Consider the following 111,071-nt stretch of genomic DNA (forward strand, 5'->3'; position numbering starts at 1 on the left):
CATTACTGACTTTCTTTGGGTGGGACGCTTTGCATTGCTTGGACAGGTCAACAACCCGCCAGCGCAAGGCGTCCACACAATTCACCTGTGCACACTGTCAAAGATCAATCTCGCCACGAACCCTTCCGGATTCGCCCCGTGACCTTTCGTCCCGGGTGAGCCGCCCATTCTACATCGTTCTTTCAGGCCGTCAACAGTCGCAAAAGAAATATTTCTGCGGGGATGTGACGCGAACCCTTCGGGACGAGGCGGCTCGTCGAAGGGGCGAGAATCATAGCGCCGAGCCACGCGACTGTGAAGGGGCAAGCGCAAAATTCTCGACGTGGTCGCCGCGCAGCGCGGCACTACACTGGCCAGGCCGTACGCCACGCGGGACATCTTGCCATGCTGAAGCCGTTGATCGTTGCGACGCTGCTGATGGTGTGCGGCAACGCCTGCACCGCCTCGACCAGCGAGCTCCCCGTCCGCGTAAGCTTGCACGGCCATCGCTTCTCGGCGGAACTGGCCACCAATGAAGCCGCGCGCGAGCGCGGCCTGATGATGCGCACCTCGCTGGCATCGGACCGCGGCATGCTGTTCGTGTTTCCCGACACCGCACCGCGCGGATTCTGGATGAAGAACACGCTGATTCCGCTCGACATCCTGTATTTCGACGCCGACCGCAAGCTGGTGTCGGCGCAGCTGGACGTACCGCCGTGCAAGGCCGATCCCTGCCCGATCTATCCCAGCACGGGGCCGGCGCGTTACGTGCTGGAGTTGTCGGCGGGCACGGCCACACGCATCGGCGTGCGCGACGGTGACACGCTGGCGATCGAGGGGAAGCTGGGAGCGGTCGACTGAATGGCGTCGTAGGCTGCTGGCGAAACGACAGCAAGACCGACGCGATAGGGGATCAATGCTTCCGGACGGATCGCGTCGAGCATGTCCCAGTCGTCTTCGAAGGGAATGAACTGCTGCATGGTGATGCTCCGGCATGACGCGCGTCGCTTGCGCGCGGATACATCACAGCGGATCGGCGGGCCCGTTCGCAGGCGGGATGATGGCGAAAACGGGCCGGCCGCAGGCGATGATCGGCGGTCAGTCGATCTCGATCATCTCGAAGTCGCCCTTGGTGGCGCCGCAATCCGGACACGTCCAGGTCTCGGGCACGTCCTCCCAGCGTGTGCCGGGGTCGATGCCCTCTTCCGGCACGCCCAGCGCCTCGTCATAGATGTAGCCGCAGACCACGCACATCCATTTGCGCAGTGCGGTAGTTTCGGTAGAGCTCTGGGTCATCGTCGGGCTTCATTGTTCAAGGGCGAATAGTGCATTCTCGCAACTCGCCCGCCGTTGCGAAAGCACGCGGCTCCATCCGCCTCCCCTCGCGCAGGAATCCAGCGCATGACACCACTACGCTTCGCCTCCCGCGGCCTTTACGTGATCACCGATGGTCCGCGCGCCAACCTGCTCGATCTGGCGGAACAGGCCTTGGCTGGCGGCGCGCGCATGCTGCAATACCGCGACAAGACGGGCGATGCACAGCGCCGGCTCGCCGAAGCGAAAGCACTGCAGCGCGCGTGCGCCGCGCACGGCGTGCCGCTGATCGTCAATGACGACATCGCCCTGGCAGCCGCATCCGGCGCCGCAGGCGTGCATCTGGGCGAGGATGACGGGGATGTCGCGGCTGCCCGGGCTGCTTTGGGGAACGATGCGATCGTCGGCGTATCGTGCTACGACTCCCTGCAACGCGCGCGAGAAGCCGCGCAGGCCGGTGCCGACTACATTGCGTTCGGCGCCTTTTTCCCGTCGCCTACCAAGCCGAACGCTCGCCGCGCCACGCCCGAACTGCTGCGGCAGAGCGCCACGCTGGGCGTACCACGGGTGGCGATCGGCGGCATCACGCCGGACAATGCCGCCACCCTGATCGAAGCGGGCGCGGATTTGCTGGCCGTGATTTCCGCAGTGTTCGGCGCAGCCGACGTACGCGCCGCCGCGCAACGCTTCGCCGACCTGTATCCCCCGCACCGAGCCATGCCATGACCAGCAACCACGAACTGTTCCAGCGCGCCCGCCAGCTGATGCCCGGCGGCGTCAACTCGCCGGTGCGCGCCTTCAAGTCCGTGGGCGGCGAACCGTTCTTCACCGCGCGCGCCGATGGCGCCTATCTGTGGGACGTGGAAGGCCGGCGCTACATCGACTACGTGGGCTCGTGGGGCCCGATGATCGTGGGCCACAACCACCCCGCGGTGCGCGAAGCGGTGGAGCATACGGTGCGGGACGGCCTTTCGTTCGGTACGCCTTGCCCCGCCGAGGTGACCATGGCCGAGACGATCACGCGGCTGGTGCCCTCGGTGGAAATGGTGCGCATGGTGAACTCCGGCACCGAAGCCACCATGTCGGCGATCCGCCTCGCGCGCGGCGCCACCGGCCGCGCGAAGATCGTGAAGTTCGAGGGCTGCTACCACGGCCACGGCGACAGCTTCCTGGTGAAGGCCGGTTCCGGCGCACTCACCTTCGGCGTGCCCACCTCGCCCGGCGTGCCCAAGGCGAACGCCGACCTCACGCTCACGCTGCCCTACAACGATCTGGATGCCGCCAGGGCGCTGTTCGCCGAACAGGGCGGCGAGATCGCCGGCCTGATCATCGAGCCGGTGGCCGGCAACATGAACTGCATCCCGCCGCTCGACGGCTACCTGCACGGCCTGCGCGAGCTGTGCACGCAACACGGCGCGCTCTTGATCTTCGACGAGGTGATGACCGGCTTCCGCGTGGCGCTGGGCGGCGCACAGGCGTACTACGGCGTGACGCCCGACCTCAGCACGTTCGGCAAGATCATCGGCGGCGGCATGCCGGTGGGCGCCTACGGCGGCCGCCGCGAGCTGATGGAGCAGATCGCCCCGGCCGGCCCGATCTACCAGGCCGGCACGCTCAGCGGCAATCCGGTGGCGATGGCGGCGGGCCTGGCGATGCTGGAACTGGTCCAGGCGCCGGGCTTCCACGAGCGGCTCGCCGCGCGCACGCGCCTGCTCTGCGACGGCCTGCAGTCGGTCATGGACGGCGCCGGTGTACCGTTCTCGACCAACCGCGTGGGTGGCATGTTCGGGCTGTTCTTCACGGCGGGAAAGGTAACCAGCCACGCGCAGGCCACCGCCGCCGACACCGCGCTGTTCAACCGCTTCTTCCACGGCGTACTGAAGCGCGGCGTGTACCTGGCGCCCAGCGCCTTCGAGGCGGGCTTCCTCTCCAGCGCACATTCGGACCAGGACATCGCCGACACCCTGCAGGCCGCGCGCGAGGCCATAGCCGCGGCCAAGGCGAGTTGACCCCGGGCAAATCAAGCAATGACAAGCTTTACACATGATCGTATTTACTATTCGTAGCCGTCGCTCAGGATGACGGGGTCGCCATCCGGCGGCCTGTCACTGGAGCAAACATCATGAAATCCCTTGTCATTGCCTGCGCCCTTGCCATGGGCCTGGGCCTCCCCCTCACCACGCTGGCGCAGTCGGGCATGCCGGCCATGACCGGCATGCAGGCCGCGCCGCAAGCCGCCGTGCCGGCCGCGCCACAGTTGCACGCCGCGCTGCGCAGCCTGTGGCACGGCCACGTCGTGCACACGCGCGACTACGCGCTCGCCGTCAAGGCCGGCGACAAGGCTGCCGCGGCCAAGGCCGCCGACGCGGTGGTCGCCAACGCCAAGGACATCGCCAATGCGGTGGCCGGCTTCTACGGCGCCGACGCCGGCAAGGGCCTGCTGAAGCTGCTCGCCGGCCACTGGGGCGGCGTGAAGGCGCTGACCGACGCAACCCATTCGGGTAACAAGAGCGCGGCCGACAAGGCCATGCGGACGCTGTCGGCCAACGCCGGCGACATCGCCGTATTCCTGCATGGCGCCAACCCCGCCAACTGGCCCGAAGCCACGCTACAGGGCCTGCTGCTGCAGCACGTGGCCGACCATCAGGCCCAGCTCGGCGAGATCATGCGGGGCGACAAGGCCGCGGAAGCCAAGACCTGGACGATGATGCAGGAACATATGAACACCATCGCCGATGCGCTGGCGAACGGCATTGCCGCGCAGTTCCCGCAGAAGGCGAAGTAACACCGTGAGCGCCTTGCGCCAGCTCGGCCAGACCCAGCAGAAGCTGCTGCGGGCCTTGCTGGCTTCGCCGCAGGGCGCCAGCGTGGAAATGCTGTGCCAGTCGCTCAACGTGACCCACAACGCGGTGCGGCAGCATCTTTCCGCACTGATCGCGGCGGGCTACGTCGAGCGCGGCACGGCGCGTCCCACCGGAGGGCGGCCACAGGCGCGCTACCTGCTGCTGCCGGCAGGCCGCGAACTGTTCCCGCGCAACTACGGCCTGATCGCCAGCAGCATCCTGGAACACCTGTACGCCAGCGCCGGCAAGGCCGGCGCGCAGGCGCTGCTGGCCAGCACGGGCCAGGCGCTCGGGCGGGAGGCCGCCAGCCGCATCGAAGGCGAGAGCGACGCGGAAATCGCCACGCGGCTGGCTGAGCAGCTCGATGCACTGGGCTACGAAGCCGCCACCGTGAAGCGCGACGGCGAAACCCAGGTCGAGGCCTACAACTGCGTGTTCCACGCGCTCGCCAGGGCTCACCCGGACGTCTGCCGCTTCGACCTCGCGTTCATGGAAGCGGCCACCGGACGACCGATCCAGCACATGGAATGCCTGCTGCGCGGCGGCCATGCCTGCCGCTTCCGCATCGGCAAGCCGCGTACCACCGGGAGCTGACTACCACTGGCCGGTGTTGGCCATCGAAGCCCACGGCTCGGCCGGCGGCAGGTGGCCGTCCTGCAGCAGTTCCACCGAGATCAGGTCGGGCGAACGCACGAAGGCCATGTGGCCGTCGCGTGGCGGCCGGTTGATGACGTAACCCATGTCCAGCAGGCGCTGGCAGGTGGCGTAGATGTCCTCCACGCGGAAGGCAAGGTGGCCGAAGTTGCGCGCGCTGCCGTAATCCTCGGTGGAATCCCAGTTGTACGTCAGCTCGATCTCGGCCCCGGGACTGTCCGGTGCGGCGAGGAACACCAGGGTGAACTTGCCCTGGGGGTTCTCGATGCGGCGCACCTCCCTGAGGCCCAGGCCCTCGCAGTAGAAACGCAGCGAGGCGTCGATGTCGCGCACGCGCACCATGGTATGCAGGTATTTCATGGGGTCCGCCCGGATGCCGTCGATGGGGAACGGCCGATGATACCAACCGCGACGCGGCTCAACCGCGCAGGCGCATGCGCAGCGCCTGCGCCATGGCTTCGAGTTCGCCGGCCTTCGCGGGCGTCGGCACGCCACCGGGATAGACGCGCAGCAGGCCATCGCCCGCGCATCTTGGCTGCACGTGCAGATGGAAGTGGAACACTTCCTGCCCCGCCGCACGGCCACTGGATTGCCAGAGATTCAGGCCCGGCGGATCGAATTCTGCGCGCAGCGCGCGTGCCACCTGCTGCGCCATGCGCATCGAGGCCGCGGCCTCGTCGCTCGTGAGCGCGTAGAGGTCGGCCGCGTGCCGGTGCGGCGCCACCAGCACATGCCCCGGCACAGCCTGGCGCAGATCCATGAAGGCCAGCACCAGGCCGTCGTCCGCCACGATGGCGGCCGGCGCCTCGCGTGCGGAGATCCCGCAGAACGGGCAGGCCGCCGCGCTCACGCCGCGACGAAGGCGGCCAGCGCGGCCCGCAGGCGCGTGAGGCCCTCGGCGGTCTCCTCGGCGGTGATCGTCAGCGGCGGCACGAAGCGCAGCACGTCCGGGCCGGCCTGCAACAGCAGCAGGCCATGCGCCGCGGCATGGTCGAGGATCTCGCCGGCGCGCCCCCGGTACCGTGGCGCCAATGCCGCGCCGATCATCAGGCCGCGGCCGCGCACCTCCTCGAACAGGTGCAGATCCCCATCGATTGCCGCCAGACCGTCGCGCAAGGCCCGCGCCTGCGCCGCCACGTTCGCCAGCAGCGCGGGCGAGGCCAGCCTGGCCAGCGCTGCACGCGCCACCGCGGCGGCCATCGGGTTGCCGCCGAAGGTGGTGCCGTGGGCGCCGTACTGCATCACCTCGGCCACTTTGGGGCCGGCCAGCATCGCGCCGATCGGGAAGCCGCAGCCCAGCGCCTTGGCCAGGGTCACGATGTCCGGCTTCACGCCATCCTGCGCATGGGCGAACAGCGTGCCGGTGCGACCCATGCCACACTGGATTTCGTCCAGCACCAGCAGCGCGCCGTGCGCGTCGCACAGCTCGCGCACGCGTTTCAGGAAGCCCGGTGCGGCCGGCAGCACGCCCCCCTCGCCCTGCACCGGCTCCAGCATCACCGCGGCGACGTCACCGACGGCGAACGTGGTCTCCAGCGCCGCGGCGTCGTTGAAGTCGAGGTAGCGGAAGCCCCCGGGCAGCGGCTCGTAGCCTGCCTGGTACTTGGGCTGTGCGGTGGCGGTGACGGTGGCCAGGGTGCGACCATGGAACGATCCCTTGAAGGTCACGATCACGCGCCGCTCCGGCGCGCGCCCCTGCGCGGCAGCCCACTTGCGCACCAACTTGATCGCCGCCTCGTTCGCCTCGCCGCCGGAGTTGCACAGGAACACGCGCTCGGCGAAACCGCTTGCCTGCACCAGTTCCTCCGCCAGGCGCAGCGGCGGCTCGGTGTAGAACACGTTGCTGGCATGCCACAGCTTGTGCGCTTGCGTAGTGAGCGCGGCAAGCAGATCGGGATCGCCATGGCCCAGTGCGTTCACCGCGATGCCGGCGCCGAAATCCACGTAGTCGCGCCCTTCCGTGTCCCACACGCGGGCACCCTTGCCGTGGTCGAGCACCAGCTCGCGCGGCTTGTACACCGGCAGCCAGTACCGCTTGCCGAGCTCGGTCAGGCGGGAGGACGGGGTTGGTTCGCGTTGCGGCATGGGGCACTCCGGCTAGCGCCTCCGGCCATGATTCCGTGCCCGGCCGCGGCATGGCCAGGCGCCCGGATCGCATGCGGCCAGGCGATGCGCGTGAAACCGCGATTATCCCACGGGCCGGCGCCGAAGCAGCAACCGGCGCGGCAGCGGGGCATCGCGAGGGCGCCCTAGTGCGTGCGCAGCTCCTGCAGCTCCAGCCGGTGCTTCTTGCACAGGCGGTAAACCGTGACCCGGGAAATCCGCAGGCGCCGCGCGCATTCGCTGATGTTGAAGCCGCATTCGCGCAGGCAGGCCGCGATGGCCTCGCGCTCGGCCGAAGCGCGGTGGAAGACCAGGCTGGCGCCGGCCGGGTCACCGCCCTCCTTCGCAACCGGCAGGGCGAGATCGGCGACGCCGATCAGCGCGCCTTCCGCCATCACTGCGGCGCGCTGCACCCGGTTGCGCAGTTCGCGCACGTTGCCCGGCCAGCCGTACTGGCGCATCGCCCGCAGCGCCGTGCGCTCGAAACCTCGGGCGGCGCAGGTCTGCCGCTCGCGGAAGCGCTCAAGAAAGCGCTGCGCCAGCAGCTCCACGTCGTCGCCGCGCTCCCGCAGCGGCGGTATCTGCAGCCGCAACACGTTGAGCCGGTAGTAAAGATCCTCGCGGAAACGTCCCGCCGCCACGGCGTGCTCCAGATCCAGGTGGGTGGCGGCCGTCACGCGCACGTCGACCTTGATCGGCCGGCTGCTGCCCACGCGCTGCAGCACGCCCTCCTGCAGGAAGCGCAGCAGATTGGTCTGCGCGTCCAGCGGCAAGTCGCCGACCTCGTCCAGCAGGATCGTGCCGCCGGCCGCGCTCTCGATGTGCCCGATCCGCCGCGCAGTGGCGTCGGTGAACGCGCCACGCTCGTGGCCGAACAGCTCGGACTGCACGAGGTTGGGCGGCAAGGCACCGCAGTTGATCGCCACGAACGGCTGCATCGCCCGGGTCGAAAGGCGGTGCAGCACGCGCGCGGCCACTTCCTTGCCGACGCCGGTCTCGCCGGTGATCAGCACCGGCAGGTCGATCGGCGCGTACTTGCGCAGGCTGGCCGCCACCGCCGCCAGCGCCGCGCTGCGCCCCACCATCTCGGGCAGGTCGGCCGCCGCTTCGGCTTCACGCGGCTCGACACTATCGGCCCGCTCCAGTGCCGCGAGCAGGCGCGGCAGGTCCAGCGGTGCGTTGAAGAAATCACGGCAACCCCGCAGGATGCGCTTGACCTGTGGGCGCCGCGCCGGCGTGTCGAGCGAGACCAGCGCGATCCACGGCAGTGCGGGGCAATCCGCCATCAACCGCCGCATCGCCCGCAGCGCGCAGCCATCGCCGCGGCGCAGGTCCGCCAATGCCACCACGCCGCCGCCCTCGCGTACCCTGACGTCGGTTTCCGTCCCGGCCACGCGGACGTGCCACCCGGCTTCGGCCAGGCCGCTGCGTTCGCGTGCCTCCGGTTGCCCGAACCAGATCACGCACCCCTTCGGCTTCGCGTCCTTGGCGTCCATAGCCCCTCCCCGGATTCCGTTCGCCACATGCCGCTCCCCCTTGGCGACACGCGTGTGGCGAATCCGCGCCGGATATCATTCCGCCGGATTGTAGACCCGTCCGCGGCGCCCCGGATGCACCGATGCCGCTTGAACCTGCCTCCCCGGAAACGGGCACGGGCCTTGCTTGCGCGTCGCGGCGGGAGCGCCTGCGCCGGCAGCCACCGGGGGAATCAGCCTTTCTGGAAGCGCGGCAGAATGTCGCGCAGTTCGGCCAGGCGTTGCAGCGGATCGGCCAGCTCCAGCAGGCGCTGGCGTTCGTCGCCGCCCAGCGGGAGCAGCTCGGCGAGGCGGAAACCCAGCCAGCGCGCATCGTCGTAGCATTCGCGCGGCGCCTGCCGCCACCGCGGCGCCATCGCCTCCACCAGGCGCTCGGCAATCGTCTGCAGCAGCGCCAGCTCGACCGGCACCGGGACGTGCGGCTCCTCCGGCCACCACTCCACTTCGCCGCGCAGCTGGCCATCCGCGCGCACCCGGGTGCGCCGCACCCGGAAGCGCTGGCCGCCCTCGGCCACGATGCCGAGCACGCCGCCTGCGCCATGGTGGAAATCCACGATGCGCGCCAGAGTGCCCACCGCCGCCGGCAAGGCCGGCTCGCCCGCCTCGCGGCCCGCCAGGATCAGGCAGACGCCGAAGCCGCGATCGCCGCGGGCGCACTCGCGCACCAGGTCCAGGTAGCGCGGCTCGAAGATGCGCAACTCCAGCCGGCCGCCCGGATACAGCACGGTGGACAGCGGAAACAGCGGCAGTTCGGTGCGGGAGGAACGTCCAGCCATGCGGAAAGTGTAGCGGGCAGCCACGCCTTGCCCGGCGGACGGCCGTTCGACCCGGCGTCGCCATGTCCCCAAGCTCGAGTCCGCCAAGAGGACTTGCCGGGACGGCTACCGGGGCACCCGACCACCCCACCCGCCACAGCCCCGCCCGACGGTTCGGCGAAGAACCGGCGCGCCTGCGGCGGTCGCTTCGAACCCGGACCGCGGCTGGGGTGAGGTGGCCGGCACGCCGCGGGCAGGCGCCGCCGCGCATCGCCTGGGCGCCACGCGGATGGCAGACGATCACGCCACGGCGTGGCCGACCGCGACTGCCGCCTGCACGGCATGCACAACCCGCATGTGGCCGGCAGCCCGATGGTTTCCCACCGGCGGCCGGGCCTTTCCCGCCTCCACCATCGTAGCGATGGGTCCGCGCCTGGCCGACCGGCTGCGGGGGCTGCGCCGGGCCTGGCGCCGGTTCAATCCAGGAACAGGTCGGGCAGCAGCGGCACGCCCGGCTGCACCGCGTAACGCTCGAAATCGCCCACGCCCGTCTCCCGCAGCACATCCTCGTCGATCGCGAAACGGCCCGTGCATTCCTGCGCGGGACGGCAGAGCATGGCGTGGGCGGCGTCGGCCACGATCGCCGGCATGCGGCACTGTTCCGGCCGCACGCCATCGATCATGCCGATCGCCGCGGTGGCGATCACCGTGCGCGGCCACAGCGCGTTCACCGCGATGCCCAGCGGCGCGAACTCCCCGCTCATGCCCAGCACGCACAGGCTCATGCCCATCTTGGCGATGGTGTAGGCGGTATGCGGTGCGAACCATTTCGGATCGAGGCTGGGCGGCGGCGCCAGCATCAGCACGTGCGGGTTCGCGGCCCGCTTCAGGTACGGCAGACAGCTCTGCGTGACCAGGAAGGTGCCGCGCGTGTTGACCTGCTGCATCAGGTCGTAGCGCTTCATCGGCGTGCCTTCCAACCCGGCCAGCCAGATCGCACTGGCGTTGTTCACCACGATGTCGATGCCGCCGAAGCGCTCGGCCGCCTGTGCCGCCGCGGCATGCACTTCCGCCTCGTCGCGGATGTCGCACTGGATCGCCAGCGCCTTGCCGCCGGCTTCCTCCACCGCCGCCGCCGCGGTGTGGATGGTGCCCGGCAGCTTCGGGTTCGGCACGCCGCTCTTGGCGACGATAGCGATGTTGGCGCCGTCGCGCGCGGCCCGCAGGGCGATCGCGAGGCCGATGCCGCGCGAGGCGCCGGTGATGAACAGGGTCTTGCCGGACAGGGAGCCCATGGGAGTTTCCAGGCGAAAGGGTTGGCGCAGTTTTCCACAGCGCCCCGCGAGACTGGAAGCTCACCCGGCCCGCGGGCATGGCACAGTAGTCGCCTCGTCCAGTGGAGCATGCGCAGGGATGTCGACCGCCGCCGCACCGACCGCAGTTCTTGCCGACGCACTTCCCGCAGCCGTGCTGCGCGTGCGCGGCCTGCGCAAGTCCTTCAAGCAGCGCGAAGTGCTGCGCGGCATCGACTGGGACGTGCCGTCCGGCCGCGTGGTCGGCCTGCTCGGCCGCAACGGCGCCGGCAAGACCACCCTGCTGCGCTGCCTGCTCGGTCTCTCGCCGATCGACGCCGGCACGGTGGAACTGTTCGGCGAACCGATGACCGAACCCGGCGGCGAGCGCATGCACCGCATCGGCTTCGTGCCGCAGACCTTCGACCTGTTTCCCTGGATGAGGGTGCGCGCCTACCTCGATTTCACCGCCGCGTTCTATGCAGGCTGGAACCATGCGCTGGCCGCTCGCCTGCTCGGCGACTGGGAACTCGATCCGAAGCAGAAGATCGGCGAGCTGTCGCAGGGCCAGCGGCAGAAGCTGGCCATCGTGCGCGCGATCGCGCCCGAGCCCGACCTGCTGGTGCTCGACGAGCCGGTGGCCAGCCTCGACCCGCAGGCGCGCCGCGCCTTCATGGCGGAACTGCTGGAGCTGATGCGCCAGCCGGGCAAGACGGTGATCTTCTCCACCCACATCACCGCCGACCTCGAGCGCGCCGACGCCGACATCACCCTGCTGCGCGACGGCGCGATCCAGTTCACCCGCCCGCTGGCAGAGCTGCGCGAGCGCATGCATCGCGCAGTGCTGGCACGCGCCGGCGGCTGGCCGCAGGTGCCGACGGTGGCGGGCCTGCTGAAGGCCACGCTCAAGGGCGACGAAGCGCAGCTGCTGGTAGAGGACATGAACCCGGAGAGCCTGCAGGCGCTGGCTGCGCGCGAAGGCGCCACGCTGCGCATCGAGACGCCCACGCTGGAAGACCTGTTCGTGGAGCTGGCATGAAGGCGGTGTGGCAGCTGTGGCTGCAGCCGTGCCGGCAATTCATCGTGGTCGCGGTACTGATGCAGCTGGCGTGGCTGGGCGGCGCGGTGGCGCTGGGCTGCGTCGGCGCATTCGGCGTCGCTGCCGCCGGCGCGGCGGCCATGCTGTTCGGCTTCGGCGCGTGGTTCTGGTTCACGATGCTTGGCCTCAGCCTGCGCGGCCTGTGCCGGCCGGAGGGTTTCCTGCTGCCCGACTTCCGGCACCGGCTCTTCCTGGCGGGCATGCTGCACGTCGCGCAGTGGGCGCTGCTGCCCACGCTGGCCGCGCTGCTGCTGGGCGTGCCGCACGCCATGCCGGGCGGCGCAGCGGTGCTGCTGCTGGCGGCGGTCGGGCTGGCCGCCACGTCCGCGCGCTACATCAACCTGCTGGTGTGGGGCCTGTTCGTGCTGGCCGGCTGGCAGCCGGGGCTGGCCGGCCAGATCACCAGGGCGGTGGTCGCCTCACCGTGGGCGGTGCCGCTGGCGCTGCTGCTGGCGGTCCTGATCGCCAGCCTCAGCCTGCGCGCGATGCTGCGCATCGAGGACCGCGAAACGGACAGCTCGCCGCTGGAAAACGCCCAGCTCGGCCGTTCGCGCGCCCGCAGCCTGGACGGCACGCCGGTGCGGCGCGGCAAGCTGGCCAGGCACATCGGCGCGATCTTCGACGGCACCTCGCGGCGCGCAATGGAACAGGCTTTGGCGCACTACCGCCGCAAGCCCACGTGGCGCCTGCGCATGGTGCTGGTACGCCGGCTGCTGTTGCCGCACGACAACCCGCAGGCAATCGCGCTGCGCCTGCTGCTGGTGGCGGCGATCGTGACGTTCTACGTGCTGGCGGTGATGCACCGGCAGCGCTTCAATGCCGTGGTGGTGGGCGCCTACGCGATCCTGCTGGGGCTGTCGCGCTTTCCGCAGCTCGGCCGCGGCATGCGGCAAATGCGACCGAACCTCGCCGACCTCTACCTCACCCTGGCGCCGCCGACGCGCGCCGACTACCAGCAGACCCTGCTTGACGCCCTGGTGGTGCTGGTGCCGATCACCGTGCTCAGCACCGTGGCCTATACCGGCCTGGGCATCGTGCTCACCCATGCCGCCGAGCCGCTGCGCATGCTGCTCGATGCGGCGATCGTGAGCGTGGGTGCCAGCCTCACCGCGCTGGCGGTGCACCTGATCGGCCCGGAGGGCAGCTTCGGACGAGGTCTGGTCGACCTCGGCGTCACGCTGGGCGCGATGGCGGTGTACTGGAGCGGCTACTGGCTGCTCGGCGCACTCGGCCACGCCATCGGCAGCGGTGTGCTGTTGCTGCTCACGCTGGGCTTCGGGCTGGGCGTGTGGACGTCGGCGCGGCGCGAGTACCTGCGCCGGCCGCCGTGCTTCGACGCACCGCTGGCCTGAGAGCCTGTTCAATGCCTCCACACAGCTCGTGGAGACATTGAACAGGCTTTGAGTCAGCCGCGGAGCAGCTCGGCGAACCGGCGCGGCGCGCCCTCGAAGCCGCCGTTGGACATGAACACCACGTAGTCGCCGGGCCGGGCCTGCGCGCGCAGCGCCGCCAGCAGTGCATCGACGCTGGCGGCGGTGCCGCCGCGCCCGTGCAGGGCGTCGGTGACGCGCTGCGCGTCCCACGGCAGCTCGGGTCGATGCAGGAACACCACCGCGTCGGCATCGGCCAGCGACGGCGCCAGCGCCTCGGCATGCGCGCCGAGCCGCATCGAATTGGAACGCGGCTCCAGCGCCACCAGGATGCGCGCCCTGCCCACCTTCGCGCGCAGGCCGGCCAGCGTGGTGGCGATGGCGGTGGGGTGGTGCGCGAAGTCGTCGTACACGCGCACGCCGCCCACGTCGCCCACCAGCTCCATGCGGCGCTTCACGCTCTCGAAGCGGGCGAAGGCGGGCAGCAGCGCGCGCGGATCGGCGCCGGCCGCCGTGGCGGCGGCGAGCGCGGCCAGTGCGTTCATCACGCTGTGGTGGCCCAGCAGCGACCAGCGCACCTCGCCCACCGGCTCGCCCTTGCGCGTGACCTTGAACACGCTGCCGTCGGCTTCGAGAAGCTCGGCCCGCCAATCGCCGCGACCGATGCCGAACGTCTCCACCGGCGTCCAGCAGCCCATCGCCAGCACTTCGGCGAGGTGCTCGTCGTGCGCGTTGACGACCAGCCGCCCGTTGCCCGGCACGGTGCGCACCAGGTGGTGGAATTGGCGCTGGATCGCCGCCACGTCGGGGAAGATGTCCGCGTGGTCGTATTCGAGGTTGTTGAGGATCGCGATGCGCGGGCGGTAGTGCACGAACTTCGAGCGCTTGTCGAAGAACGCGGTGTCGTACTCGTCCGCCTCGATCACGAACGGCTTGCCCGCACCCAGCCGCGCGGACACGCCGAAGTTGCCGGGCACGCCGCCGATCAGGAAGCCCGGGGCCATGCCGGCGCTTTCCAGCAGATGCGCCAGCAGGCTGGTGGTGGTGGTCTTGCCGTGCGTGCCGGCCACCGCCAGCACCTCGCGCCCCGGCAACAACGTCTCGCCCAGCCACTGCGGACCGGAGATGTAGCGCAGCTGCGCGTCGAGCATGTACTCGACCGCGGGATTGCCGCGGCTCATGGCGTTGCCCACCACCACGAGATCGGGCGCGGGCTCGAGATACTCGGCCTTGTAGCCGTCCATCAGGCGGATGCCCAGCGCTTCGAGCTGGGTGCTCATCGGCGGGTAGACGTTGGCGTCGGAACCTTCGACGTCATGCCCGAGTTCGCGCGCCAGCGCGGCGACGCCACCCATGAACGTGCCGCAGATTCCGAGGATGTGCAGACGCATGGGAAGAATGCGGGTCAGACGACCGTCTCGACCTTCAGCGCGCGCTTCACCCGCGCGGTGACTTCGTCCAGCGCGCCCACGCCGTCGACCACCTGCAGCTTGCCGCGCTTCGCGTAGAAGTCGGCCACCGGCGCGGTCTGCTCGGCATAGATCTTGAGGCGGTCGCGCACCACCGCCGGGTCATCGTCCTTGCGGTGCTCGGCGGCGTAGCGGATCTCGCAGCGGCCGATGATCGCCTCGCTCGGCACCTCCAGCTTCACCACCGCATCCAGCGGCTGGCCGACGCGGGCCAGCAGTTGGTCGAGCGCGTCGGCCTGCGCGAGGTTGCGCGGGTAACCGTCGAGGATGAAGCCGTTTTTCGCGTCGGCCTGGGCCAGGCGCTCCTCCAGCATGGCGAGCAGGATGTCGTCGGAGACCAGCTTGCCGGCGTCCATCACCGCCTTGGCCTTGAGCCCGGTGGGCGTGCCCGCGGCCACGGCCGCGCGCAGCATGTCGCCGGTGGAGATGTGCGGCACGCCCAGGTCGTTCTTCAGCCGGGTGGCCTGGGTGCCCTTGCCCGAACCGGGCGCACCGAGTAGCACGAGTCGCATATCGCTCCGCAATGGCGACGGAAGGCCGCCGATTCCCTGGGAAATGGGCTTCACGGTAGCGTTTGAAGCCGGCTGCCGTCAAACGAAAACCGCCGCCGCAGTACCGACATTCGTCGCATCGGAGCGATACTGGGCACTCGTCGAAGGAGATGCCCATGCCGCCCCGCCGCACCAGTTCCGGCCGCCTGCTCTACGCCCAGTCCGGCGGCGTCACCGCCGTGATCAACGCCACCGCCGCCGGCGTGATCGAAGCGGCGCGCGCGAAGGGCGTGCCGGTGTATGCCGCACGCAACGGCATCCTCGGCGCGCTGCGCGAGGAACTGATCGACACCGGCAAGGAAACCAAGGCCGCCATTGCGGCACTTCGCCACACCCCGGGCGGCGCGTTCGGCTCGTGCCGCTACAAGCTCAAGTCACTGGAGGCGAATCGCGCCGAGTACGAGCGCCTGATCGAGGTGTTCCGTGCGCACGACATCCGCTGGTTCCTCTACAACGGCGGCAACGACTCCGCCGACACCGCGCTGAAGATCTCGCAGCTGGGCAAAGCGATGGATTACGACATCCGTTGCATCGGCGTGCCGAAGACGGTGGACAACGACCTCGCCGTCACCGACTGCTGCCCCGGCTTCGGCTCGGTGGCGAAGTACACGGCGGTCTCCACGCTGGAGGCGAGCCTCGACGTCGCCTCGATGGCCGACACCTCCACCAAGGTGTTCATCCTCGAAGTGATGGGCCGCCACGCGGGCTGGATCGCCGCCGCTGCGGGCCTGGCCGGCGAGAGCGCGGACGAACCGCCGCACCTCATCCTGTTCCCCGAACGCAGCTTCGACGAGGCCGCCTTCCTCGCCAGGGTAAAGGCCACGGTGGAACGCGTGGGCTGGTGCACCGTGGTCGCCTCCGAAGGCATCCGCGACGCCGACGGCCGGTTCCTCGCCGAGGCAGGTACGCGCGACGCGTTCGGCCACACGCAGCTCGGCGGCGTGGCGCCGGTGCTGGCCGCACTGGTGAAGGAGAAGCTGGGCTACAAGTACCACTGGGCGCTGCCCGATTACCTGCAGCGCTCAGCGCGCCACCTCGCGTCCAGGACCGACGCCGAACAGGCCTACGCGGTGGGCCGGGCCGCAGTGGACTACGCGCTGGCCGGCATGAACGCGGTGATGCCGGTGATCGTGCGCAGCAGCGACGCGCCCTACCGGTGGAAAGTCGAACCGGCACCGCTGCACAAGATCGCCAACCGCGAGAAGAAGATGCCGAGCGGCTTCCTCACCCGCGACGGCTTCGGCATCACGGTGGCGGCGCGCCGCTACCTGGCGCCGCTGATCCAGGGCGAGGCGCATCCGCCGCATGGCTCCGACGGGCTGCCCCGGTACGGGCGGCTGAAGAACACCAGCGTGGCGAAGAAGCTGCCAAGCTTCGAACACTGACCGATCCACAGCTAGCGGAGACCGCCATGGCAAGGATCGTCACGCTGACGATGAACCCGGCGCTGGACATCGCCACGTCGATCGAGCGGATCGCTCCCGAGCGGAAGCTGCGCTGCGACGCCCCGCGCTACGACCCGGGCGGGGGCGGCATCAACGTGGCCCGGGTGGCCCATGCACTCGGCGTCGATGCGCTGGCGGTCTTTCCGGCGGGCGGCGCCGCGGGCGAGTTGATCGGCCACCTGCTGCGGCAGGAGGGCGTCGGCTACTCGGCCATCCCGATCGACGGGTTCACGCGCGAGAGCCTCAACGTCGCCGAGCGCGAGAGTGGTCAGCAGTACCGCTTCATCCTGCCGGGTCCGGAGCTCGGCGGCCATGACCAGCAGCACTGCCTCGATGCGCTGGCGACCGCCGCGGCCGGCGCCGACTACATCGTCGCCAGCGGCAGCCTGCCTCGTGGCGTTCCCGAGGATTTCTACGCGCGGGTCGGAGACATCGCCCGGCGGCTGGGCCGGCGCCTGGTGCTGGACACCTCCGGCCCGGCGCTGAAACACGCCGGAACCGGCATCCATCTGCTGAAGCCCAGCCTGGGCGAGCTGGAAGGCTTGCTCGGCCATTCGATCCAGGGCGAACGCGAAGAGGAACAGGCGGCGCGTGGCCTGATCGAGCAGGGGCGCTGCGAGATCGCGGTGGTGTCCCTCGGCGCGCGCGGGGCGCTGCTGGCGAGCAAGGACGGGGTCAAGCGCCTGCCTGCCCTGCAGGTGGCATCCAAGACCGCCGTCGGGGCGGGCGACTCGATGCTGGCCGGCATCCTGGTGGGTTTGATCCGTGGCCTGGGGCTGGGCGAAGCCGCCCGCTTCGGCATCGCGGCGGGCGCCGCCGCGTTGCTCGCCACCGGCACGCAGCTGTGCCGCCCGGAAGACGTGGAACGGCTGTACCGGACGGCAGTCGGCGCCGCGTGACACCGGGCCGCGCGAATGCTCCCGCGCGGGCAGCACCGGTTTCCGCTGCGACCTCCATACAGCCGTCCGGGTACCCGGGCGGCGTACGGATCAGAACAGGCCATTGAGCTCCGCGTGAGTGGCGTTGTCGGCAAAGCCGTCGAAGCGCCCCTCGGCCAGGCCACGCGCGGCGCGCAGGAAACCGCCCCAGGCGGCGCCCGCCAGTGCGCCGCCCACGCTGATCCGGCGCACTCCGAGTTTCGCGAGATCGGCCAGCGTGAACGGTGCGGCGTAGCCGACCAGCACGTTGACCGGCTTCGGCGCGACGGCGCGCACCACCGCTTCGATCTGTTCGCTGCTGCGCAGGCCCGGCGCGTACAGGCAGTCTGCGCCGGCCTCGGCATAGGCCTTGAGCCGCTTCAGCGATTCGTTCAGGGGATCGGGATGGCCGACCAGGAAGCACTCGGCGCGGCCGGTCAGCAGCACGTCCTGGCCAGAGGCGTCGATCGCCGCCCGTGCGGCGCGCAGGCGCGCCACCGCCTCGTCGATCGCGTACAGCGGCCGTGCGGCCTCGCCGGTGGAATCCTCGATCGACAGGCCCGCCACGCCGGTGTCGACGCAGCGGCGCACGTTGTCCGCCAGCTCCTTGAGATCGCGTGCGTGGCCATCCTCGAAATCGGCGTTCACCGGCAGGTCGGTGGCCGCCACGATCGCGCGGCAGTGCGCCAGCACCGCGTCCACGTCCATGGTGTTGTCGCGATGCGCGCACGACCACGCAAAGCCCGAGCTGGAGGTCGCCAGCGCCTTGAAGCCCAGCTGCTGCAAGGCCCGGGCGGAGCCGGGGTCCCACGGATTGGGAAGCATGAAGCAGCCGTCTTCATGCAGCTTGCGGAACGCGGCGCGGCGCGCGGCGAAATCGATGGGGTTCATGCCCGCAGCCTACTACGTCGGCCCACCCTTCCGCGCTGCCGTCAATGACGACCGATGCCGATGTGCGGCCTCGACGGGCCACTGACTGACGCCTGAAGACGGCGGTCCGTCGCAGGTCTTTCGTTCAGACGCGTTTTCATACGCTCGATCCCGAAGCCGCCCGGCGGCGCGACCGGAGACACCGCGATGAAGACTTTGTACAGCCTGATGCTCGCCCTGCCTCTGCTCGCCGGCAGCGGCGCCGCGCTGGCGGACCACGATCACGGGCACGACCACGGGCCGGACCACCATGGCTGGCAGGAATACCGCGGCCACGGACACCATGACGATCGTCGCTACGACGGCGACCGTCGCTACGACAGCGATCGTCGCTACGAGCGCTATCGCCACTGGGAACGCGGCCATCGCTACGGTGGCCCGATCTACGTGGTGCACGACTACCGCTACTACCGCCTGCGCCCGCCGCCGCGTGGCTATGGCTGGGTACGCGCGGACAACGACGACTACCTGCTGGTCGCGCTCGCCACCGGCGTCATCCTCGACATCGCCACGCGCTGATTCCCTGCCCGCCACGCCAAAGGCCGCGCAGCGATGCGCGGCCTTCGCGTTTCTGCAGCGCCAGGCCTGCAGCGACCCGGTCCCGCCCGGGAAGACGGCCGGGCGTGCACAGCCCGCCATTGCCGCACAGCACGACGTCAGCATTGTTCTAGGCCTTCATGAGATCGGCGGACAGCTGGTTCTGCCGAATCACCCGGGCATGGTGCATCGTCAGCCAGACGCCTCCGCCGAGCAGCTGCGCCGGGGTGATCAAGGCAGCAGCGGTCGCCTTCCACTTCAGCCACCGATGCAGATTCTGCAACTGGCCGAGCTGTCCGGCCAAAGGCTTGTGCGACCTTCCCCACTCGGCGCCCGCGTTGTCCAGGCTCAGCCTGCACGCAGCCATCGATTCGCCGAGCCTCTCGGTGACATCCAGCGGACAAGGCGGGCCGGCTTCGGCAGCGTGCGCGTACATCATCGGTACCGACGCCAAAGAACGCACTTCTGCGCGTCCAGACATATCCTCCGATGGCGGCTCTCCGGGAAGGACGGCAGGGATGCACGACGACGCCAGGTGCGCGCCATGTCGTCGCATGCGCTCCATGCGCACGGGGACAGCCTGGAATCCGGCTCGCCACAGCCATGTGCGTTGCGCCGCACAACGGGATGTGCGCCGGGCTCTGCCTATACTCCCTTGGACCGCCCGCTCCGGACGGCCATTACAACTCATGGGGAGGCTCCGATGCTGCAGCAGCTTGGCTGGTGGATCGTGCTCGCGTGTGCGGTGGTGGCAGTGTTGTATGGCGCATTGTCGGCACGCTGGATTCTGGCGCAGTCGCCGGGCAATGCACGGATGCAGGAGATCGCCGCGGCGGTGCAGGAGGGTGCCCGCGCGTATCTCAACCGCCAGTACGGCACGATCGCCCTGGTCGGCGCGGTGCTGTTCCTGCTGATCGGCTTCTTCCTCTCCTGGCCCACCGCGCTGGGCTTCCTGATCGGCGCGGTGCTCTCGGGCGCAGCCGGCTACATCGGCATGAACGTGTCGGTACGCGCGAACGTGCGCACTGCCGAGGCGGCGCGGCAGGGGCTGTCCGCGGCGATGAACGTGGCGTTCCGCGGCGGCGCGATCACCGGCATGCTGGTGGTGGGCCTGGCGCTGCTGGGCGTGGCCGGCTACTGGCTGATCCTCAACCGCATCGGCATCACCAGCGAACAGGCGCTGCACGCGCTGGTGGGCCTGGCGTTCGGCAGCTCGCTGATCTCGATCTTCGCGCGCCTCGGCGGCGGCATCTTCACCAAGGGCGCCGACGTGGGCGCCGACCTGGTGGGCAAGGTGGAGGCCGGCATCCCCGAGGACGATCCGCGCAACCCGGCGGTGATCGCCGACAACGTGGGCGACAACGTGGGCGATTGCGCCGGCATGGCGGCCGACCTGTTCGAGACCTACGCGGTGACGGTGATCGCGACCATGCTGCTGGGCGGCCTCACCTTGAGTGACGCAGGCGCCAATGCGGTGCTCTACCCGCTGCTGCTGGGCGCGGTGTCGATCATCGCGTCCATCGTCGGCACGCTGTTCGTGCGGGTGAAGGCTGGCGGCTCGATCATGGGCGCGCTGTACAAGGGCGTGGCCGTGTCCGGCGTGCTGGCCGCCGCGGCGTTCTATCCGATCACCATGCAGCTGATGGGCGGCTTCGGCTACGGCGCGCTGAACCTGTGGTTCTGCGCCATCATCGGCCTGCTGCTCACCGGCGCCATCGTGTGGATCACCGAGTACTACACCGGCACGCAGTACCAGCCGGTCAAGCACATCGCGCAGGCCTCCACCACCGGCCACGGCACCAACATCATCGCGGGCCTGGGCGTGTCGATGAAGGCCACCGGCCTGCCGGTGGTGGCGATCTGCCTGGCGATCTGGGGCGCGTATGCGCACGGCGGCCTGTACGGCATCGCGATCGCCGCGACCGCGATGCTGTCGATGGCCGGCATGATCGTGGCGCTGGACGCCTACGGCCCGATCACCGACAACGCCGGCGGCATCGCCGAGATGGCCGACCTGCCGCCGGAGGTGCGCGGCGTCACCGATCCGCTGGACGCGGTGGGCAACACCACCAAGGCGGTGACCAAGGGCTACGCGATCGGCTCGGCCGCGCTGGCGGCGCTGGTACTGTTCGCCGACTACACGCACAACCTCGCGGTGAACCACCCCGGCCAGTCCTTCACCTTCGACCTCTCCGACCATATGGTGATCATCGGCCTGCTGATCGGCGGCCTGATCCCCTATCTGTTCGGCGCGATGGCAATGGAGGCGGTGGGCCGCGCCGCGGGCGCGGTGGTGGAGGAAGTGCGCCGCCAGTTCCGCGACATCATCGGCATCATGGAAGGCACCGGCAAGCCGCAGTACGACAAGGCGGTGGACATGCTCACCCGCTCGGCGATCAAGGAAATGATCCTGCCTTCGCTGCTGCCCGTGGTGGTGCCGATCCTCGTGGGCCTGCTGCTGGGGCCGAAGGCGCTGGGCGGCGTGCTGATCGGCACCATCGTCACCGGTCTGTTCGTGGCGATCTCGATGACTACCGGCGGCGGCGCCTGGGACAACGCCAAGAAGTACATCGAGGATGGCCACCACGGCGGCAAGGGCTCGGAGGCGCACAAGGCCGCCGTCACCGGCGACACCGTGGGCGACCCCTACAAGGACACCGCCGGCCCCGCGGTGAACCCGCTGATCAAGATCATCAACATCGTGGCGCTGCTGATCATTCCGCTGCTGCACTGAGCGCCATGCACCCCGACGACAGGCCCCGCATGCGGGGCCTGTCGCGTTTCGGACGTACCTGACTTTGGCCACGGGCGCGGTCCGCCAGCTGCGGCCACACTCGCCCCTCCCGCCGACCTGCCGCAGGACAAGGATTCCACCCATGACTTCCAAGACTTCCCTCTGGCTGGCGCTCGCGCTGGGCGTCACACTGGGCGGCATGAACGACGCCAGCGCCGCTGCCCAGCCTGTAGACCACGACGATCCCTACCTCTGGCTGGAGGCCACCCATGGCGCGCGCGCGATGGACTGGGTGAAGCGGCAGAACGCGATCACCGAGAAGGCCTTCGCCAGCTCCGCGGAGTTCGAGCGCGCCCGCAGCGAGATCCTCCAGGTGCTCGACTCCGAGGCGCGCATTCCCTACGTGCGCCGCATGGGCGAGTACCTCTACAACTTCTGGCAGGACAAGGCCCACCCGCGCGGCCTGTGGCGCCGCACCACGCTGGACGAATACCGCAAGGCCGACCCGAAGTGGGAGACCGTGCTGGACGTGGACGCGCTGAACAAGGCCGAGGGCAAGCGCTGGGTATGGAAGGGCGCACAGTGCCTGAAACCGGCCTACACCCGCTGCCTGCTCTCACTCTCGCCCGACGGCGGCGACGCAGTGGTGGTGCGCGAATTCGACACCGCCACCAGGTCCTTCGTGAAGAATGGCTTCGAGCTGCCGGTCGCCAAGACCCAGGTGGGCTGGATCGACCAGGATCACATCTACGTGGGCACCGATTTCGGCCCCGGCTCGATGACGCAGTCCAGCTATCCGCGCATCGCCAAGGAATGGACGCGCGGCACGCCGCTGTCCGCCGCCGTCACGGTGTACGAGGGCAAGCCCACCGACCTCTCCGTGAGCGCCTACCACGACCGCACGCCCGGCTACGAGCGCGACTTCGTGCAGGTGGCCATCGACTTCTTCCACAGCGAGACCTTCCTGCGCAGGGACGGCAAGCTGGTGAAGCTCGACCTCCCCAGCGACGCCAGCGTCGACGCGCACCGCGAGTGGCTGCTGGTGACGCTGCGCTCGCCGTGGACGGTGGGCGGCGTCACTTATCCCAACGGCGCGCTGATCGCCACCCGGTTCGACGACTTCATGGCCGGCAAGCGCGCATTCACCGTGCTGTTCAGGCCCGATGCGCACACCGCGCTCTCCAGCTACGCGTGGACGCGGCATCACCTGATCCTCGACGAACTGCACGACGTGCAAAGCAGGCTGGAGGTGCTCACCCCGCAGGCCGGCGAATGGCGGCGCGCAGCCATGCCGGGCGCGCCGGCCATGAGCACGGTGGAGGTGGTCGACACCGACCCCGACCACAGCGACGAGTACTGGCTTACCGTCACCGGCTTTCTCACCCCGCCCTCGCTGGAGCGCGGCGTGCTGGGCCAGGGCGAGGCCGGGACGATCAAGCACCAACCCGCGTTCTTCGACGCCTCGAAGTTCACCGTGAGCCAGCACTTCGTCGCCTCGAAGGACGGCACCCGCGTGCCCTACTTCGAGATCGCACCCAAGGACATGAGGCTCGACGGCAGCCACCGCACCCTGCTGTACGGCTACGGCGGCTTCGAGGTCTCGCTGCAGCCGTTCTACAGCGGCAGCATCGGCCGCGCCTGGCTGGAACGCGGCGGCGTCTACGTGATCGCCAACATCCGCGGCGGCGGCGAATACGGCCCCGCCTGGCACCAGGCCGCGCTCAAGGCGAACCGGCCCAGGGCCTACCAGGACTTTGCCGCGGTGGCGGAGGACCTGGTGAAGCGCGGCGTCACCTCCACGAAGCACCTCGGTGCCGAGGGCGGCAGCAACGGCGGCCTGCTGATGGGCAACATGCTTACCGAGTACCCGCAGCTGTTCGGCGCGATCGCCTGCGAGGTGCCGCTGCTCGACATGAAGCGCTACATCCACCTCGACGCCGGCGCCTCGTGGATCGCCGAATACGGCAACCCCGAGGACCCGAAGCAATGGGCCTTCATCAAGGCCTTCTCGCCCTACCAGAACCTGCGCAAGGGCGCGCATTACCCGCCGGTGCTGTTCTACACCACCACCAGCGACGACCGCGTGGGCCCGGCGCAGGCGCGCAAGATGGCCGCGAAGATGGAAGGCATGGGCATCCCCGACGTGTGGTTCTACGAGAACCTCGAAGGCGGCCACGGCGCCGGCGCGGACAACAGGCAGTCGGCGCACATGCACGCCATGGTGTACGACTTCCTGTGGAATGAACTGAAGTAGGCCGCTCGCACGTTGAGGCGAGCGCGGGGCTCCTGCGGCAGCTCCGCACCGGCGCGCCAGGCCGCACCGGTCCCGGCTTGGCCTCGTCGCCGGCAACACGCCACGCCTCCTTGTCACGGCGACCAGCCGCGCACTCGCAACACCCTGCGAGTGGCCTGCACGATTTCAGGCGAATTGGCCGTGTATCGCGCCATGACGCGTGCCTATGCTGCCCGACAGACGCTTTCGTAACGAATCGTTGACGATCACGCCAACCATTCCCCGGCGCATGCGTCTGGTTCGCCTGGCGACGTCCCCAATCCCAGGCGAATCCTTGCCCCTCCCCCTTCCCTGATCGCGGAACAAGGTCGATGCCAGCGCTGACCGCAACCCACGATGTGGATTCTTCCCGCCACGCCGCCGCGAACGGCAATGCAGCGGACTTCATGGGCGACGAGGTCCGCACACGCATTTCGTTCCTCGAACGCCCTCCACGCAGGCCCGGCGCCGGATGCAGCGGATTCGCGAACGACGTGCGCACCGCTTCGTCGCAAGCGCCGGCAGATGCCCCGGCCAGCCTGGCCGCGCGCATCCAGTTGCTGATCCGGGCCACAGGCAGCGCCAGCGCCATCGCGCGGCGTTGCGGCGTCTCCGAAGGCACGGTGCGCAACTGGCGCGATGGCCACAGCGACATGTCGCGCGAGCGTTGCGTCACCCTGGCGCGGGCGCTGGACATCTCGCTGCTCTGGCTTGTCGCCGGCGAAGGCGCGATGAGAGCCGAGCCCCGCGCTGCCGGCACGGTGGCCGCACATGCCGGCGCGCTGGTTCAATCCAGCGGCAGCGAGGCCGCGCCGCCATCTCGTGCGCCGGCGGTCGATCCGCAGCTGCTCGCCTCCGCCTTGCGCCTGCTGCAGTCGTACATCGGCCTGGCCGGCGGCTCGCTGGACTCACCGCAACGCGCCGAGGTGCTCGTCGAGCTCTACGAGCTGCTTGCGCATGCCGGCGAGCCGGGACACGCCGAGCGCCTGGTCGCCTTCCACGCCACGCTGGGCAACCTCCTGCGCGGCAACTGCTGCGCTCCGACCGCATGACCAGGGCGCGCTTCCGGCCGTGCGGCGCGAGTGCGCATGGACGGCCATCCAGCGCCGCCAGCCGACCCCGTCGCGGAAACACCCTCGCCCGCACGACGCCGTGACCGGCCAGCGCGCTGGAGAACCGGCGCGTCCACCGGAACACGACAGCACATCGCCACAGGCATCCGCTTGCCGAGCGGTGCGGATTCGCCAGAGCGAATTCCGATCCCACACCTCACTGAAAGGGGAGTCTCATGAGCACCAGCACGCGTGTTGCAGGCCGGCGCGATAGGCGAGTCGGCCTGCAACAAAGGCGTGGGTCCGGATGGCGCAACCCGGCCCCTGATCTCATCTCCATCAACAACTCCTATGGGGAAGCCCAGGTCTGGCAACCTCCAGGCATGGTGCGCCTGTCGGTCACCTACGATTACTGAGCCGCTGCGACGCCCGCCCGGCCGATGACCGGGCGGGCAGGCCCCTGCAAGCCGGAAAGCAACCGTTCCGCGGCACCAGCGCCATGACGCAACGGCGCCGAACGTCTCCTGGCGTTGCGTCCCACGAATGAATTTAAATGGCCATCTCCCGGCAAAATCGGGGGATGGCCATTGCTGTTTGTGGGACTCTGCACGGGAACACGCGAGCATGCTGACCGAACACCACCACCACGGCCGACGCCACGCGCGACCGGCCTGTGCGCCCAGCCCCATCGACCTCGACGGCATCGCGGTCGCCGGCCGGCCACAGCCGGACACCGGCAAGATGGATATGGCCGGCCGCCATGCATTCCACCGGCACGGCCGCCGCATCCGCCCACTGGAACCCCGGCATGTTCCTTGACCTGGACGGCGACGGGCCGCAGTACGCGCAGCTCACACGGGCGCTGAAGGGCGCGATCCTCGACGGCCGCATGGTCGCCGGCACGCGTCTGCCGTCCACGCGCGAACTTGCCCAGCAACTCGAAGTGTCCCGCACCACCGTACTGGCCGCCTACGAGCAACTGCGCGCCGAAGGCTTCATCAACGGTCGCATCGGCTCCGGCAGCTATGTGTCCCGCCTGCAGCTCGCGCCGGCGTTGCAACCTGCGGGCAACGCGACCGTGCCTCCCGCCTCGCGCTATGCCGAGCGTGCCCGCAAGCTGCGGAATCGCGGAATCGGCGGCATGCATTACGGCCTTCGCTACGACCTGCTGTACGGCGACCCGGTGACCAACCCCGCCCTGAACGCCGCATGGGGGCGCGAGTTGGCGCGGGCGGCCGCCTACTCGTCGCTCAGGGTGACCAGCTCATGGGGACTGCCGGCCTTGCGCCAGCAGATCTGCGATTACCTGGCGCGCCGCCGCGGCGTGCAGACACGGCCGGAGAACGTGCAGATCGTCACCGGCACCCAGCAGGCCTACGCGTTGTGCGCGCGCGTGCTGCTCGACGAGGGCGACACCGTGGCGCTGGAGGATCCGAACTATTTCGGCGCGTATCACGTCCTGGCCGCGCATGGCGCCAGCCTGTACCCGGTGCGTACCGACGACGATGGCCTGGTCTGCGCCGAGCTGCCGGACACGCCGCCGAAGCTGATCAGCGTCACCCCCTCGCACCAGTTCCCCACGGGCAGCGTGATGTCGCTGCCGCGCCGGCTCGAGCTGTTGCGCTACGCCGCAAGCAAGCGCTGCTGGATCGTCGAGGACGACTATGACGGCGAGCTTCGCTACGACGGTCATCCGCTGGCCGCGCTGCGCTCGCTGGACGACAGCGATCGCGTGATCTACGTGGGCACCTTTTCCAAGACGCTGTTCGGCGCGCTGCGCATCGGCTACATGGTGCTGCCGACGGCATTGCGCGACGACTTCAATGCCGCGAAGTACCTCAGTGACATGTCCTCGCCCGGCATCGAACAGGCGGCATTGGCGCACTTCATGGAATGCGGCGGGTTCGAGCGGCATCTGCGCCACGCGCGCAGGGAGCTGAAAACCCGGCGTGAAGTGCTGATCGCCGGCCTGCACCAGTACGCCGGCGAGCGCGTGCAGGTCGTGCACTCGCCGGCCGGCATGCACGTGGTGGCGTGGCTGGAGGGTTACGACCACGCACGTGCCGAGGCACTGATCGCGCACGCGCACGATCGCGGACTCGGCCTGCATCCCATCGCGCCGCATTACTTCGCGCCGCCGTCCCGGCCCGGCCTGCTGCTCGGCTACTGCAACCTGTCGATCGCCGAGTTGCGCGAGGCGATGCGCCTGTTCGGCGAGTGCCTGGATGCCGTCCCGGCCAGGGCAGGCCGAATCCGGCGACCGGCCTGACCCCATCCCTCCCGATTGGCGGCGGAACGCCCCTTGGCTCTGTCCATGCCCTGTCGCCGACGCCGCGCCCCGCCGTGGCGACCCGGCTCGCGTGGCAACTTGCCCGGCTGCGTCGGCGCAAGGTCGGCGCCGCACCGGCTCGCGTCGTCCCGGGCCTCGTGAAGTAAGCTTGGGCGAGCCCACACCCTGCCCCGCGCCCTATGAACCCGCCCGCTGCGATCAGCTCCGAACTGCGCGAATGGATCCTGGCCACCGCCCGCGCCGGCCACAGCCCGCAGGACGTGCTGGAGCTGATGCACGTGCACGGCTACGACCCGCGGCAGAGCCGCGCGATCGTGGCCGAGGTGCTGCAGCTGCCGCCCGATGCGTTGCGGACGGGCGCCGCCACGCCAGCCGGGCGCCGCACGAAGCATCCCGAAGGGCCGCTGGCGAGGGCGGGCGACCGCGAGGTCCGGGTGACGCTCGGCATGGAGCGGCCCGCGCTGCGCGTGCTCGATGGCCTGCTGACGGGCGAGGAATGCGACGAACTGGTCGCACTCGCCACGCCGCGCCTGGCGCGCGCGCTCACCGTGGACGCTGCGGGCAAGCAGCAGGTCGACCATCGGCGCACCAGCGTGGGCATGTTCTTCAAGCTGGGCGAGCTGCCACTGGTGGCGCAGCTCGAACAGCGCATCGCCGCGCTGCTCGACATCCCGGTGAGCCACGGCGAGGGCCTGCAGATCCTGCATTATCTGCCCGGCCAGGAATACCAGCCGCACTACGACTGGTTCGATCCGGGCCAGCCCGGCTACGCCACGATCACCGCGCGTGGCGGCCAGCGCATCGCCAGCGTGGTGATGTATCTCAACACGCCCGAGGCCGGCGGCGGCACCGCCTTCCCGGAGGTCGGCCTCACCGTCACCGCGCTGCGCGGTTCGGCCGTCTATTTCGCCTACGAGGGCGGCGACACGAGTTCGCTGCACGCCGGCCTGCCGGTGCAGCGTGGCGAGAAGTGGATCGCCACCAAGTGGTTGCGCGAGCGGCCGTACTGAGGCGGCTCGTCTCCTCCCACGAGCCGGCAAAGGGAGAGCGGAAGGGGCGATCTTGCGCCGGCGTTCAGCCCCGGCTGCTGCATCGCAACAGCCAGTGGCGTATCCTTGCGGGTTTTCTCCCTCCGAAATCGCGCAAGGACATCCCATGGGTCTGCACCTGGTTCCCGCCGGCCGCAACGTGCCGGACGAAATCAACGTCATCATCGAAATCCCCAAGGATGCCGAGCCGGTCAAGTACGAGGTGGACAAGGACTCCGGCGCGATCTTCGTCGACCGCATCCTGTCCACGCCGATGCGCTATCCCTGCAACTACGGCTACGTGCCGGGCACGCTGGGCGGCGACGGCGATCCGCTGGACGCGGTGGTGATCCTGCCGCTGCCGCTGACCGTGGGCTCGGTGATCCGTTGCCGTCCGGTCGGCATGCTGAAGATGACCGACGAGGCCGGCAGCGACGAGAAGCTGGTGGTGATCCCCTCGCCCAAGGTGTTCCCCGGCTACGCGCACATCAACGACATGAAGGGCGTGTCGCCGCACTGGCTGCAGCGCATCGGCCACTTCTTCGAGCATTACAAGGACCTCGAACAGGGCAAGTGGGTGAAGGTGGACGGCTGGGAAGGCGCGGAGGCGGCGAAAGCCGAGATCACCGCCGGCATCGCGCGCTACGAAGCGTCCAAGGCCTGAGCCGGCCGGACCTGCGGCGCGGCGCCCCGCGGCGGCGCGCCGTTTCTTTTGCGCGTTTCAGCGGCGCGCGCGCGGCACCCGCCTTGCTGCGCCGCTTGTCCTTGCCGCGGGGCGCTCCCAGGGCGGTGGATCGCCCAGCTTTTCCATCAGGAAGTCGGTGAACGCACGCACCCGCGGCGGCACCAGCCGGCGCTGCGGCGTCACGGCCCAGATGCCGCTCTCGGGCAGGCGGTAGTCCGGCAGCACCGCCTCCAGCCGGCCCGCAGCCAGTTCCTCGTGCACGTGCCACAGCGAGTGCAGCGCGATGCCCTGCCCGGCCAGCACGGCGTCGCGCACCAGTTCGCCCAGGGTGGTCTCGAAGCGGCCCTGCACGCGCACCGCGTGCTCGCGGCCGCGGCGGTCGGTGAACCGCCACACGTCCTGCCGCCCGTTGCGGCCGGACAGCAGCACGCATTCGTGTCCGGCCAGGTCGGCCGGCGTGCGCGGCCGACCGCGCCGACGCAGGTAGTCGGGCGAGGCGCACAGCAGGCGCCGGTTCGAGGCCAGCCGCCGCGCCACCAGGCTGGAATCGTCCAGCACACCGATGCGGATGGCCAGGTCGTAGCCTGCGCCCACCACGTCCACCAGCTCGTCGCTGAGGTGGGCGAACAGGCGCAGCCTGGGGTGGCGCGCCATGAACTCGGGCAACAGCGGCGAGATGTATTCGCGGCCGAACGCGGCCGACATCGTCATGCGCAGCGTACCCGACACGCCTTCGGCGCTTTGCCTCAGGTCGGTGGCGAGGGCGTCCAGTCCCTCGACCAGCACGCGGCCCTGGTCGGCCAGCAGCCGCCCTTCCGGGGTGGCATGCAGCTGACGCGTGGTCCGCTGCAGCAGGCGCACGCCAAGGCTGCGCTCCAGCCGCTGCAGGCGCTGGCTGGCCACCGCCACCGAGATGTCCAGACTGCGCGCGGCGGCGCTGATGGAGCCCTGGTCCAGCACGCGCAGGAACAGGGCGAGGTCGTCCAGGCGATCCACGTCTTTCAAGATTCTGTTGAAAATGAATTGCCATGTTGATGGTTTTTGTTGAATGCGCAAGTGCCTAGGCTGCGCACTCCCCTCGGCAGAGCGTCCCCATGGCTTCCCCCGTTTCCCGTACCCCGCCGGCGCTGTACGCGCTGGCCATCGGCGCCTTCGGCATCGGCACCACCGAATTCGTGATCATGGGCCTGCTGCAGCAAGTGTCCAGCGACCTCGGCGTGGACATCGCCACCGCCGGCCTGCTGATCTCGGGCTACGCCATCGGCGTGTTCGCGGGCGCACCCGCGATCACCGTCGCCACCCGTCGCCTGCCGCGCAAAGCGGTGCTGCTGGGGCTGATGGCGACCTTCACCCTCGGCAACCTCGCCTGCGCCCTCGCCGAAAGCTACGCCGCGCTGATGGCTGCGCGCGTGCTCACCGCGCTGGCGCACGGCACGTTCTTCGGCGTCGGGGCCGTGGTGGCGACATCGCTGGTGCCGGAACAGCGCAAGGCCTCGGCCATCGCCACCATGTTCAACGGCCTGGCGCTGGCCACCCTCGTCGGCGTGCCGGCCAGTGCGTGGCTGGGCTTGCACCTCGGCTGGCATGCGGCGTTCTGGGCAGTGACCGCGATCGGCGTGCTGGCGATGCTGGCTCTGGCCGTGCTGGTGCCGCCCACGCAGGGCGAAGCCGCGCCGGCGGCGCTGGGCACGGAACTGCGCGCGATCGCGAGCACACCGGTGCTGCTCGGCCTGGCTACCACGGTGTTCGGCTTCGCCGGCGTGTTCGTGGTGTACACCTACATCGAGCCGCTGCTGACCCGCGTGGCCGGTTTCGGCGACGCGATGGTCTCGCCCGTCCTGCTGGTGTTCGGCGCGGGCATGGCGCTCGGCAACCCGCTCGGCGGGCGACTCGCCGACCACCGCCTGTCCGGCGCGCTGGTCGGCACGCTGGCGGCGCTGGCCGCGGTGCTGGTGGTATTCGGTTTCGCACAGCACGCGCGCTGGTCGATCGCGCTGTTCACCGGCCTGCTGGGCATGGCGACGTTCGCCACCGTGGCGCCGCTGCAGCTGTGGATCCTGCGCCAGGCCAGCGATGCCCCCAGCCTGGCGTCCAGCCTCAACATCGGCGCCTTCAACCTGGCCAATGCGCTGGGCGCGTGGCTGGGCAGCACCGCGATCGCGCGCGGCGCCGGACTGACGGCGCTGCCGTGGATCGCCGCGCTGGTGACGGCTGCCGGCATCGCACTGGCGGCATGCGCGCTGCGCGATCCGCGTGCGTCCCGGACGACGGTGGCCTGCCCGCAGGCCTGATTCCTTCCCCACCACGGAGCTTCATCATGGATTACCGCTACCTCGGCCGTTCCGGTTTCAGGGTGCCCGCGCTGGGCCTGGGCACCGGCACCTTCGGCGGCAAGGGGCCACTGTTCAGCGCATGGGGCCGCAGCGGCGTCGCCGAGGCGAAGCGGCTGGTCGATCTCTGCCTCGACGCCGGCGCCAACCTGTTCGACAGCGCGGACGTCTATTCCGACGGTGCCGCGGAGGAGATCCTCGGCGCCGCGTTGCAGGGCCACCGCGAGCGCGCCATCGTCTCCACCAAGCTGACCCTGCGCGCAGGCGACGGCCCGAACGACGTGGGCGCCTCGCGCCACCATCTCGTGCGGGGCGTCGAGCGCGCGCTGAAGCGGCTCGGCACCGACTGGATCGACCTGCTGCAGCTGCACCACTTCGACGCGATGACGCCGGTGGACGAGGTGATGTCCACGCTGGACGACCTGGTGCGCGCGGGCAAGCTGCGCTACCTCGGCGTCTCGAACTTCTCCGGCTGGCAGATCATGAAGTCGCAGTCCGCCGCCGAACGCCACGGCCGCACGCGCTTCGTGGCCAACCAGGCCTACTACTCGCTGGTCGGCCGCGACTACGAATGGGAACTGATGCCGCTGGGCGAAGACCAGGGGCTGGGCGCCATCGTGTGGAGTCCGCTGGGCTGGGGCCGGCTCACCGGCAGGATCCGCCGCGGGCAGCCGCTGCCCGCGGGCAGCCGCCTGCACGACACCGCCGGCTTCGCGCCGCCGGTGGACGAGGCGCGCCTGTATCGCGTGGTGGATGCGCTGGAAGCCGTCGCCGCGGAAACCGGCCGCAGCGTGCCGCAGGTGGCGATCAACTGGCTGCTGCAGCGGCCCACCGTGTCCAGCGTGCTGATCGGCGCGCGCAACGAACAGCAGCTCGTCGACAACCTCGGCGCGGTCGGCTGGAACCTCACGCCCGCGCAGGTGGCGACGCTCGACGCGGCCAGCGCGGTGATGCCGCCGTATCCCTACTACCCTTACTGGAACGGCCCGTTCGCCGAACGCAATCCGCCGCCGGTAGCCGCCCTTCCCGTCCCCACGGAGTCGAACCCATGAAAGCCGTCGCCCTCACCCGCTACCTGCCCGCCGACGATCCCGAGTCGCTGCTCGACGTGGAACTGCCAAGGCCCGAACCCGGCGCACACGACCTGCTGGTGCGCGTGGAAGCCGTCTCGGTGAACCCGGTCGACACGAAGCTGCGCTCGCCCAAGCCGCAGTTGGAGGCGCAGCCGAAGGTGCTGGGCTACGACGCCGCCGGCACGGTCGAGGCGGTCGGCGACGCCGTGCAGGGCTTCCGCCCCGGCGACCGCGTGTACTACGCCGGCGACGTCACCCGCCCCGGCAGCAACGCCGAGTTCCAGCTGGTCGACGCGCGACTGGCCGCGGCGATGCCGCGCACGCTGGACTTCGCCCAGGCCGCCGCGCTGCCGCTGGTGGCGATCACCGCGTGGGAACTGCTGTTCCAGCGCATGCCGTTCGACAGCGAGAAGGGCGGCGCCGGCAAGTCGCTGCTGGTGATCGGCGGCGCCGGCGGCGTGGGCTCGATCGCGATCCAGCTGGCGCGCCGCGCGGGCTTCGCCGTGATCGCCACCGCATCGCGCGCGGAGACCGCGGACTGGTGCCGGGCGATGGGCGCACAGCACGTGGTGAATCATCGCGAGCCGCTGGCGCCGCAGCTCGCCGCGCTGGGCTTCGCGAAGGTCGACGCAGCGCTGAACCTCGCCGACACCGACCGCTACTGGGAGGTGCTGGGCGAGCTGCTGGCGCCGCAGGGCCATCTTGGCCTCGTCGTGGAGCCGAAGGGAGCGCTCAGGATCGGCGACCCGTACAAGGCCAAGTGTATCGGCATCCACTGGGAGATGATGTTCGCCCGGCCGCGCTTCCGCACGCCGGACATGGCCGAGCAGGGACGCATCCTGCAGCGCGTGGCCACACTGGTCGATGCCGGCGAACTCAGGAGCATCCAGCGCGAAGCGCTGGGGCCGATCAACGCGGCGAACCTGCGCGAAGCGCACCGCCGGCTGGAGTCGGGCGCGAGCATCGGCAAGCTGGTGCTGGCCGGCTGGTGAGACGGGACGGGCCGGCACGTGGCCGGCCCGCCGGAAGCCGCATGCGCGGCGATCAGCCGTGCTTGCGTCCGCCCTTCTTCGCTTCCGCCCGGCCGCCGTGCACGGGCGCCGGCCCGGCCGGCTCACCCTTCTTGCCCAGTTGCTCCAGCAAGGTATTCATGTCCTCGGCGTGCTCTTCCTCCATCGCCAGGATGCCCTCCAGCATGCGGCGGGTGGTGGGATCGGCGCTGCCCACGTAGTCGATCATCTCGCGGTAGCTGTCGATGGCGATGCGCTCGGCCACCAGGTCCTCCTTGATCATGTCCACGATGTCCTCGCCTTCCACGTAGTCGGCGTGGCTGCGCGCGGCCAGGCCCTCCGGCGAGAGGTCCGGCTTGCCGTCGAGCTGGGTGATGCGCTCGGCGATGAGGTCGGCGTGGCCCTGCTCCTCGTTCGCGTGCTGCAGGAACTCCGCCTTGATCGACTGCGAATGGATCCCCGACGCCATGTAGTAGTGGTACTTGTAGCGCAGCACGCAGACGATCTCGGTGGCCAGCGCGTGGTTGAGCAGCCTCACCACGGTGGCACGGTCGGCCTTGTAGCCGGCGGTCATCGCACCCTGGTCGATGTCCTGGCGGGCGCGCTTGCGGATGGCCTCGATGTCGCTGACGAAGGGCTTGGCTTTGGACATGGCTGGCTCCTGCGATCGGGTTCGGGCGGCGGCGACGCATCCGCCATGCGGGAAAGGTCCGGACAGCCTAGGAACCCGCGCGGGAAAGGCAGGTGAAGGCTTCCGCGCGGCCAGGCCCGCGCACGCCTGACCTACGTCAGGGCGACGCGCGGCGCGTGGCGGGAGACTGGGCGCGGTTCCCATCGACGCGTCCCCATGTCCCGCAGTCCCACCGTCCCCGACGGCAGCAAGTTCATCAGCCCGCAGGGCACTCGCGCAGTGAAGGGCGGCCAGAAGCCCAACACCAACAGCCAGGTGCCGGACGTGGATCGCAAGCCACCGTGGCTGCGCGTGAAGCTGCCCGGCGGCGCGCAATACGAAGCGGTGGCCGACATCGTGCGCACGCACAGGCTCAACACCGTGTGCGCCGAATCCAAGTGCCCCAACATCGCCGAGTGCTGGGGCCGCGGCACCGCCACCCTGATGCTGATGGGATCGGTATGCACGCGCGCCTGCAAGTTCTGCTCGGTCTCCACCGGCAACCCGAACGGCTGGCTCGATCCGCTGGAACCGGCCAAGGTGGCCGACGCGGTGGCGCTGATGGGCCTGAAATACGTGGTGCTCACCTCGGTGGACCGCGACGACCTTGCCGACGGTGGCGCCGCACATTACGCCGCGTGCGTGAGCGCGATCCATCTGCGCGCGCCGGATACCGCGGTGGAGGCGCTCACGCCCGACTTCGCCGGCAACCATGACGCGGTCGCCACCGTGCTGGACGCGGGACTGGCCACCTATGCACAGAACCTGGAAACGGTGCGGCGGCTCACCCACCCGGTGCGCGATCCCCGCGCGGGCTACGAACAGACGCTGAACGTGCTGGCTTTCGCCAAGCGTCACGCGCCCCAAACGCTCACCAAGACAAGCTTGATGCTGGGCCTGGGCGAAACCGACGCCGAGATCGAGCAGACGCTGGACGACATGCGCGAAGCCCACGTGGACGTGGTGACCCTGGGCCAGTACATGCGGCCCAGCCCCCATCACCTGCCGGTGCAGCGCTTCGTCACCCCGGACGAGTTCCGCGCGTATCGCGGGCTGGCGCTGGGCAAGGGCTTCGTGGAGGCGGTCGCCGGGCCGCTGGTGCGTTCGAGTTATCGCGCCGAACGCGTGCTGGAACACAACAACCTGGGGCTGTGACCCGTGCGCGACGGACAGCCCGCAGCGATGCCGCGAGGCATCAGGAGGTTCGCCATGATCGCATCCCGCCAAACCCGCACACCGACCGCGCCGGAGCGTCCCGCTGCCGACCGCGCCGCCCGCAACGGAGTCACCCGCAAGGAACGCGAGGAACGCGAGCAACGCATCGACGAGGAGCTGGACGAAAGCTTCCCCGCCAGCGATCCGCCGAGCTGGGTGCAGGGCACCTCGCCGGTGCGCCATTGAATCCCACGGAGCCACTCATGGACCAACCGATGTATCCGCCGGCCAGCGCCGAACTGGCGAAGAAGCGCCGCGAACTGGCGCCCAAGCCGCTCGACGTCTTCAAGGCCTTCAGCGCCGCGGTGTTCGCCGACGGCGCCCTGCCCGAAGCCACCAAGCAACTGATAGCGGTGGCGGTGGCCCACGTCACGCAATGCCCGTACTGCATCAAGGGCCACACCGCCGAGGCGCTGCGCAAGGGCGCCAGCGAAGCGCAGATCATGGAGGCGATCTGGGTGGCGGCGGAGATGCGCGCGGGCGCCGCCTATGCCCACGCCAACCTGGCGCTGGACACCATGCGGCAGCACGCGCACCCGGAGGGCTGACATGGCCACGCGCTACACCGGCGTCTCCGGCAGCATCCTCGATGCGGTGGGCGACACCCCGCTGATGGAGATCGAGGGCGTGTTCGCCAAGCTGGAGTTCCTCAATCCTTCCGGCTCGATCAAGGCGCGCATCGCCAAGTACATGATCGAGCGTGCCGAGCACGAGGGTCTGCTCGGCCGCGGCGACACCATCGTGGAGGCCACCAGCGGCAACACCGGCAACGCGCTGTCGATGGTGGCCGCCGTCAAGGGCTACCGCATGCTGGTGGTGATGCCCGAGGGCCTGTCGGGCGAGCGCGTGGCGATCTCGCGGGCGTTCGGCGCCGAGGTGCTGTTCTGCGGCAGCTTCCATGTGGATGCCGCGCTCGAGCGCGCCCGCGAGCTGGGCCGGCAGCCGGGCTTCTTCAACCCCGGCCAGTTCGAGTCGGAATGGAACGTGGAGGAGAACCGCGAGATCCTCGGCCCCGAGATCCTCGCGCAGCTGCCGCCCGGCCGGGTGCCCGATGCGCTGGTGCTGGGCGTGGGCACCGGCGGCACGCTGATCGGCGTGGGACAGGCGTTCCGCGCGGCGAATCCCGGGGTGCGGCTGTTCGCGATGGAGCCGTCGGAGTCATGCACCATCCTGTGCGGCGAGGTGGCCACGCACGCCATCGAGGGCATTTCCGACGGCTTCGTGCCCGGCATCTTCCAGCGCCACAGGGACCTGGTGAACGACCTGCTCAGCGTCTCCAGCGCGGACGCGGTGGACGAGATGAAGCGCCTCGCGCGCAGCTACGGCATCTTCTGCGGGCCCAGCTCGGGAGCGCACCTGCTCGCCGCCAAGCGCGTGCGCGAGCACTTCCCCGAGCTCGAGACCGTGGTGACGATGTTCTGCGACGAGGGCGAGAAATACCTGCACGAGTACTTCATGCAGTCCGCCAGCCCCGCAAGGGGCGTGGCAGCGTTCGGCTGAGCGTGCCGGTGCGGGTCCCGGCACGCTTAGCCGGCCCGCATCAGGCCTTGCGGTACACCTCGGCGCCCTGCGCGCGGAACTCGGCGGCCTTCTCGGCCATGCCATCGGCCAGCGCTTCGGATTCGCCAGTGCCGTGCTCGGCGGCGTAGTCGCGCACGTCCTGGGTGATCTTCATCGAGCAGAACTTGGGGCCGCACATCGAGCAGAAGTGCGCGCTCTTGTGCGCCTCCTTGGGCAGCGTCTCGTCGTGGAATTCCTTGGCCTTCTCCGGATCGAGGCCGAGGTTGAACTGGTCGTCCCAGCGGAACTCGAAGCGCGCCTTGCTGAGCGCGTTGTCGCGCACTTGCGCGCCCGGGTGGCCCTTGGCGAGATCCGCCGCGTGCGCGGCGATCTTGTAGGCGATGATGCCGTCGCGCACGTCCTGCTTGTTCGGCAGGCCGAGGTGCTCCTTGGGCGTGACGTAGCAGAGCATGGCGGTGCCGAACCAGCCGATCATCGCCGCGCCGATCGCGCTGGTGATGTGGTCGTAGCCGGGCGCGATGTCGGTGGTGAGCGGCCCCAGCGTGTAGAACGGCGCCTCTCCGCACTTCTCCAGCTGGCGGTCCATGTTCTCCTTGATCAGCTGCATCGGCACGTGGCCGGGGCCTTCGATCATGGTCTGCACGTCGTGCTTCCACGCGATCTGGGTGAGCTCGCCCAGCGTGTCCAGCTCGCCGAACTGCGCGGCGTCGTTGGCGTCGGCCACGCAACCGGGGCGCAGGCCGTCGCCGAGGCTGAAGGACACGTCGTAGGCCTTCATGATCTCGCAGATGTCCTCGAAGTGCGTGTAGAGGAAATTCTCCTTGTGGTGCGCCAGGCACCATTTCGCCATGATCGAGCCGCCGCGCGAGACGATGCCGGTGACGCGCTTCGCGGTGAGCGGCACGAAGCGCAGCAGCACGCCGGCGTGGATGGTGAAGTAGTCCACGCCCTGCTCGGCCTGCTCGACCAGCGTGTCGCGGAACAGCTCCCAGGTGAGCTCCTCGGCCGCGCCGCCCACCTTCTCCAGCGCCTGGTAGATCGGCACCGTGCCGATCGGCACCGGCGAGTTGCGCAGGATCCATTCGCGCGTCTCGTGGATGTGCTTGCCGGTGGAGAGATCCATCACCGTGTCGCCGCCCCAGCGGATCGACCACACCATCTTCTCCACCTCCTCCGCGATCGACGAGGTGACGGCGGAGTTGCCGATGTTCGCGTTGATCTTGGTGAGGAAGTTGCGGCCGATGATCATCGGCTCGCTTTCCGGATGGTTGATGTTGGCGGGGATGATGGCGCGGCCGCGCGCCACCTCGTCGCGCACGAACTCCGGCGTGATCACGCGCGGGATCGCGGCGCCGAAGCACTGCCCCGGATGCTGCACGCGCAGCGCACTGTCGCCCAGCGCCTCGATCTTCTGGTTCTCGCGGATGGCGATGTATTCCATCTCCGGCGTCACGATGCCGCGGCGCGCGTAATGCATCTGGGTGACGTTGGCGCCGGCCTTCGCGCGGCGCGGCGTAGGCAGCCGCGGAAAGCGGATCGCGGCCAGCTCCGGCGCGCTGGCATGGCGGCGACCGAATTCGGAACTGCGCCCGTCCAGTGCCTCGGTGTCGCCGCGTGCGGCGATCCACGCCGCGCGCAGCGCAGGCAGGCCGGCGGCCAGATCCACCCGGTAATCCGGATCGGTGTACGGACCGGAGGTGTCGTAGACGGTGATCGGAGGGTTCTTCTCCACCCCGAACATCGCCGGCGTGTCGGCCTGCGCGATCTCGCGCAGCGGCACGCGCAGGCCGGGATGGCTGCCCGTCACGTGGACCTTGCGCGAACCGGGGATCGGCCGGGTCACGGCCTCGGAAAGTTCCTGCGCGGCACGCGCGAGATCGGACGGCAAGGCATTCATCAGATTGGCTCCGGCTTGGCTTCTTGAATGGTCCGCACACGCAGGTGTGCCGACTCTCGCGAATGGAATCGCATGAGGTAGCCGAAGCGGCGGCGCCGGATGCACGGCGGGCGTGGCCCGTGCGGCGAAGCTCCCTACACCGGTGCTAACCGGATCAGGTTCGAAGGGACTCTCTCAGCCGACCGTTGCGCCGGCACCCCCGCTTCAGGAGCCGGTATTGCAGCACGAAGCGGGGTTTCTGGCGAGTGCCTTCAGCGCGGCGCCCAGGCGCGCAGGAAGGTGGCCACGCCGGCGCGGGCGGTGGCCTCGATCTCGGCGGCGTAGCTCTCGCCGCAGTCCACGCAGCCGAACATGCGGCGCATGAACAGGTCGCCCTTGATCAGGGCAAAGAACTGCACGCAGGCACGCGGTACGTCGTCGATGGCGAGCTGGCCGGCGTCGACCGCCTGTTGCAGCAGGCGTTCCATCAGGCCGTGCGTGCGCAGGGTGCCTTCCTCCCACAGCAGTCGACCGAAACGCGGATTGCCCTGGCGGCAGTCGCCGAGGATGGCGCGGAAGGTGCCCACGGTCTCGGCGTCGCAGTCGAGCCGCGCGTGGATCAGCGCCACGCGCAGCAGGGTCTGCTCAATCGGGGTCTGCGGATCGTGGTCGTAGGTGTTCTCCGGCAGCAGGTCCTCGATGCGCGCGCGGATCACCTCGCGGAACAGGTTGTCCTTGTCACCGAAGTGGCTGTAGACGGTGAGCTTGGAGACCCCGGCCTCGGCAGCGATCGCGTCCATGCTGGTGCCGGCGAAGGCGTTGCGGATGAACAGCGCCTTGGCCGCGGCGAGGATCGCCGCGCGTTTCTCCAGGTCCTTCGGTCGCCCCGGTCCCTGCGACCTGACCGGCGAGATGCTGCTCATGTCGAAGCCTTCCCAAAACGGTACACGGACTTTATTATACGCATTGGTTCAATTATTTCCAGTCGAGTGACGGCGAAAGTGTCCACGGACATCGCCCCGGGCATGACTTACGTCAACGCATCGCGGTGACTTCCGGCACTTAGTGACATGGCGCGCGGGCCGCAGTCTAGTCATTGTCGAGGCGAGGCCAAGCCCTTATCCTTTCAGGTCTTTTTTCGACACTCACGGAACCCTGGCAGACATGGCGATGAACTTCGAGCAGGCGCGGACGAACATGGTGGAGAACCAGGTGCGTCCCTGGGAAGTGCTGGATGGCCGCGTGCTGGACATGCTCGGCCGCGTGCGGCGCGAGGATTTCGTCGTCGCCGAGCATCGCCAGCTCGCCTTCGCCGACCTGTGCCTGCCGCTGGGCCATGGCGAGGTGATGATGAAGCCGGTGCTGGAAGGCCGCGTGCTGCAGGCGCTGAACCTCCAATCCACCGACCGCGTGCTGGAAATCGGCACCGGCTCGGGCTTCCTCACGGCCTGCCTCGCCGGCCTCTCGGCCGAGGTCGTCAGCGTCGACATCCATGCCGACTTCACCGCGACCGCGGGGCAGCGCCTTGCTGCCGCCGGCGTGACCAACGCACAGCTCCACACCGGCGAAGCCGTGCGCAGCTGGCAGCCGGATGGCCTGTTCGACGCGGTCGTCGCCACCGGTGCCGTGGCCGAGACGCCGGCGCGCTGGCTGGGCTGGCTCAAGCCGGGCGGCCGCCTCCTGGTGATCCGCGGCGAGTCGCCCGCGCAGCAGGCCGTGCTGGTCACCCACGAGGGCGAGGGCCGCCAGCGCGAGGAAAACCTGTTCGAGACCGACCTGCCCTATCTCGTCCACGCCGCGCCGGCGGCGCGTTTCGTGTTCTGAATGCCCCACCGTCCGTCACCGACTTCCCCACGAGGCAACCCATGCGTTTGAAGCTGCTCACCCTGGCACTCACCCTGGCTGTCGTCTCGCTGCCCAGCCACGGCGAGGACCTGCTGGATGCCTACCGCGAGGCGCGTGCCAACGATCCGGTGCTGGCCCAGTCAGACGCCAACCGCCTCTCCGTCGGCGAAGGCGTTGACCAGGCGCGCGCCCTGCTGCTGCCGCAGGTCAACGGCACGCTGTCGCTGAGCCAGACCAACGGCGGCAGCGGCGGCCGCATCCAGGACCCGAACAACCCCGGCCAGTTCCTCAGCACCAGCACGTTCGGCCACAGCCGCACGCGCAGCCTCGGTGTCAATCTCAGCCAGACCGTGTTCGACTTCAGCAAGTACGCCAACCTCAAGGCCGCGCACGCCTCGGCGAACGCGCAGGACGAGCTGTACCAGGCCGCATTGCAGAACCTGTTCGTGCGCGTCGCCAGCGCCTACTTCACGGTGCTCACCGACGAGGACCAGCTCACCTTCGCCAAGGCGAACGAAGACGCGTACAAGCAGCAGTACGAGCAGTCCAACCAGCGCTACAAGGTGGGCCTGTCCGCGATTACCGACGTGTACCAGGCCAAGTCCTACTACGAAGGCGCCAAGGCGCAGACCATCGCCGCGCAGAACACGCTGGACAACGACCGCGAGGCGCTGAGCCAGATCACCGGCAAGCCCACCGGCAACCTGAAGAAGCTGCGCGACGACCTGCCGATGAATGTGCCCGACCCGGCCGATCCGGATGCCTGGGTGAAGCAGGCGCTGGTCAACAACCCCAGCCTGCTGGCGCAGAAGCAGAACGTGGCGGCCGCCGAGCACAACGTCACCGCGGCGCGCGCGGGCCACCTGCCCACGATCACCGCCAACGTCAGCTACGGCAAGGACGCGAGCTGGTACGAGAACGCGGCGATCCACTCCAACACGCCGTCCTCGACCACGATCGGCCTCACTCTCAACGTGCCGATCTTCTCGGGCGGGCTCACCCAGTCGCGCGTGCGGCAGTCCATCTACAACCGCGACGCTGCGCAGGATGCGATGGAGATCGAGCGTCGCCAGGTGAGGCACGACACGCTCAATTACTACCGCTCGGTACTGGCCGGCATCAGCCAGGTACAGTCGGGCAAGGCCGCGGTGGAGTCGGCGCAGAAGGCGCTGGACGCCACCCGCGCCGGCTTCGAGGTGGGCACGCAGACCATGGTCAACGTGCTGCTGGCGATCCAGACCCTCACCCAGGCGGAAAGCACCTACTCGCAGTCGCGGCACCAGCTGGTGCTGAACCGCCTGCTGCTGAAGCAGAGCGCCGGCACTGCCAGCCTCAGCGACATGCAGGGCATCAACGCGCTGCTGCAGTAAGCCGCCAGGCAGCAACGGCGACGGCCGGGCCACCTGCCCGGCCGTCGCCGTTCCGGTGTTCCCTCACTCCTGCAGCTGCGCGTCGATCAGCCGCATCAGCCGCCCCACCGCGCCGCGCTCGCGCTCGAACACCCGCTGCGCGGCCCGGCCCATCGCATGGCGCCGGGCGTCGTCGCACAGCAGGTGCAGCACCGCCTCACCCAGCGCCGCGCTGTCCGGCACGCGCAGTGCGCCGCCCTGTTCGATCAGGCTGGTGGTGATCTCCTCGAAGTTGAAGGTGTGCGGCCCCACCAGCACCGGCGTGCCCAGCGCGGCCGGTTCCAGCACGTTGTGGCCGCCGATCGGCACCAGACTGCCGCCCACGAAGGCCAGCCCCGCGCCCGCATAGAACGGCATCAGCTGGCCCATCGCGTCGATCACGAAAACCTGGTTCGCGAGCGCGGGCATGCCGTCGGCGCCGTAGCTTCCGGCAGCGAAACCCAGGCTGCGCACCGCGTGCTCCACCGGACGGAAGCGCTCGGGGTGGCGCGGCGCGATCAGCAGCAGCGCGTCGGGCAGGCGCTGGAGGACCGCGAGATGCGCCTCCAGCACGGCCTGCTCCTCACCCTCGTGGGTGCTGGCCGCGATCCACACCGGCCGGCGCGCGCCCCAGTGCTCGCGCAGGCGCGCGCCAGCCGCCAGCGCCTCCTGCGGCACCGGCATGTCGTACTTCAGGTTGCCGCAGACCACCACGCGGTCGGCCGGCGCGCCGATCAGGCGGTAGCGTGCCGCGTCGTTGCGCGACTGCGCGGCGACCAGGCTCACGCAACCCAGTGCGGCACGCACCATCCCGCGCAGCGGCCGTGGCCGGTAACCGCGCAGCGAGCGCTCGGACAACCGCGCGTTGACGATCATCAGCGGGATGCCGCGGCGGCGGCAGGCGAAGTAGAGGTTCGGCCAGATCTCGGTTTCCACGATCAGCGCCAGCCGCGGCCGCACGCCGGCGAGGAAGCGGTTCACCGCATACGGCAGGTCGTAGGGCAGGTAGACGTGGAACACGCCGTCGCCGAACAGCTGCTGCACGCGCGCGGTGCCGGTCGGCGTCACCGTGGTCACCACCACCGGCGCGCCGGGATAGTCGCGCTTGAGCGCCTTGATCAGCGGCTCCGCCGCGTTCACCTCGCCCACCGACACCGCATGCACCCACAGGCTGCCGCGCAGACCAGGCGGCACCCTGAAGAAGCCGAAGCGTTCCGCCCAGCGCCAGTAATACGGCCGCGAGCGGAAACCGCGCAGCGCCAGCCGCAGCACGATCAACGGCGTTACCAGATACATCACCAGGGTGTAGAGATAACGCAACGGCGGGCTCCGGAAACAGCGCTGCAGTATACGGGAGCGGCCGTGCTGCTCCGGCCCGTCCATTACAATGCGGCGGATGCCCGGCACCCCGCGCCCCGACTTCCACCGCTCGCTGCTCGCGCCGCGCCACTGGCCGGCGTGGCTGGGCGCGGGCGCGATCCGGCTGCTGGCCTTGCTGCCCTATCCGATGCTGATGCGGCTGGGTCGCGCGCTGGGCGCGCTGGTGCAGCGCGTGCCGTCCGCGCGACGCTCGGTGGCGACCACCAACATCGCGCTGTGCTTCCCGGGGCTCGACGCCAAGGCGCAGGCCAGGCTCGTGGACGCCCACCTGCGCGACATCGGCCTGATGCTGACGGAATTCGCGCTGGGCTGGCTCGGTTCGAAGCGCGCGATCACGCGCGTGCCGGTACGCATCGAGGGACTGGAGCACCTCGAAGCTGCCCGCGCGCAGGGCCGCGGCGTGCTGCTGGTGGGCGGCCACTTCTCGCATCTCGAACTGTGCGCGCGGCTGGTGTCGCAGCGCATCAGCATCGCCGGCATGTACCGCAGGATGGACTCGGCAGTGTTCGAATGGGTGGTGCTGCGCGCGCGCCTGGGCTACGCCGATGCGATGTTCGACAAGGACGACATCCGCGGCACAGTGAAGTACCTGCGTGCAGGCGGCACGCTGTGGTACGCGCCCGACCAGGACATGCGCAGCAAGGACAACGTGTTCGTGCCGTTCTTCGGCGTGCCTGCCGCCACCATCACCGCCACGCACCACCTGGCACGCATGTCCGGCGCCGCGGTGATCCCGTTCTTCCACCGCCGGCTGCCCGGCGGCCGGGGTTACGCGCTGCGCCTCGGCGCACCGCTGGACGGTTTCCCCGGCGCCAGCGCGCTGGACGACACCGCGCGCATCAACGCCTGCATCGAGCAGATGGTGCGCGAGGCGCCCGAGCAGTACCTGTGGGTGCACAAACGCTTCAAGACCCGCCCGCCCGGCCTGCCGGCGGTGTACTGACACGCTGAACGCTTGTTCAACGGCGCCCACGCCGGCGTCCCAGTGCAACGCTGAAGAAAGCTGGCGCAAAGGCAACGTTCGCACCATGCGCGCCATGCCCATCCCCATCCTGATGTACCACAACATCGCGCCCGTGCCGCGCGAGCTGAAACGCTGGCGCAGCCTGTACGTGCATCCGCGCTCGTTCGCGCGACAGATGGCGCTGCTGAAGCGGCTCGGCTATGCCGGCCTGTCGATGAGTGCGGCGATACCGTACCTGCGCGGCGAACGGCAGGGCCGCGTCGCGGTGATCACGCTGGACGACGGCTACGCCGACAACCTCGACAACGCGCTGCCGGTGCTGCAGCGCCAAGGTTTCAGCGCCACCTGCTACGCGGTGAGCGGCGCACTGGGCCGCTACAACGACTGGGACGACGCCAAGCTTGGCGTGCGCAAGCCGATGATGGACGCCGCGCAGCTGCGCGCCTGGCACGCCGGTGGCATGGAGGTGGGCGCGCATACGCGCACGCACCCGCGCCTCGGCGGATGCGGCGATGCGCAGCTGCGCGACGAGATCGCCGGCAGCAAGCGCGACCTGGAAGACCTGATCGGCGCGCCGGTGACGCAGTTCTGCTACCCCTACGGCGACCACGACGACCGCGTGGTCGCCGCCACGCGCGAAGCCGGCTACACAGCCGCCACCACGATCCAGCGCGGTCGCGCGCAACCGGGCGGCGACCTGTGGCGGCTGCCGCGCGTGGCGGTGGCGCGCAGCCACCTCCTGCCGCAGTTCGCATGGCGCGCGTTTACCGGCTATGAGGACAGGCGCGGATGAAATTCCTGTTCGCCGGAACCAGCCGCGAGAGCGGCGGTGCCGAGGCCCATTTCGTCACCCTGACCCGGGCGCTGGCCAAGGCCGGCCATACCGTCGAGGCGGTGGTGCACCCGGACGCGCCGATGGCACAGGCGCTGGCTGGCTCGACCGTGCGCCTGCACGCAGGTCGCTTCCGCAACATCTTCGACCTGCGCGGCTACCGCGCGACCATCGCCGCCGCACGCCGTCTGAAACCGGACTGGCTGGTCGGCAACTTCGGCAAGGAATACTGGCCGCTGATCCTGATCGGCCGCCTGCTGGGCATCCCGGTGGCGCTGTTCCGCCACCGCCTCAAGCCGATGAACAATCTCTCGGCACGGCTGGTGGCGCGCTGCGCGCAGCGCTTCTTCGCGGTGTCCGAATACGCGCGCCGCGATTACATCGGGCACGGCATGCCCGCCGAACGCGTGCAGGTGCTGTACAACCCGGTGGACACGGAGCAATGCCGGCCCGATCCGGCACTGCGCGCCGCGCTGCTGCAGCAGCTGGGGCTGGACGAAAGCGCGATCGTGCTGGGCTGCTTCGGCCGCCTCCACGCGGGCAAGGGCATCTATACCCTGCTCGACGCCGCCAACGCGGCAATGGCGCAGGAGCCGCGCCTGCACTGCCTGTGGCTGGGCGACGGCATCGACACGCAGCGGCTGCGCGACAGCATCGCGGCCTCGCCGTTCGCCGCGCGCCACCACCAGCTCGGCTGGGTCGCCGACGCGGCCCCGTACTACAACGCGCTGTCGATACTGGCCTTCCCCTCGATCGCGACGGAAACCTTCGGCCGCACCCCGGTGGAGGCACAGGCCTGCAATGTGCCGGTGCTGTGCAGCGATGCTTTCGGCATCCCGGAGACCCTGCAGCCCGGCGTCACCGGCCTGCTGCTGCCACCCGGCGACACCGCGGCCTGGCGCGACGGCATCCTTGCGCTGTGCAGCGATACGAAGCGCCACCCCATGGCTTCCTCCGCGCGCGACTTCGTGCTGCGGCACTTCAGCACCCTCGTGATCGCCTCCGAATTCGTGCGCCAGCTGGGCGGTCCGTAAAGCTGAGCCTGCCGTCACGGGCTTGCGATCGTCCCTGATCGCGGGAATCAAACGCGCGGCCGTCCATGCCTGCACGCGTCGCTCTTGCGGTCATCCTGATCGCGAGAATCAAACGGGCGGCCGTCCATGGCCGCGCCCTTCAATGTATCCGGCGCCGCGCCTCGTGCAGCTTGGCGTACTTCAGGAACACGTAGTTGGCGCCGACCACGCTGGCGATGAAGCCGGCCCAGCCGTTGAGGAAGTAGCGTTTGAAGAGGTACTGGCGCAGGAAGAACAGCGGCGGGTAGAGCACCATGCGCAGGTCGGTGAAGCGCTGCCGGCGGCGCAGTTTGTGCGCCACCAGCGCGCTGCTGTAGCGGTTGATGCGCTCGATGCGGCTGGCGATGTCGGGGTCGCTGTCGTTGATGAAGTCGGCGCGCCACAGCGTCTTCACCGGGCCGTCCACCTCCATCGCCGCATGGACTTCCACGTCGTTCATGCGGCCGCGGCGGCGGTCATACAGGCGCAGGTGCGCATTGCGCCAGCTCCACGGGTGCTGCACGGTCCAGAACATGCGCTCGCGCCGCGGCAGGCGGAAACCGGCATGCTGCGGCTGCGTCAGCGCACGCTCGATCACCGCGCGGCTGGCCGGCGACAGCACCTCGTCGGCGTCGAGGTTGAGGATCCAGTCGTGGCTGGCCATGTCGATCGCGCGCTGCTTCTGCGGTCCGAACTCGTCGAACGGATGGCTGGCCACGCGCGCACCGTGGCGGCGGGCGATCGCCAGCGTGTCGTCGGTGGAGCCGGAGTCCAGCACCACGATCTCGTCGGCCCAGTCCACGCCGGACAGGCAGGCGTCCAGCGTGGCCGCGTTGTTGAGGGTGATCACCACCACCGACAGCATTTCACGCGTCATCGGACGCCTCCCGGAGGAAGGACTTCCTTGAGGAATCCAGCAGGGATGCCGGGCTTTGCTCTGCCGGCAAGGATGCCGGCACGAACAGACTGCTGCACCACAGCCCCAGCAGCCAGGCGAACAGCAGTCCCCACCACGCCGAATAGAACGCCAGATGGGTGTTCAGCGGGAACAGCATCACGCCCAGCGCCAGCGTGGCCGGAAACGCACGTTCGCGCGCCGCCGCGCCCACGCGCCGCCATGCACGCACCGCCAGCACCAGCGCGGCCAGCCACAGGGCGAGGCCGATGCCGCCGGTCTCGGTGAAAATCTCCAGCACGATCTGGTGCGCGTGGCAGGCACCCTCTCCCTCGCCACAGGACTCGGCCACCACAAAGTGGTCGTTCGCGGGTGCGAACTGCGGGTAGGCATAGCGGAAGGCGCGCACGCCCACGCCGTTCCACGGATGCGCTGCGATCATCTTCAGGCTGTCGCGCCAGATATCGAGGCGCCCGGTCAGTGCCTCGTCCAGCCCGCGATGGGTGCCGTGCAGCGCGTCCAGCGTGCGCTCCATGCGCGCCTCGAAACGGCTGGACGTACGCCATGCGATGCTGCCGGCCAGCGCCAATGCCACGGCCGTCAGCGCGCAGTACAGCGCGAAACGGTGCCACGAACGCGCCTCGCGCCACGCGAAGGCCAGGGCCACCAGCCCGTAGCACAGCCACGCCGCGCGCGAACCGGCCAGCAGCACCGGCCCCAGCAGCAACAGGAAGGCCGCCACCAGTCCCGGCAGACCCCAGCGCCGCCGCGACGCCCACAATGCAAACGGCGACAGCACTGCCAGCGTGGGCCCCAGCTTGAGGTTGTGCGCGCCGAAGATGCCGGAGATGCGCTCGGCCTCGGCATGCCCGCCCAGGCTCCAGCCGGTGAGCGCCTGCGTCCACGCATCCAGCACCCACCAGGCCAGCACGCCCGCCACCGCCACGTACATCGCTTCTAGCCGGTCGCCGCGACGGATGGCGAAGCAGGCATACAAGCCCAGCGGCAGGTAGCGCAGCAAAGCGGCCACCGTACCCCAGCTCTTGCCCGGCGCGATCGAGTCGAAGGCCGACAGCAAGGCCGCACCGATATACGCCGCCAGCAACCATAGCAACAAGCGTGCGCCGGGATGCCCATGCAATGCCCGCGGCTCGCGCACGAACAGCAGGATCACGCCAAGCAGGCACAGGAAGGTGCCGAACTCGCTGCTGCGCCCGAACGGCAGCAGCGCAACCACCAGCCAGAACGGCAGCAGCGGCGAGCGCAGGGCCGCCTTGAGCGAATCGATCGCGGAGTTCATGCGGAAGCCGTGGCGACGACGATCCCGCATTGTAGGGGCTCAGCTGGCGACGACGTCCCCGTACAACGCCAGCGTGGCCTGCTGCATGTCCTCCAGCCGGTAGGCCTGCAGCATCGGGATCGGCGGCGCCACGCGCAGCAGTTCGGCGGCGCGTTCCACCAGCCGTTCGCGGTCGCCCGGCGGCACGCGGCCGGCGGGATACAGCTCGGCCAGCAGCTCGCCCACGCCGCCGTGCGCGTAGCCCAGCACCGGCCGGCACAGCGACAGCGCCTCGACCACGGTGCGGCCGAAGGACTCGGGCTTGTTCGACAGCTGCAGGATCAGGCTGGAGATCGCATAGACGTCGCGTACGTCGTTGCGCGGCGGCGCCAGCGCCACCTGCGCCTCGACATCGCGTGCGCGGATCAGCGCGCGCAGTTCTTCCGCATACGCCTCGCGGCCGGCCTCGACCACGCCGAGCAGCAGCAGGCGTGCATCGATGCCGCGACGCTTCAGGTCCGCCAGCAGCTCGATCGCGTCATGGTGTCCCTTGAGCCGGGTGCCGCGGCCAGGCAGGGTCAGCAGCGGCGCACCGGCCAGCGCGGGATATTCGGCGAAGAACGCCCGCTTCCACCCCTCGTCGGGGCGGTGGCCGTAGGGAAAGGCTTCGGGATCGATACCGCGCGGAATCACCCGCACGCGGCCGGGCTCCAGCCAGCGGTAATGGCCCAGCACGTAGTCGCGCAGGGTCTGCGAAACCACGATCACCCGCTCGCCGCGCAACAGGATCGCGCTGTAGCGGCCGGGCGAGTTGAGCCCGTGCACCGTGGTGACGAAATGCGGGCGCGGATGCAGCCCCTTCAGCGCCCACCAGCCCAGCCACGCCGGCAGCCGCGAGCGGGCATGCACGATGTCGGGCCGGAGTTCGCGCAGGTGCCGGCGCAGGGCACCGAACCGCAACAGGGTACCCGGCGACTTGCGGCCGATCTCCAGCGCGATGTGCTCGCTGCCCTCGGCCTCCAGTTGCTCCACCAGCCGGCCGCCGGCCGAGATCACCACCGAGCGGTGCCCGGCCCGCACCAGCGCACGACCGATCTCCAGCGTGGAATGCTCCGCGCCGCCGGACTGCAGCGCGGGGATCAGCTGGACGACGGTCAGTCGCGGTGTGGTGTCGACACTGCCGGACATGGTTCCCGCCTGCGGGCCTGCATCCTGGTGCACGAGTTTCATCCTGAAATCCAAGCAAGAACAATGCCGTGGTTACCCTGAACGGCGGCCCGGATCAGTCACGCAAAACGTAACGTGCTCCACAATAAGGACAAACCGACTCGCCGCCGTCGTCGACGATCGGCAGGTAGATCTTCGGATGCGAGTTCCATAGCGACATGCCCGGCATCGGGCAGGACAGCGGCAGGTCGGCGCGCGTCACTTCGTAACGATTTTCGGCATTCGCCGGGATCGGCGCGACGGCCGCGGCAGAAGCTGGCATGGGAAGGGCTCCGGACGGGATGCGAGGCCGCCAATGGTAGCAGGCCGCCGCGCCCCGGCAGTGCCGCCGCGCCCGGCCGGCCGGCGTGTCGAACTGCCCCGCTCGCATCGCCGGGCGGGTCCGGAGCGCAACGCAAAACCCGCGCCTGCGCAGGCTTTGCGTTGGCACCTGCCATGGCTTACTTCGCTTTGGGTACCGCGCCTTCGGTGGTGATGCGCACCTTGATCTCGTCGCTCACCATCGGCACGTAGGCGCCCACGCCGAAATCCGAGCGCTTCAGGGTGGCGGTGGCGTCGAAGCCAATCGCCTGCGCCTTGGTCATCGGGTGCGGGCCGACGCGGTTCAGCGTGGCATCCAGCGTCACCGGCCTGGTCACGCCATGCACGGTGAGGTTGCCGACCACCTTGAAGTGGTTGTTGCCCAGCGGCTCGACGCTGGTGCTCTTGAACGTCACCAGCGGGTACTTGGCGGCGTCGAAGAAATCCGCTTCCTTGAGGTGCTGGTCAAGCGCCGGCACGTGGGTGTCGAGCCTGGAGAGCGGCAGCGTCACCTGCACCGAGGACTTCGCCGGGTCCTGCTGGTCGAATACCAGCGTGCCGTCGCCCAGGCCGAGGTCGGCGGTGGGATTGGAGTAGCCGAAGTGGTTCCAGCTGAACAGCACCATGGTGTGGCCCGGGTCCAGCTTGTAGGTGACGGGGCTGGCCTGGACGGCCGCAGCGGCGCCAAGGAGCAGGCCGGCGATCAGGAGAGGACGAAACACGCGCATGGGGTACTCCACAGTGGATGGATGATCGGCCGTGCGACAGGCGCAACGGCATGGACCGGTCGAACCGGCTCGCCGGCGGCGGCGCCTCCGAAAGCCGGCTGTTCGCGGGTATTCTCGGCTCTGCCGGTGAGGCGGCAACCGTGCCGTTGGTCAGTGTATCGACACGCCGCCAGACCAAAAACGCGACCGGGAGCAACGCAGCGTGCACGCACGGGAAACAATCCATCGGCTCCCCTGTGCAGGCGCCGCATGAGGGAAGAGTGCTGGGCCATCACCGACGCCTCCGCGGGCAACCAGCGCCAAGCGCTCGCGCTGGCCGAGCGCATGGGACTGCCGGTGCGCCACCTGCTGCTGGAACCGCGCGCGCCGTGGTCGTGGCTGGCGCCGCGCCTCGCGGTGGGCGGCCGCCTGGCGCTGCCGGCGGATCGGCGCGCCCTGTTCGTGCCGCCGTGGCCGCGGCTGGCGATCGGCTGCGGCCGCGCCGCCGCGCTGTTCACCCGCATGTTGCGCCGGCTGTCGCGCGGGCACTGCTATTGCGTGCAGATCCTCGACCCGCGCATTGACCCGGCGCACTGGGACACGGTGATCGCACCGCGCCACGACCAGCTCGCCGGCCCCAACGTGCTCGTTCCACTGGGCTCGCTGAACCCGGTGGACGAGGACTGGCTGGCCGATGGCCGCGATGCCTGCCCTGCCTTCGAGGAGCTGCCGCCGCCGCGCGTGGGCGTGCTGCTGGGCGGTCCGCGCAAGCAGCTGGCGCTGGATGCCGGTTACGCGCGCGAGCTCGCCGCACGCCTGCTCGCACGGCATCGGCGCGAGGGCGGCAGCCTGCTTGCGCTCGCTTCGCGGCGCACGCCGCCCGCGGCGCTGGCGATCTTCCGCGAGGCGCTGGCCGGCGTACCCGGGCTCGTCTGGTCCGGCCCCGACGACGGCCGCAACCCCTATCCCGGCGTACTGGGCTGGGCCGACCGGCTGGTGGTCACGCCCGACTCGGTGAACATGCTCAGCGAGGCCTGCGCGGTGGGTTGCGCCGTGCATACCCACGTCGCCGCGCCCTTGCCGGACAAGCTCGCGCGCTTCCATCGCGCGCTGCGCGAACGCGGCCTGCTGCATGGACTGGACGAGGACGCCCCCGCGCACCAGTCGCCGCTGCGCGAAACCGCCGCGATCGCGGCCGAACTGAAACGGCGCATGGCCGGGCGCTGATCCCGGCGGGACGAGCCCCTCGTCGCTGCACTGCATGGCACCACGTCTGCGGCTGTGGCATCCCCACTTCACCGCGAGGCGCACGGTCCTGCGCGGCGCGGTCAGTCGAACGCGAAGCCCAGCGCCCGTGTGACCACGGCCACCTCGCCGCACAGCGCCTCCAGCGCCGCGTCGCGCGGCACGACGCGCGGCCGTGCGTCCAGCGTGCAAGCCAGCGCGCGCTGCAACAGGGCGGCATGCGCGCGCGCCAGCGCGGCGGACTGCGCCGTGTCGAGCAGGCCGGCGTCGCGGCAGGCGGCGAGCAAGGCCGCGTTGGCGGTGACGCCGAGCAGGGCGGGATGCTGCGCGGCATGCGCCAGCACCAGGCCCTGCAGCGCGAACTCGATGTCGAGCAGGGCACCGCGGCCCTGCTTGAGGTCGAGCTGGTGCTGGTCGGAACGGTCGCGTTCGGCGCGCCAGCGGCGGCGCATCTGGCTCACTTCGTCGATCACCACGGCGCGCTCGCGCGGCGTGCCGAGGATCTCGCGGCGCACCGCGGCCAGCGCCGCGCCCAGCGCGGCATCGCCGGCCACCGGGCGGGCCCGCAGCAGCGCCTGGTGCTCCCAGGTCCACGCCCGGCTCTGCTGGTAGGCGATGAAGGCATCCAGGCTGCCCACCAGCAGGCCCTTGGACCCGTCCGGCCGCAAACGGGTGTCCACCTCGTACAGGCGGCCCGCGCGGGTGGGCACGGTGAGCCAGTTCATCACGCGCTGGGCGAGGCGCTGGTACCAGCGCGCGCCCTCGATCGGCCGCGCGCCGTCGCTCATCGCCTGCGCGCGGCGGCCGTCGTAGACGAACACCAGGTCGAGGTCGGAGGCGAAGCCCAGTTCCTCGCCGCCGAGGCTGCCATAGCCCAGCACCGCGAAACCGGAACCCTCACCGGGCACGCGGCCGTGCTGCGCGACCAGTTCGCGCTCGGCCAGCGCGGTGACCGCGCCCACCACCGACTCGGCCAGCGCCGCCAAGCGGCGCGCGGTGGCCGCGGCGTCGGCGCGACCGTCGTTGAAGGCGAGGCCGAGCCGGAACGCGGTGGATGACTGGAATTCGTTGATGCGCTCCAGCTCCGCCTCCGCCTCGCGCTCCTCCAGCGTGGCCAGCACGCGGGCGATCTCGGCGGCGATGTCGGCGCGCTTCAGCGGCAACTGGTCGATGCGCGGATCGAGCACGTCGTCCAGCAGCAGCGGCTGCGCGATCACCTGCTCGGCAAGCAGGGCGCTGTCGGCGAACAGCGTGACCAGCCGCTTGCGCGCGGCGGGCTGCTCCTCCAGCAAGGCGAGGTAGGACGAGCGCCGCGCCACCGCCTGGGCCAGCCGGCACAGCCGCAGCAGGCAGGGTGCCGGCGCCGCGCTGCCGCGCGCGGCGGCGATCAGCTGCGGCATCAGGTGGTCCAGCCGCTCGCGCGAGCGCGCCGACATCGCGCGCACCGCGCCGCCCTGCGGCAGCTTGGCCAGCGCGTCGGCCACCTCGCCGCCCGGCACGAAGCCGCTCGCTTCCAGCGCACCGGCTTCCAGCGTGCCGGCGCAGGCGGCCTGCCACAGCGCGGCATCCGCCACCGGCACGCTGGCGCCGCGACCGCCCTGCGGCATCAGGACGGCGGCGAACTCGTTGGCGACGATCTCGCGATGTTTCGCCAGCACCTCGGCCAGCGGCTCCCACGCCGGCCAGTCCAGCCCCGTGGCGATGCGCTCGCGGCTCAGTGCGTCGTCGGGAATGTCATGGGTCTGCGCGTCGCGCAGCATCTGCACGCGGTTCTCCAGCCGGCGCAGGAATACGTAGGCCTCGCGCAGCGCCTTCGCGCGCGCGGCCGGAATGTGGCCACGCGCCTCGCAGGCGGCCAACGCGGGCAGCAGGCCGCGCACGCGCATCGACGGCTCGCGGCCGCCGCGGATCAGCTGGGTGAGCTGCACGATGAACTCGATCTCGCGAATGCCGCCGGAACCGAGCTTGAGGTTGTCCGAGAGGTCCTTGCGCGCCACCTCGGCGTCGATCAGCGCCTTCATCTCGCGCAGGCCGGCGAACGCGGTGTAGTCGAGGTATTTGCGGTAGATGAAGGGCCGCAGCAATTCCTGCAGGCGCTTGCCGGCGATGCGGTCGCCCGCCACCGGGCGCGCCTTGATCCACGCGTAGCGCTCCCAGTCGCGGCCTTCGCGCTGGTAGTACTGCTCCATCGCCGCGAACGACAGCGCGAGGCGTCCGGCATTGCCGAACGGCCGCAGGCGCAGGTCCACGCGTGCGCAGATGCCATCCACCGTGGGCTCGTTGAGCAGACGCACCAGCTGCCGGCCCAGGCGCACGAAGTACTCGCCGTTGTCGAGCACGCGCGCGCCGTCGCTCTCGCCGCCGTTCGGGTAGGCGAGCAGCAGGTCGACGTCGGAGGAGAAATTGAGCTCGGCGCCGCCCAGCTTGCCGAAACCCACCACCACCAGCCGCTGCTGCTCGCCCGCAGCATCGCGCGCCACACCGTAGCGAGCGGCCAGCGCGCGCTCGGACCAGCCCAGCGCCACCTCCAGCAGCACCTCGTACAGCACGCTGGTGGCGGACAGCGTTTCCGGCAATTCGTCCAGGGCGTTGATGTCGCGGAACACCAGCCGCAACGCCTCGGCGTGGCGGAAGCGGCGCAGCGCGGCCAGCGTGAGGGTCTCGTCCCCGGGCAGCTTCAATGCGTCGATGCGCGTGGCGGCGTCGGCGTTCGAACGCAGCCGCTCCAGGCCCGCCGGCGAGAGCAGTGTCGGCTGCGCGCGCCAGGCCTCGAACGCGAAATCGCTGGCCGCGAGCGTGCGGCGGATGCGCTCGGCCACGCCGGCGTCGTCGTGCAGGGGCACACCGGCCGCGCGGCAGCGGGCAGCCAGCTGGGCATAGCGGTCATCGACCAGGGCGCGCAGCGCGGACGATTCGTGGGCGGGGGCAGGCATCGCGCCATTGTGCCGCAGCGGGGACACGAACCGGCACGCGTCCACCGCCGGGCGACCGGCGCGTTGCAGGGCGGATCGGCCTCCGGGTGCCGCCCTCCCGCAGCGAACAATCGGTTCATGTCATCCTGATTACTGTTTCCTTGCAGTCGCCCCGGCCGCGAGCATCAAGCGGGCGGCCGTCCGAGGCCGCACTCCCCGACCACCCCATGACAACCGAGCCCCCGGTTACGCCATGACGCCACCCGTTGTCTCCGCCCCGCGCCGCGTGGTTCCGCGCGCCGCCCTCGTCCTGGCGATGGCGCTGGCCTTCGTGCTGCTCACCGGGCTGCTCGACGGCGGCAAGGGCGTGCTGCCCCTGCGCCTGCTGGACCAGCCGCGCTTCCCCGTCGCCAACGCCTGGCCTGGCCTGCTGTCCGCCGGCCTGCTGCTGGCGATGACGCGTCGCCTGCTGCTGTCGTTCGGGCTGGCCTACCTGTTGCAGGGGCTGATCTACGGCGTCAACGCGCTGAAGGTGGCGAACCTCGGCATCCCGCTGCTGCCGGCGGACTTCCGCATGGTGGGCCAGCTGCGCAAGGGCGGCATGCACCTGCTGGCCGGCTATCTGCCGCACAGCCCGTGGCCATACCTGGCCCTGGCCGCTGGCGTACTGATCCTGGTGGCGATGTGGCGGCTGGAGCCGCCGCTGTTCGCGCGCCGCACCGGCGGCAAGCGGCTCGCGGCCGGCGGCGCGCTGGCCCTGCTCCTCGGCAGCCTGCTCGGCGGCTGGGGCGGCTGGACGACGGTCTACAACGGCCGCGTGCTGTGGCTGGAGCCCTGGTCAGCCGCCTCCACCCGCCTGCACGCCGGCCTGCTCAGCGAGCTGGTGATGTTCCACCTGCAATACAACAAGCAGAAGCCGAAGCCCGACCGCGCGGTGGCCGAGCAGCTGATCGGCCAGTCCGCGGCGGCGCTGCGCCGGCACGTGCATACACCGAACGCCGCCGTGCTGCCCGACATCGTGGTGGTGCAGAGCGAGTCGTTCTTCGACCCCTCGATCATGAAGGGCTACGCGCATGTCGACCTCACGCCCAACCTGCGCCGGCTTGCCGCGCACGGCATCAGCGGCGCGCTGCACGTGCCCACGTTCGGCGGCGGCACCATCCGCACCGAGTTCGAGATGCTCACCGGGCTCTCGCTGCGCTACTTCGACAATCTGCAGTTCCCCTACCTGCAGATGAACCACAAGCTGGTGCCCAGCCTGGTGCACGTGCTGGACGAACACGGCTACGAGACGGTGGCGGTGCACGGCAACGATCCCACGTTCTGGAACCGCAACACCGCGTTCAAGGCGCTGGGCTTCCAGCGCTTCGTGTCGCAGTCCGCGTTCCCGACCGACGCGCCGAACGACGGCAAGTACATGGCCGACAGCGCGATGACCGACGAGATCATGCGCCAGCTCAAGGACAGCGGGCCGCCGCAGTTCGTCTTCGCGATCAGCATCGAGGCGCACGGCCCCTACGACGTGGACCCGAAGGACACCGCCGCGCGCGACGCGATCGCGGTGCCCGCCGGCATCGAGGGCAAGAACAAGCGCGAGCTGCAGAACTACCTCTACCACATGCGTCATGCCGACGAGGAACTCGGCCGCCTCGCCGCGCTGCTCGCCAAACGCCAGCGTCCTTCGCTGCTGCTGTTCTACGGCGACCACCTGCCCGCGCTCACCGACAGCTACCGCATCGACGGCTTCGTCGACGGCGGCAACATGCTGGCGCAGGCCGGCACCTGGCTGCTGGTCGACCCGCATGCCGCGGGCCGACCTGTGCATGAAGACACGGCTTCGTGGCTGCTCCCCGGCAGGCTGCTCGCCGCCGCCGGCATCCACGACGATCCCTACTTCGCGCTCACCGAACTGGTCGGCCCGCCGCTCGCCGCGCTGACCCGCGCCCCCGGCGCCCCGCAGCCGGACGAGGATGCTGCCACCCGCCGGCTCGACCGCTCCATGGCCAGCGTCGAGCAGCTGCGCATGACGCGCAAGCTGCAGCCGATCCTCGCCAGGATCGTGGGACCGGTGGCCCCGGCCTCCATGGCGCACGCCCCCTCGCCCACGCCGACCGCCGCGCTGATGTCCGCGCGCCCCTGATCCGCGCATCGCGCACGCAGGCATCTTCGGCAAGCGCGGCCTTGAACGGGTTCTGAAGGTGCGCACGGCGAATTCAGGCGACAGCCAGCGGCCGATTCCTAGCGTTGTTCCCGCCGCGACGCCATGCGTACGCGGCGTTCCCATCCCGGAGGTGTGCCTGATGAACAAGACGACCCTGCTTGCTGCCCTCGTCGCCTCGACCGGCCTGCTCGCTCTCCCCGCCTTCGCGCAGGACGCCAGCGCCGGCGCGAGCGCCAAGACATCCACCAGCGCCGACGCCGGCTCGCTCATCAACGGCGCCACGCAGACCGCCGCGCAGGCCACCGGCGCGGTCGGCAACACCTTGCACAAGACCGGCGCAGCCGCGCACCCGGCTGCCCACAGGGCGAGGCACTCCGGCAAGATGGCCGTCGAGAAGACCGAATCCGGCGCGGGCGACGCGGCCGGCCCGGTCACCGGCGCAGCCGGCGGTTCGGCCGGCGTGGGTGCCGGCGCCAGGATCGGCGCGGGTGCCGTGGGCGCCAGCGTCGGCGTGAAGACCGATGCGAAGGTCGACGCCGCCGCGGGCCACTGAGTCTGCGTCGTTCCGTGAGCTATGCGGCCCCGGGAGGCAACTCCCGGGGCCGTGTGGCTTCAGCGGCACAGCTACGGCGCGGCCAAAGAAAAACCCCGCCGAGGCGGGGTTTTTCGTGTTGCGCAGCTCTTGTCGAGCAGTGCGGCCGTGGATGACCGCTTGGTCGACTCAGGCCATCGGGGACGATGGCGCGGATGAGGGCATCAGAAATCCATGCCGCCCATGCCGCCCATGCCGCCGGCGCCGGGGCCGCCGTGGTTGTGCTCTTCCTTCTTCGGCAGCTCGGCCACCATCGCCTCGGTGGTGATGGCGAGGCCGGCCACGGAGGAGGCGTACTGCAGCGCCGAGCGGGTGACCTTGGTCGGGTCCAGGATGCCGAACTCGATCATGTCGCCGAACTCGCCGGTGGCGGCGTTGTAGCCGAAGTTGCCCTTGCCTTCCTTGACCTGGTTGACGACCACGCTGGACTCGCCGCCGGCGTTGAACACGATCTCGCGCAGCGGGGCTTCCAGCGCGCGACGGGTGATCGCGATGCCGAGGTTCTGGTCCTCGTTGTCGCCCTTCAGGCTCTCGATCGCCTTCAGCGCGCGGATCAGCGCCACGCCGCCGCCCGGCACCACGCCTTCCTCGACGGCCGCACGGGTGGCGTGCAGGGCGTCTTCGACGCGGGCCTTCTTCTCCTTCATCTCCACTTCGGTGGCGGCGCCGACCTTGATGACGGCCACGCCGCCGGCCAGCTTGGCCACGCGCTCCTGCAGCTTCTCGCGGTCGTAGTCGGAGGAGGTCTCTTCGATCTGCGCCTTGATCTGCTTGATGCGGGCCTGGATCTTCTCGGCCTCGCCGGCGCCGTCGATGATGGTGGTGTTTTCCTTGGTGACCACGACCTTCTTGGCGCGGCCGAGGTCGGCGATGGTCGCCTTCTCCAGCTGCAGGCCGACTTCCTCGGAAATGACCTGGCCGTTGGTGAGGATGGCCATGTCTTCCAGCATCGCCTTGCGGCGGTCGCCGAAGCCCGGCGCCTTGACGGCGGCGACCTTGACGATGCCGCGGATGGTGTTGACCACCAGCGTGGCCAGCGCCTCGCCCTCCACTTCCTCCGCCACGATCAGCAGCGGCTTGCCCGCCTTGGCCACGCCCTCGAGGATCGGCAGCAGCTCGCGCACGTTGGAGACTTTCTTGTCGTGCAGCAGGATGAAGGGATCTTCCAGCTCGACCTGTTGGCTCTGCTGGTTGTTGATGAAGTACGGCGACAGGTAGCCGCGGTCGAACTGCATGCCCTCGACCACGTCCAGCTCGTTCTCCAGGCCCGAGCCTTCCTCGACGGTGATCACGCCTTCCTTGCCGACCTTCTTCATCGCGGTGGCGATGATGTCGCCGATGGCGGCATCGGAGTTGGCGGAGATGGTGCCGACCTGGGCGATCGCCTTGTCGTCGGCGGTGGGCTTGCTGAGCTTCTTCAGCTCGGCGACGGCAGCGATCACGGCCTTGTCGATGCCGCGCTTCAGGTCCATCGGGTTGATGCCGGCGGCGACGGCCTTCATGCCCTCGCGGATGAACGCCTGGGCCAGCACGGTCGCGGTGGTGGTGCCGTCACCGGCGTTGTCGGAGGTCTTGGAGGCGGCCTCCTTGACGATCTGCGCGCCCATGTTCTCGTAGGCGTCGGCCAGCTCGATCTCCTTCGCCACGGACACGCCGTCCTTGGTGACGGTGGGGGCGCCGAAGCTCTTCTGGAGCACGACGTTGCGGCCCTTCGGGCCCAGGGTGACCTTGACGGCATTGGCGAGCGTGTTCACGCCCTTGAGGATGCGCGAGCGGGCGTCTTCGCCGAAGCGGACTTCTTTAGCGGCCATAAAATTTTTGCCTCAAAATTTTTGAAATTAAGGAAAGGGGGTTTGTCGTTTCGAGAGCGTTGCCGGAGCAAGTTTCTGGCGACGAGCGAGCGCGATCGACGCGCTCAGCCCTCGATCACCGCCACGATGTCGTCTTCCTTCAGGAAGACCAGCTCTTCGCCGTCGATCTTGATTTCCTGGCCGGCGTACTTGCCGAACAGCACCACGTCGCCTTCCTTCAGGCTCATCGGACGGACGTTGCCGTCTTCCAGGATGCGGCCGGTGCCGGCGGCGATCACCTTGCCGCGGGTGGGCTTCTCGGTGGCGCTGTCGGGGATGACGATGCCGCCGGCGGAGACGCGCTCCTCTTCCAGGCGCTTGACGATGACGCGATCGTGCAGCGGACGCAGTTTGCTCATGGGTGGCTCCCAAGCTAGGTGGTGGAATGTGGTTTGAGGACTGACAGGCCGGCCCGGGGGACCGCTGTTAGCACTCACCGTAGATGAGTGCCAATTCTAGCGATGCAAGCCCCCGCCGCAAGAGGCGGCGAACCCGATGCCACGCGGCCCGGCCTTGGGGACAGCCAATGGGGCGGTCGCGACCGGGTTTCAAGAGGCAGCCGCCGCCTCTGCTACCGTGGGGTGTCCGCAGCACCGCGATCGCCGCCATGCCCGACCCCGCCGTCCTGCTTTGCCTGTGCACCTGCCCCGATGCAACCAGCGCGCAGCGGCTGGCCGAGACCTTGGTGGGCGAGCGGCTGGCCGCCTGCGTGAACCGCCTGCCCGGGATCCACTCCACCTACCGCTGGCAGGGCGCGGTAACCACCGACGCAGAGGAGCTGCTGCTGATCAAGACCACCGCTGCCCGTTTCGAGGCACTCAAGGCGCGCCTGCTGCAGTTGCACCCCTATGCGCTGCCGGAACTGGTCGCCGTACCGGTGGAGCACGGCCACGCGGCTTATCTGGATTGGGTCCGTGCGGGGACCGAAAGCTGATTCGCAGCCGGGTCCGACGTGCCCGGGTGCGGCCCTGGCGCCAGGATGAAGATCACCAGCATGCTTGCCGGTTCGCTGGCGCTGGCGTTGCCGCAGATCACGTGGCGAACGCCCGCCGGCTCGAACCAGCCCTCACCCGGACCGTAGACGCGCAACGACCCTCCCGCGAGCCGGCCGCGGATGCGGCCGGACAGCACGTAGGCATAGACGTCCCTGCCATGCGCATGCGGCGGTGTGGACTGGCCCGGTGCGTAGGTGACGCGGATCGCCTCGAGTCGCCCTCCCCGCAGGCTGCTGCTCAACGGGGCCGAGAGCAGCGCCTGTTCGGTCGCCGCCAGGCCGCGGCCGGGCAGCATCGCCGCGGCTGCAGCAAGGAACGCGGCCAGGCATGGCACAGCGCCGGCGCGACGCGGAACGGCTGCGCCGCTCATTCAACGCGCCCGAGCGTCTCGAGTTCCGCGCCCAGCCGCGGGTCCACGCCTTCGACGCGGCGCACGATGCGGCCCTGCGCATCGAGCACCAGCACGGTCGGCACGTGCATCACGCGGAACAGGCGGAACAGCCGGCCCGAACCGTCCAGCGCCAGCGGCACGGCCACCTGGTATTTGCGCTGCCAGGCCCGCAGATCGTCCCGCCCCGTCCACAGGTTCGAGGCGACGCCCAGCCAGCGCACGCGCACGTCGTGCGACAGCGCGGCCATCTGCTCCCGCGCTGCACGGCAACTCGCGGCAAGCGCCGGCCGGCTGCCCACGCGCCGCTCCGCCAGATAGGTCTCGCACCACGGCGACAGGAACACCAGCACGGTGGGACGTCCGTCCGGCGCGCGCAGCGGGAACGGCACGCCGTCCAGCGTGGACACCGTCAGCGCGGGTACGCGGTCACCCGCCGCGAGCGGCCGTTCGACGGCATGGCCGGCCACGGCCCTCGCCATCACCATCGGCGCAGGCGGCTCGGCGCGCGCGCTGCGCAGTGCCGCGTCCAGCTTCGCGTTCGCCTCGTGGCCAAGAAAGAGGATGCGGCCGTCGCGGCCGATCACCACGTGCTGCGGCGTCACGCGCAGGTGGAAGGCCGTGCCCGCCGCACCGTCCGCATCGAACACGATCGGCATGCGCGAATCCAGCCCCAGCGCGCGGCGGTATTCGCGCACCGCGGCCACGCTGTCGTCGAAGCCCACGTTCACCGCGATCACGGCCAGATCCTGGCCGGCCTGGGCGTAGACCTGCTTCAGGTGCGGCATCTGCTGCCGGCAGGGGACGCACCAGGTGGCCCAGAACTCCAGGTAGACCGCCTTGCGACCGTACAGGCTGGCCAGGTCGATGGTCTGGCCGTCGATGGTCTTCAGCACCAATGGCGGCGCCGGCTGCCCAAGCAGGCCGCGCGCGGCGGCCTGCGCATGCTGCTCGCCGGTTTCGGCGCGCAGCGAGGCACTCAGGAAGCACAGCAGGATCAGCGAAAGCAGGGCGCGCACGACGATCTCCGGGACCTAAAGGTGCGTGCATGGTCGTCGCGGTGCGCCCCGGCGATAAGGGCCACTTCACGGCAATTACGGGGAACCACCGCGCGACACTCAACCGTCGATCAGCCGGGCCACGCGGTATACCGCCCGGTCGATGTCCGGCGCATCGATCATGCCGAAGCCGAAGGCGATCCCGTTCGGCGCCGTGGCCTCGTGCGCATAGGCACACAGCGGCTCGAGGTGGATGCCGCCGGCGGCGGCACGCGACGCCAGCGTCGCGGCGTCGACGCCGGCGGACAGGCGCGCCGCGAGATGCAGGCCCGCGGCGGAGGGCCATGCTTGCAGCCGGCCGGCGCCGTGGCGCGCCAGCGCGTCGAGCAACGCCGTGCGTCGCGTCGCGTACACCTTGCGCATGTGCCGCACGTGCCGCACCAGGTGTCCCTCGGCGATGAATGCGGCCAGCGTGTCCTGCGCCAGCACGTCGCCGTGCCAGTCGGCCAGCTGCTTGGCGTGGGCCAGCGCCGCGCGCAACCATGACGGCGCGACCGCATAACCGATGCGCAGGGCGGGAAACAGGCACTTGGAGAACGTGCCCACGTAGCAGACGCCATCGTCGCGATCCAGCGTCTGCAGCGCATCCAGCGGCCGGCTGCCGTAGCGGAACTCGCTGTCGTAGTCGTCCTCGATCACCAGCGCGCCGCGCGAGCGCGCGAAGGCGAGCAGCTGGAGCCGGCGGCGCGGCGACATCGCCACGCCGAGCGGAAACTGGTGCGAGGGCGTCGTGTAGACCACGTCCGTGTCCGCGGGCAGGCATTCCACCACCAGCCCTTCCGTGTCCACCGGCACCGCGACCACCTGCGCACCGGCGGCGGCGAACGCGGCACGCAGCGGCGGGTAGCCCGGATCCTCCATCGCCAGCACGGTCCGCCCCGGCGTCACCAGCACCCGCGCCAGCAGGTCGAAGGCCTGCTGCGCGCCGCTGGTGACGATCACGTCGGCCGGCTCGCAGGCTACGGCGCGCGTGAACGAGATGTGGCGCGCGATCGCCTCTCGCAGGGCCGACCGCCCCGCCGCGGCGGCGTACAGGGGCGGTGCCTTCGACAGCTGGCGCAGGGCGCGCGCGGACAGTCGCCGCCATATCTCGTACGGAAACCCGCGATTGTCCGGAATGCCGAGACGGAAGTCGTGTTCGGCCCCTCCCGGCGACATCGGCGGGGGCACGGCATCGAAGCCGCGCCAATGCGGCGCCAGCCTCGCTTCGGGTCCCGGCACGCCGCTCCTGGCGCGCGGCGCATCGCGGCGCGCGGCGAGATCGGCCACGTAGCAGCCTGCGCCACGCCGCGCCTCGAGATAGCCCTCGCCGAGCAGCAAGTCGTAGGCCGCCACCACGGTGTTGCGCGAGATGTCCAGCGCCAGCGCGAGCTCGCGCGTCGCCGGCAGCCGCAGGCCGGGTCCGAGCCGGCCGTCCAGGATCGCCGCGCGCAGCTGCCCGTGCAGTGCCTGCAGCCGCCGGCGCGAGCCGCGCCCGGGCAGGTCCAGTGGAAACTCGAACGGATGCCGCATCACGTCCTCGATCGGAAATTGGCCCACAAGATTTGTCGCAATGCGGACCTTTTGCAAGACCGGAAGGTAACCTAGCCTGATCCCGGACGAAGGCCCCTTCGACACCCGACCGCCATAGCCCCCATCCGATCCGGCCAGCGAGACCACCCGGCATGAAGCAGTCCGATTTCGCCGCGCCGTTGCCGTTGGACGTCGCGCGGGGCAGCCGCCTCCTGCGCGTGCGCGGGAGGGCGGCACCTTCGACCGCCTGCCACCAAGCCGATCCGCGCGGCGGCGGCGCCAGCGACGCCGCCACAAGGCCGCATCCGCAAGCACGGCACTGCCGCTGCGCCATAATCCCCAATCGACCGCGCCCCGGTGCGGTCCAAGACGCTGGAGTTGCAATGCGCACATTCCGTTTCGCCCACGCGACCATCTTCCTGTCGCTCCTGCTGCCTCTGCTGTTTGCGCATGCCGCGTCCGCGCAAACGCAGGACGACAACATCCTGCCGGTGACCGAGGCCTACAAGCTCGGCACGGACGCGAACACGCCCGGCACGCTCAAGCTGCACTGGACGATCGCGCCGGACTACTACCTCTACCGCGGCCGCATGAAGTTCACCGCCGGCCCCGGCGTGACGCTGGGCGAGGCGCAGCTGCCGCCCGGCGAGAAGCATGACGATCCCTACCTCGGCCCGGTGGAGACCTACCACCATGGCGTCGACGCCAGCCTGCCCTACACCGTGGCACCGGGCACCACGCGCCTGCGGGTGGACGTGCAGTACCAGGGCTGCCACGAGGTGGAGCCGAAGATCTGCTACCCGCCGCACACCGAGCACCTCGACCTGCCGCTGCCGGCCGACGCCGCGCCGTCGTCCGCCACCGGCAACGGGCTGGGCAACGCGCTGCAGCAGCTCGGCGGCGGCGTGCCGGCCGGCACGCAGTCCGCGCCCCTGCCGCCGGAACAGGCCTTCCGGTTCACCGCGGTGGCGCAGGACCCGCAGCACCTGCTGCTGCGCTGGACGATGCCGAAGGACTACTACGTCTACCGCGACCACATCGCGCTGCGCCTCAAGGACGCTGGCGGCCTGAAACTCGGCGCGCCCGCGTGGCCGGCCGGTGGCGTGGTGCACCAGGACGCCCAGCTCGGCCCGGTCACCGTGTACTTCGGCGACCTCGAACTGCCGGTGGCGATCGAGGGCGACACCGCGGGCCATCACCGGCTGACACTGGAAGCGAGCTTCCTCGGCTGCCAGGACGGCGGCGTGTGCTATCCGCTGATGACGCGCGACGTGACGGTGGACCTGCAAGGCGGCGCCGCGGCGAATGGCGGCGCCGCGCCCGGCGCGCCCACGGCGACGAGCACGGGCGACGCCTCGAACATTGCCGCAGCGTCGCCCGCCGGTCCGCTGCAGACCAGCCTGTTCACCGCGCTGCTGCTGGCGCTGGGTGGCGGCCTGATCCTCAACCTGATGCCCTGCGTGCTGCCGGTGCTGTCGCTCAAGGCGGTGGGCCTGCTGGAAAGCGGCGAGAGCCCAGCGCGTCGGCGCCGCCACGCGCTGGCCTACACCGCCGGCGTGCTGGCGAGCTTCGCGGCGCTGGGGCTTGGCATCCTCGTATTGCGCTCTGCCGGCCACGCGCTGGGCTGGGGCACGCAACTGCAGCAGCCGCTGCTGGTGGCTGTTCTGGCCTGCGTGATCTTCGCGCTGGGCTTGTCGATGTCGGGCGTGGTGCAGTTCGGCGCCACGCTGGGCAATGTCGGCGGCACGCTGGCGAACCGTGGCGGCGCAGCCGGCGACTTCTTCACCGGCGTGCTCGCCGTGGTGGTGGCCAGCCCCTGCACCGCGCCGTTCATGGGCAGCGCGCTGGCGTATGCATTCGCCGCGCCGGCGCTCGATGCGCTGCTGGTGTTCCTCGCGCTGGGCGTGGGCCTGGCCCTGCCCTTCCTCGCCGTTGCGTTCATCCCCGCGCTGGCGCGCTGGCTGCCGAAACCGGGGCGCTGGATGGAGACGCTGAAGCAGGTACTGGCCTTTCCGATGTACCTCACCGCGGCGTGGTTGGCCTGGGTACTGGCCAACCAGCGCGGTGCCGACGCGGTGGGCCTGCTGCTGGTGGCGATGGTGCTGCTGGCGCTGGTGCTGTGGTGGTTCGAACGCAGCCGGGGACGCGGCCCGCTGCGCTACGTGCTGACCGCCGCGCTGGCGTTGGCCGTGCTGGCGCCGCTGTACCTGCTGGCGCACATGCCGGCCGCAACGGCGGGCACCATCGCGGCACAGCAAGGTACCGTGCCCTACAGCGCCGCGAAGCTGGCCGAACTGCGCGCCGCCGACACGCCGGTGTTCGTGGACATGACCGCCGACTGGTGCATCACCTGCAAGGCCAACGAGCACGCAGTGCTGGATGGCGCGGCGTTCCGCGCCGCGCTCGAGCGCGCGGGCGCGGTCTACATGAAGGGCGACTGGACGAACGAGGACCCGGCGATCACCGCCTTCCTGCAGCGGTACCACTCGCCGGGAGTCCCGCTGTATGTGGTGTTCCCGAAAGGTGGCGGCGCGGGGCGGCAGCTGCCCACCGTGCTGACAACGACGCTGGTGGAGCGGGCACTGGCAGAGGCGGCGCGGTGAACAGGCCGCTCACGGTCCGCCTTCGCGCCCTCCCCTGCCGGCGGGAGAGGAGTGAACGCGGCGGCAGCGGCCCGTGCTGAGCCGCGACAACCTCGTCATTCTGGGGGTGGCGGTGCTGGCCGCCGCGCTGGGCGGCTGGCTGCAGCACGAGAGCCGGCTGGCCCATGCGCCGGCTGGCGTGGCCGTGGCGCGGGTCGGAGAGGCTGCTCCCGAGCTGGAACTGCCGGATCTGCAGGGACGTGTGCACCGGCTGGTCGATTACCGGGGGCGCCGGGTGCTGCTGAATTTCTGGGCCAGCTGGTGCGGGCCATGCCTCGATGAACTGCCTGCGCTGGACGAGGCCCAGCGCAGGTCCGGCAATCCGGGAGCGGTCGTGCTGGGCATCGCGATGGATGAGCCGGCGCGTGTCCGCGCTTTTCTCGCCATCCATCCCGTGCGTTTCCCGATCCTGCTGGGCCGGATGAAACCACCCAGCACCTCGCTGCGGTGGGGCGACCGCGGCGAGGTCCTGCCTTACAGCGTGTTGATCGGCGCCGATGGGCGCGTGATCGCCACCCATCGGGGTCCGCTGGATGCAGCCACGCTCGGCCGTTGGCTCATGGGGAGTGCGGCCGAGGATGGCCGCCCGTCCGGTCTTCGCGCCCGGGGTTGATCGCAAGAATTGCCTGCGCATACGTCGGCGCACGGAGAGTGATGCACTTCTCCTTGGAACATCGCCGATCTGCGTCGAACTGGACAACATCCGCAACAGCGCGCACACTGCGCGCGTTCCGGGCCATCCGGACGCCGTCGAAGGTATGGTGTGGCGAAGATCCTGGTCCTGCACGGGCCCAACCTCAACCTGCTGGGCACACGCGAGCCGGCGATCTACGGCCACGACACGCTGGCCGACATCAACGGCCGGCTGGCCGCGCAGGCCAAGGCTGCCGGACATCAGCTCGACTGCTTCCAGTCCAATGCCGAGCATGAACTGGTCGGCCGCGTGCAGCAGGCGCGCGGCGAGCAGGTGGCGATGATCCTGTGCAACGCCGGCGCCCTCACCCATACCAGCATCGCGCTGCGCGACGCGTTCGCCGCGGTGGCGATTCCGTTCATCGAGGTGCACCTGTCCAACGTGCATGCGCGGGAGCCGTTCCGGCACCACTCCTACCTCGCCGGCATCGCGGTGGGCCTGATCTGCGGCTTCGGCGCCGACAGCTACCGCCTGGCGCTGGACGCTGCCATCGCGCGACTGGCGCCACGCTGAGCCGCCGCCCTTTTCCCTTTCCCGGCCGCCCACGGGCGGCCCATGACATGAAGGCCATCCCATGGATCTGCGCAAGATCAAGAAGCTGATCGACCTGCTCGAGGAGTCCAACCTCGCCGAACTGGAAATCAAGGAAGGCGAGGAAGTGGTGCGGCTGTCGCGCGTGCCCAAAGGCGGCGTGACCGTGGCCGCGCCCGCCCCGGTCGCCGTGGCGCCCGTCCCAGCCGCCGCGCCCGCTCCCGTCGCAGCCGCCGAGGCGGCGCCCGCCGCCGACGCGCTGCCGGCCGGCCACGTGGTCAAGGCGCCGATGGTCGGCACCTTCTACGCCTCGGCCACGCCGGGCGCGCCCGCGTTCGTCAAGGTCGGCCAGCAGGTGAAGGCCGGCGAGACGCTGGGCATCATCGAGGCGATGAAGATGTTCAACCAGATCGAGGCCGACATTTCCGGCACCATCCAGGCGATCCTGGTCGAGAACAGCCAGCCGGTCGAATTCGACCAGCCGATGTTCGTGATTGCCTGAGGCCGCCCGGATGCTAGAGAAGGTCCTCATAGCCAACCGCGGCGAGATCGCGCTGCGCGTGCTGCGCGCGTGCCACAGCCTCGGCATCAAGACGGTGGCGGTGCACTCCACCGCCGACCGCAACCTCAAGCACGTCGGTCTCGCCGACGAGGCGATCTGCATCGGTCCGGCGCCCTCGGCCGACAGCTACCTCAACATCCCGCGCATCATCGCTGCGGCGGAGATCACCGACGCCCAGGCGATCCACCCCGGCTACGGCTTCCTGTCCGAGCGCGCCGACTTCGCCGAGCAGGTCGAGCAGTCCGGCTTCATCTTCATCGGCCCGACCGCCGAGGTGATCCGCCTGATGGGCGACAAGGTCGAGGCGATCAAGGCGATGAAGGCCGCCGGCGTGCCGTGCGTGCCGGGTTCCGGCGGTCCACTCGGCGACGACACCGACGAGAACATCCGCATCGCCCGCGAGATCGGCTACCCGGTGATCATCAAGGCGGCCGGCGGCGGCGGCGGCCGCGGCATGCGCGTGGTGCGCACCGAGGCGCACCTCGCCAACGCGATCACCATGACCAAGCAGGAGGCCAAGGCGGCCTTCGGCAACGACATGGTCTACATGGAGAAATTCCTGGAGAACCCGCGCCACGTGGAGATCCAGGTGCTGGCCGACGGCCAGGGCAGCGCGATCCACCTGGGCGAGCGCGACTGCTCGATGCAGCGCCGCCACCAGAAGGTGGTGGAGGAAGCCCCCGCTCCGGGCATCACGCCGGAGCTGCGCGCGCAGATCGGTCAGGTCTGCGTGGACGCCTGCATCCGCATCGGCTACCGCGGCGCCGGCACGTTCGAGTTCCTGTTCGAAAACGGCCGCTTCTACTTCATCGAGATGAACACCCGCATCCAAGTCGAGCACCCGGTGACCGAGTTCATCACCGGCGTGGACCTGGTGCGCGAGCAGCTGTTGATCGCCGGCGGCGAGAAGCTGTCGATCAAGCAGGAAGATATCCAGATCAACGGCCACGCGATCGAGTGCCGCATCAACGCCGAGGACCCGGACAGCTTCCTGCCCTGTCCCGGCACGGTGAAGCGCTTCGAGGCGCCGGGCGGCCCCGGCGTGCGCGTGGACACTCACCTGTACGACGGCTACCGCATCCCGCCGAACTACGATTCGATGATCGGCAAGCTGATCGTCTACGGCCCCGACCGCGCCACGGCGATCGCGCGCATGCGCCTCGCACTGGCCGAGACGGTGATCGAAGGGGTCAAGTGCAACATCCCGCTGCAGCAGCGCATCATGGCCGACGTGGGTTTCCAGCACGGCGGCCAGAACATCCACTACCTCGAGAAGCGGATGGCGGAGCAGAAGGAACACAAGGCGAGCGGCGAGTGAAGCGTCGCTGAGGCGTGAGAGAACGCACTCCGAAGCTCTCCCGGGAATCCCGATCCTTCTCTCGCTCCCCGCTGCCCGACTCCCACATCTCGCCCCATGCCCTTCCTCGAAGTCGCCCTCACTGCCCGCCTCGAACAGCAACCTCGCGTGGAGGAAGCGCTGGAGGATCTCGGCGCGCTGTCGATCACGCTGCGCGACGCCGACGCCGAGACGCCCGACGAGCAGGCGATCTTCGAACCGGGCGTGGGCGAGCTGCCGCTGTGGCCCACCATCACGCTGAACGCGCTGTTCGACGAGCACGCCGACCGGCGCGGCCTCGCCGCCGCGCTGGGTGAACTGCTGCCGTGGCTGGAGCCCGACCAGCTGGATTTCCGCGTGGTGGAGGACCAGGACTGGGAGCGCGCGTGGATGGACCAGTACCAGCCGATGGCGTTCGGCCGTCGGCTATGGATCTATCCCTGGAACATCGAGCCGCCGGCGGACGACGCACGCGTGGTGGTGCGCCTGGACCCGGGCCTCGCGTTCGGCAGCGGCACCCATCCCACCACGGCGCTGTGCCTGGAATGGCTGGACGGGCTCGAGCTCGGCGGCAGGACCGTGATCGACTACGGCTGCGGCTCGGGCATCCTCGCCATCGCCGCGCTGAAGCTCGGCGCCGCCGGCGCAATCGGCGTGGACAACGATCCGCAGGCGCTGATCGCCTCGCGCGACAACGCCGAGCGCAACGGCGTGGCCGAACGCCTCGCGCTGTTCCTGCCCGAGGATTACGCGGGCGAGCCGGCCGACGTGTTCGTCGCGAACATCCTCGCCGGCCCGCTGGGCGAACTGGCGCCGACCTTCGCCGCGGCCGCGAAACCCGGCGCGCCGTTCGCGATCTCCGGCATCCTCGACGGCCAGCAGGACGAGCTGCTGGCACGCTACGCGGAATGGTTCGACGCGCTGCGCGTGGACACGCGCGACGGCTGGGTGCGCATCAGCGGCAAGCGCCAGGGCTGAGCCGCATCCGCCTGCTAAGCTTGCGGCTCGCTCACCGCCGTGGCCCGCATGTACACGCAATGCCCCGAATGCCTGTCCGTGTTCTCGCTCGGCGCGCAGGCGCTGGTGCAGGCGCACGGCTACGTGATGTGCGGACATTGCGGCGCCGGCTTCGACAGCCTCGCCACGCTCAGCGAACAGCTGCCGCCGGAGCCGTTCCAGGAGCTGCCCGCCAACGAGCAGGCGCTGGTACCGCCGCGCATCGAACTGGTGGTGTACCGCCCACGGCCGCCGGCGCCTGAATCTGCCGTCGCGGTCGAAACGGCGGCATCCGCGGCAGCGGGCGAGGATTTCTCGCAACTGGTGTTCGCCCCGCGCTTCGCAAAGGACGCTCGCCCCCGCAAACCGCCGCGGGCGGAACGCCAGCGCCCTGCACGCCGCGACAGCGGCCAGCCGCGCCGCTGGCCATGGGTGCTGGTCTGCGGCCTGCTTGCGCTCGCGCTCGCGACGCAACTGGCCTGGATCGGTCGCGACACCCTGATCCGCGACCCGTTCACCGGCGGCTGGCTGCGAAGCGTCTGCGGTACCTTCGGCTGCCGCCTGCCGCTGGTCGCGGCGCCGCAGCGATTGCACCTGCTCGCCAGCAACGTCGAAACCCATCCCAACGCGGCACATGCGCTGATGATCAGCCTCAGCCTGCGCAACGATGCCGCATTCGCGCAGCCCTGGCCGGTGGTGGTGGTCACCCTGGAAGACGCGCAGGGGCGCCGGCTGACGATGCGTCGCCTGCTGCCCACCGACTACCTGGATGATCCTGCCGTGCTGCGCCGGGGCCTCGCGCCGGGTGCCGCCACGGCGCTGCTGCTGGAGGTGCAGGATCCCGGCGAGCAGGCGGTTGCCTACGAGTTCGGTTTCGAATAGCGCGACGCCCCCCGGCACCCGTCGCTCCGCGCACGACAGGAAATGCAAGTGCCCCGGCGCCGTTCACGGACAGACGCAGCACTTAAAATTCACCGCCCGCGCGGGTAGACTCCGTCCTTCCGCGTATCGCCGTCGGCATGCGCGAAAGACCGCCGAGGCGGTCGCGGAAGACAATCACAAGCAGCGGCCCAAGCAGCCGCGCAAGACACACAGAGGGAAATGTCAGTGAATGCCGTGAGATTGCCCGCCGCCGAGGCCACCCGTCCGGTCGCTTCGCAGAGTGCGCTGAGCGAATGCGTCAGCCGCACCGTGCGCCGTTACCTCGCCGACCTCGGCGACGCGGACTGTGGCGAAGGCTTGCACGCGCTGGTGATCCGCGAAGTGGAAGGCCCGCTGCTGCGCGAGGTGCTCGCGTTCCACGACGGCAACCAGAGCCGCGCCGCCGTGGCGCTCGGCATCAACCGCGCCACGCTGCGCAAGAAGCTGGCCGCACACGGCCTGCTGTAGACTCACGCTTCTGCATTTGGCCGTCCAAACGGCGGCCACACCCCGGACTCGGCTATAATCGGCAGCTTTCCCGCCTGGAAGCCGCCATGTCCGCCCCCGCCGTCGTCCCCGTCCGCCGCGCCCTGCTCAGCGTCTCCGACAAGACCGGGCTGATCGAACTCGGGCGCCGCCTCGCCGCCAGAGGCGTGGAACTGCTCTCCACCGGCGGCAGCGCCAAAGCGCTGCGCGAAGCCGGCATCGCGGTGAAGGACGTCAGCGAACTCACCGGTTTTCCGGAAATCATGGACGGCCGCGTGAAGACGCTGCACCCGAAGGTGCATGGCGGACTGCTTGGCCGACGCGGCACCGATGACGCGGTGATGGCCGAGCTGGGCATCGCGCCGATCGACCTGCTGGTGCTGAATCTCTATCCGTTCGAAGCCACCGTCGCCAGGCCCGACTGCACGCTGGAGCAGGCGATCGAGAACATCGACATCGGCGGCCCTGCGATGCTGCGCTCGGCGGCGAAGAACTGGAACGACGTGGGCGTGCTCACTTCGCCCGACCAGTACGAAGGTGCGCTGGCCGAGATCGAGCGACAGGGCGGCCTTTCCCGCGCCACGCGCTTCAAGCTGGCGGTCGCGGCGTTCAACAACGTGTCGAACTACGACGGCGCGATCAGCGACTTCCTCAGCGGTCTCAAACTCGACGAAGCCCACGCGACCATCGCCGGCCACGAAACCTTCCCCGCCCAGGCCAACGGCCGCTTCGTGAAGCTGATGGACCTGCGCTACGGCGAGAATCCGCACCAGCAGGCCGCGTTCTATCGCGACCTGTATCCCGCGCCGGGCACGCTGGCCACGTTCAGGCAGCTGCAGGGCAAGGAACTCTCGTTCAACAACATTGCCGACGCCGACGCCGCCTGGGAATGCGTGCGCAGTTTCGTCAAGCCGGCCTGCGTGATCGTCAAGCACGCCAACCCCTGCGGCGTGGCGGTGAGCCTGGACGGGATCGGCAAGGCCTACGACCTCGCCTGGCAGACCGACCCCACTTCTGCGTTCGGCGGCATCATCGCGTTCAACCGCGAGTGCGACGGCGCCACCGCCCAGGCGATCGTGGCGCGCCAGTTCGTCGAGGTGGTGCTGGCGCCGTCGTATGCCGACGACGCGCTGAAGGCGTTCGCGAAGAAGGGCAACGTGCGCGTGCTGGAGATCCCGGTGCCGCCGGGCACCGACCTCGCCGCCGCGCATCCGGGCAACAACGTGAAGCGCGTGGGCTCGGGCCTGCTGATCCAGACCGCAGACACCGGCATGGTGAAGGCCGCGGACCTCAAGGTCGTGACCAGGGTGGCACCCACGCCCGCGCAGATCGACGACCTGATCTTCGCGTGGAAGGTGGCGAAGTTCGTGAAGTCCAACGCGATCGTCTACGCGAAGGACCGCCAGACCATCGGCATCGGCGCCGGCCAGATGAGCCGCGTCTACAGCGCGAAGATCGCCGGCATCAAGGCCGCCGACGAGAAGCTGGAGGTGCGCGGCTCGGTGATGGCGAGCGACGCCTTCTTCCCGTTCCGCGACGGCATCGACGCGGCGGCCGCGGCCGGCATCGGCGCGGTGATCCAGCCCGGCGGCTCGATGCGCGACGCCGAGGTGATCGCCGCCGCCGACGAACACGGCATGGCGATGGTGTTCACGGGGATGCGGCACTTCCGTCACTGAAAGCGGCGGGAACAGATCCCGCACCACGCCACCGCCTGTCGTCCTCTCCTCGTCCGGGAGAGGACCGGAATGAGGGGCCAGCCCCGCGATGCTGCAGCCGTGGCCGCAGGCGTGCCCGCCTGGGCTCAGTGGCCGCCGTCGGCCTGCGCGCCGCTGCTGGGCACGGCCGGCTTGCTGCCGCCCCACTCCAGGATCTTGTACATCACCGGACGCACCGGCGGCGCGCCGTTGGTGGCGCGCATCACGCCGTTGCTGTCCACCGTGTAGGTGTACGACAGGCCGTTCTTCTGGGTCACCACCACCATGTAGACGCGGCCGCCGCGGCGGTACTCCTGGTACACCGCGTCGCCCTCGGTGTGCACGGTGACCTGCGGCGGCGGCTCGCCCCTGGCGTCCTCGGGCCTGCCCTTGTCGCCCGGCATCGCGGGCAGCGGGATCGGCTTGCCCGGCAATGGCGTGGCGTCGACCTCGGCGGGCGTGCTGCCGCTGGTGCCGGCCTGGGCCGGCCGGTCCGGCGGCGCCACCGCCTTCACGCCCGGGTCGTTCATGCCCGGCGGCGGCGGCGCGGGCGCGAACTTCGGCGGCTGCGCGCTGGTGGACTGCGCGTGCGCAGGCAGCGCGACGAAGGCGGCGAGGGCAAGCAGGCTGGCAGCGGATTTCATGGCGACGACCTCGTTGGGTAGCCGAAGCATAACAGTGCAGGCACGGGCGCCCCGTGAACCGCGGCATCGCGTGCCGCATGCCAGAATGGCCAGGATACCCCGAGCCATTCCAGTGCAGGTGTCGTCGCCCCGGACACCCTCATGCCGCAGGCGCGACGTTGCACGCGGGAGCGGCCACGGATGGACCCGGTGTCGAGGCGCGAAGAAGACTGGCCGCCGTCTGTCAGGACGACGCGCCAGCCGAATGCCGACGGGCAGCACAGCCCCAATCCCGCAAATTCAGATGAAGGGGACGATGCCCGCCAGGTTCGCATGTCGCCGCGGCGTCTTGCCCGGACAGCCAGTCCGGGCTGCGCCGCGCACGACAATCTGCGAGCCTTGCGGGCATCATGTCCCCTGCATTGCAATGGATCAGAGCATCCCATGCCCAAGCTCATCCTGATCGACGGTTCCTCCTACCTGTTCCGCGCCTTCCACGCGTTGCCGCCGCTCAGCAACGCACGCGGCGAGCCCACCGGCGCGCTGTTCGGCGTGTTCAACATGCTGCGCGCCACGCTGAAGGCCAGGCCCGATTACGTCGCGTTCGTCAGTGACGCCTCCGGCCCCACCTTCCGCGATGCGATGTACGAACACTACAAGGCGAACCGCCCGCCGATGCCGGACGACCTGCGCGCGCAGGTCGAGCCGATGCTGACGATCGTCGGCGCACTGGGCTTCCCGATCCTGCGCGTGCCGGGCGTGGAGGCCGACGACGTGATCGGCACACTCGCCCTGCAGGCGCAGGCGCAGGGCATCGAGGTGGAGATCTCCACCAGCGACAAGGACATGGCCCAGCTGGTCGGCCCCGGCATCACGCTGGTCAACACCATGACCAACACCACGATGGATCGCGCCGGGGTGATCGAGAAATTCGGCGTGCCACCCGAGCGCATCGTCGACTACCTCACCCTGGTGGGCGACAGCGTGGACAACGTGCCCGGCGTACCCAAGTGCGGTCCCAAGACCGCGGCAAAATGGCTGGTCGAGTACGGTTCGCTGGATGGCGTGATCGCGAACGCCGGCCAGGTGGGCGGCAAGATCGGCGAGAGCCTGCGCGCCACGCTGCCGCAGCTGCCGCTGTCGCGCGAGCTGGTGACGATCAAGACCGACGTGGTGCTGGAGCAGGGCCCCGCCGACCTCGCGCTGCGCCAGGCGGATACGGCGACGCTGCGCGAGCTGTACACGCGCTACGAGTTCAAGGCGGCGCTGAAGGAGCTCGATGCTTCACTCCCCTCTCCCGCCGGGAGAGCGGCTGGGGGTGAGGGTACGGACGAAGCGCGAGGCTCTGCCGAACCCTCACCCCAACCCCTCTCCCGAGGGGAGAGGGGCTCCGCTCCAGGCTCCGATGCCCTACCCGCGAACCTCTCCGCAGAGGGCGAATACGAACTCGTCACCACGCAGGCGCAACTCGACACCTGGCTGGACAGGCTGCGCGATGCGCCCCTGATTGCCTTCGACACCGAGACCACCAGCATCGATCCGATGCAGGCCGACATCGTGGGCCTGTCGCTGGCGGTGGAACCGGGCAAGGCCTGCTACGTGCCGCTGGCGCACGATTACCCCGGCGCGCCCAGGCAGCTGCCGCGCGACGCGGTGCTCGCCGCGCTGAAGCCGGTGTTCGAGGATGCGGACCGCCCCAAGCTGGGCCAGCACGCCAAGTACGACATCAACATCCTCTCGCACTACGGCATCGCGGTGGCCGGCGTCGCCCACGACACCATGCTGGAATCCTACGTGTGGAACGCCACCGCCACACGTCACGACATGGATTCGCTGGCGAAGCGTTACCTCGGCTACGACACCGTGAAGTACGAGGACGTGGCCGGCAAGGGCGCAAGGCAGATCCCGTTCTCGCAGGTGGATCTCGACACCGCCTGCCGCTACGCCGCCGAGGACGCCGACGTCACCCTGCGCCTGCACCATGCGCTGTGGCCGCAGCTGCAGGGCGTGCCGAGCCTGCGCCGGGTGTACGAAGAGATCGAGATCCCGCTCATTCCCGTGCTGGCCGGCATGGAACAGCGCGGCGTGCTGATCGACGTGGACGAGCTGCGCCGGCAGAGCCAGCAGCTCGGCAGGCGCATGCTGGAACTGCAGCAGCAGGCGTATGCCGAGGCCGGGCGCGAGTTCAACCTCGATTCGCCGAAACAACTGCAGGCGATCCTGTTCGACGAGCTGGGCCTGCCCGCGAAGCTCAAGACGCCCACCGGCCAGCCCTCGACGAACGAGGAGGCGCTGGAGGCGATCGCCGACGTGCACGCGCTGCCCAGGCTGATCCTCGACTACCGTGGCCTGGCCAAGCTGCGCTCCACCTACACCGACAAGCTGGCCGGCACGGTCAATCCGCGCACCGGCCGCGTGCATACCAGCTACCACCAGGGCGCGGTGGCCACCGGACGCATCTCCTCCACCGATCCGAACCTGCAGAACATCCCGGTGCGCACCGAGGAAGGCCGGCGCATCCGCCAGGCCTTCATCGCGCCGCCGGGCTGGAAGGTGATGGCGGCGGACTATTCCCAGATCGAGCTGCGCATCATGGCCCACCTGTCCGGCGACGAGGGCCTGCTGAAGGCCTTCCACGAGGGCGGGGACATCCACCGCGCCACCGCCGCCGAGGTGTTCGGCCTCAAGCCCGAGGAGGTCACCAGCAACCAGCGCCGCGCCGCCAAGGCGATCAACTTCGGCCTGATGTACGGCATGAGCGCGTTCGGCTTGGCGCGCCAGCTCGGCATCGACCGCGGCGAGGCCGGCGACTACATGGCGCGCTACTTCTCGCGCTACCCCGGCGTGCACGCCTTCATGGAGGCCACCCGCGAACAGGCGCACCGCGACGGCTACGTGGAGACGATCTTCGGCCGCCGCCTGTACCTGGAGAACCTGCAATCGCGCAACCAGGCGCACCGCGCCGGCGCCGAGCGCGCCGCGGTGAACGCGCCGATGCAGGGCAGCGCCGCCGACATCATCAAGCGCGCGATGATCGCCGTGGCCGCCTGGCTGAAGGATCGCGACGATGCGCACATGCTGATGCAGGTGCACGACGAACTGGTGTTCGAGGTGCGCGCCGACGCGGTGGACGAGGTGCGCGAGGCGGTGCGCGAACGCATGCAGGGCGCCGCGGAGCTGGCCGTGCCGCTGCTGGTCGACGTGGGCGTGGGCGCGAACTGGGACGAGGCGCATTGAATCGCCTGGCCGTCCATTTGTTGGGTTTCCGTGAAATGAATCGGACCTGACTTTTTTTCGTGCTACCCGTAGAACTTTTCCGCAGTCGCGCGTTCTCAGTCATCGGATGCACGCAACGGCATCCATGGCTGATCACCTCCCTGGACAGCCACCCGGACGCGGAGCCTCTCCCCTGGGTTTCCGCCTCCACCGGCCCCGAAGGTTCCCCCTGACCTTCGGGGCCTTTTTTGTGGGTTTATTTGCGCGCTCTGCACTTCATCTGTACGGACCGCCCCGGCATACTCGGAGCCCGTTCCATCGCCGGAAGAACCCATGCGCTTCGCACTGATCGTCGTCGGCCTCGTCCTGCTCGTCGCGGGCCTGTGGGTGCTGTTCGGCCACGGCAGCTACCAGCAGACCGACACGCTGGTGCAATTCGGCTCGGCCAAGCTCACCGCCACGCACGACAAACCCTTCCCGCAGTGGCTGGGCATCGCCGGCGTGGTGGTGGGCGCACTGCTGGCGCTGGGCGGTTTCCTCCGCAAGCGCTGAAGCGCGCCGGTCCCGACGGCCCCACGCCTCCACCGCCCGGCTTGCAGCGGCCACCGGGCGACGGTCCTTCAAGCCGGCGGGCCGCGGGACCACACCCGCTACAATGGGTGCAATGGATGTCTCGCACCTGATCGACTCGCTCAACGACGCGCAACGCGAAGCCGTCTGCGCCCCGCCCGGCCACTACCTGGTCCTCGCCGGCGCCGGCTCCGGCAAGACCCGTGTGCTCACCCACCGCATCGGCTGGCTGATGCAGGTGGAGCGCGTGCCGCCGTGGGCGATCCTCGCCGTCACCTTCACCAACAAGGCCGCGGGCGAGATGCGCGCACGGCTGGAATCGCTGATCCCCGGCGGCACCCAGGGCCTCACCGTGGGCACCTTCCACGGCATCGCCCACCGCCTGCTGCGCCGCCACTGGCGCGAGGCCGGCCTGCCCGAAGGTTTCCAGATCCTCGACGCCGACGACCAGCAGCGGCTGGTGAAGCGCGTGGTCGCGGGGCTGGGCCTGGACGAGGCGAGGTTCCCGCCGCGCCAGGCCACCTGGACCATCAACGGCTGGAAGGACGAGGGCAGGCGCCCCGACGCCATCGAGCATCGCGACCATCCCGTCACGCACACCCTGGTGCGCATCTACCAGGCCTACGAGGAGGCCTGCCGCCGCGCCGGCCTGGTCGACTTCGCCGAACTGCTGCTGCGCGCCCATGAGCTGTGGCTGAAGCATCCTGCCGTGCTGGAGCACTACCAGAACCGCTGGCGGCACCTGCTGATCGACGAGTTCCAGGACACCAACGCGCTGCAGTACGCGTGGATCCGCGTGCTCGCCGGCGGCACCGGCAAGGTGTTCGCGGTGGGCGACGACGACCAGAGCATCTACGGCTGGCGCGGCGCGAAAGTGGAGAACATGCAGCAGTTCCTCAAGGACTTCCCCGGTGCGCGCACGATCAAGCTGGAGCAGAACTACCGCTCCACCGCCACCATCCTCAAAGCCGCCAACAGCGTGATCGCGCGCAACGGCGGCCGCCTCGGCAAGGAGCTGTGGACGGCCGGCGGCGAGGGTGAACGCATCGCGCTTTACGCCGCCTACAACGAGCAGGACGAGGCGCGCTTCGTGGTCGAGCGCATCCGCGAATACATCGCCGAGCACGGCAGCGCGAAGGACTGCGCCATCCTCTACCGCTCCAACGCGCAGTCGCGCAACTTCGAGGAGCAGCTCACCCAGCGCGGCATCCCCTACCGCGTCTACGGCGGCCAGCGCTTCTTCGACCGCGCCGAGGTCAAGGACGCGCTGGCCTACCTGCGCCTCACCGCCAATCGGCACGACGACGCCTCGTTCGAGCGCGCCGTGAACACGCCGCCGCGCGGCATCGGCGACCGCACGCTGGACGTGCTGCGCCGGCGTGCGCGCCATGACGGCGGCTCGCTGTGGGATGCCGCGCTCGCCGAACTCGCCGGCAGCGAACTGGCCGGTCGCGCCAAGAATGCGGTGAAGGGTTTCCTCGCGCTGATCGACGGCATGGCCCGCACGTTTTCTCCCTCTCCCCTCCAGGGAGAGGGCCGGGGTGAGGGGTTGGGCTTGCTGGAGGCTTCCGTTTCGAACGCCCCCTCACCCAACCCTCTCCCCGAAGGGGAGAAGGCTTCCATGTTGCCTCTCGCCGAGCAGATCGACCATGTGCTCACCCACACCGGCCTGCGCGACCACTACGAGAAGGACAGCCGCGGCAACGGCGAGGCGCGCGTGGAGAACCTCGACGAACTGGTCAACGTGGCCAGCCGCTTCGAGCGCACCCAGGAAGACATCGACGCCGGCCTCGACGAGCTGGCCGCCTTCCTCTCGCACGCCGCGCTGGAAGCCGGCGAGGGCCAGGGCGAGGCCTGGGACGACTGCGTGCAGCTGATGACGCTGCACTCGGCCAAGGGCCTGGAGTTCCCGCTGGTGTTCCTGGTGGGGCTGGAGGAAGGCCTGTTCCCCAGCCAGCGCTCCACCGAGGACGAGGGCCGATTGGAGGAAGAGCGCCGCCTCGCCTACGTGGGCATCACCCGCGCCCGCGAGCGCCTGGTCATCAGCTACGCCGAATCGCGCCGCATGCACGGCACCGAGATGCTGGCGCGGCCTTCACGCTTCCTCGCCGAAATCCCCGCTTCGCTGGTCGATGAAGTGCGCCCCCGCGTGCAGGTGAGCCGGCCGCTCTATGCCGGCGCCAGCCGCACGATCGACCACGCGCCGCTGCAGGAAGACCTGCCGGTGAAACTCGGCCAGCGCGTCAGCCACCCGAGCTTCGGCGAGGGGGTGGTGGTCAGCGCCGAGGGGAGCGGCGCGCACACGCGACTGCAGGTGAATTTCGCGGACGGGGGCAGCAAGTGGCTCGTGGCGGCGTATGCCAACCTGACGCCCTTGTAGGTCGTGTCGGTTCCCGGCGGCAGCAAGGCTCCCAGATGGCGGAAAGAAGACTCCCGTCCCCGTTGTTTCCGACCGTGCCAGTCCGGCCGGCCAAACCCGCCTGCGGGCCCTTGCCAAGGCGCCGGAATACGGTGAGGATGCCGGCAATCGCGCCTTCCTGCGTTCTGGCTGAAAGGAGGATGGCATGGATGTCGTGATCGTGGACGACCAGGCTTCGGCACGCACGATGCTGCGGCATATCGTGCAGGACATCGGGCCGCAGCTCGTCGTGCATGATTTCGGCGTGCCCCAGGAGGCGCTGGACTGGTGCGAGGACAACCGGCCCGACCTGCTGCTGCTGGACTACCGCATGCCGGGCATGGACGGACTGGAGCTGGCCAAGGCCTTTCGCAAGCCGCTGCGGAACCGGGACGTGCCCATCGTGCTGGTTACGGTGGTGGGCGACGAGCCGGTGCGGCAGGCGGCGCTGGATGCCGGCGTGATCGATTTCCTGGTCAAACCGATCCATCCGCGCGAGCTGCGCGCGCGCTGCCGCAACCTGCTGCAGCTGCGCCAGCAGTCGGAGTCGATCAAGCAGCGCTCGCTGTCGCTGGAGCAGCGGCTGCTGGCCAGCATGCACGAGGTCGAGGAACGCGAGCGCGAAACGCTGTCGCGGCTGGCACGGGCCATCGAACTCCGCGATGCCGGCACCAGCGCCTTCCTCGAGCGCATGTCGCGCATCGCCGGGCTGATCGCGGAGGGCCTGGGGCTGCCGGAAGAACAGGTGCGCATGATCGAGCTGGCGGCGCCGCTGCACGACATCGGCAAGATCGCCATCCCCGACGCGATCCTGCTGAAGCCGGGCCCGCTGGACGCTGAGGAGCGTTCGCGCATGCAGCAGCACCCGCGCATCGGCTATAAGCTGCTGCAGGACAGCCAGAGCCGCTTCATCCAGGCGGGAGCGCTGATTGCCTTGCGCCACCATGAGCACTGGGATGGCACGGGCTATCCGGACGGGCTGGCCGGCGAGCAGATCCCGATCGAGGCACGCGTGACCACCGTCGCCGACGTGCTGGACGCGCTGCTGTCGCCGCGCCCGTACAAGGAGGCCTGGAGCATCGAGCGCTCGCTCGAATTCGTCGGCACGCAAAGCGGCGCATTGCTGGACCCGGCCTGCGTACGCGCCCTGATGGCCAACCTTCCGCAGCTGCACGGCATCTGCGAGCGCTACTCCCATGTCCCGCTCCGCCGCGACTGGCGTTGACGGCATGCGCCGGGCCCTGGCCTGGGTACGCCTGCGGCTGCGCGGGCGTACGGACAGCGAGCATGCGCAGGTGTTCGTGCGCATCGCGATCACCTTGCTGTTCTCCATCTATCTCGGCTGGAAGGTGGGCTGGGGGAACGACAGCCCGGCGCTGTTCTCGACCTGGCTGATCCTGCTCGGGGAGCTGGGCCTGTCGATCGGGCTGCTGGTCGCCATCCTCGTGGCGCCGCAGCCGTCCCCGTTGCGGCGCTGGCTGGGGATGCTGGCCGATTACGCGGCGATCGGCGGGGTCATGTGCCTGCAGGGCGAGTCGGCCTCCCCGCTGTATGCGGTGTACCTGTGGGTTTCGATCGGCAACGGCATGCGCTACGGGCCGGGCTACCTGTACGCCTCCACCTCGCTGGCCGCGCTGTCGTTCGCGGCGATGATGACCTCCACGCCCTACTGGCTGCAGAACAGCTATCTGTCCTGGGGCCTGCTGCTGGGCCTGATCGCGGTGCCGCTGTACTTCGCCGCCCTGCTCAAGGCACTGACCGCCGCGATCGGGGAGGCTCGCCGCGCCAACCTGGCCAAGAGCCGCTTCCTCGCCAACATGAGCCACGAGTTCCGCACGCCGCTGAACGGGCTGTCGGGCATGTCGGAACTGCTGGCAAGCACCCGGCTGGACGCGGAACAGCGCGGCTACCTGGAAACCATCCAGGCCGCCACCCGCTCGCTGCTGGCGCTGGTGGAGGACGTGCTGGACATCTCGGCGATCGAGGCCGGCAAGCTGCGGCTTAAGCAGGAAAGCTTCGACCTGAATGAGCTGCTGGAGCAGATCAACCTGATGCTGCGCCCCGAGGCGCGCTCGAAACGGCTGGACTACGCGGTGACGGTGATGCCGGGGGTCCCGGCGCAACTGCGCGGCGACGCCCGTCACCTGCAGCAGGTGCTGGTGAACCTGCTCAGCAACGCGATCAAGTTCACCGCCTCGGGCGAAGTCCACCTGAAGGTGGCGAAATCGGGTACGGCCGCCGCGACTGGCGCGTCGCAGCTGCGCCTGCGTTTCACGGTGACGGATACGGGCATCGGCATTCCCGCATCGGCGCGTGCAAAGCTGTTCGAGGCGTTCGAGCAGGTCGACAACAGCCTGGCCCGCAAGCACCAGGGCAGCGGGCTGGGAACCACGATCGCCAAGGGCCTGACCGAGGCCATGGGTGGCTCGATCGGGTTCGAAAGCCACGAGAACGTCGGCAGCAGCTTCTGGGTCGAACTGCCGTTCGGTCTCGCCGTTGGCTCAGTGCGCACATCCGGCGGCGACGCATTGCCGGTCGCGGACGCCCGCATGGCGCCTGCGCCGTCGACCGCGAACAACATCATCGCCTTCACCGATCCGTTCTCGCGCCATCGCGCACGGATCAAGCCGGCGCGCATCCTGGTCGCCGACGACCATGCCGCCAATCGCCTGCTGTTGCAGGGCATCCTGCAGAAGGCCGGGCACCGGGTGATGACGGTGGACGACGGTGAAGTCGCGCTCGACGCCCTGGCGGGCGGCGGTTTCGAACTGGCGCTGCTGGACCTGCACATGCCGTCGCTGAGCGGCATCGACCTGCTGCGCCAGCTGCGCGTGATGGAAGCGGGCTCGCGTACCCGTACTCCGGTGATGATCATCAGCGCCGATGCCACCCCCGAGTCGGCGCAGGCTTGCCGGAACGCTGGCGCGCGCGCGTTCATCACCAAGCCCTTTGCCGCCGCAAGGCTGCTTGATGCCATCGCGGCGATCCTGGGTGGCGGCGACGGCGAGGAACAGGCCAGCTCGCAACCGGTCGCGCATGCCTCCTCCGCGGAGGTGCTGGACCCGTCGGTGCTGGACGAGCTCGCGTCGCTGGGAATGGGCAAGACCTTCGAAGCCGACTTCATCAGCCAGTGCGTCGTCGACGCTCGGGTGGCGCTGGCAAAGATGCGCCAGACCGGGACGGAGGGCGACTGGGACCAGTTCCGCGACCACGCCCATGCCATGAAGGGGATCGCCGGCAATCTTGGCCTGGTGCAGTGCGCCGGCTTGAGCGGCGCCCTGATGCGGATGACCGCCTTCGAGCTGGAACGCGACTGGCGCCGCCATTGCGAAAACCTGACCCAGCGCCTGCACGACGGCGAACTGGCGCTGCAGGCGCGCGGGAGCTGGACACCCGCGCGCGAGGACAACCCGCAGCAGTCATGATCGGACCTGCGCGGCAGCGGGTTCGCCGTGCCGGCGGTACTGCGCGCGCACCAGCCGCTCCATGGTCCGCAGCGACTTCTCGCCAAGCCGCAACGCGGTATCCACCCAGATCTCGGTGATCGCCATCATCTCCTCCAGCGTCACCGGCTGCGCCAGCGCGCGCACCCGATGCATGGCCATGCGCGCGTGCGGGATGCGGCGGTTGGCGCGGATGACCTCCTCGACCGCCTGCATGCCCTGCCCGCGCGGGGCCAACACGTCCACCAGGCCCATCTTGTAGAGCTCTTCGCTGGACAGGACGTCGCCGCTCAGCATCAGCTGCTCGGCCTTGTGCGGCGGGATGCGCTTGCACAGGAAGGAGTAGGCGCCCATCCCCGGGAAGAGGTCGAACAGCACCTCCGGCAACCCCATGCCGACGCCTTCTTCCGCCACGATGGTATGGCAGCTCAGCGCGACCTCGAAGCCGCCGCCCAGCGCGTCGCCCTGCACCAGCGCAATGCTGTGCGCATCGGCATCGAGCCCGGCGTGGAAGGCATGCACGCCACGCACGCACTGCCGGGCGTAGGTCAGCAGGGCGGGACGGTTCTGGTGGCGGATCGCGTCGCAGAAGTATTCCAGGTCGCCGCCGAGGTTGAACGCGTCGCAGTCGGAAGCGAGCACCACATGCCGCAGCCCGGCTTCGCCAAGCATGCGTTCGCGGCGCAAACGGTCGCCCAGGACGTTCTGGTATTGAAGGATGTCGGCAACCAGCGCCGGCTTGAAGCACGCACGACCGGGCGAGGCCGCCAGATCGGCATGCATGTGGCACCAGTGCACGGCGGCATCTGCACTCTCGGTGATGCGCAGGGTGGGGTAACGGGGGACAGCAGCAAGCTTCTCCAGGATCGCGGTAGCCATGGTCGCTCCAGACGGGTAATGCCAGCCCGGGCCGTGGCCGGCGGGGCACGGAAGAACGCCAAGAGGGCCCTCGGGCCTCTATGCACCCAAACGGCCGGAAGTGCAAGGAAAAGCCCGGTTCCGGGAGTTGCATGCCGCGGGTCGGAGGATGGCCGCAAGTCCGGCCGCAAGTCCGGCCGCGCGACCGCCGCCGCGGTCGTCCATCGCCCGGCGGGCGCGCGCCCGCCGGACCGGGCTTCGAAGAACCGGCATGGCAACCGCGGCACTCCTGCCCGCTGCACTCCGCCTTCGCCATGGCGCTCGCGTCGATCGCGTCGACGGCATGGATGGCCGGCCAGCGCACGGCTTCGCAGCAGCCCGCTACGAGGATTTCACCCCGCGGCGATCGTCAGCCGTGCGCAGGCCCGAGCTCGCGCAGCACCTGCGTGACCGCATCGACCACGGCCTGCGGCTGGTCCAGCTCGATGTCGTGGGAGGTGTCGGCCACCTTGCGCAGCTGGCCGCGGCTCGAAGTCGCCACGATGCGGCGCTGGGTCGCGGCGCGTGCCGCCTCCAGTTGCCTGCGCATGTCGGCCGGCGCGTCGGCATAGGTGCCCGCGGCCTGCAGCACCACCAGCGGCAGGTCGCCATGCGACTCGCCAGCCGGCACCGGCGACGCAAATACCGGCACGTTCTGCGCCAGCTCCGAACGTACGGTGTGCCAGAACGCCGGGCGCAGCATGCGCGCGTGGTCGACGGCGGCCACGGCCTTGCTCTGCCATGGCGCCGGCTTGTCGATGCACTGCGCCAGCGCCTGCGGTGGCCTGGCCAGTTCGCCGCGCTCCGCGCCGTGCTCGCAACCCGCGATGAACGCATCGCGCTGCTTGTCCAGCGTCGCGTCGTCCTTCATCCACTGCGCCGGCATGAAGCGGCCAAGATCCTGCGCGGGTGGATCGACCAGCACCATCCCGGCGACCTCGCCGGGATGCTCGCTGGCGTAGCGCCGCACGATGTTGCTGCCCAGCGAATGGCCGACCAGCACCAGCGGCATGTGCAAGCCGGCCGCGCGGATCAGCGCATGCAGGTCGGACACGTCGGCATCGACTCCGCGCGGCAGCGGGCCTTCGCCGCTGAAGCCGTAGCCTGCCCGGTCGTAGGAGCAGACCCGGGCATGCGCCGCCAGCATCGGCTGCACGCGGAACCAGCTCTCCGAGTCGGCGTGCGCGCCGGACTCCAGCAGTACCGTGGTCGGCCCGCTGCCGCTGCAACGCAGGTCGAGGCTGCGCCCCGGGCCGATCGCCACCAGCCGGCCCGGCCTTGCGTAGCTGTCCGGTGTCTGCGCGGGTGCCGCCGGCGAGGCCATGGCGGAAGCCGTCGCCAGCAGGCCCACGCAGGCCATGCCCAGGAATCCAGCGTGCCGGCTTTCCATGCGCGTCTCCGGTTCGGGTGAGGCTTGGTGGGACAGGACGCGCGCGCGGAAGTTCGCGGCCGGGGCCGCCAGGTGCCAACCCCATCCAGCGGCACGGCCTCGCATCCGCGCGCCACCCGCGCCAGCACGCGCGTAGCGGCATCCCGGAGCAACCGGGATCAGGTTCAGCCGCGCAACCGCGGCACCCCGTGCTGGTCGCGTTCCTCGACGGCGATGGCGCTGGTGTCGATCACGCCGCTGGCCGGGCCCGGCGCTTGCCGCACGGCTTCGCCGCGCGCCATGGCGAGGGCGTTGCGATAGCAGCGTTGCGCCTGGGCGGCGTCGCCCTGGCCCTGCCAGGCGTCGCCCAGCGCCTCCCACGCACCCGCGCCGGGTTCGAGTGCCAGCGAGCGTTCGAGGTGCTGACGGGCCTTGCCCCACAGTTTGCAGCGCACGCAAATGCGGCCGATCGCGAGCAGCAGCACGGGATCGTTGGGGTGCTGGTCAAGCCAGCCTTCGGCGCGGCGCAAGCGGGCGTCGAGGTCGCCGCCGGCGAGCACGCCGTACGCCTCCACCAGCTCGGGCGACCATTCGCGGCGCAGCGCGGATTCGAGTTCGTCCATCGCCGGCAGCACCAGGCCGAAGCCGGCGGCGCGGCGCGCGTAGGCATCGATGGCGGCGGGGGCGCGGCGCCGGGCCTTGGGCAGCGATGACCACAGCGTGTTGAGCGCGGCGCCATCGGGCGTGGCGTCGATGGCGGCGATCAGCACCCTGGCCTCGAGCGCGGTGTAGCCGCGCGTGCCGAGCGCGCCGCTTTTCTGCAGCGGGTCCAGTGCGGCGAGCGCGCGACGGGTGTCGCCCGCGGCCAGCGCGGAGAGCGTCAGTTCGCGCCAGCCGCCGGGCGGCAGCGCGGCCTTGTCGGCGTCGGGTGCAAGCAGGGCCAGCGCCTCGCCCGCCTTGCCGTCGCGGCGCAGCACACGGGCGCGCAGCACGCGCGCAGCCTGCGGTGCCGCCTGCGAGGCCTCGGCGAGAATCTCCAGCGCGCGACCGTGCTCGCCGCGGCGCGACGCGGCTTCGGCGGAGGCGAGCAACGCCACGCCACGCAACGCGTCCAGCCGCGAGGCGCGGTTGAGGTCGCGCTCGGCGTCGCCGTGGCGACCTTCCATCAGCGCGACCAGGCCCTCGGCCAGCCGCTTGCGGCTGAGCCGGCGATGCCGGCGGCTCAGCGCGCCGAACGGCCAGCGCAGCAACCGCCAGGCCGCAGTTAGCCCGGCCCAGGTCACCAGCAGCACGACCACGGCAGCAACCACCGTGGTCTCCACACGCCAGCCGTGCAGGCGCACCAGCACGTAACCGGGATCGGCCGCCACCCAGTGCCAGCCGAACGCGGCCAATGCCGCGACGATCGCCAGCAGCAGGATCCAGCGCCACAGGCTCATCGCGCATTCCCCGCGGAGCGCGCCGGCGCGGGGCTGTTCGACAGCGCGTGCACCGCACGCAGGTTGCGCAGCTCGGCCAGGGCAGCGCCAAGCTGCACCGGCGTGTCGTTCGGCAAGGCATCGGTCAGCTGCTTGAGCGTGGCGCGCGCCTGCCGCACGGCTTCCGCGTTGCCGTCGAACTGGCTGGCGAGTCCGGCGTCAGCGCGCTGCAGCGCCGCGACCCAGGCCGTGGGATCGTGCGCGAGCAACGCCGCCTGCGCCTGCGCGAGATCCAGCGCCACCAGCTCGCGCGCGAAGCGCGCATCGGCCACCGCCAGCGGCGCGCCGTTGTCCCGCTGCACGCTGATCACGCCGGCCAGTGCGCGTCCGATGCGCGACCACGCGCCCGACGACGACGCGCCTGCCGGCGCATCGAGCGGCTTCAGCGGCAGTGCAGACAGCGCGCCACGCAGCGTGGTGAGCTTGCCCAGCGCCTCGGCCTGGCCCGCGGGCTGGCTGGCGAGCAGCGCATGGCGTTCGGCCTCGACGCCCTGGCGCAGACCCGCGAACGTGCCGTCGCTCACCGCGGCCAGCGTCTGCGCGGCCAGCGCATAGGCGGCCGCCGCGCCCTGTGCGTCGTGGAACAGCTCATAGCGTTCCTTGGCCATGCGCAGCAGCGACTCGGTCTCGTCGAGCAGCGTGGCATCGCGCGCGGAGAGCGTGTTCTCGGAGAGCTTGCCCACCGCTTCCTCCAGCAGGCGCAGGCGATCGCCCTGCGACTGCTGCGAAGCCTGCAGCGTGCGGTCGAGCCGGTCGGCGGCGTCCAGTCGCTGGGCGAGGTCGGTGCTCCCGCCTTTCATCGCGTCCAGCCTGTGCTCCAGTGCACTGACGCGATCGCGCAGGTCCATCGTGTTCAGCACGGCGGCGTCGACGCCGGCTCGCTGCTGCCACTGGCGCCAGCCCACGTAGCCGGCCGCCAGCAGGGCCAGCAAGGCCAGCAGCAGGGCCAGCGCGACGCTGCCGCCGCGCGGCGCGGCGTCGCGTGATGCGGGTTTTCTGGCACGCGGCATGGTGACGGACGTGGTGGATGGTGCGGGCTCGTGTTCGTTCATGCCCGGCATGCTAGCAGGCAGCCCCGCCGGGTTCGTTGCACGTCCGTGAAACGCTCAACGGCGCGCCGCGGCCGCGAGCAGGTCGGCAGCAAGCGCGGACTCGGCCTGCACGATGCGAGTGAAACCCGCTGCACGCGCCGCCTGCGCCAGCCGGGCGCTGCTGACCACGGCCACCGCGGCGCGCAGGCGCGCCAGCGCAGGCGCCGGCAACAGGTTCGCCAGGTTCTGCAATGCCTCGGCGCTGGACAGCAGCACGCGCGCCGAACGCGGCAAAGCCAGCACGGCGGCGACATGCCGGCGATCCAGTCGCGGTGGCACGCGACGATATACCTGCAGCTCGCACAGCCGCGCGCCGCGCGCGGCCAACTGGTCGCGCAGCACGCCACGGCCGCCGGGCGCGCCGATCAGCGCCACGCGCTTGCCGCGCAGGGCTGTCGCCGCAGGCAACTGGAGCAGGCCTTCGCTGTCCTGCCGCGACGGCACCTGCGCGGACACGCCATGCCGGCGCAGCGCCTGTGCCGTGCCGCGCCCCACCGCCAGTACCGTCGCCCCGGTGCGCAACGGCGCCAGCGCGGCGGCGAAACGCACTGCGGCGGGGCTGGCGAACACCAGCAGGTCGCCGGCCAGCGCGGCACGCAGTTGCGTGCGCATGGCCGCGGCGTCCGCCGCGCCGCGCAGCGACAGCCCCGGCAGCAATTGCGGCACGCCGCCGTCGCCGCGCACGCGTCGCGCCAGCGCGGCAGCGGTACCCGCGGGGCGGGTGATCACCACGACCCTGCCGCGCAGCGGTTTTCCACTCTCCGGATCGTGCATGGCCTTCCGACGGTTCGCGCGGTGATGGCAATCGCCCGTCTGCCTCGCTGCGCGCCGCGAGGCAGGCGGGTCCGGCGAGAGGGTACGGCAAACGGCGCAGGCGCGCCGGGCGGAACCGCGCGCGGAAAGAGCCTCCCCCGGTGGCGGCTGGCGCCGGGGCGGGCGCGCCGCATGGCGACGGCCCCGCACTACAATGCCGCGTCCCCGCCTCCCTGCCCGCTCCATGACCGACCAGGCCGCCCGTGAACTCGTCCGCTTCATCCGCGACAAGATCCCGCTGGCGCGGGCGATGGACCTGGCACTGCTCGCCCACGACGACGACCTGCTCGTGCTCGGTGCCCCGCTGGCACCGAACGTCAACGACAAGGGCTGCGCGTTCGGCGGCAGCCTGGTGAGCCTGATGACGCTGTGCGGATGGGGCCTGGTGGAACTGGCGCTGCGCCGGCACGGCCACGACTGCGACGTGTTCGTGGGCGAATCCGCCGTGCGCTACCTGCAGCCGGTGTGGGCGGATTTCCGCGCCGAGGCGCGGCTCGCCGAGGGCGCGGACTGGAAGACGTTCTTCGACACCCTGCGCTCGCGCGGCAAGGCGCGCATCGAGGTGGCCTGCCTCGTGCCCGGCACCGACGGCCGGCCGGCCGCCACGCTGTCCGCCCGCTTCGTGGCCAGGCGCCGCGATTGATGCGGCGCGCCCGCCGCCGCAGAATGGCACGAATCTCCCGGAACGGACCATCATGCGCCGCCTCCTGCCAATGCTCGCCGCCAGCGCCGTCCTGCTGCTGGCCGGTTGCGCCCAAGACATGCGCAACAACGCCCTGATCGCCACGCTCAATGCCTACGGCAGCGCGGTGCGCTGGAACGGCCTGGAGAGCACGCTGCAGTTCGTCGACCCCGCGGTGCTGAAGGCGCATCCACCCACGGATTTCGACCTGGCCCGCTACCGGCAGGTGCGCGTTACCGACTACGACGACGGCTCCGGCCCGGCGCCACTGGGCGACGACGAGGTGCAGCAGACGGTGCGGATCAGTTTCGTCAACGTCCACACCCAGGTCGAGCGCAGCATCGTCGCGCGCCAGACCTGGCGCTACGACGAGAAGACCAGGCACTGGTGGCTGGAGAGCGGCCCGCCAGACCTCGACCAGGACTGATGCCGGCGACGGATGCCCGTATAATCGCCGGTTCGACCGTACCGGCGCGGCCGTCGCGCCCCGTGGAAACGACATGCAAGATTTCCTGCACAAGCTGCCCCAGTTCATCGGCAATCACGTGGCGCTGTCCGCGCTGTTCGCCATCCTGCTGGTCGGCCTGATCGTGACTCAGGTCATCCTGCTGTTCGGCAAGGTCACGGAGCTGACCCCGGGCGGCCTCACCCAGCTCATCAACCGCGACAGTCCGCTGCTGATCGACCTCTCGGCGATCGCCGACTTCGAGAAAATGCACGTGCCCGGCGCGCGCCACGTGCTGATGAGCCAGTTCGATCCCGAGCACAAGGATCTCGCCAAGGCGAAGGAGCTGCCGGTGGTGGTGATGGACAAGGACGGTCGCGGCAACTCGGTGAAGGCCGCGCAGCGGCTGGTCAAGGCCGGCTTCCAGAAGGTCTACACCCTGGGCGGCGGCGTGCTGTCCTGGCACGCGGCGCAACTGCCGGTGGCCAAGGGCAACAAGTAGGGCGGGGAGAGAGGGGGCGGCGCCGAGGAGCGCGCGCCTGGGCATGGCCTTCTGCTACTTCCCGCTTCTCTTTCCCCTCTCCTGCGGATGGAAGCCCGCGCGCCCGGCGATGACCTGCGCCAGCACGTCCGGCGCGTAGTCGAACGAGTCGTAGTACAGCCGGTCCTCCGGCAGGCCCGCCGCCACGAAGCGATGGCGGGCGACGTCGATCATCGCGGGCGGCCCGCTCATGTAGACGTCGTACGCCGAGAGATCCGGATGGTCGGCCAGCACCGCCTCGTGCACCAGCCCCGCGCGCAGTCCGCTGGCTTCGGCCTGCGCCGCGTCCGACAGCACCGCGTGGAAGCGCAGCCGCGGCGACTGCCGCATCCAGTCCTCGATCTGCGGCTGCAGGTACAGGTCCGCCGCGTCGCGCACGCCCCAGTACACCTCCATCGCGCGACGCGTGCCGAGTTCGAGGAAGTGCTCGACGATCGCCTTCACCGGCGCGATCCCGGTGCCGCCGGCCATGAAGATCATCGGCCGCTCGGAATCCTCGCGCGCCACGAAGGTGCCCAGCGGCCCCTCGATGCGCAGCGTGTCGCCCACCGCCAGCTCGCCCGCCACCCGCGAGGTGAAGCCGCCGCCGGCGACGTGGCGCACGTGCAGCTCGATCGTGCCGTCCGGCCGCGGCCCGTTGGCGATCGAGAAGGGACGGCGCCGGTCGCCGTCCAGCAGCACGTCGAGGTATTGCCCCGGCAGCCATTGCAGGCGCGGCTCGCCGTTGGCCGGCTGCAGGTGCAGGCCGGTCACGTCGGGGGCGAGCGGCCACTTGCCGGCCACGCGCAGCGTGAGCCGCCGGCGCGCGATGTCTTCCACCGAGGCCACCTCGCGCGCCGCCAGCAGCAGGTCGCCCACCGGCACCGCCTGGCACAGCAGCACCGCATGGTGGGCGCGCTCGTCCGCATCCAGCGCCAGCGGCGGATTGCGCGGGTATTCGCAACGGCCGGCCAGCAGGGTGGCCTTGCAGCTGCCGCAGACGCCGGAGCGGCACGAATACGGCAAGGCGATGCCGGCACGCTGCGCGGCTTCCAGCACGGTTTCGCCCGCGGCCACGTCGAAGCGACGGCCGGTGCCTTTCAGGGTGACGGTATGCACCCGCACATTGTCGCCGCGACGGCAGTCGGCCGACAATGCGTGCCGGCTTCACGAGGACCGAGCATGGGCATCTGGCAGCAGGACACCGACCTGGCGCGCATCAACGCGTGGAGCGCGAATACGCTGATGGAGGTGCTGGGCATCCGCATCACCGGTATCGGCGAGGACTGGCTGCGCGGCAGCATGCCGGTGGACCACCGCACCCACCAGCCCTACGGCCTGCTGCACGGCGGCGCCTCGGTGGCGCTGGCCGAGACGCTGGGCAGCATGGCCGCGATGCTCACGCTCGACCCCGCCAGGTTCCGCGCCGTGGGCCTGGAGATCAACGCCAACCACGTGCGCGGCGTGCGCGAAGGCACCGTCGCCGGCACCGCGAAGGCGCTGCACCTGGGGCGCAGCACCCAGGTGTGGGAAATCCGCATCGAGGACGAGCGCCAGAAGCTGGTGTGCGTGTCGCGCCTCACCATGGCGGTGGTGCCGGTCGACGGGACGGCACCGCATTGAACGACACCCCCTACGCAGGCCTCACCCCCGACGTGGTGCTCGATGCCGTGGGTGCCTACGGCCTGTGGCCGGACGGCCGCCTGCTCGCGCTCAACAGCTACGAGAACCGGGTGTGGCAGGTGGGCATCGAGGATGCCGCGCCGGTGATCGCCAAGTTCTACCGCCCCGGCCGCTGGAGCGATGCCGCGATCCTCGAGGAACACGCCTTCGCGCGGGAGCTGGCCGACGACGAGGTGCCGGTGGTGGCGCCGCTCGTGTTCGGCGGCCGCAGCCTGCTGTGGCACGGCGGCTTTCGCTATGCGCTGGCGCCACGGCATGGCGGCCGCGCACCGGCGCTGGAGTCGCGCGAGCAACTGGAATGGCTGGGCCGCCTGCTCGCGCGCCTGCATGCGGTGGGCTCGCGCTGTCCGTTCGTGCAGCGCGGGACGATCGACCGCGCCACGCTGATCGCGCAGCCGATGCAGGCCGTGCTGGCCTCTCCCCTGCTCCCGGCGCACCTGCAGGCCGCCTACCGCGGTGCGGCGCAACGGCTGGACACGGCGGTGGCCACACGTTTCGATGCCGTGGGCTCCGTGCGCACCCTGCGCCTGCACGGCGACTGCCATCCCGGCAACATCCTGTGGACCGATGCCGGCCCGCACTTCGTCGACCTCGACGACGCGCGCATGGGCCCGGCGGTGCAGGACCTGTGGATGCTGGCCAGCGACGACGCGGCGCTGCGCGCGTTGCTGGACGGCTACAGCCAGCTGCGCGACTTCGACCACGCGGAACTCGCGCTGGTGCCCGCGCTGCGCGCGATGCGCCAGCTGCACTACGCGGGCTGGATCGCCCAGCGCTGGCACGACCCGGCCTTCCCCGCCGCATTCCCGTTCGTAGCCGAGGCGCGCTGGTGGGACGAGCACATCGCCGACCTGCACGAGCTCGCCGACGCGCTGGATTGAGCTCCTCGCCTACAATGCCACTCCTTTTCCCGGAGCCCGTTGCCCCATGCGCCAGCTGTTGTTCCGCCTGATCGGCATCCTCGAAGTGGCCGGCGGCTGCTACGGCATGATCCAGATGCTGTACCGCCTGCTGCCGTTCCGTGCGCACGACAGCGTGGTCGCGCTGATCGGACTGGCGCTGTACGCCTTCGTGCTGGTGGCGGGCGTGCTGCTGCTGGAGAACAGCGAGCGCGGCGTGCGCTGGTCGGGCTGGGCGCAGCTGCTGCAGCTGCCGCTGGTCGCCACGCCGGTGTTCAGCTGGGCACTGCACTGCGGCGGCTACGTCAACGTGTTCGCCACGCTGCACCTGCCGCCGCACCTGGGGCTGGCCGCGCACTTCGGCAGCCAGGCCTTCGTGCTTGCCGTCGGCGGCCCCGCTGCCGCGCACCTCGGCATCAACCTGCTGGCGCTGCTGTCCTGGCTGGTGCTGAAGCTGCGTTGAGCGCGTAGAGGCGCACTGCGCGCGAAGGCTTTGCTGTCAATCGGGGCAAAAGCATTCGCGCAGGGGGCGTGCCCCTGTGGGGGTTCAGGCGAACACGATGCTGGCGATCGCGCCGTTGGTGTCGGTGCGCGGACGCATCGACACGTCCCAGCCGTACAGCTCGCACAGCCGGCGCACGATGGCGAGGCCGAGGCCCGCGCCGCTGCCGCCCGCACCCTCGCCGCGCACGCCGCGCTGGAACAGGCGCTCGGCATCCTCCGGCTTGATGCCGGGGCCGGTGTCGATCACCTCGACACGCCCCGCCCCAACCTCGACGCGCACGGTGCCCTCGAGCGTGTACTTGATCGCGTTGCCGATCAGGTTGGTGAGTGCCACCGACAGCACCGAGGCTGGCGCGTTGACGCTGAGCGGCTCACGCGCGTCCAGCTCGATCTCGATCGGCTTGCCGCGCACCTGCGGGCGCTGGCTCTCGATCACGTCGGCGGCGACCCTGGCCACCTCGGTGGTCTCGCCGCGGGTGGGGCCGCGCCGCTCCGCGCGCGACAAGAGCAGCAGTGCCTCGATCAGCTCGGTGGCCTGGCGCGAGGCGCGCTCGATGCGCTTGAGCCGTTCGGCCAGCTTGGGGGTGAGGTCGGGTGAACCCTGCAGCAGCTCGGTGGTGCTGGCGATCACCGCCAGCGGCGTGCGCAGCTCGTGGCTGACGTCGGAATTGAATTCCCTGTCGCGCTCCACCATCGCGGTGAGCCGCGCGGCGTATTCGTCCAGCGCATGCGCCAGCTCGCCCACCTCGTCGTCGGCGAAATGCTGCGCCAGCGGCTCGGCCTTGCCGGCCTTGCGGAAGTCGCGCAGGCGGTTCGCCAGCTGGCTCACCGGCTTCAGCACCTTGCGCGACAGCCACAGGCCGATCGCCAGCGAGAGCAGGCTGAACAGCAGGACCACCGCGATCAGCGACGTCACCAGCTGGCGCTTGCCCAGCTCCTCGCGGCTCACGTCGTAGCGCACGAAACCGATGATGCCGTCCTTGCGCCGCACCGCCAGCTTGTAGTGCCGCAGGCGCCCCTGCTCGTCCACGTCGTGCATGTCGTAGACCCCGCTGGCGAGGTTCTGCCACGCCAGCGGTGCCTTGTAGATGGTGCGGTCGCTCCACATCCAGGCTTCGATCAGCTCGGAGTTCGCGGGCTGACCCGGGTGTGCGATCACCTTGTCGACCGCCTGGTCGACATCGTGCTGCAGCGCCGACACCACCAGTTGCTCCTCGACCTTGGCGCGCACGTACAGCGAGGCCGCGGCAAACAGCACGCTGAGGCCGAAACCGAACAGCGCGAAGGAGAGGACGAGACGGAACCGGAGCTTACGCCTGGACTGCATCCGGCTCGACCATCCTGTAGCCGATACCGTGCCGCGTGTGGATCAGCGGCTTGTCGAAGGGCTTGTCGATCGCCGCGCGCAGGCCGTGGATGTGCACGCGCAGCGAATCGGAATCGGGCAGCTCCTCGCCCCACACCTTCTGCTCCAGGTCCTGCCGCGTCACCACCGAGGGACTGGCTTCCATCAGCGCCTGCAGCAGCTTGAGGCCGATCGGGTTGAGCTGGATGGCCTTGCCCGCGCGGCTCACGGTGAGCGTGTCGAGGTTGTAGGTGAGGTCGGCCACCTTGAGCACGCGGCTCTGCGGACCCTTGCCGCGGCGGGCCAGCACCTCCAGCCGCGCGGACAGTTCCTGCAGCGCGAACGGCTTGGTCATGTAGTCGTCGGCGCCGGACTCGAAGCCGGTGAGCTTCTGCTCCAGCGCGTCGCGCGCGGTGAGCATGAGGATCGGCGTCTGCTTGTGCGCCTCGTGGCGCAGCTTGCGCGCGACTTCCAGGCCATCCATCCCAGGCAGGGTGAGATCGAGCACGATCACGTCGAAGTCGTGCACCACCGCCAGATGCAGGCCGGTGACGCCGTCGCCGGCGAAATCCACCACATGGCCCCGATCTTCCAGATAGTCGCCGATGTTGGTCGCGATATCGCTGTTGTCTTCGATCACCAGTACGCGCATGCGCCGCTCCGCGATGCCGCCGGCGACACGGGCCGGCCCTGGCGGCAAGCTTAACATTCGCGGCCCGCGAAACCCGCGGCAAACCGGCTCCGGCCTGAATGCCTGACACCACCCATGAAAAAACCCGGATGTGCCGGCTGGTCGCCGCCGCATCCGGGCTCAGGGCTCGTCCCGTTACCGCCGCCATCCACCGTCGTCGAACCTCACGGCACGCTTCGGGCAAATCGACAGCGGGATCGTTTATAGAAGCTCGGGAGTTACGCCCGGGTTAACCGCCCGCGCGGCATTCATGCCACGTTCGCCTTGCCGCGCCGCACGCTGCGTTGCGCGCCGTCCCGCTGCGTCTCCAGCAGTTCGACGATCGTGCCAGCCACGTCCACACCGGTGGCCGCCTCGATGCCTTCCAGCCCCGGCGAGGCGTTCACCTCCAGCACCAGCGGGCCGCGGTCGGAGCGCAGCAGGTCGACGCCGGCGATGCCAAGTCCCAGTGCCGCGGCGGCCTGCACCGCGACGCGCTTCTCGGCGGCGCTCAGCTTCACCGCCACCGCGCTGCCGCCGCGATGCAGGTTGGCGCGGAAATCGCCCGCGCTGGCCTCGCGCTGCATCGCCGCCACCACCCTGCCGCCCACCACGAAGCAGCGCAGATCACAACCCTTCGCCTCGGCGATGAACTCCTGCACCAGGAAGTTCGCGTACAGGCCGCGGAAGGCCTCGATCACGCTCTGCGAGGCGCTGCGCTTTTCCGCCAGCACCACGCCGGTGCCCTGGCTGCCCTCGTTGAGCTTGATCACGTGCGGCGGCTCGCCCAGCATCGCGAGCAGGTCCTCGGTGTCGTCCGGGTTGTCGCCGAACACGGTGACCGGCATCGCGATGCCCTGCGCGGCGAGGATCTGCAGGCTGCGCAGCTTGTCGCGCGCACGCAGCACGGCATCGGAGGAGTTCGGCGTGTACACGCCCATCATCTCCAGCTGGCGCAGCACGGCGGTGCCGTAGAACGTGCTCTGCGTGCCGATGCGCGGGATCGCCGCGTCGATGTCGCGCACCGGCTTGCCCTTGTAGCGGATCGCCACGCTGCCGGGTGCGATGCGCACATAGCAGCGCAGCGGGTCGAGCACGCGCACCACGTGGCCGCGGGCGCGCGCCGCGTCCACCAGCCGCTGGGTCGAGTACAGCCGCGCGTTGCGCGAGAGGATGGCGATCTTCATGGACGATCCGTGACTGCCAGCGGCAGCCGTGGCTGGGTATAGGCGCGCGCCGGGTCGACCGCGAAGCGGCCGTCGAGGGCGCTGCGGCCGAGCAGCATGGGGAACAGCATGTGCCGCCGGTCGGTCAGGTTGATGTCGGCCTGGAAACGCCGCCCGGCCAGCAGGATCTCGCTGCGGATGAACCAGCGCTCGGTGCGATGGCCGCCGGTGTCGGTGACCACGCGCCGATCCAGCGCCGGCGCCTCGCAGCGCACCGCATCCACGGCGTGGCGCCCGGTGCGCACGGTGAAGCGCAACCACACCACGCCGTCGCGCAGGAAGCTGTCCAGTGTCTCCACGTGCAGCGCGCTGCTGCGCGCACCGGTGTCGAGCTTGGCCTTGAGCCGGGCGATGCCCAGCTGCGGCAGCGCCAGCCGTTCGCGCCAGCCCAGCACGAGCGGCGCCGGCACGAGCGGACTCGGAGTGGTCGGATCCGTCATCGGTGCGGCGCGCTCGCTGGGGTGGCGATGGGTGCGACAGGCCATTGCGGGAAGGCCATGGAGCGGGTGAAGGGAATCGAACCCTCGTCAGTAGCTTGGGAAGCTACAGCTCTACCATTGAGCTACACCCGCATCGGCCCGCGGATGGTAACCCGGGAAACGGCGCGGTGGGAATCACCGGCCATGCCCTCGCGCATGAACCGTCGCCGGCCGCCGGATATCCGCCGGCTGAACCGCCAGTGCCTCCGCCGCGGAAACTAAGGCGGCCCTAATCCCCGCCATGCGCATAATCGGGCCGTCAATGCACGTCGCGCAGCGTGCTTGAGGCCGGCACGGCATCCGCCGTGCCGGTTCGCGTTGCGCAGCAACCGGGAGACTCCGATGCGTGTGACCATCTTTCTGCGTACCTCATGGCGCCGCTTCCGGCAGCCGCTGGCCGTATTGCTGCTGTGCGCCGTCGCCGCGCTGGCGCAGGCGCAGGCGCAATCCACCGACGACAGCGCGCCGCCGGATCGCGTGGCGAGGCTGTCCTACATCGCCGGCGACCTCGGCTTCCTGCCTGCCGGCGCGCAGGACTGGAGCAGCGCCGACATCAACCGCCCGCTGACCACCGGCGACCGCCTGTCCACCGGCGACGGCACGCGCGCCGAACTGGAGCTGGGCGGCGCCAGCCTGCGCATGGCCGGCAACACCGACTTCGGCATGCTCAACCTCAACGACAACCTCGCCCAGGTGGAACTGACCCGGGGCACGCTCAACCTCAGCGTGCGCCACCTGGACCAGGGCCAGAGCTACGAGATCGACACGCCCACGCTGGCGCTGGTGGTGACCCACCCCGGCACCTTCCGCGTGGACGTGGACAACGGCGGCCAGGGCACCCGCGTCACCGTGTTCGGCGGCCAGGCCACCGTGTACGGCGAGAACAATGCGCAGCACGATGTGTTCCAGGGCCGCAGCTACCAGTTCGGCGATGCCTCGCTGGCGGCACTCACCGTCAGCGACATCGGCGGCGAGGATGCCTTCGACGCCTGGTGTGGCGAGCGCGACCGCCGCTACGTGCAGTCGGTATCGCGCCAGTACGTGTCCACGGACGTGGTCGGCTACCAGGATCTCGACCAGTACGGCAGCTGGCGGAGCAGCACCGACTACGGCGCGGTCTGGTATCCCAGCCGGGTGCCGGTGGGCTGGGCGCCGTACCGCGACGGCCACTGGGCGTACATCGCGCCGTGGGGCTGGACCTGGGTGGACGATTCGCCATGGGGCTTCGCGCCCTACCACTACGGCCGCTGGGCATACATCGGCGGTGCCTGGGGCTGGATTCCGGGGCCGATCGTGGCGCGACCGGTATACGCGCCGGCACTGGTCGCCTTCGTGGGCGGCAGCGGCTGGAGCGTGTCGATCGGGATCGGCGGTGCTCCGGTGGGCTGGTTCCCGCTGGGCCCGGGCGAGATCTACAACCCCTGGTACCACTGCGATCGCGACTACTACCGCCGGGTCAACGTCACCAACATCTACGTGCACAACACCTACAACCGCACCACGATCATCAACCACATCGACGCCCGCTACGACGACTACCGCGACGGGCGCGTGCGGCGCGACCTTCGCTACGCGAACCGCACCGCGCCGCACGGCTTCACCGCGGTGCCCGGCCGGGCGTTCGCCGGCGGCCGGCGCGTGCAGCACGACCTGCTGCGCATCGACCCCCACCGGCTTGCCGCCGCACCCGTGCTGGTCCGCGGCGTCACCGCGGTGCGCCCCGAGCCGCGCCACGTGGCGTCGTCGCGCGACCGGCAGGCACGGCCGCTGCCGGTGGCGGATTTCCGCCGCAGCGTGGTGGCGCGCACGCCGCCGCCGGCCAGGCTGCCTGCGGTGCATCCGAACTTCGCCCCGGCCGCCAGCCGTTTGCCGCAGCGCGCGGCCGCTCCGTTTGCCAACGTGCGCGTGCTGGGCGGCAGCCGCGGCACGCCATACCCGGTCGCCACGGCAAAACCCGGGGCGAACCGTCCCCCTCCGGCACCGCTGCGCATGCGGTCCGGCCCGGATGCCGCACCCGCCGGCCTGCCGAACGTGCGCCGAATGGAAGCGGCGCCGGTACAGCCAGGTGCGCTGCCCTCGGCCCGCTTCGCCCATCCGCGCCCGGACAGACGCACCCTGCCTGCGGTCGAACCGGTCCATCCCGTGCAGCCCGCCGAATCGCGGCAGGCGCCACGGCCTGACGTGAACCGCATCGCCGGCCCACGGCAGGCGCAGCCGCAAGCCGGTGGACGCCCAGCCGGCATGCTGCCGCAACCGCCGCACTTCGAGCGTGCACCCGCAGCGGTGGAACGCACTCCTGCGCCGCGATACGTGCCGCCGCGCCAGGAGCCGCCACGCGAGTACGCCCGGCCAACCTACCAGCCGCAGCCGCGCTACCAGCAGCCGCAGCCACGCTACGAGCAACCGCGGCCGCGCTACGAACAGCTGCAACCCCGCTACCAGCAGCCGCAGCCGCGCTACGAACAGCCGCAACCCCGCTACGCAGCTCCCCATCCTCCCGCCGCACGGTCGCAGCAGCAGCACGCGGAGCCGGCGCGCAAGCCACCGCCGCCCAAGGACGATCAGCGGCATTGAACACCGCGACGACGCCTCTTCGCCCGATGGGCACGGGGATGGGGCGCCGTCGCCCCGATTCGGCGCCAACGGCGCCAGCGGCTACAATGGGCACATGCAGATCACGCTCAACGGCCAGCCGCGCGATTGCGCTCCCTCGACCACCGTCGCCCGGCTGCTGGAAGCCGCCGGCTACGGCGGCAAGCGCGTGGCCGTGGAACTGAACCGCGAGATCGTGCCGCGCAGCCAGCACGGCAGCCGCACGCTCGCCGAAGGCGACCACGTCGAGATCGTCCACGCCATCGGCGGCGGGTGAACCCGCGCGCCCGCTTCCCGCCTCCCCGCGGCGTTCGCGCCGGACGCCGCCATCGCAAGGCCTTCCCCATGAACCTCAAGACCCTCGACGTCACCGATCCGCTGGTCATCGCCGGCACCAGCTATGCCTCGCGCCTGCTCACCGGCACCGGCAAGTACAAGGATTTCGACGAGACGCGCGCCGCCTCGCAAGCCGCCGGCGCCGAGATCGTCACCGTGGCGATCCGCCGCGTGAACATCGGCCAGGACGCGAATGCGCCCAGCCTGCTCGACGCGCTGCCGCCCGGCGAATTCACCCTGTTGCCGAACACCGCCGGCTGCTACAACGCGGCGGACGCGGTGCGCACCTGCAGGCTGGCGCGCGAGCTGCTGGACGGCCACAAGCTGGTGAAGCTGGAAGTGCTGGGCGACCAGAAGACGCTGTTCCCCGACGTGGTGGAAACGCTGAAGGCGGCCGAGACGCTGGTGGCCGACGGCTTCGACGTGATGGTGTACACCTCGGACGACCCGATCCTCGCGAAGAAGCTGGAGGAGATCGGCTGCGTGGCGGTGATGCCGCTGGCCGCGCCGATCGGCTCGGGCCTTGGCATCCAGAACCGCTACAACCTGCTGGAGATCGTGGAGAACGCCAAGGTGCCGATCATCGTCGACGCCGGCGTGGGCACGGCCTCCGATGCCGCGGTGGCGATGGAGCTGGGCTGCGACGGCGTGCTGATGAACACCGCGATCGCCGGCGCGAAGGACCCGGTGCTGATGGCGCACGCGATGAAGCTGGCGATCCAGGCCGGCCGCGCCGCGTTCAAGGCGGGCCGCATCCCGCGCAAGCGCTACGCCTCGGCGTCCAGCCCGGTCGACGGCACCATCGGCTGATCCGCTGCCCCGCCCCGCGCACAGCGGAGGGTCGGGGTGGGACAACCACGTCGCCGCCGGTCCTCGCCTATTCCCGCCTCTCCCTGCGTGCAGGAAGAGCCATTACGCTTCGCAGCATGACGCACGACACTCCCGCCCCACCCGAACGCCTGCGCCGCATCCACAGCTTCGTGCTGCGCGAAGGCCGCATGACGCCGGCGCAGCAGCGCGCCTTCGACGAGCACTGGGCGCGCTTCGGCATCGACTACAGCGGCACCGCGCAGGACTTCGCCGCGCGCTTCGGCCGCCGCGCACCGCTGGTGCTGGAGATCGGCTTCGGCAACGGGGAGGCGCTGGCCTGGGCCAGCGAGCACGACCCGGCGCGCGACTACCTGGGCGTCGAGGTGCACGGCCCCGGCGTAGGCCGGCTGATGAACGCGCTGGCCGCGCGCGACGCACGCAACGTGCGCCTCTACAGGCACGACGCGGTGGAGGTGCTGGAGCACGAGATCGCCCCGGGCACGCTGGCCGAGGCGCGCATCTGGTTCCCCGACCCCTGGCACAAGAAGCGCCACAACAAGCGCCGCATCATCCAGCCCGGGTTCGTCGCGCTGCTCGCCTCGCGCATGGCGCCCGGTGGCCTGCTGCACCTCGCCACCGACTGGCAGCCCTACGCCGAGCACATGCTGGCCACCATGGAAGCGGCGCCCGACTGGCGCAACGCCGTCGCGCCCGGCCAGTACGCCGAGAAACCGGCATGGCGCATCGAGACCCACTTCGAGCGGCGCGGGCTGAAACTGGGGCATGGGGTGTGGGACCTGCTGTATTCGATGAAGTAAAAGCATCGCCCGCTCCGATGAAATGAAAGCAACGCCGCCCCCGGGCGGCGTTTCGTTCGCCCCCTCGCCCCTTCGGGGAGAGGGTTGGGGTGAGGGGGCTACGTTGCGCAGGTCCTCGCTCCAAATATCCAACTTCGCAAGCCCCGCCCCTCACCCTGCGCCCTCCTCGCTCCTCAGTGCTGCGGCCATCCATGGCCGCCCCCCGCGCGCCCCAACGGGAGAGGAAAAAGCGGCAACGGCGTGTCCCTTGGTTCACCAGCCCTTGCGTCGCGCCGCTTATACTTGCGCGAACCTGCCAGGGACGAGCGCCGCAGCGTGAATTCGCCACTGCCACTCCATATCCACCCGCATCCGACGCCCTGCCGGGAAACGCGCTAGTGCCGCTCACGCTCACCCCCGAAATGATCCTGGTGCTCGGGCTGGTGGGCTTCACCATGCTGATGCTGGTGCTGGAGTGGGTCCGCGCCGACATGGTGGCGCTGCTGGTGGTGGTGGTGATCGGCCTCACCGGGGTGATCCCCTCCGACCGCGTGTTCAACGGCTTCGCCGGCAACGCGGTGATCGCGATCATCGCGATCATGATCATGGGCGAAGGGCTGGACCGCGCCGGCGTGCTCAACCTCACCGCGCACATGGTGATGCGCCTGGCCAAGGGCATGGAGTCGCGCCTCGGCCTGGTCATCAACATCATGGCCAGCCTGTTCTCCGCGGTGATCCCCAGCCAGGCGCTGGCCGCGCTGATGATCCCGGTGTCGAGCCGCCTGTCCGCACGCACCGGCGTGCCGATCTCGCGGCTGCTGCTGCCGATGGCGTTCTGCATCCTCACCGCCACCAACACCACGCTGATCGCGAACTCGCCGCTGATCGTGCTGAACGACCTGATCGCCAGCGCGAACGCGAACCTGCTGCCCGGCGCGCACACGATCCCGAAGTTCGGCCTGTTCAGCGTGACCCCGGCCGGCCTCGCGCTGGCCGCGGTCGGCATCGGCTATTTCTACTTTTTCGGCCGCAAGCTGCTGCCCGGCCACGAGGACGAGCGGCTGAAGGTGACGCCCGGCCGCACCGAGAGCTACTTCGCCGACACCTACGGCATCGTGGGCGAGACCGCCGAGCTCACCGTCACCGCCGAGAGCCCGCTGGTGGGCATGAGCATCGGCGAGGCCGAGCAGCTGCACGACGCGCCGCTGATCCTGGCGATCAGGAGCGGCAATGAGGCGCGCATGGCGCCGCCGGCCGACCACGTGATCTGGGTGGGCTCGGTGCTGGGCGTGCTGGGTCCGCGCGAGCAGCTCAACCGCTTCGCCAACAACCAGCTGTGCCGGCTCTCCGCCCGCATGCGCCAGCTGGCCGAGCTGTTCAACCCCAGCCGGGCGGGCATCTCCGAGGTGGTGATCCCGCCGGTGTCGCGCTTCATCAAGCACACCGTGGGCGAGCTGCGCCTGCGCAAGCGCTTCGGCATCTCGGTGCTGGCGGTGAACCGCGGCGACCAGGTGCTGCGCGACGACGTGCGCGCGGTGACGCTGCGCGCAGGCGACACCGTGGTGGTGCACAGCAACTGGCGCGACCTCTCGCTGGCGTCGGAGGACCGCGACCTGGTGGTGGTCACCGACATCCCGAAGGAGGAGCAGCGCCCCGGCAAGATCTGGCAGGCGGTGGGCTTCTTCGTGCTGGCGAAGTGCCTCGCACTGTTCACCAACCTCGACCTCTCGGTGGCGATGATGTGCGGCGCCGTCGGCATGCTGCTGTCGGGCGTGCTGAACATGGACGAGGCCTACAAGGCGGTCAACTGGAAGACCATCTTCGTCACTGCCTGCCTGATCCCGCTGGGCTGGTCGATGGACGCCACCGGCACCGCCGCGTGGCTGGCGCAGTACGTGCTGCACTACCTCGGCCACGCATCGACCTGGCTGCTGCAGGCCACGCTGGCGATACTCACCCTGCTGTTCTCGCAGGTGATGTCCAACGTGGGCGCCACCGTGATGATGGTGCCGATTGCCATCTCGGTGGCGGTGGCCACCGGAGGCAACCCGTCCGCCTACGCGATGATCGTGGCGGTGTCCTCGTCCAACACCTTCCTGCTCAGCTCCGGCCACCCGGCGCTGATGATGGTCACCGGCCCGGGCGGCTACAAGGGCAAGGATTTCCTGCGCGTGGGCGCGCCGCTGACGCTGGCGATGCTGGTGGTCACGCTGGTCTCGATCAACCTGCTGTTCCGCTGAATTGAAGAGTGCGGCCAAGGATGGCCGCCCGTTTCACTCTGCGATCAAGGACGATCGCAAAAAACCAGCCACACCTCGTCGCCGCGCACTTCCACCGCCAGCGCGCGCAGGTGTTCGCCGCGGCAGGGGCCGGCCACGCAGACGCCATCGCGGCGGTCGAAGCTGGCGCCGTGCACGGCGCAGATCACCAGTTCGTCCTTGAGCAGGAAGCGACCCGGCGCATAGTCCAGCCGACGGCCGGCGTGCGGGCAGACGTTGAGCCAGGCGCGCACGGCGTCGCCATGGCGATCGACGATCACGCTTTCGCCGTCGAGCGCAGCGACGTTCTCGACCGCGGTGGCGCCACCGTCGGGGATCTCGTCCAGCCGGCACAGCATGGAAGCGGGGGAAGGGGTATCCATCGGCACTTGTCTCGCAGGCCGGATGGCCTCATCGTGTCACTCGCAAGTCCTTGATTTTAGCATACGGATTTTTAACGCCATGCTCTTCCATCTGCCTTCTCCCCGCCGTTCCCGCCATCCGCTGGTGCGCGCCCTGTCGCTGCTGCTCGGCGTGGCGATGCTGGGCGTACTGCTGGTGTTCGGGCTGGCCGTGGCCGGCGTGCTGCTGGTCGGCGGCGGCCTGCTGCTGGCATGGCGGCAATGGAAGCAGGTCCGCGCGCCGATCGCCCCCGCGACGAAGCCGGCCAGGCCGGCGGCGGACGTGCTGGAAGGCGAATTCGTGGTGATCCGCCGGGGGCCGGTCACGCACTGAGCAGTGCTTCGCGCACGATCCGGATGGCGCCCTGCGCCGCCCCGGCACACCATGGCGGCACGCAGCACCGGATGACGCCATGAACGCCCACCCCGCCCCCATCGCCGACACCCTCGAACGCGTGCGCGCCTGCATCGAAGGCGCCGACGAAGCACCCACGCTGACCGCGCTGGCGCGGTTCGCGCAACTGAGTCCCGGCCACCTGCAGCGCGCGTTCCGCCGCCGCTACGGCATGAGCCCGGCCGAATACCACCGCGCCCGCCGCTTCGGCCAGTTGAAGGCGGCGCTGCGCGACGGCGCGGCGGTGACCGATGCGGTGTACGAGGCCGGCTTCGGCTCCGGCAGCCGCGTCTACGAGCACAGCGACCGCCTGCTCGGCATGACACCGGCCAGCTACCGCGCCGGCGGCGCGGGCGCCAGCATCCGCTACACCACCACCGCGACGCCGCTGGGCCGGCTGCTGGTGGCCGCCACCGCGCGCGGCATCTGCGCGGTGACCCTGGGCGCGAGCGACGCCGAACTGGAAACGCGCCTGGCTGCCGAATTCCCGCAGGCCGCGCGCGAACGCGTGGACGCCGGGCGCGAGGAATGGCTGGACGCGGTGATCGCCCGCATCGCCAGCGAGCTGGGCTGGAGCGAGGCCGCCGCGCCCGCGCTGCCGCCGCTGGACGTGGCCGCCACCGCGTTCCAGTGGCGGGTGTGGAACGCGCTCACCCGCATTCCTGCCGGCGAGACGCGCAGCTACGGCGAACTGGCCGCCGCGATCGGCGCGCCGAAGGCCGCACGCGCGGTGGGCAACGCCTGCGGCAGCAACCGGCTCGCCCTGATCGTGCCCTGCCACCGCGTGGTGCGCGAGGACGGCACGCCCGGCGGCTGGCGCTGGGGCGTGCAGCGCAAGCGGGACTTGCTGGCGCGGGAGCGGCGCCACGCGAAACGCTAGGAGGCGACTGGCAGGAGCGCACGGGGCGTGCTCCTGCGGCGCCGTCGCCTTGACACCGCCTCAAGCCTGCCTTGCGCAAGCCTCGCTACCGCACCGCCCAGGCCACCGCCATCATGCATGCTGCCGCCATTTCCCCGCGGCGGCGCGCGGGCGCAGCTGCAGGCCGCGGGCGGCTCCCCCGTTGCCTGTAGACTGCGCCGCGCGCCACGCACTCCTGCCGAGTTCCCGCCATGAATGACGCCACCGCCCTCACCGCCAACGGCGCGACGAACGCCGCTGCCGATCGCTCCCGCCTGCTGGTGCCGCTGGGCCTGCTGGCGCTGTACGTGATCTGGGGCTCGACCTATCTCGGAATCCGCTTCGCGCTGGAGAGCTGGCCGCCCTTCCTGCTCGCCGGCGTGCGCTTCCTGATCGCCGGCGTGCTGCTGTTCGGCTACCTGCGCCTGCGCGGCGTGGCAGCGCCTACCCCGCGGCAGTGGCGCAACGCGGCCGTCGTCGGCACGCTGCTGCTCGGCCTCGGCAACGGCCTGGTGTGCTTCGCCGAGGAACGCGTGAGCTCGGGCGTCGCCGCCGTGGCGGTGGCCAGCATGCCGCTGTTCGCCGCACTGTTCGGCAGCTGGTACGGGCACCGGCCGAACCGGCGCGAGACGCTGGGCCTGCTGATCGGCTTCGCGGGCGTGGTCGTGCTCAACCTCGGCAGCGACCTCTCCGGCTCGCGCATCGCCGCGCTGGCGCTGCTGCTGGCCGCCGCCGCGTGGGCCTTCGGCTCGGTGTGGAGCAAGCAGCAGGACATGCCGGCCGGCCCGATGAACACCGCCGCGCAGATGCTGTGCGGCAGCGTGGCGCTGCTGCTGATGGGTCTCGCCGGCGGCGAGCGGCTGCCCGCGCACCCCGCGCTGCACGCCAACCTGGCTCTGGCCTACCTGGTGGTGGTCGGCTCGTTGATCGGCTTCAGCGCCTACCTGTACGTGCTCAAGCACGCGCGCCCGGTGCTCGCCACCAGCTATGCCTACGTGAACCCGCCGGTGGCGGTGCTGTTCGGCATGCTGCTGGCGGGCGAATACATCGGGCCGTTCGAACTCGCGGGCATGGCGGTGATCCTGCTCGGCGTGGCGGCGATCACGCTGGCGCGCCAGAAGCGGGCATAGGCGCGGCGCCTCGACCATCGTCGGCTTGCCCCGCGCGCACGCCGCGCGCCACCATGCCCGCGGCATCGCATGGTAGGAGCCAGGGGCATGAACAGCACGAACGAAGGCCTGATGGCGCGCCTGGCGCTGCGCAGCGCAGCCTGGTCGGAGCGCTGGTTTCCCGATGCCTGGGTGTTCGCGGCACTGGGCGTGGTGATCGTGGCGATCGCCGTGCTGGCCTTCGGCGCGACGCCCGTGGCCACCGTCAACGCGTTCGGCGACGGCTTCTGGAGCCTGATCCCGTTCACCATGCAGATGGCCTTCGTGGTGATCGGTGGTTACGTGGTGGCCACCGCGCCGATCGTCGCGCGTTTCATCGGCCTGCTGGCGCGGGTGCCGAAGAGCGGGCGCGGCGCGATCTGCTACGTGGCGCTGGTGAGCATGCTGGCCTCGCTGCTGTCGTGGGGCTTCTCGCTGGTATTCGGCGGCCTGCTGGTGCGCGCGCTGGCGCAACGCGAGGAGCTGCGCATGGACTACCGCGCGGCGGGCGCGGCAGCCTACCTCGGCCTCGGCGCGGTGTGGGCGATGGGCCTGTCCTCGTCGGCCGCGCAGCTGCAGGCGAACCCGGCCAGCATGCCGCCCGGCCTGCTCGCGATCACCGGCGTGCTGCCGTTCACCAGCACGATCTTCCTGTGGCAGTCCTTCGCGCTCACCGCCTGCCTGATCGCTGCCTCGCTGCTGGTGTGCTGGTTCACCGCGCCGTCGGAGCGCAACGCACGCACCGCGCGCGATTTCGGCGTGACCGAAACCGCCGCCGTGCCGGAGCTGCCGCCGCGCACGCGTCCCGGCGAATGGCTGGAGTACAACCCGCTGCTCTCCGTGCTGATCGGCCTGCTGGGACTGGGCTGGCTGGGCCACGAGTTCGCCACCAAGAATGCGGTGACCGCGATCGCGAACCTCAACACCTACAACTTCCTGTTCCTCACCGTGGGCCTGCTGCTGCACTGGCGTCCGCGCAGCTTCCTGGACGCGGTGGCGCGCTCGGTGCCGAGCACGGCCGGCGTGCTGATCCAGTTTCCGCTGTACGGTGGCATCGCCGCCCTGCTCACGCACGCGCAGGGCGCGGGCGGCGTCACGCTGGCGCACCGGCTGTCGCAGCTGTTCGTGCACGTGGCGAGCACCGACAGCTTCCCCGCGGTGATGGGCGCGTATTCCGCCATCCTCGGCTTCTTCGTGCCCTCCGGCGGCGGCAAGTGGCTGGTGGAGGCGCCCTACGTGATGCAGGCCGCGAACGACCTGCACGTGCACCTCGGCTGGGCGGTGCAGGTGTACAACGCCGCCGAGGCGCTGCCGAACCTGATCAACCCGTTCTGGATGCTGCCCCTGCTCGGCGTGCTGGGCCTGAAGGCGCGCGACGTGGTGGGCTACACCTTCATGCAGCTCGTGGTGCACGTGCCGCTGGTACTTGGACTGCTGTGGCTGCTGGGGCTCACCCTGAGCTACGTGCCGCCGGTGATGCCGTAGGAGCGCACAGCGTGCGCTCCCACGGATGACGCAGGCTCACAGTTCGCGCAGCGCCGTGGTCACCGGCAGGCGCGCGGCGCGCACGGCGGGGAACAGGCCGCCGACGAAGCCGATGGCGAGCGCCCACTTCAGCCCGGTCCACAGCAGCGCGGGCGTCACGGCCAGCTTGAAGCTGAGCGTACCCACCGTGCCCTGCGCCAGGGTCGATGCGCTGTAGCCGTTGAAGACCAGCCACGCCAGCAAGCCGCCGATGATGCCACCGAGCAGCGCCAGCAACATCGTCTCCAGCATCACCGCCACCACCACCGGCAGGCCTCGGAAGCCGATGGCGCGCAGTGTGGCGATCTCCCGTGCCCGCGTCGCGACAGTGGCGAACATGGTGTTGAGTGCGCCGAATACCGCGCCGATGGCCATGATCACGCCGACCACGATGCCGATGATGGTGATCGCCTTGGTGACTCCCTCGGACTGCTTGCGAAAATAGTCCAGCGTCGTGGTGGCATCCACCTGCAGGCGCGGGTCGCTGGCGAGGGCCGCCTTGAACGTGCCGAAGGCGGCGGCATCGGTCAGGCGCACGAACACCGAGGTGCGGCTGCTGCCGCGGCGGTAGGTGTCGGCGACCACATTCGCGTCGCCCCAGAGTTCCGAGTCCATCGCACCGTTCGACTCGAACACGCCAACCACGGTCCAGGTCTGGCTGCCCAGCTTGATCTCATGGCCCGGCGTCAGCCCGGCGAACTCATGCTGCGCACCCTTGCCTACCACCAGCTCGCGCAACCCTGGCTTGAACTTGCGTCCGGCAATGATCTTCACGTCCGGACGCACCGCCCAGGCCTCGTCGCCGACGCCACGCATCTGCACGCTGCCCTCGTCGCCGCTGCCGTCGTTGAGCGGCAGGTTCGCCGCCACCACCAGCTCGGGCGAGGCGATCGGCTTGCCGCTGGCGTCGCGGGCGATGCCCGGCGCCTGCGCGATCACCGTGGTGCTCGCATTGTCGAGCACGGAGGACACTTCGGAGTCCGAACCGCCGCGCAGCACGACGGCGGTGTCGGCGCTGCCGCTCATGCTCAGCGTCTGCTGGTAGCCGACTCCCATCGCCAGCAGCGACACCAGCACCGCGACCACGCCGGCAATGCCGATGACCACCACGGACGAGGCACCGAGGCGCCGCGGCAAGGTGCTGATGCCGACGCCGGTGACCGAGCTCGCCTGCCGGCCGGTGCGCAGCAGCGCCATCCAGAGCGCGAACAGCACCGCGACCAGCAGCAGCGCCGGCCATGGCAGGACGGTCCAGGCGGCGACCCCGACGGCGACGATCAGGCACAGGCCGAGGCCACGCAGGAAGGATTTCAACTTGTTCATGACGGATGCTCCTCAGCGGCCGGCCAGCGCGTCGACGATGTTCAGGCGCATCGCCCGCAACGCGGGCAGCGCTCCCACCAGCAGGCCGATGGCGATCATCAGGCCCACGCCAAGCGACCAGCTGCCCGCGCCCACCGGTGGCATGTTGATGACGCCGCCACTGCCGGCGCTAACGATCGGTCCCAGCACGGCCGCCAGCCCGAGCCCCAGCACGCCGCCGATCAGCACCAGCAACACCGATTCGGCCAGCACGATCGCCAGCACGCTGGCGCTGGAAAAGCCGATGGTCTTCAGCACCCCCAGCTCCGTGGTGCGTTCGCGCACTGCCTGCGCCATGGTGTTGCCGGTCAGGAACAGCAGGGTGAAGAACACCGCACCCATGATCGAGAACACGATCAGGCCGACGTTCGCCATCTGCTTGATCCACGACGCCATCGCGGCCTGCTCGGTCTGCGTCTTGGTCTCGTGGTCGGAATTGGCCGAAAGCGCGTCGATCGCCTTCGCCACCTGGTCGGCCTGCGCGGGATCGGCGACGTGGCTGACGTACCAGCCCACCTGCCCCCGGTTGTAGGGATTCGACTCGTCGAAGTACTTCCAGTGCATCAGGATGCCGCCCTGCAGGAACTCGCCGTGATCGGGGTTCTTGGCGTGCATGATGCCGCTGATGTCGAAGGTCCAGTTCTTGCTGCCGTCGCGGTTCGGGAAGATGTTCGACATCAGCGGGATCTTGTCGCCGACCTTCCAGTGGTATTTCTTCGCCAGCACGTCACCGACCAGCACGCCGGTGCGGGTGCTGTCGAACGCCTTGCGTTCCTCGGGCGAGACGACGATCTCCGGGTACATGTCGATGTAGTTCGGACTGACCGCGAAGGTGAAGATCTGGTTGTGCGGATCCTGGTAGGCACCGCCGAACCAGTTGGCGTAGGCCACGCCCTTCACGCCGGGCACGGCCGCGATCTTCGCCTCGAGCGCCGACGGCAGGGGCTGGATGAACGACAGCTTCGAGCCAGTCTGCAGGCGCTCGGCGCCCGCCGCGCTCTTGCCCGCGTTGGCGAAGCTGGTGCGCACGCCATTGAGCATGCCGAACAACAGGAAGGCCGCGACGATCGACACCAGGGTGAGGATGGTACGGGTCTTGCGCCGGAACAGCGCGGCCCAGATCAGATGGAAGTATTTCATGGCGTCGTCCTCAAGCCGTCACTTGTTCGACGAGGGTGCCCTTGTCCAGATGCAGGGTGTGGTT

105 protein-coding genes, 1 tRNA gene and 1 riboswitch (1 of these 107 running past the window's edge) are annotated in these 111,071 nt (G+C 70.1%); of the genes, 63 read left to right on the top strand and 43 right to left on the bottom strand.

The window, feature by feature from the left end; all coding sequences use genetic code 11:
* The first annotated feature begins 417 nt into the window (after positions 1 to 417).
* Complete coding sequence (locus ACQGNW_RS01825) at positions 418 to 840, top strand: DUF192 domain-containing protein (RefSeq protein WP_426661602.1); 423 nt, start codon at positions 418 to 420, stop codon at positions 838 to 840.
* Between the two features lie 237 nt (positions 841 to 1,077).
* On the opposite strand, the gene ACQGNW_RS01830 is transcribed toward ACQGNW_RS01825, so the two are convergent.
* Positions 1,078 to 1,275 carry a rubredoxin gene (locus ACQGNW_RS01830; protein WP_426661357.1) on the bottom strand — a complete coding sequence of 66 codons (198 nt, stop codon included), beginning with the start codon at positions 1,273 to 1,275 and terminating at the stop codon, positions 1,078 to 1,080.
* A gap of 105 nt (positions 1,276 to 1,380) precedes the next feature.
* Between ACQGNW_RS01830 and thiE the strand changes: the two genes are divergently transcribed.
* The 4 genes from thiE (at position 1,381) to ACQGNW_RS01850 (ending at position 4,730) form a co-directional block, all read left to right on the top strand.
* On the top strand, positions 1,381 to 2,019 hold the full coding sequence (gene thiE / locus ACQGNW_RS01835) for a thiamine phosphate synthase (RefSeq protein ID WP_426661358.1): 639 nt from the start codon (positions 1,381 to 1,383) through the stop codon (positions 2,017 to 2,019).
* Entirely contained in the window at positions 2,016 to 3,302 is a 1,287-nt protein-coding gene (hemL, locus tag ACQGNW_RS01840) for a glutamate-1-semialdehyde 2,1-aminomutase (RefSeq protein ID WP_426661359.1), read from the top strand. The genes thiE and hemL overlap by 4 nt, the downstream gene beginning before the upstream one ends.
* A gap of 113 nt (positions 3,303 to 3,415) precedes the next feature.
* Positions 3,416 to 4,078, top strand: coding sequence for a hypothetical protein (locus ACQGNW_RS01845; protein WP_426661360.1), 663 nt, complete (start codon positions 3,416 to 3,418; stop codon positions 4,076 to 4,078).
* A 4-nt stretch (positions 4,079 to 4,082) separates the two neighbouring features.
* The gene (locus ACQGNW_RS01850; protein WP_426661361.1) at positions 4,083 to 4,730 is read left to right on the top strand and encodes a helix-turn-helix transcriptional regulator; all 648 of its coding nucleotides are present in this window, start codon (positions 4,083 to 4,085) and stop codon (positions 4,728 to 4,730) included.
* Here ACQGNW_RS01850 and ACQGNW_RS01855 read toward each other — a convergent pair whose 3' ends face one another.
* The 6 genes from ACQGNW_RS01855 to ACQGNW_RS01880 all read right to left on the bottom strand — a co-directional run bounded on the left by ACQGNW_RS01855 (position 4,731) and on the right by ACQGNW_RS01880 (position 10,478).
* The gene (locus tag ACQGNW_RS01855; protein ID WP_426661362.1) at positions 4,731 to 5,150 is read right to left on the bottom strand and encodes a VOC family protein; all 420 of its coding nucleotides are present in this window, start codon (positions 5,148 to 5,150) and stop codon (positions 4,731 to 4,733) included. It lies immediately after the preceding gene.
* 58 nt (positions 5,151 to 5,208) lie between these two features.
* Positions 5,209 to 5,640 carry an HIT family protein gene (locus tag ACQGNW_RS01860; RefSeq protein ID WP_426661363.1) on the bottom strand — a complete coding sequence of 144 codons (432 nt, stop codon included), beginning with the start codon at positions 5,638 to 5,640 and terminating at the stop codon, positions 5,209 to 5,211.
* The gene (locus tag ACQGNW_RS01865) at positions 5,637 to 6,875 is read right to left on the bottom strand and encodes an acetylornithine/succinylornithine family transaminase (RefSeq protein ID WP_426661364.1); all 1,239 of its coding nucleotides are present in this window, start codon (positions 6,873 to 6,875) and stop codon (positions 5,637 to 5,639) included. Before ACQGNW_RS01865 ends, ACQGNW_RS01860 begins: the two co-directional genes overlap by 4 nt.
* Before the next feature lie 164 nt (positions 6,876 to 7,039).
* Positions 7,040 to 8,389 carry a sigma-54 dependent transcriptional regulator gene (locus tag ACQGNW_RS01870; protein WP_426661365.1) on the bottom strand — a complete coding sequence of 450 codons (1,350 nt, stop codon included), beginning with the start codon at positions 8,387 to 8,389 and terminating at the stop codon, positions 7,040 to 7,042.
* Between the two features lie 212 nt (positions 8,390 to 8,601).
* On the bottom strand, positions 8,602 to 9,204 hold the full coding sequence (locus ACQGNW_RS01875; protein WP_426661366.1) for an LON peptidase substrate-binding domain-containing protein: 603 nt from the start codon (positions 9,202 to 9,204) through the stop codon (positions 8,602 to 8,604).
* Between the two features lie 455 nt (positions 9,205 to 9,659).
* Positions 9,660 to 10,478: an SDR family oxidoreductase gene (locus ACQGNW_RS01880; RefSeq protein WP_426661367.1), complete on the bottom strand. Its 819-nt coding sequence runs from the start codon at positions 10,476 to 10,478 to the stop codon at positions 9,660 to 9,662.
* A 118-nt stretch (positions 10,479 to 10,596) separates the two neighbouring features.
* Between ACQGNW_RS01880 and ACQGNW_RS01885 the strand changes: the two genes are divergently transcribed.
* Together ACQGNW_RS01885 and ACQGNW_RS01890 are read left to right on the top strand one after the other, a co-directional pair.
* The gene (locus ACQGNW_RS01885; protein WP_426661368.1) at positions 10,597 to 11,514 is read left to right on the top strand and encodes an ABC transporter ATP-binding protein; all 918 of its coding nucleotides are present in this window, start codon (positions 10,597 to 10,599) and stop codon (positions 11,512 to 11,514) included.
* Positions 11,511 to 12,926, top strand: coding sequence for a hypothetical protein (locus tag ACQGNW_RS01890; RefSeq protein ID WP_426661369.1), 1,416 nt, complete (start codon positions 11,511 to 11,513; stop codon positions 12,924 to 12,926). The genes ACQGNW_RS01885 and ACQGNW_RS01890 overlap by 4 nt, the downstream gene beginning before the upstream one ends.
* 53 nt (positions 12,927 to 12,979) lie before the next feature.
* Here ACQGNW_RS01890 and mpl read toward each other — a convergent pair whose 3' ends face one another.
* Positions 12,980 to 14,335: a UDP-N-acetylmuramate:L-alanyl-gamma-D-glutamyl-meso-diaminopimelate ligase gene (mpl, locus tag ACQGNW_RS01895; protein WP_426661370.1), complete on the bottom strand. Its 1,356-nt coding sequence runs from the start codon at positions 14,333 to 14,335 to the stop codon at positions 12,980 to 12,982.
* A gap of 14 nt (positions 14,336 to 14,349) precedes the next feature.
* The gene (locus tag ACQGNW_RS01900; protein ID WP_426661371.1) at positions 14,350 to 14,925 is read right to left on the bottom strand and encodes an adenylate kinase; all 576 of its coding nucleotides are present in this window, start codon (positions 14,923 to 14,925) and stop codon (positions 14,350 to 14,352) included.
* Between the two features lie 155 nt (positions 14,926 to 15,080).
* On the opposite strand from ACQGNW_RS01900, the gene ACQGNW_RS01905 reads away from it, so the two are divergent.
* Positions 15,081 to 16,349: a 6-phosphofructokinase gene (locus tag ACQGNW_RS01905; RefSeq protein ID WP_426661372.1), complete on the top strand. Its 1,269-nt coding sequence runs from the start codon at positions 15,081 to 15,083 to the stop codon at positions 16,347 to 16,349.
* Positions 16,350 to 16,375: 26 nt separating this feature from the next.
* Entirely contained in the window at positions 16,376 to 17,308 is a 933-nt protein-coding gene (locus tag ACQGNW_RS01910) for a 1-phosphofructokinase family hexose kinase (RefSeq protein ID WP_426661373.1), read from the top strand.
* A 90-nt stretch (positions 17,309 to 17,398) separates the two neighbouring features.
* On the opposite strand, the gene ACQGNW_RS01915 is transcribed toward ACQGNW_RS01910, so the two are convergent.
* Positions 17,399 to 18,217, bottom strand: coding sequence for an isocitrate lyase/PEP mutase family protein (locus tag ACQGNW_RS01915; protein ID WP_426661374.1), 819 nt, complete (start codon positions 18,215 to 18,217; stop codon positions 17,399 to 17,401).
* Between the two features lie 186 nt (positions 18,218 to 18,403).
* Between ACQGNW_RS01915 and ACQGNW_RS01920 the strand changes: the two genes are divergently transcribed.
* The gene (locus ACQGNW_RS01920) at positions 18,404 to 18,775 is read left to right on the top strand and encodes an RcnB family protein (protein WP_426661375.1); all 372 of its coding nucleotides are present in this window, start codon (positions 18,404 to 18,406) and stop codon (positions 18,773 to 18,775) included.
* Between the two features lie 148 nt (positions 18,776 to 18,923).
* Here the strand turns inward: ACQGNW_RS01920 and ACQGNW_RS01925 are convergent, their stop codons facing one another.
* On the bottom strand, positions 18,924 to 19,229 hold the full coding sequence (locus ACQGNW_RS01925; RefSeq protein WP_426661376.1) for a hypothetical protein: 306 nt from the start codon (positions 19,227 to 19,229) through the stop codon (positions 18,924 to 18,926).
* Between the two features lie 267 nt (positions 19,230 to 19,496).
* Between ACQGNW_RS01925 and ACQGNW_RS01930 the strand changes: the two genes are divergently transcribed.
* From ACQGNW_RS01930 to ppa, 8 genes are all read left to right on the top strand, one after another.
* Positions 19,497 to 21,527: a sodium-translocating pyrophosphatase gene (locus ACQGNW_RS01930; protein WP_426661377.1), complete on the top strand. Its 2,031-nt coding sequence runs from the start codon at positions 19,497 to 19,499 to the stop codon at positions 21,525 to 21,527.
* Between the two features lie 142 nt (positions 21,528 to 21,669).
* Complete coding sequence (locus tag ACQGNW_RS01935) at positions 21,670 to 23,781, top strand: prolyl oligopeptidase family serine peptidase (RefSeq protein ID WP_426661378.1); 2,112 nt, start codon at positions 21,670 to 21,672, stop codon at positions 23,779 to 23,781.
* Positions 23,782 to 24,293: 512 nt separating this feature from the next.
* A complete protein-coding gene (locus ACQGNW_RS01940; RefSeq protein ID WP_426661379.1) occupies positions 24,294 to 24,851 on the top strand; it encodes a helix-turn-helix domain-containing protein in 558 nt (185 codons plus the stop codon).
* Positions 24,852 to 25,087: 236 nt separating this feature from the next.
* Positions 25,088 to 25,267: a hypothetical protein gene (locus ACQGNW_RS01945; RefSeq protein ID WP_426661380.1), complete on the top strand. Its 180-nt coding sequence runs from the start codon at positions 25,088 to 25,090 to the stop codon at positions 25,265 to 25,267.
* 208 nt (positions 25,268 to 25,475) lie between these two features.
* Entirely contained in the window at positions 25,476 to 25,670 is a 195-nt protein-coding gene (locus ACQGNW_RS01950) for a hypothetical protein (protein WP_426661381.1), read from the top strand.
* Positions 25,660 to 27,120, top strand: coding sequence for a MocR-like pyridoxine biosynthesis transcription factor PdxR (pdxR, locus tag ACQGNW_RS01955; protein ID WP_426661382.1), 1,461 nt, complete (start codon positions 25,660 to 25,662; stop codon positions 27,118 to 27,120). The genes ACQGNW_RS01950 and pdxR (ACQGNW_RS01955) overlap by 11 nt, the downstream gene beginning before the upstream one ends.
* 200 nt (positions 27,121 to 27,320) lie before the next feature.
* Positions 27,321 to 28,151, top strand: coding sequence for a 2OG-Fe(II) oxygenase (locus ACQGNW_RS01960; RefSeq protein ID WP_426661383.1), 831 nt, complete (start codon positions 27,321 to 27,323; stop codon positions 28,149 to 28,151).
* A gap of 145 nt (positions 28,152 to 28,296) precedes the next feature.
* On the top strand, positions 28,297 to 28,833 hold the full coding sequence (ppa, locus tag ACQGNW_RS01965; RefSeq protein WP_426661384.1) for an inorganic diphosphatase: 537 nt from the start codon (positions 28,297 to 28,299) through the stop codon (positions 28,831 to 28,833).
* 57 nt (positions 28,834 to 28,890) lie between these two features.
* Here the strand turns inward: ppa and ACQGNW_RS01970 are convergent, their stop codons facing one another.
* Positions 28,891 to 29,850 (bottom strand): LysR family transcriptional regulator, encoded by a 960-nt coding sequence (locus tag ACQGNW_RS01970; protein ID WP_426661385.1) that lies wholly within the window; start codon positions 29,848 to 29,850, stop codon positions 28,891 to 28,893.
* 98 nt (positions 29,851 to 29,948) lie between these two features.
* Here ACQGNW_RS01970 and ACQGNW_RS01975 point away from each other — a divergent pair, with 98 nt between their 5' ends.
* The 3 genes from ACQGNW_RS01975 to ACQGNW_RS01985 are packed head-to-tail and all read left to right on the top strand — an operon-like array spanning position 29,949 to position 33,249.
* Entirely contained in the window at positions 29,949 to 31,145 is a 1,197-nt protein-coding gene (locus ACQGNW_RS01975) for an MFS transporter (protein ID WP_426661386.1), read from the top strand.
* Positions 31,146 to 31,171: 26 nt separating this feature from the next.
* Positions 31,172 to 32,236, top strand: coding sequence for an aldo/keto reductase (locus ACQGNW_RS01980; protein ID WP_426661387.1), 1,065 nt, complete (start codon positions 31,172 to 31,174; stop codon positions 32,234 to 32,236).
* Positions 32,233 to 33,249, top strand: coding sequence for a zinc-binding alcohol dehydrogenase family protein (locus ACQGNW_RS01985; RefSeq protein WP_426661388.1), 1,017 nt, complete (start codon positions 32,233 to 32,235; stop codon positions 33,247 to 33,249). Before ACQGNW_RS01980 ends, ACQGNW_RS01985 begins: the two co-directional genes overlap by 4 nt.
* A 52-nt stretch (positions 33,250 to 33,301) precedes the next feature.
* Here ACQGNW_RS01985 and ACQGNW_RS01990 read toward each other — a convergent pair whose 3' ends face one another.
* Positions 33,302 to 33,919: a ferritin-like domain-containing protein gene (locus ACQGNW_RS01990; protein ID WP_426661389.1), complete on the bottom strand. Its 618-nt coding sequence runs from the start codon at positions 33,917 to 33,919 to the stop codon at positions 33,302 to 33,304.
* A gap of 195 nt (positions 33,920 to 34,114) precedes the next feature.
* Here ACQGNW_RS01990 and lipA point away from each other — a divergent pair, with 195 nt between their 5' ends.
* From lipA to ACQGNW_RS02010, 4 genes are read left to right on the top strand one after another with little or no spacing between them, the layout of a single operon-like run.
* Positions 34,115 to 35,092, top strand: coding sequence for a lipoyl synthase (gene lipA, locus ACQGNW_RS01995; RefSeq protein WP_426661390.1), 978 nt, complete (start codon positions 34,115 to 34,117; stop codon positions 35,090 to 35,092).
* A 54-nt stretch (positions 35,093 to 35,146) separates the two neighbouring features.
* Positions 35,147 to 35,338 carry a hypothetical protein gene (locus tag ACQGNW_RS02000; protein ID WP_426661391.1) on the top strand — a complete coding sequence of 64 codons (192 nt, stop codon included), beginning with the start codon at positions 35,147 to 35,149 and terminating at the stop codon, positions 35,336 to 35,338.
* Between the two features lie 17 nt (positions 35,339 to 35,355).
* Positions 35,356 to 35,700: a carboxymuconolactone decarboxylase family protein gene (locus tag ACQGNW_RS02005; RefSeq protein WP_426661392.1), complete on the top strand. Its 345-nt coding sequence runs from the start codon at positions 35,356 to 35,358 to the stop codon at positions 35,698 to 35,700.
* 1 nt (position 35,701) lies between these two features.
* The gene (locus ACQGNW_RS02010) at positions 35,702 to 36,652 is read left to right on the top strand and encodes a PLP-dependent cysteine synthase family protein (protein WP_426661393.1); all 951 of its coding nucleotides are present in this window, start codon (positions 35,702 to 35,704) and stop codon (positions 36,650 to 36,652) included.
* A 40-nt stretch (positions 36,653 to 36,692) separates the two neighbouring features.
* Here ACQGNW_RS02010 and thiC read toward each other — a convergent pair whose 3' ends face one another.
* On the bottom strand, positions 36,693 to 38,570 hold the full coding sequence (gene thiC, locus ACQGNW_RS02015; protein ID WP_426661394.1) for a phosphomethylpyrimidine synthase ThiC: 1,878 nt from the start codon (positions 38,568 to 38,570) through the stop codon (positions 36,693 to 36,695).
* 114 nt (positions 38,571 to 38,684) lie between these two features.
* Positions 38,685 to 38,781, bottom strand: a riboswitch (TPP riboswitch).
* Between the two features lie 40 nt (positions 38,782 to 38,821).
* Entirely contained in the window at positions 38,822 to 39,472 is a 651-nt protein-coding gene (locus ACQGNW_RS02020) for a TetR/AcrR family transcriptional regulator (protein ID WP_426661395.1), read from the bottom strand.
* Between the two features lie 241 nt (positions 39,473 to 39,713).
* On the opposite strand from ACQGNW_RS02020, the gene ACQGNW_RS02025 reads away from it, so the two are divergent.
* Together ACQGNW_RS02025 and ACQGNW_RS02030 are read left to right on the top strand one after the other, a co-directional pair.
* A complete protein-coding gene (locus ACQGNW_RS02025; protein WP_426661396.1) occupies positions 39,714 to 40,373 on the top strand; it encodes a protein-L-isoaspartate O-methyltransferase family protein in 660 nt (219 codons plus the stop codon).
* A 41-nt stretch (positions 40,374 to 40,414) separates the two neighbouring features.
* Positions 40,415 to 41,764 (top strand): TolC family outer membrane protein, encoded by a 1,350-nt coding sequence (locus tag ACQGNW_RS02030; RefSeq protein ID WP_426661397.1) that lies wholly within the window; start codon positions 40,415 to 40,417, stop codon positions 41,762 to 41,764.
* A gap of 63 nt (positions 41,765 to 41,827) precedes the next feature.
* Here ACQGNW_RS02030 and waaA read toward each other — a convergent pair whose 3' ends face one another.
* Positions 41,828 to 43,102: a lipid IV(A) 3-deoxy-D-manno-octulosonic acid transferase gene (waaA, locus tag ACQGNW_RS02035; protein ID WP_426661398.1), complete on the bottom strand. Its 1,275-nt coding sequence runs from the start codon at positions 43,100 to 43,102 to the stop codon at positions 41,828 to 41,830.
* A 67-nt stretch (positions 43,103 to 43,169) separates the two neighbouring features.
* Here waaA and lpxL point away from each other — a divergent pair, with 67 nt between their 5' ends.
* The 3 genes from lpxL to ACQGNW_RS02050 all read left to right on the top strand — a co-directional run bounded on the left by lpxL (position 43,170) and on the right by ACQGNW_RS02050 (position 45,992).
* On the top strand, positions 43,170 to 44,105 hold the full coding sequence (lpxL, locus tag ACQGNW_RS02040) for an LpxL/LpxP family Kdo(2)-lipid IV(A) lauroyl/palmitoleoyl acyltransferase (protein WP_426661399.1): 936 nt from the start codon (positions 43,170 to 43,172) through the stop codon (positions 44,103 to 44,105).
* A gap of 94 nt (positions 44,106 to 44,199) precedes the next feature.
* Complete coding sequence (locus tag ACQGNW_RS02045) at positions 44,200 to 44,919, top strand: polysaccharide deacetylase family protein (protein ID WP_426661400.1); 720 nt, start codon at positions 44,200 to 44,202, stop codon at positions 44,917 to 44,919.
* Positions 44,916 to 45,992, top strand: a complete 1,077-nt coding sequence (locus ACQGNW_RS02050) for a glycosyltransferase family 4 protein (protein WP_426661401.1) — start codon at positions 44,916 to 44,918, stop codon at positions 45,990 to 45,992. The genes ACQGNW_RS02045 and ACQGNW_RS02050 overlap by 4 nt, the downstream gene beginning before the upstream one ends.
* Before the next feature lie 139 nt (positions 45,993 to 46,131).
* On the opposite strand, the gene ACQGNW_RS02055 is transcribed toward ACQGNW_RS02050, so the two are convergent.
* The 5 genes from ACQGNW_RS02055 to ACQGNW_RS02075 all read right to left on the bottom strand — a co-directional run bounded on the left by ACQGNW_RS02055 (position 46,132) and on the right by ACQGNW_RS02075 (position 50,439).
* Entirely contained in the window at positions 46,132 to 46,887 is a 756-nt protein-coding gene (locus ACQGNW_RS02055) for a glycosyltransferase family 2 protein (RefSeq protein ID WP_426661402.1), read from the bottom strand.
* Positions 46,877 to 48,205, bottom strand: a complete 1,329-nt coding sequence (locus ACQGNW_RS02060) for an O-antigen ligase family protein (RefSeq protein ID WP_426661403.1) — start codon at positions 48,203 to 48,205, stop codon at positions 46,877 to 46,879. The genes ACQGNW_RS02055 and ACQGNW_RS02060 overlap by 11 nt, the downstream gene beginning before the upstream one ends.
* A 39-nt stretch (positions 48,206 to 48,244) precedes the next feature.
* Positions 48,245 to 49,372, bottom strand: a complete 1,128-nt coding sequence (locus ACQGNW_RS02065) for a glycosyltransferase (RefSeq protein WP_426661603.1) — start codon at positions 49,370 to 49,372, stop codon at positions 48,245 to 48,247.
* 94 nt (positions 49,373 to 49,466) lie between these two features.
* Positions 49,467 to 49,673 carry a zinc-finger domain-containing protein gene (locus tag ACQGNW_RS02070; RefSeq protein WP_426661404.1) on the bottom strand — a complete coding sequence of 69 codons (207 nt, stop codon included), beginning with the start codon at positions 49,671 to 49,673 and terminating at the stop codon, positions 49,467 to 49,469.
* Between the two features lie 178 nt (positions 49,674 to 49,851).
* Positions 49,852 to 50,439, bottom strand: a complete 588-nt coding sequence (locus tag ACQGNW_RS02075; protein WP_426661405.1) for a YceI family protein — start codon at positions 50,437 to 50,439, stop codon at positions 49,852 to 49,854.
* Positions 50,440 to 50,688: 249 nt separating this feature from the next.
* On the opposite strand from ACQGNW_RS02075, the gene ACQGNW_RS02080 reads away from it, so the two are divergent.
* Complete coding sequence (locus tag ACQGNW_RS02080) at positions 50,689 to 51,645, top strand: mitochondrial fission ELM1 family protein (RefSeq protein ID WP_426661406.1); 957 nt, start codon at positions 50,689 to 50,691, stop codon at positions 51,643 to 51,645.
* 101 nt (positions 51,646 to 51,746) lie between these two features.
* Here the strand turns inward: ACQGNW_RS02080 and glnE are convergent, their stop codons facing one another.
* Positions 51,747 to 54,596: a bifunctional [glutamate--ammonia ligase]-adenylyl-L-tyrosine phosphorylase/[glutamate--ammonia-ligase] adenylyltransferase gene (glnE, locus tag ACQGNW_RS02085; protein ID WP_426661407.1), complete on the bottom strand. Its 2,850-nt coding sequence runs from the start codon at positions 54,594 to 54,596 to the stop codon at positions 51,747 to 51,749.
* Between the two features lie 232 nt (positions 54,597 to 54,828).
* Here glnE and ACQGNW_RS02090 point away from each other — a divergent pair, with 232 nt between their 5' ends.
* Positions 54,829 to 56,715, top strand: a complete 1,887-nt coding sequence (locus tag ACQGNW_RS02090) for an LTA synthase family protein (RefSeq protein ID WP_426661408.1) — start codon at positions 54,829 to 54,831, stop codon at positions 56,713 to 56,715.
* 160 nt (positions 56,716 to 56,875) lie between these two features.
* Entirely contained in the window at positions 56,876 to 57,289 is a 414-nt protein-coding gene (locus ACQGNW_RS02095; protein WP_426661409.1) for a hypothetical protein, read from the top strand.
* Between the two features lie 203 nt (positions 57,290 to 57,492).
* On the opposite strand, the gene groL is transcribed toward ACQGNW_RS02095, so the two are convergent.
* Positions 57,493 to 59,139: a chaperonin GroEL gene (gene groL, locus ACQGNW_RS02100; protein WP_426661410.1), complete on the bottom strand. Its 1,647-nt coding sequence runs from the start codon at positions 59,137 to 59,139 to the stop codon at positions 57,493 to 57,495.
* Positions 59,140 to 59,243: 104 nt separating this feature from the next.
* Positions 59,244 to 59,537 carry a co-chaperone GroES gene (gene groES, locus ACQGNW_RS02105; RefSeq protein WP_049623107.1) on the bottom strand — a complete coding sequence of 98 codons (294 nt, stop codon included), beginning with the start codon at positions 59,535 to 59,537 and terminating at the stop codon, positions 59,244 to 59,246.
* Between the two features lie 248 nt (positions 59,538 to 59,785).
* Here groES and cutA point away from each other — a divergent pair, with 248 nt between their 5' ends.
* Positions 59,786 to 60,112: a divalent-cation tolerance protein CutA gene (gene cutA, locus ACQGNW_RS02110; protein ID WP_426661411.1), complete on the top strand. Its 327-nt coding sequence runs from the start codon at positions 59,786 to 59,788 to the stop codon at positions 60,110 to 60,112.
* Here the strand turns inward: cutA and ACQGNW_RS02115 are convergent.
* From ACQGNW_RS02115 to pdxR (ACQGNW_RS02125), 3 genes are all read right to left on the bottom strand, one after another.
* Positions 60,076 to 60,543, bottom strand: a complete 468-nt coding sequence (locus ACQGNW_RS02115) for a cupin domain-containing protein (protein ID WP_426661412.1) — start codon at positions 60,541 to 60,543, stop codon at positions 60,076 to 60,078. The two genes, cutA and ACQGNW_RS02115, sit on opposite strands and share 37 nt — an antisense overlap.
* A complete protein-coding gene (locus tag ACQGNW_RS02120; RefSeq protein WP_426661413.1) occupies positions 60,540 to 61,580 on the bottom strand; it encodes a TlpA family protein disulfide reductase in 1,041 nt (346 codons plus the stop codon). The genes ACQGNW_RS02115 and ACQGNW_RS02120 overlap by 4 nt, the downstream gene beginning before the upstream one ends.
* Before the next feature lie 99 nt (positions 61,581 to 61,679).
* On the bottom strand, positions 61,680 to 63,131 hold the full coding sequence (pdxR, locus tag ACQGNW_RS02125) for a MocR-like pyridoxine biosynthesis transcription factor PdxR (RefSeq protein WP_426661414.1): 1,452 nt from the start codon (positions 63,129 to 63,131) through the stop codon (positions 61,680 to 61,682).
* A gap of 383 nt (positions 63,132 to 63,514) precedes the next feature.
* Between pdxR (ACQGNW_RS02125) and ACQGNW_RS02130 the strand changes: the two genes are divergently transcribed.
* The 9 genes from ACQGNW_RS02130 (at position 63,515) to purH (ending at position 72,978) form a co-directional block, all read left to right on the top strand.
* A complete protein-coding gene (locus tag ACQGNW_RS02130; protein WP_426661415.1) occupies positions 63,515 to 65,734 on the top strand; it encodes a protein-disulfide reductase DsbD family protein in 2,220 nt (739 codons plus the stop codon).
* A 73-nt stretch (positions 65,735 to 65,807) separates the two neighbouring features.
* On the top strand, positions 65,808 to 66,386 hold the full coding sequence (locus ACQGNW_RS02135; protein ID WP_426661416.1) for a TlpA family protein disulfide reductase: 579 nt from the start codon (positions 65,808 to 65,810) through the stop codon (positions 66,384 to 66,386).
* A gap of 150 nt (positions 66,387 to 66,536) precedes the next feature.
* Positions 66,537 to 66,980, top strand: coding sequence for a type II 3-dehydroquinate dehydratase (gene aroQ / locus ACQGNW_RS02140; RefSeq protein ID WP_426661417.1), 444 nt, complete (start codon positions 66,537 to 66,539; stop codon positions 66,978 to 66,980).
* 61 nt (positions 66,981 to 67,041) lie between these two features.
* Entirely contained in the window at positions 67,042 to 67,500 is a 459-nt protein-coding gene (accB, locus tag ACQGNW_RS02145; RefSeq protein ID WP_426661418.1) for an acetyl-CoA carboxylase biotin carboxyl carrier protein, read from the top strand.
* A gap of 10 nt (positions 67,501 to 67,510) precedes the next feature.
* Positions 67,511 to 68,878, top strand: coding sequence for an acetyl-CoA carboxylase biotin carboxylase subunit (accC, locus tag ACQGNW_RS02150; protein WP_426661419.1), 1,368 nt, complete (start codon positions 67,511 to 67,513; stop codon positions 68,876 to 68,878).
* A 96-nt stretch (positions 68,879 to 68,974) separates the two neighbouring features.
* Entirely contained in the window at positions 68,975 to 69,874 is a 900-nt protein-coding gene (gene prmA / locus ACQGNW_RS02155; protein ID WP_426661420.1) for a 50S ribosomal protein L11 methyltransferase, read from the top strand.
* Positions 69,875 to 69,922: 48 nt separating this feature from the next.
* Positions 69,923 to 70,774 carry a zinc-ribbon and DUF3426 domain-containing protein gene (locus tag ACQGNW_RS02160; protein ID WP_426661421.1) on the top strand — a complete coding sequence of 284 codons (852 nt, stop codon included), beginning with the start codon at positions 69,923 to 69,925 and terminating at the stop codon, positions 70,772 to 70,774.
* A gap of 219 nt (positions 70,775 to 70,993) precedes the next feature.
* Positions 70,994 to 71,281, top strand: coding sequence for a helix-turn-helix domain-containing protein (locus ACQGNW_RS02165; protein ID WP_426661422.1), 288 nt, complete (start codon positions 70,994 to 70,996; stop codon positions 71,279 to 71,281).
* An 86-nt stretch (positions 71,282 to 71,367) separates the two neighbouring features.
* The gene (gene purH / locus ACQGNW_RS02170) at positions 71,368 to 72,978 is read left to right on the top strand and encodes a bifunctional phosphoribosylaminoimidazolecarboxamide formyltransferase/IMP cyclohydrolase (protein ID WP_426661423.1); all 1,611 of its coding nucleotides are present in this window, start codon (positions 71,368 to 71,370) and stop codon (positions 72,976 to 72,978) included.
* 125 nt (positions 72,979 to 73,103) lie between these two features.
* On the opposite strand, the gene ACQGNW_RS02175 is transcribed toward purH, so the two are convergent.
* Complete coding sequence (locus ACQGNW_RS02175; protein WP_426661424.1) at positions 73,104 to 73,640, bottom strand: DUF2782 domain-containing protein; 537 nt, start codon at positions 73,638 to 73,640, stop codon at positions 73,104 to 73,106.
* A gap of 423 nt (positions 73,641 to 74,063) precedes the next feature.
* Between ACQGNW_RS02175 and polA the strand changes: the two genes are divergently transcribed.
* The 5 genes from polA (at position 74,064) to ACQGNW_RS02200 (ending at position 83,228) form a co-directional block, all read left to right on the top strand.
* Positions 74,064 to 76,856, top strand: a complete 2,793-nt coding sequence (polA, locus tag ACQGNW_RS02180; RefSeq protein ID WP_426661425.1) for a DNA polymerase I — start codon at positions 74,064 to 74,066, stop codon at positions 76,854 to 76,856.
* A 312-nt stretch (positions 76,857 to 77,168) separates the two neighbouring features.
* The gene (locus ACQGNW_RS02185; RefSeq protein WP_426661426.1) at positions 77,169 to 77,387 is read left to right on the top strand and encodes a hypothetical protein; all 219 of its coding nucleotides are present in this window, start codon (positions 77,169 to 77,171) and stop codon (positions 77,385 to 77,387) included.
* Between the two features lie 112 nt (positions 77,388 to 77,499).
* A complete protein-coding gene (locus tag ACQGNW_RS02190) occupies positions 77,500 to 79,785 on the top strand; it encodes a DNA helicase II (protein ID WP_426661427.1) in 2,286 nt (761 codons plus the stop codon).
* 184 nt (positions 79,786 to 79,969) lie between these two features.
* Complete coding sequence (locus tag ACQGNW_RS02195) at positions 79,970 to 81,028, top strand: HD domain-containing phosphohydrolase (RefSeq protein WP_426661428.1); 1,059 nt, start codon at positions 79,970 to 79,972, stop codon at positions 81,026 to 81,028.
* A 4-nt stretch (positions 81,029 to 81,032) separates the two neighbouring features.
* Positions 81,033 to 83,228 (top strand): ATP-binding protein, encoded by a 2,196-nt coding sequence (locus tag ACQGNW_RS02200; RefSeq protein WP_426661429.1) that lies wholly within the window; start codon positions 81,033 to 81,035, stop codon positions 83,226 to 83,228.
* On the opposite strand, the gene ACQGNW_RS02205 is transcribed toward ACQGNW_RS02200, so the two are convergent.
* The 5 genes from ACQGNW_RS02205 to ACQGNW_RS02225 all read right to left on the bottom strand — a co-directional run bounded on the left by ACQGNW_RS02205 (position 83,223) and on the right by ACQGNW_RS02225 (position 88,855).
* Positions 83,223 to 84,125, bottom strand: a complete 903-nt coding sequence (locus ACQGNW_RS02205) for a crotonase/enoyl-CoA hydratase family protein (protein ID WP_426661430.1) — start codon at positions 84,123 to 84,125, stop codon at positions 83,223 to 83,225. The genes ACQGNW_RS02200 and ACQGNW_RS02205 overlap by 6 nt on opposite strands.
* A gap of 388 nt (positions 84,126 to 84,513) precedes the next feature.
* Positions 84,514 to 85,533: an alpha/beta fold hydrolase gene (locus tag ACQGNW_RS02210; RefSeq protein WP_426661431.1), complete on the bottom strand. Its 1,020-nt coding sequence runs from the start codon at positions 85,531 to 85,533 to the stop codon at positions 84,514 to 84,516.
* Between the two features lie 164 nt (positions 85,534 to 85,697).
* Positions 85,698 to 86,951, bottom strand: coding sequence for a heme biosynthesis protein HemY (locus ACQGNW_RS02215; RefSeq protein ID WP_426661432.1), 1,254 nt, complete (start codon positions 86,949 to 86,951; stop codon positions 85,698 to 85,700).
* Positions 86,948 to 88,042, bottom strand: coding sequence for a uroporphyrinogen-III C-methyltransferase (locus ACQGNW_RS02220; protein WP_426661433.1), 1,095 nt, complete (start codon positions 88,040 to 88,042; stop codon positions 86,948 to 86,950). Before ACQGNW_RS02220 ends, ACQGNW_RS02215 begins: the two co-directional genes overlap by 4 nt.
* 54 nt (positions 88,043 to 88,096) lie before the next feature.
* Positions 88,097 to 88,855 (bottom strand): uroporphyrinogen-III synthase, encoded by a 759-nt coding sequence (locus ACQGNW_RS02225; protein WP_426661434.1) that lies wholly within the window; start codon positions 88,853 to 88,855, stop codon positions 88,097 to 88,099.
* Positions 88,856 to 89,078: 223 nt separating this feature from the next.
* Between ACQGNW_RS02225 and ACQGNW_RS02230 the strand changes: the two genes are divergently transcribed.
* The 3 genes from ACQGNW_RS02230 to ACQGNW_RS02240 all read left to right on the top strand — a co-directional run bounded on the left by ACQGNW_RS02230 (position 89,079) and on the right by ACQGNW_RS02240 (position 90,523).
* A complete protein-coding gene (locus ACQGNW_RS02230; RefSeq protein ID WP_426661435.1) occupies positions 89,079 to 89,537 on the top strand; it encodes a YiiD C-terminal domain-containing protein in 459 nt (152 codons plus the stop codon).
* A gap of 52 nt (positions 89,538 to 89,589) precedes the next feature.
* Entirely contained in the window at positions 89,590 to 90,003 is a 414-nt protein-coding gene (locus tag ACQGNW_RS02235; protein WP_426661436.1) for a hypothetical protein, read from the top strand.
* Between the two features lie 73 nt (positions 90,004 to 90,076).
* Positions 90,077 to 90,523, top strand: coding sequence for a rhodanese-like domain-containing protein (locus ACQGNW_RS02240; protein ID WP_426661437.1), 447 nt, complete (start codon positions 90,077 to 90,079; stop codon positions 90,521 to 90,523).
* Positions 90,524 to 90,577: 54 nt separating this feature from the next.
* Here the strand turns inward: ACQGNW_RS02240 and ACQGNW_RS02245 are convergent, their stop codons facing one another.
* On the bottom strand, positions 90,578 to 91,660 hold the full coding sequence (locus ACQGNW_RS02245) for a 2Fe-2S iron-sulfur cluster-binding protein (RefSeq protein ID WP_426661438.1): 1,083 nt from the start codon (positions 91,658 to 91,660) through the stop codon (positions 90,578 to 90,580).
* A 63-nt stretch (positions 91,661 to 91,723) separates the two neighbouring features.
* On the opposite strand from ACQGNW_RS02245, the gene ACQGNW_RS02250 reads away from it, so the two are divergent.
* The 3 genes from ACQGNW_RS02250 to ACQGNW_RS02260 are packed head-to-tail and all read left to right on the top strand — an operon-like array spanning position 91,724 to position 93,586.
* On the top strand, positions 91,724 to 92,164 hold the full coding sequence (locus ACQGNW_RS02250; protein WP_426661439.1) for a hotdog fold thioesterase: 441 nt from the start codon (positions 91,724 to 91,726) through the stop codon (positions 92,162 to 92,164).
* Positions 92,161 to 93,105, top strand: coding sequence for a serine/threonine protein kinase (locus tag ACQGNW_RS02255; RefSeq protein ID WP_426661440.1), 945 nt, complete (start codon positions 92,161 to 92,163; stop codon positions 93,103 to 93,105). Before ACQGNW_RS02250 ends, ACQGNW_RS02255 begins: the two co-directional genes overlap by 4 nt.
* 46 nt (positions 93,106 to 93,151) lie before the next feature.
* Entirely contained in the window at positions 93,152 to 93,586 is a 435-nt protein-coding gene (locus ACQGNW_RS02260) for a hypothetical protein (RefSeq protein ID WP_426661441.1), read from the top strand.
* An 84-nt stretch (positions 93,587 to 93,670) separates the two neighbouring features.
* Here the strand turns inward: ACQGNW_RS02260 and ACQGNW_RS02265 are convergent, their stop codons facing one another.
* From ACQGNW_RS02265 to ACQGNW_RS02285, 5 genes are all read right to left on the bottom strand, one after another.
* Positions 93,671 to 94,954, bottom strand: coding sequence for a sensor histidine kinase (locus tag ACQGNW_RS02265; protein WP_426661442.1), 1,284 nt, complete (start codon positions 94,952 to 94,954; stop codon positions 93,671 to 93,673).
* The gene (locus ACQGNW_RS02270) at positions 94,938 to 95,624 is read right to left on the bottom strand and encodes a response regulator transcription factor (RefSeq protein WP_426661443.1); all 687 of its coding nucleotides are present in this window, start codon (positions 95,622 to 95,624) and stop codon (positions 94,938 to 94,940) included. Before ACQGNW_RS02270 ends, ACQGNW_RS02265 begins: the two co-directional genes overlap by 17 nt.
* 287 nt (positions 95,625 to 95,911) lie before the next feature.
* Positions 95,912 to 96,829 (bottom strand): 30S ribosomal protein S6--L-glutamate ligase, encoded by a 918-nt coding sequence (gene rimK / locus ACQGNW_RS02275; RefSeq protein ID WP_426661444.1) that lies wholly within the window; start codon positions 96,827 to 96,829, stop codon positions 95,912 to 95,914.
* On the bottom strand, positions 96,826 to 97,278 hold the full coding sequence (locus ACQGNW_RS02280) for an ATP-dependent zinc protease family protein (protein WP_426661445.1): 453 nt from the start codon (positions 97,276 to 97,278) through the stop codon (positions 96,826 to 96,828). The genes rimK and ACQGNW_RS02280 overlap by 4 nt, the downstream gene beginning before the upstream one ends.
* 88 nt (positions 97,279 to 97,366) lie before the next feature.
* Positions 97,367 to 97,440: transfer RNA gene (locus tag ACQGNW_RS02285), tRNA-Gly, on the bottom strand.
* A gap of 249 nt (positions 97,441 to 97,689) precedes the next feature.
* Between ACQGNW_RS02285 and ACQGNW_RS02290 the strand changes: the two genes are divergently transcribed.
* The 5 genes from ACQGNW_RS02290 (at position 97,690) to ACQGNW_RS02310 (ending at position 104,122) form a co-directional block, all read left to right on the top strand.
* Complete coding sequence (locus ACQGNW_RS02290; RefSeq protein WP_426661446.1) at positions 97,690 to 99,921, top strand: DUF6600 domain-containing protein; 2,232 nt, start codon at positions 97,690 to 97,692, stop codon at positions 99,919 to 99,921.
* 94 nt (positions 99,922 to 100,015) lie between these two features.
* On the top strand, positions 100,016 to 100,216 hold the full coding sequence (thiS, locus tag ACQGNW_RS02295) for a sulfur carrier protein ThiS (RefSeq protein ID WP_426661447.1): 201 nt from the start codon (positions 100,016 to 100,018) through the stop codon (positions 100,214 to 100,216).
* Positions 100,217 to 100,284: 68 nt separating this feature from the next.
* Positions 100,285 to 101,085 (top strand): thiazole synthase, encoded by an 801-nt coding sequence (locus ACQGNW_RS02300; protein WP_426661448.1) that lies wholly within the window; start codon positions 100,285 to 100,287, stop codon positions 101,083 to 101,085.
* Between the two features lie 116 nt (positions 101,086 to 101,201).
* Positions 101,202 to 101,903, top strand: coding sequence for a tRNA (guanosine(46)-N7)-methyltransferase TrmB (trmB, locus tag ACQGNW_RS02305; RefSeq protein ID WP_426661449.1), 702 nt, complete (start codon positions 101,202 to 101,204; stop codon positions 101,901 to 101,903).
* 401 nt (positions 101,904 to 102,304) lie between these two features.
* Positions 102,305 to 104,122 carry an SLC13 family permease gene (locus ACQGNW_RS02310; protein ID WP_426661604.1) on the top strand — a complete coding sequence of 606 codons (1,818 nt, stop codon included), beginning with the start codon at positions 102,305 to 102,307 and terminating at the stop codon, positions 104,120 to 104,122.
* Positions 104,123 to 104,166: 44 nt separating this feature from the next.
* Here ACQGNW_RS02310 and ACQGNW_RS02315 read toward each other — a convergent pair whose 3' ends face one another.
* Positions 104,167 to 104,523 carry a Rieske (2Fe-2S) protein gene (locus ACQGNW_RS02315; RefSeq protein ID WP_426661450.1) on the bottom strand — a complete coding sequence of 119 codons (357 nt, stop codon included), beginning with the start codon at positions 104,521 to 104,523 and terminating at the stop codon, positions 104,167 to 104,169.
* A 79-nt stretch (positions 104,524 to 104,602) separates the two neighbouring features.
* Here ACQGNW_RS02315 and ACQGNW_RS02320 point away from each other — a divergent pair, with 79 nt between their 5' ends.
* The 4 genes from ACQGNW_RS02320 to ACQGNW_RS02335 all read left to right on the top strand — a co-directional run bounded on the left by ACQGNW_RS02320 (position 104,603) and on the right by ACQGNW_RS02335 (position 108,466).
* On the top strand, positions 104,603 to 104,875 hold the full coding sequence (locus ACQGNW_RS02320; RefSeq protein WP_426661451.1) for a hypothetical protein: 273 nt from the start codon (positions 104,603 to 104,605) through the stop codon (positions 104,873 to 104,875).
* 79 nt (positions 104,876 to 104,954) lie between these two features.
* Positions 104,955 to 105,815: a methylated-DNA--[protein]-cysteine S-methyltransferase gene (locus ACQGNW_RS02325; RefSeq protein WP_426661452.1), complete on the top strand. Its 861-nt coding sequence runs from the start codon at positions 104,955 to 104,957 to the stop codon at positions 105,813 to 105,815.
* 230 nt (positions 105,816 to 106,045) lie between these two features.
* Positions 106,046 to 106,963 carry a drug/metabolite exporter YedA gene (yedA, locus tag ACQGNW_RS02330; RefSeq protein WP_426661453.1) on the top strand — a complete coding sequence of 306 codons (918 nt, stop codon included), beginning with the start codon at positions 106,046 to 106,048 and terminating at the stop codon, positions 106,961 to 106,963.
* Positions 106,964 to 107,074: 111 nt separating this feature from the next.
* A complete protein-coding gene (locus ACQGNW_RS02335; RefSeq protein WP_426661605.1) occupies positions 107,075 to 108,466 on the top strand; it encodes a short-chain fatty acid transporter in 1,392 nt (463 codons plus the stop codon).
* Positions 108,467 to 108,502: 36 nt separating this feature from the next.
* Here ACQGNW_RS02335 and ACQGNW_RS02340 read toward each other — a convergent pair whose 3' ends face one another.
* The 3 genes in view from ACQGNW_RS02340 to ACQGNW_RS02350 are tightly spaced (at most 12 nt apart) and all read right to left on the bottom strand, a layout consistent with a single transcriptional unit that may run on beyond the window.
* Positions 108,503 to 109,828, bottom strand: coding sequence for an ABC transporter permease (locus tag ACQGNW_RS02340; RefSeq protein ID WP_426661454.1), 1,326 nt, complete (start codon positions 109,826 to 109,828; stop codon positions 108,503 to 108,505).
* Positions 109,829 to 109,840: 12 nt separating this feature from the next.
* Positions 109,841 to 111,007 (bottom strand): ABC transporter permease, encoded by a 1,167-nt coding sequence (locus ACQGNW_RS02345; RefSeq protein ID WP_426661455.1) that lies wholly within the window; start codon positions 111,005 to 111,007, stop codon positions 109,841 to 109,843.
* Positions 111,008 to 111,017: 10 nt separating this feature from the next.
* A protein-coding gene (locus ACQGNW_RS02350) for an ABC transporter ATP-binding protein (RefSeq protein ID WP_426661456.1) crosses the window boundary here: on the bottom strand, positions 111,018 to 111,071 show its end. Its footprint extends 633 nt past the window's final position; 54 of the gene's 687 nt are visible here — the last part of the coding sequence; its start codon lies off the right edge, out of view; it ends in the stop codon at positions 111,018 to 111,020.

The organism is Rhodanobacter aciditrophus (assembly GCF_050026795.1).
GTDB lineage: Bacteria > Pseudomonadota > Gammaproteobacteria > Xanthomonadales > Rhodanobacteraceae > Rhodanobacter_A.

Bases quoted from the DNA above. Each gene is read 5' to 3' on its own strand.
- ACQGNW_RS01825 (WP_426661602.1), top strand. From the start codon at position 418: ATGGTGTGCGGCAACGCCTGCACCGCCTCGACCAGCGAGCTCCCCGTC.
- ACQGNW_RS01830 (WP_426661357.1), bottom strand. From the start codon at position 1,275: ATGACCCAGAGCTCTACCGAAACTACCGCACTGCGCAAATGGATGTGC.
- thiE (WP_426661358.1), top strand. From the start codon at position 1,381: ATGACACCACTACGCTTCGCCTCCCGCGGCCTTTACGTGATCACCGAT.
- hemL (WP_426661359.1), top strand. From the start codon at position 2,016: ATGACCAGCAACCACGAACTGTTCCAGCGCGCCCGCCAGCTGATGCCC.
- ACQGNW_RS01845 (WP_426661360.1), top strand. From the start codon at position 3,416: ATGAAATCCCTTGTCATTGCCTGCGCCCTTGCCATGGGCCTGGGCCTC.
- ACQGNW_RS01855 (WP_426661362.1), bottom strand. From the start codon at position 5,150: ATGAAATACCTGCATACCATGGTGCGCGTGCGCGACATCGACGCCTCG.
- ACQGNW_RS01865 (WP_426661364.1), bottom strand. From the start codon at position 6,875: ATGCCGCAACGCGAACCAACCCCGTCCTCCCGCCTGACCGAGCTCGGC.
- ACQGNW_RS01870 (WP_426661365.1), bottom strand. From the start codon at position 8,389: ATGGACGCCAAGGACGCGAAGCCGAAGGGGTGCGTGATCTGGTTCGGG.
- ACQGNW_RS01875 (WP_426661366.1), bottom strand. From the start codon at position 9,204: ATGGCTGGACGTTCCTCCCGCACCGAACTGCCGCTGTTTCCGCTGTCC.
- ACQGNW_RS01880 (WP_426661367.1), bottom strand. From the start codon at position 10,478: ATGGGCTCCCTGTCCGGCAAGACCCTGTTCATCACCGGCGCCTCGCGC.
- ACQGNW_RS01885 (WP_426661368.1), top strand. From the start codon at position 10,597: ATGTCGACCGCCGCCGCACCGACCGCAGTTCTTGCCGACGCACTTCCC.
- ACQGNW_RS01890 (WP_426661369.1), top strand. From the start codon at position 11,511: ATGAAGGCGGTGTGGCAGCTGTGGCTGCAGCCGTGCCGGCAATTCATC.
- mpl (WP_426661370.1), bottom strand. From the start codon at position 14,335: ATGCGTCTGCACATCCTCGGAATCTGCGGCACGTTCATGGGTGGCGTC.
- ACQGNW_RS01900 (WP_426661371.1), bottom strand. From the start codon at position 14,925: ATGCGACTCGTGCTACTCGGTGCGCCCGGTTCGGGCAAGGGCACCCAG.
- ACQGNW_RS01905 (WP_426661372.1), top strand. From the start codon at position 15,081: ATGCCGCCCCGCCGCACCAGTTCCGGCCGCCTGCTCTACGCCCAGTCC.
- ACQGNW_RS01910 (WP_426661373.1), top strand. From the start codon at position 16,376: ATGGCAAGGATCGTCACGCTGACGATGAACCCGGCGCTGGACATCGCC.
- ACQGNW_RS01915 (WP_426661374.1), bottom strand. From the start codon at position 18,217: ATGAACCCCATCGATTTCGCCGCGCGCCGCGCCGCGTTCCGCAAGCTG.
- ACQGNW_RS01920 (WP_426661375.1), top strand. From the start codon at position 18,404: ATGAAGACTTTGTACAGCCTGATGCTCGCCCTGCCTCTGCTCGCCGGC.
- ACQGNW_RS01925 (WP_426661376.1), bottom strand. From the start codon at position 19,229: ATGTACGCGCACGCTGCCGAAGCCGGCCCGCCTTGTCCGCTGGATGTC.
- ACQGNW_RS01930 (WP_426661377.1), top strand. From the start codon at position 19,497: ATGCTGCAGCAGCTTGGCTGGTGGATCGTGCTCGCGTGTGCGGTGGTG.
- ACQGNW_RS01935 (WP_426661378.1), top strand. From the start codon at position 21,670: ATGACTTCCAAGACTTCCCTCTGGCTGGCGCTCGCGCTGGGCGTCACA.
- ACQGNW_RS01945 (WP_426661380.1), top strand. From the start codon at position 25,088: ATGAGCACCAGCACGCGTGTTGCAGGCCGGCGCGATAGGCGAGTCGGC.
- ACQGNW_RS01950 (WP_426661381.1), top strand. From the start codon at position 25,476: ATGCTGACCGAACACCACCACCACGGCCGACGCCACGCGCGACCGGCC.
- pdxR (WP_426661382.1), top strand. From the start codon at position 25,660: ATGTTCCTTGACCTGGACGGCGACGGGCCGCAGTACGCGCAGCTCACA.
- ACQGNW_RS01960 (WP_426661383.1), top strand. From the start codon at position 27,321: ATGAACCCGCCCGCTGCGATCAGCTCCGAACTGCGCGAATGGATCCTG.
- ppa (WP_426661384.1), top strand. From the start codon at position 28,297: ATGGGTCTGCACCTGGTTCCCGCCGGCCGCAACGTGCCGGACGAAATC.
- ACQGNW_RS01975 (WP_426661386.1), top strand. From the start codon at position 29,949: ATGGCTTCCCCCGTTTCCCGTACCCCGCCGGCGCTGTACGCGCTGGCC.
- ACQGNW_RS01980 (WP_426661387.1), top strand. From the start codon at position 31,172: ATGGATTACCGCTACCTCGGCCGTTCCGGTTTCAGGGTGCCCGCGCTG.
- ACQGNW_RS01985 (WP_426661388.1), top strand. From the start codon at position 32,233: ATGAAAGCCGTCGCCCTCACCCGCTACCTGCCCGCCGACGATCCCGAG.
- ACQGNW_RS01990 (WP_426661389.1), bottom strand. From the start codon at position 33,919: ATGTCCAAAGCCAAGCCCTTCGTCAGCGACATCGAGGCCATCCGCAAG.
- lipA (WP_426661390.1), top strand. From the start codon at position 34,115: ATGTCCCGCAGTCCCACCGTCCCCGACGGCAGCAAGTTCATCAGCCCG.
- ACQGNW_RS02000 (WP_426661391.1), top strand. From the start codon at position 35,147: ATGATCGCATCCCGCCAAACCCGCACACCGACCGCGCCGGAGCGTCCC.
- ACQGNW_RS02005 (WP_426661392.1), top strand. From the start codon at position 35,356: ATGGACCAACCGATGTATCCGCCGGCCAGCGCCGAACTGGCGAAGAAG.
- ACQGNW_RS02010 (WP_426661393.1), top strand. From the start codon at position 35,702: ATGGCCACGCGCTACACCGGCGTCTCCGGCAGCATCCTCGATGCGGTG.
- thiC (WP_426661394.1), bottom strand. From the start codon at position 38,570: ATGAATGCCTTGCCGTCCGATCTCGCGCGTGCCGCGCAGGAACTTTCC.
- ACQGNW_RS02020 (WP_426661395.1), bottom strand. From the start codon at position 39,472: ATGAGCAGCATCTCGCCGGTCAGGTCGCAGGGACCGGGGCGACCGAAG.
- ACQGNW_RS02025 (WP_426661396.1), top strand. From the start codon at position 39,714: ATGGCGATGAACTTCGAGCAGGCGCGGACGAACATGGTGGAGAACCAG.
- ACQGNW_RS02030 (WP_426661397.1), top strand. From the start codon at position 40,415: ATGCGTTTGAAGCTGCTCACCCTGGCACTCACCCTGGCTGTCGTCTCG.
- lpxL (WP_426661399.1), top strand. From the start codon at position 43,170: ATGCGGCGGATGCCCGGCACCCCGCGCCCCGACTTCCACCGCTCGCTG.
- ACQGNW_RS02045 (WP_426661400.1), top strand. From the start codon at position 44,200: ATGCCCATCCCCATCCTGATGTACCACAACATCGCGCCCGTGCCGCGC.
- ACQGNW_RS02050 (WP_426661401.1), top strand. From the start codon at position 44,916: ATGAAATTCCTGTTCGCCGGAACCAGCCGCGAGAGCGGCGGTGCCGAG.
- ACQGNW_RS02055 (WP_426661402.1), bottom strand. From the start codon at position 46,887: ATGACGCGTGAAATGCTGTCGGTGGTGGTGATCACCCTCAACAACGCG.
- ACQGNW_RS02060 (WP_426661403.1), bottom strand. From the start codon at position 48,205: ATGAACTCCGCGATCGATTCGCTCAAGGCGGCCCTGCGCTCGCCGCTG.
- ACQGNW_RS02065 (WP_426661603.1), bottom strand. From the start codon at position 49,372: ATGTCCGGCAGTGTCGACACCACACCGCGACTGACCGTCGTCCAGCTG.
- ACQGNW_RS02070 (WP_426661404.1), bottom strand. From the start codon at position 49,673: ATGCCAGCTTCTGCCGCGGCCGTCGCGCCGATCCCGGCGAATGCCGAA.
- ACQGNW_RS02075 (WP_426661405.1), bottom strand. From the start codon at position 50,439: ATGCGCGTGTTTCGTCCTCTCCTGATCGCCGGCCTGCTCCTTGGCGCC.
- ACQGNW_RS02080 (WP_426661406.1), top strand. From the start codon at position 50,689: ATGAGGGAAGAGTGCTGGGCCATCACCGACGCCTCCGCGGGCAACCAG.
- glnE (WP_426661407.1), bottom strand. From the start codon at position 54,596: ATGCCTGCCCCCGCCCACGAATCGTCCGCGCTGCGCGCCCTGGTCGAT.
- ACQGNW_RS02090 (WP_426661408.1), top strand. From the start codon at position 54,829: ATGACGCCACCCGTTGTCTCCGCCCCGCGCCGCGTGGTTCCGCGCGCC.
- ACQGNW_RS02095 (WP_426661409.1), top strand. From the start codon at position 56,876: ATGAACAAGACGACCCTGCTTGCTGCCCTCGTCGCCTCGACCGGCCTG.
- groL (WP_426661410.1), bottom strand. From the start codon at position 59,139: ATGGCCGCTAAAGAAGTCCGCTTCGGCGAAGACGCCCGCTCGCGCATC.
- groES (WP_049623107.1), bottom strand. From the start codon at position 59,537: ATGAGCAAACTGCGTCCGCTGCACGATCGCGTCATCGTCAAGCGCCTG.
- cutA (WP_426661411.1), top strand. From the start codon at position 59,786: ATGCCCGACCCCGCCGTCCTGCTTTGCCTGTGCACCTGCCCCGATGCA.
- ACQGNW_RS02115 (WP_426661412.1), bottom strand. From the start codon at position 60,543: ATGAGCGGCGCAGCCGTTCCGCGTCGCGCCGGCGCTGTGCCATGCCTG.
- pdxR (WP_426661414.1), bottom strand. From the start codon at position 63,131: ATGCGGCATCCGTTCGAGTTTCCACTGGACCTGCCCGGGCGCGGCTCG.
- ACQGNW_RS02130 (WP_426661415.1), top strand. From the start codon at position 63,515: ATGCGCACATTCCGTTTCGCCCACGCGACCATCTTCCTGTCGCTCCTG.
- accB (WP_426661418.1), top strand. From the start codon at position 67,042: ATGGATCTGCGCAAGATCAAGAAGCTGATCGACCTGCTCGAGGAGTCC.
- accC (WP_426661419.1), top strand. From the start codon at position 67,511: ATGCTAGAGAAGGTCCTCATAGCCAACCGCGGCGAGATCGCGCTGCGC.
- prmA (WP_426661420.1), top strand. From the start codon at position 68,975: ATGCCCTTCCTCGAAGTCGCCCTCACTGCCCGCCTCGAACAGCAACCT.
- ACQGNW_RS02160 (WP_426661421.1), top strand. From the start codon at position 69,923: ATGTACACGCAATGCCCCGAATGCCTGTCCGTGTTCTCGCTCGGCGCG.
- ACQGNW_RS02165 (WP_426661422.1), top strand. From the start codon at position 70,994: ATGTCAGTGAATGCCGTGAGATTGCCCGCCGCCGAGGCCACCCGTCCG.
- purH (WP_426661423.1), top strand. From the start codon at position 71,368: ATGTCCGCCCCCGCCGTCGTCCCCGTCCGCCGCGCCCTGCTCAGCGTC.
- ACQGNW_RS02175 (WP_426661424.1), bottom strand. From the start codon at position 73,640: ATGAAATCCGCTGCCAGCCTGCTTGCCCTCGCCGCCTTCGTCGCGCTG.
- polA (WP_426661425.1), top strand. From the start codon at position 74,064: ATGCCCAAGCTCATCCTGATCGACGGTTCCTCCTACCTGTTCCGCGCC.
- ACQGNW_RS02185 (WP_426661426.1), top strand. From the start codon at position 77,169: ATGCGCTTCGCACTGATCGTCGTCGGCCTCGTCCTGCTCGTCGCGGGC.
- ACQGNW_RS02190 (WP_426661427.1), top strand. From the start codon at position 77,500: ATGGATGTCTCGCACCTGATCGACTCGCTCAACGACGCGCAACGCGAA.
- ACQGNW_RS02195 (WP_426661428.1), top strand. From the start codon at position 79,970: ATGGATGTCGTGATCGTGGACGACCAGGCTTCGGCACGCACGATGCTG.
- ACQGNW_RS02200 (WP_426661429.1), top strand. From the start codon at position 81,033: ATGCGCCGGGCCCTGGCCTGGGTACGCCTGCGGCTGCGCGGGCGTACG.
- ACQGNW_RS02205 (WP_426661430.1), bottom strand. From the start codon at position 84,125: ATGGCTACCGCGATCCTGGAGAAGCTTGCTGCTGTCCCCCGTTACCCC.
- ACQGNW_RS02210 (WP_426661431.1), bottom strand. From the start codon at position 85,533: ATGGAAAGCCGGCACGCTGGATTCCTGGGCATGGCCTGCGTGGGCCTG.
- ACQGNW_RS02215 (WP_426661432.1), bottom strand. From the start codon at position 86,951: ATGAGCCTGTGGCGCTGGATCCTGCTGCTGGCGATCGTCGCGGCATTG.
- ACQGNW_RS02220 (WP_426661433.1), bottom strand. From the start codon at position 88,042: ATGAACGAACACGAGCCCGCACCATCCACCACGTCCGTCACCATGCCG.
- ACQGNW_RS02225 (WP_426661434.1), bottom strand. From the start codon at position 88,855: ATGCACGATCCGGAGAGTGGAAAACCGCTGCGCGGCAGGGTCGTGGTG.
- ACQGNW_RS02230 (WP_426661435.1), top strand. From the start codon at position 89,079: ATGACCGACCAGGCCGCCCGTGAACTCGTCCGCTTCATCCGCGACAAG.
- ACQGNW_RS02235 (WP_426661436.1), top strand. From the start codon at position 89,590: ATGCGCCGCCTCCTGCCAATGCTCGCCGCCAGCGCCGTCCTGCTGCTG.
- ACQGNW_RS02240 (WP_426661437.1), top strand. From the start codon at position 90,077: ATGCAAGATTTCCTGCACAAGCTGCCCCAGTTCATCGGCAATCACGTG.
- ACQGNW_RS02250 (WP_426661439.1), top strand. From the start codon at position 91,724: ATGGGCATCTGGCAGCAGGACACCGACCTGGCGCGCATCAACGCGTGG.
- ACQGNW_RS02260 (WP_426661441.1), top strand. From the start codon at position 93,152: ATGCGCCAGCTGTTGTTCCGCCTGATCGGCATCCTCGAAGTGGCCGGC.
- ACQGNW_RS02265 (WP_426661442.1), bottom strand. From the start codon at position 94,954: ATGCAGTCCAGGCGTAAGCTCCGGTTCCGTCTCGTCCTCTCCTTCGCG.
- ACQGNW_RS02270 (WP_426661443.1), bottom strand. From the start codon at position 95,624: ATGCGCGTACTGGTGATCGAAGACAACAGCGATATCGCGACCAACATC.
- rimK (WP_426661444.1), bottom strand. From the start codon at position 96,829: ATGAAGATCGCCATCCTCTCGCGCAACGCGCGGCTGTACTCGACCCAG.
- ACQGNW_RS02290 (WP_426661446.1), top strand. From the start codon at position 97,690: ATGCGTGTGACCATCTTTCTGCGTACCTCATGGCGCCGCTTCCGGCAG.
- thiS (WP_426661447.1), top strand. From the start codon at position 100,016: ATGCAGATCACGCTCAACGGCCAGCCGCGCGATTGCGCTCCCTCGACC.
- ACQGNW_RS02300 (WP_426661448.1), top strand. From the start codon at position 100,285: ATGAACCTCAAGACCCTCGACGTCACCGATCCGCTGGTCATCGCCGGC.
- trmB (WP_426661449.1), top strand. From the start codon at position 101,202: ATGACGCACGACACTCCCGCCCCACCCGAACGCCTGCGCCGCATCCAC.
- ACQGNW_RS02310 (WP_426661604.1), top strand. From the start codon at position 102,305: ATGATCCTGGTGCTCGGGCTGGTGGGCTTCACCATGCTGATGCTGGTG.
- ACQGNW_RS02315 (WP_426661450.1), bottom strand. From the start codon at position 104,523: ATGGATACCCCTTCCCCCGCTTCCATGCTGTGCCGGCTGGACGAGATC.
- ACQGNW_RS02320 (WP_426661451.1), top strand. From the start codon at position 104,603: ATGCTCTTCCATCTGCCTTCTCCCCGCCGTTCCCGCCATCCGCTGGTG.
- ACQGNW_RS02325 (WP_426661452.1), top strand. From the start codon at position 104,955: ATGAACGCCCACCCCGCCCCCATCGCCGACACCCTCGAACGCGTGCGC.
- yedA (WP_426661453.1), top strand. From the start codon at position 106,046: ATGAATGACGCCACCGCCCTCACCGCCAACGGCGCGACGAACGCCGCT.
- ACQGNW_RS02335 (WP_426661605.1), top strand. From the start codon at position 107,075: ATGGCGCGCCTGGCGCTGCGCAGCGCAGCCTGGTCGGAGCGCTGGTTT.
- ACQGNW_RS02340 (WP_426661454.1), bottom strand. From the start codon at position 109,828: ATGAACAAGTTGAAATCCTTCCTGCGTGGCCTCGGCCTGTGCCTGATC.
- ACQGNW_RS02345 (WP_426661455.1), bottom strand. From the start codon at position 111,007: ATGAAATACTTCCATCTGATCTGGGCCGCGCTGTTCCGGCGCAAGACC.